At 49.3% G+C, this 111,240-nt stretch carries 91 protein-coding genes, 1 tRNA gene, 2 pseudogenes and 1 riboswitch; of the genes and pseudogenes, 19 read left to right on the top strand and 75 right to left on the bottom strand.

Going from position 1 to position 111,240, the window contains the following annotated elements; translation table 11 throughout:
* Together TES5_RS08295 and TES5_RS08290 are read right to left on the bottom strand one after the other, a co-directional pair.
* The coding region (locus TES5_RS08295; protein WP_198143314.1) for a transposase at positions 1–355 on the bottom strand (355 nt) is incomplete at its 3' end.
* Positions 356–663: 308 nt separating this feature from the next.
* Positions 664–1,536: a LysR family transcriptional regulator gene (locus TES5_RS08290; protein WP_068561397.1), complete on the bottom strand. Its 873-nt coding sequence runs from the start codon at positions 1,534–1,536 to the stop codon at positions 664–666.
* Positions 1,537–1,656: 120 nt separating this feature from the next.
* Here TES5_RS08290 and TES5_RS08285 point away from each other — a divergent pair, with 120 nt between their 5' ends.
* On the top strand, positions 1,657–2,721 hold the full coding sequence (locus TES5_RS08285) for a YeiH family protein (protein WP_068561396.1): 1,065 nt from the start codon (positions 1,657–1,659) through the stop codon (positions 2,719–2,721).
* Positions 2,722–3,257: 536 nt separating this feature from the next.
* Here the strand turns inward: TES5_RS08285 and TES5_RS15190 are convergent.
* From TES5_RS15190 to TES5_RS08250, 8 genes are all read right to left on the bottom strand, one after another.
* Positions 3,258–3,413, bottom strand: a complete 156-nt coding sequence (locus TES5_RS15190; RefSeq protein ID WP_157080401.1) for a hypothetical protein — start codon at positions 3,411–3,413, stop codon at positions 3,258–3,260.
* Positions 3,414–3,426: 13 nt separating this feature from the next.
* Positions 3,427–4,935: a DUF1538 domain-containing protein gene (locus tag TES5_RS08280; RefSeq protein WP_068561395.1), complete on the bottom strand. Its 1,509-nt coding sequence runs from the start codon at positions 4,933–4,935 to the stop codon at positions 3,427–3,429.
* A gap of 204 nt (positions 4,936–5,139) precedes the next feature.
* Complete coding sequence (locus TES5_RS08275) at positions 5,140–6,330, bottom strand: family 16 glycosylhydrolase (RefSeq protein WP_068561394.1); 1,191 nt, start codon at positions 6,328–6,330, stop codon at positions 5,140–5,142.
* Between the two features lie 256 nt (positions 6,331–6,586).
* Positions 6,587–7,135: a hypothetical protein gene (locus tag TES5_RS08270; RefSeq protein WP_068561393.1), complete on the bottom strand. Its 549-nt coding sequence runs from the start codon at positions 7,133–7,135 to the stop codon at positions 6,587–6,589.
* Between the two features lie 657 nt (positions 7,136–7,792).
* Positions 7,793–8,836 (bottom strand): ABC transporter ATP-binding protein, encoded by a 1,044-nt coding sequence (locus TES5_RS08265; protein WP_068561392.1) that lies wholly within the window; start codon positions 8,834–8,836, stop codon positions 7,793–7,795.
* Positions 8,829–10,481, bottom strand: coding sequence for an ABC transporter permease (locus tag TES5_RS08260; protein WP_068561391.1), 1,653 nt, complete (start codon positions 10,479–10,481; stop codon positions 8,829–8,831). Before TES5_RS08260 ends, TES5_RS08265 begins: the two co-directional genes overlap by 8 nt.
* A gap of 99 nt (positions 10,482–10,580) precedes the next feature.
* Entirely contained in the window at positions 10,581–11,648 is a 1,068-nt protein-coding gene (locus TES5_RS08255) for an ABC transporter substrate-binding protein (RefSeq protein WP_068561390.1), read from the bottom strand.
* The gene (locus tag TES5_RS08250; RefSeq protein ID WP_068561389.1) at positions 11,635–12,432 is read right to left on the bottom strand and encodes a sugar phosphate isomerase/epimerase family protein; all 798 of its coding nucleotides are present in this window, start codon (positions 12,430–12,432) and stop codon (positions 11,635–11,637) included. Before TES5_RS08250 ends, TES5_RS08255 begins: the two co-directional genes overlap by 14 nt.
* 147 nt (positions 12,433–12,579) lie before the next feature.
* Here TES5_RS08250 and TES5_RS08245 point away from each other — a divergent pair, with 147 nt between their 5' ends.
* The gene (locus TES5_RS08245) at positions 12,580–13,287 is read left to right on the top strand and encodes a tyrosine-protein phosphatase (RefSeq protein WP_068561388.1); all 708 of its coding nucleotides are present in this window, start codon (positions 12,580–12,582) and stop codon (positions 13,285–13,287) included.
* A 104-nt stretch (positions 13,288–13,391) separates the two neighbouring features.
* A complete protein-coding gene (locus TES5_RS08240; RefSeq protein WP_068561387.1) occupies positions 13,392–14,207 on the top strand; it encodes a Fic family protein in 816 nt (271 codons plus the stop codon).
* A gap of 361 nt (positions 14,208–14,568) precedes the next feature.
* Here TES5_RS08240 and TES5_RS15570 read toward each other — a convergent pair.
* The 4 genes and pseudogenes from TES5_RS15570 to TES5_RS08215 form a co-directional block, all read right to left on the bottom strand.
* Positions 14,569–16,386 (bottom strand): annotated as a pseudogene (locus TES5_RS15570) (ABC transporter permease/substrate binding protein).
* A complete protein-coding gene (locus tag TES5_RS08225; RefSeq protein WP_068561384.1) occupies positions 16,379–17,575 on the bottom strand; it encodes a quaternary amine ABC transporter ATP-binding protein in 1,197 nt (398 codons plus the stop codon). Before TES5_RS08225 ends, TES5_RS15570 begins: the two are co-directional and overlap by 8 nt.
* Positions 17,576–18,439: 864 nt before the next feature.
* Positions 18,440–19,930 (bottom strand): sucrose-6-phosphate hydrolase, encoded by a 1,491-nt coding sequence (locus TES5_RS08220; RefSeq protein ID WP_068561383.1) that lies wholly within the window; start codon positions 19,928–19,930, stop codon positions 18,440–18,442.
* A 24-nt stretch (positions 19,931–19,954) separates the two neighbouring features.
* On the bottom strand, positions 19,955–21,382 hold the full coding sequence (locus TES5_RS08215; protein ID WP_068561382.1) for a sucrose-specific PTS transporter subunit IIBC: 1,428 nt from the start codon (positions 21,380–21,382) through the stop codon (positions 19,955–19,957).
* A gap of 305 nt (positions 21,383–21,687) precedes the next feature.
* Between TES5_RS08215 and TES5_RS08210 the strand changes: the two genes are divergently transcribed.
* Positions 21,688–22,284, top strand: coding sequence for a pyridoxal-phosphate dependent enzyme (locus TES5_RS08210; protein ID WP_068561381.1), 597 nt, complete (start codon positions 21,688–21,690; stop codon positions 22,282–22,284).
* 456 nt (positions 22,285–22,740) lie between these two features.
* Here TES5_RS08210 and TES5_RS08205 read toward each other — a convergent pair whose 3' ends face one another.
* The 12 genes from TES5_RS08205 to TES5_RS08150 all read right to left on the bottom strand — a co-directional run bounded on the left by TES5_RS08205 (position 22,741) and on the right by TES5_RS08150 (position 37,534).
* Entirely contained in the window at positions 22,741–23,739 is a 999-nt protein-coding gene (locus TES5_RS08205; protein WP_068561380.1) for an LCP family glycopolymer transferase, read from the bottom strand.
* A gap of 218 nt (positions 23,740–23,957) precedes the next feature.
* Complete coding sequence (locus tag TES5_RS08200; protein ID WP_068561379.1) at positions 23,958–25,196, bottom strand: L-lactate MFS transporter; 1,239 nt, start codon at positions 25,194–25,196, stop codon at positions 23,958–23,960.
* Positions 25,197–25,843: 647 nt separating this feature from the next.
* On the bottom strand, positions 25,844–27,232 hold the full coding sequence (locus TES5_RS08195) for a PTS transporter subunit EIIC (protein ID WP_068561378.1): 1,389 nt from the start codon (positions 27,230–27,232) through the stop codon (positions 25,844–25,846).
* 345 nt (positions 27,233–27,577) lie between these two features.
* A complete protein-coding gene (locus tag TES5_RS08190) occupies positions 27,578–28,489 on the bottom strand; it encodes an AEC family transporter (protein ID WP_068561377.1) in 912 nt (303 codons plus the stop codon).
* 174 nt (positions 28,490–28,663) lie between these two features.
* Complete coding sequence (locus tag TES5_RS08185) at positions 28,664–29,482, bottom strand: carbonic anhydrase (protein WP_068561376.1); 819 nt, start codon at positions 29,480–29,482, stop codon at positions 28,664–28,666.
* A 164-nt stretch (positions 29,483–29,646) separates the two neighbouring features.
* Positions 29,647–30,678 (bottom strand): biotin synthase BioB, encoded by a 1,032-nt coding sequence (bioB, locus tag TES5_RS08180; RefSeq protein WP_232309329.1) that lies wholly within the window; start codon positions 30,676–30,678, stop codon positions 29,647–29,649.
* Between the two features lie 250 nt (positions 30,679–30,928).
* Positions 30,929–31,915, bottom strand: a complete 987-nt coding sequence (locus TES5_RS08175) for a LacI family DNA-binding transcriptional regulator (RefSeq protein WP_068561375.1) — start codon at positions 31,913–31,915, stop codon at positions 30,929–30,931.
* A gap of 384 nt (positions 31,916–32,299) precedes the next feature.
* Positions 32,300–33,634, bottom strand: a complete 1,335-nt coding sequence (locus TES5_RS08170; RefSeq protein WP_232309328.1) for a DEAD/DEAH box helicase — start codon at positions 33,632–33,634, stop codon at positions 32,300–32,302.
* A 57-nt stretch (positions 33,635–33,691) separates the two neighbouring features.
* Positions 33,692–34,699 carry a Gfo/Idh/MocA family protein gene (locus TES5_RS08165; RefSeq protein WP_068561374.1) on the bottom strand — a complete coding sequence of 336 codons (1,008 nt, stop codon included), beginning with the start codon at positions 34,697–34,699 and terminating at the stop codon, positions 33,692–33,694.
* A 141-nt stretch (positions 34,700–34,840) separates the two neighbouring features.
* Positions 34,841–35,542 (bottom strand): DNA-3-methyladenine glycosylase family protein, encoded by a 702-nt coding sequence (locus TES5_RS08160; RefSeq protein ID WP_068561373.1) that lies wholly within the window; start codon positions 35,540–35,542, stop codon positions 34,841–34,843.
* Between the two features lie 98 nt (positions 35,543–35,640).
* Complete coding sequence (locus TES5_RS08155; protein WP_083546465.1) at positions 35,641–36,519, bottom strand: aldo/keto reductase; 879 nt, start codon at positions 36,517–36,519, stop codon at positions 35,641–35,643.
* A 133-nt stretch (positions 36,520–36,652) separates the two neighbouring features.
* On the bottom strand, positions 36,653–37,534 hold the full coding sequence (locus TES5_RS08150; RefSeq protein ID WP_068561372.1) for a metallophosphoesterase: 882 nt from the start codon (positions 37,532–37,534) through the stop codon (positions 36,653–36,655).
* 264 nt (positions 37,535–37,798) lie between these two features.
* Between TES5_RS08150 and TES5_RS08145 the strand changes: the two genes are divergently transcribed.
* The 4 genes from TES5_RS08145 (at position 37,799) to TES5_RS08130 (ending at position 41,980) form a co-directional block, all read left to right on the top strand.
* The gene (locus tag TES5_RS08145; protein WP_068561371.1) at positions 37,799–39,286 is read left to right on the top strand and encodes a DUF1538 domain-containing protein; all 1,488 of its coding nucleotides are present in this window, start codon (positions 37,799–37,801) and stop codon (positions 39,284–39,286) included.
* A complete protein-coding gene (locus TES5_RS08140; protein ID WP_068561370.1) occupies positions 39,287–39,952 on the top strand; it encodes a hypothetical protein in 666 nt (221 codons plus the stop codon).
* 402 nt (positions 39,953–40,354) lie between these two features.
* Positions 40,355–41,245, top strand: a complete 891-nt coding sequence (locus TES5_RS08135; RefSeq protein WP_068561369.1) for a transporter substrate-binding domain-containing protein — start codon at positions 40,355–40,357, stop codon at positions 41,243–41,245.
* 54 nt (positions 41,246–41,299) lie between these two features.
* Positions 41,300–41,980: an amino acid ABC transporter permease gene (locus TES5_RS08130; protein ID WP_068561368.1), complete on the top strand. Its 681-nt coding sequence runs from the start codon at positions 41,300–41,302 to the stop codon at positions 41,978–41,980.
* A 458-nt stretch (positions 41,981–42,438) separates the two neighbouring features.
* On the opposite strand, the gene TES5_RS08125 is transcribed toward TES5_RS08130, so the two are convergent.
* The 3 genes from TES5_RS08125 to acnA form a co-directional block, all read right to left on the bottom strand.
* On the bottom strand, positions 42,439–43,146 hold the full coding sequence (locus TES5_RS08125; protein ID WP_068561367.1) for a helix-turn-helix domain-containing protein: 708 nt from the start codon (positions 43,144–43,146) through the stop codon (positions 42,439–42,441).
* On the bottom strand, positions 43,139–43,765 hold the full coding sequence (locus TES5_RS08120) for a hypothetical protein (RefSeq protein WP_068561366.1): 627 nt from the start codon (positions 43,763–43,765) through the stop codon (positions 43,139–43,141). The genes TES5_RS08125 and TES5_RS08120 overlap by 8 nt, the downstream gene beginning before the upstream one ends.
* Positions 43,766–44,048: 283 nt before the next feature.
* On the bottom strand, positions 44,049–46,742 hold the full coding sequence (gene acnA, locus TES5_RS08115) for an aconitate hydratase AcnA (RefSeq protein ID WP_068561365.1): 2,694 nt from the start codon (positions 46,740–46,742) through the stop codon (positions 44,049–44,051).
* 131 nt (positions 46,743–46,873) lie between these two features.
* Between acnA and TES5_RS08110 the strand changes: the two genes are divergently transcribed.
* Entirely contained in the window at positions 46,874–47,776 is a 903-nt protein-coding gene (locus TES5_RS08110; protein ID WP_232309331.1) for a LysR family transcriptional regulator, read from the top strand.
* A 3-nt stretch (positions 47,777–47,779) separates the two neighbouring features.
* On the opposite strand, the gene TES5_RS08105 is transcribed toward TES5_RS08110, so the two are convergent.
* The 8 genes from TES5_RS08105 to TES5_RS08070 all read right to left on the bottom strand — a co-directional run bounded on the left by TES5_RS08105 (position 47,780) and on the right by TES5_RS08070 (position 57,272).
* Positions 47,780–49,156, bottom strand: a complete 1,377-nt coding sequence (locus TES5_RS08105; protein ID WP_068561363.1) for a CitMHS family transporter — start codon at positions 49,154–49,156, stop codon at positions 47,780–47,782.
* A 29-nt stretch (positions 49,157–49,185) separates the two neighbouring features.
* A complete protein-coding gene (locus TES5_RS08100; protein WP_068561404.1) occupies positions 49,186–50,322 on the bottom strand; it encodes a 2-methylaconitate cis-trans isomerase PrpF family protein in 1,137 nt (378 codons plus the stop codon).
* Positions 50,323–50,813: 491 nt separating this feature from the next.
* Entirely contained in the window at positions 50,814–51,329 is a 516-nt protein-coding gene (locus tag TES5_RS08095) for a methylated-DNA--[protein]-cysteine S-methyltransferase (RefSeq protein ID WP_068561362.1), read from the bottom strand.
* A gap of 143 nt (positions 51,330–51,472) precedes the next feature.
* On the bottom strand, positions 51,473–52,939 hold the full coding sequence (locus TES5_RS08090) for a glycoside hydrolase family 32 protein (protein WP_068561361.1): 1,467 nt from the start codon (positions 52,937–52,939) through the stop codon (positions 51,473–51,475).
* On the bottom strand, positions 52,939–53,781 hold the full coding sequence (locus TES5_RS08085; RefSeq protein WP_068561360.1) for a carbohydrate ABC transporter permease: 843 nt from the start codon (positions 53,779–53,781) through the stop codon (positions 52,939–52,941). The genes TES5_RS08090 and TES5_RS08085 overlap by 1 nt, the downstream gene beginning before the upstream one ends.
* Positions 53,774–54,664, bottom strand: a complete 891-nt coding sequence (locus TES5_RS08080) for a carbohydrate ABC transporter permease (protein ID WP_068561359.1) — start codon at positions 54,662–54,664, stop codon at positions 53,774–53,776. Before TES5_RS08080 ends, TES5_RS08085 begins: the two co-directional genes overlap by 8 nt.
* A gap of 151 nt (positions 54,665–54,815) precedes the next feature.
* A complete protein-coding gene (locus TES5_RS08075) occupies positions 54,816–56,120 on the bottom strand; it encodes an ABC transporter substrate-binding protein (protein ID WP_068561358.1) in 1,305 nt (434 codons plus the stop codon).
* Positions 56,121–56,288: 168 nt separating this feature from the next.
* Positions 56,289–57,272, bottom strand: a complete 984-nt coding sequence (locus tag TES5_RS08070) for a LacI family DNA-binding transcriptional regulator (protein WP_068561357.1) — start codon at positions 57,270–57,272, stop codon at positions 56,289–56,291.
* 707 nt (positions 57,273–57,979) lie between these two features.
* Here TES5_RS08070 and TES5_RS08060 point away from each other — a divergent pair.
* Positions 57,980–58,435 (top strand): MarR family winged helix-turn-helix transcriptional regulator, encoded by a 456-nt coding sequence (locus TES5_RS08060; RefSeq protein ID WP_068561355.1) that lies wholly within the window; start codon positions 57,980–57,982, stop codon positions 58,433–58,435.
* Between the two features lie 106 nt (positions 58,436–58,541).
* On the top strand, positions 58,542–60,320 hold the full coding sequence (gene ftsH / locus TES5_RS08055; protein WP_369813487.1) for an ATP-dependent zinc metalloprotease FtsH: 1,779 nt from the start codon (positions 58,542–58,544) through the stop codon (positions 60,318–60,320).
* A gap of 253 nt (positions 60,321–60,573) precedes the next feature.
* On the opposite strand, the gene TES5_RS15185 is transcribed toward ftsH, so the two are convergent.
* The 10 genes from TES5_RS15185 to TES5_RS08010 all read right to left on the bottom strand — a co-directional run bounded on the left by TES5_RS15185 (position 60,574) and on the right by TES5_RS08010 (position 72,506).
* A complete protein-coding gene (locus tag TES5_RS15185) occupies positions 60,574–60,756 on the bottom strand; it encodes a hypothetical protein (protein WP_157080400.1) in 183 nt (60 codons plus the stop codon).
* An 83-nt stretch (positions 60,757–60,839) separates the two neighbouring features.
* Complete coding sequence (locus TES5_RS08050; protein WP_068561353.1) at positions 60,840–61,793, bottom strand: carbohydrate kinase family protein; 954 nt, start codon at positions 61,791–61,793, stop codon at positions 60,840–60,842.
* A gap of 51 nt (positions 61,794–61,844) precedes the next feature.
* On the bottom strand, positions 61,845–63,344 hold the full coding sequence (locus tag TES5_RS08045) for a glycoside hydrolase family 32 protein (RefSeq protein WP_178137798.1): 1,500 nt from the start codon (positions 63,342–63,344) through the stop codon (positions 61,845–61,847).
* Positions 63,345–63,385: 41 nt separating this feature from the next.
* The gene (locus tag TES5_RS08040; protein WP_068561351.1) at positions 63,386–64,999 is read right to left on the bottom strand and encodes an ABC transporter substrate-binding protein; all 1,614 of its coding nucleotides are present in this window, start codon (positions 64,997–64,999) and stop codon (positions 63,386–63,388) included.
* A gap of 46 nt (positions 65,000–65,045) precedes the next feature.
* Positions 65,046–65,927: a carbohydrate ABC transporter permease gene (locus TES5_RS08035; RefSeq protein ID WP_068561350.1), complete on the bottom strand. Its 882-nt coding sequence runs from the start codon at positions 65,925–65,927 to the stop codon at positions 65,046–65,048.
* A 14-nt stretch (positions 65,928–65,941) separates the two neighbouring features.
* The gene (locus TES5_RS08030) at positions 65,942–66,883 is read right to left on the bottom strand and encodes an ABC transporter permease (RefSeq protein ID WP_068561349.1); all 942 of its coding nucleotides are present in this window, start codon (positions 66,881–66,883) and stop codon (positions 65,942–65,944) included.
* A gap of 349 nt (positions 66,884–67,232) precedes the next feature.
* Positions 67,233–68,207 carry a LacI family DNA-binding transcriptional regulator gene (locus TES5_RS08025; protein ID WP_068561403.1) on the bottom strand — a complete coding sequence of 325 codons (975 nt, stop codon included), beginning with the start codon at positions 68,205–68,207 and terminating at the stop codon, positions 67,233–67,235.
* Between the two features lie 480 nt (positions 68,208–68,687).
* Positions 68,688–70,058, bottom strand: a complete 1,371-nt coding sequence (locus TES5_RS08020; RefSeq protein ID WP_068561348.1) for a CHAD domain-containing protein — start codon at positions 70,056–70,058, stop codon at positions 68,688–68,690.
* 198 nt (positions 70,059–70,256) lie between these two features.
* A complete protein-coding gene (locus TES5_RS08015; protein ID WP_083546462.1) occupies positions 70,257–71,639 on the bottom strand; it encodes an MATE family efflux transporter in 1,383 nt (460 codons plus the stop codon).
* Positions 71,640–71,747: 108 nt separating this feature from the next.
* Positions 71,748–72,506, bottom strand: a complete 759-nt coding sequence (locus tag TES5_RS08010) for a MurR/RpiR family transcriptional regulator (protein WP_232309330.1) — start codon at positions 72,504–72,506, stop codon at positions 71,748–71,750.
* 206 nt (positions 72,507–72,712) lie between these two features.
* On the opposite strand from TES5_RS08010, the gene TES5_RS08005 reads away from it, so the two are divergent.
* Positions 72,713–73,402: an N-acetylmannosamine-6-phosphate 2-epimerase gene (locus tag TES5_RS08005; RefSeq protein WP_068561347.1), complete on the top strand. Its 690-nt coding sequence runs from the start codon at positions 72,713–72,715 to the stop codon at positions 73,400–73,402.
* 45 nt (positions 73,403–73,447) lie between these two features.
* Positions 73,448–73,910 (top strand): annotated as a pseudogene (locus tag TES5_RS14940) (PTS transporter subunit EIIC); the annotation flags it as partial.
* A gap of 200 nt (positions 73,911–74,110) precedes the next feature.
* Here the strand turns inward: TES5_RS14940 and sstT are convergent.
* Positions 74,111–75,331, bottom strand: coding sequence for a serine/threonine transporter SstT (gene sstT, locus TES5_RS07990; protein ID WP_068561344.1), 1,221 nt, complete (start codon positions 75,329–75,331; stop codon positions 74,111–74,113).
* A 226-nt stretch (positions 75,332–75,557) separates the two neighbouring features.
* Between sstT and TES5_RS07985 the strand changes: the two genes are divergently transcribed.
* A tRNA-Ser gene (locus TES5_RS07985) sits at positions 75,558–75,647 on the top strand.
* Between the two features lie 154 nt (positions 75,648–75,801).
* On the opposite strand, the gene TES5_RS07980 is transcribed toward TES5_RS07985, so the two are convergent.
* Genes TES5_RS07980 through TES5_RS07970 form a run of 3 tightly spaced genes read right to left on the bottom strand, consistent with a single transcriptional unit; the run spans position 75,802 to position 77,577 of the window.
* Positions 75,802–76,194 (bottom strand): hypothetical protein, encoded by a 393-nt coding sequence (locus tag TES5_RS07980; protein WP_068561343.1) that lies wholly within the window; start codon positions 76,192–76,194, stop codon positions 75,802–75,804.
* Positions 76,191–76,766 (bottom strand): Panacea domain-containing protein, encoded by a 576-nt coding sequence (locus TES5_RS07975; RefSeq protein ID WP_083546461.1) that lies wholly within the window; start codon positions 76,764–76,766, stop codon positions 76,191–76,193. The genes TES5_RS07980 and TES5_RS07975 overlap by 4 nt, the downstream gene beginning before the upstream one ends.
* Positions 76,756–77,577 (bottom strand): NAD-dependent protein deacylase, encoded by an 822-nt coding sequence (locus tag TES5_RS07970; protein ID WP_178137797.1) that lies wholly within the window; start codon positions 77,575–77,577, stop codon positions 76,756–76,758. Before TES5_RS07970 ends, TES5_RS07975 begins: the two co-directional genes overlap by 11 nt.
* Before the next feature lie 239 nt (positions 77,578–77,816).
* On the opposite strand from TES5_RS07970, the gene TES5_RS07965 reads away from it, so the two are divergent.
* Positions 77,817–80,393 (top strand): vitamin B12-dependent ribonucleotide reductase, encoded by a 2,577-nt coding sequence (locus tag TES5_RS07965; protein WP_068561400.1) that lies wholly within the window; start codon positions 77,817–77,819, stop codon positions 80,391–80,393.
* Between the two features lie 169 nt (positions 80,394–80,562).
* Here the strand turns inward: TES5_RS07965 and TES5_RS07960 are convergent, their stop codons facing one another.
* Positions 80,563–81,816, bottom strand: a complete 1,254-nt coding sequence (locus tag TES5_RS07960; protein WP_143148210.1) for an MFS transporter — start codon at positions 81,814–81,816, stop codon at positions 80,563–80,565.
* A 130-nt stretch (positions 81,817–81,946) separates the two neighbouring features.
* Between TES5_RS07960 and uvrC the strand changes: the two genes are divergently transcribed.
* Positions 81,947–83,731 (top strand): excinuclease ABC subunit UvrC, encoded by a 1,785-nt coding sequence (gene uvrC, locus TES5_RS07955; protein WP_068561341.1) that lies wholly within the window; start codon positions 81,947–81,949, stop codon positions 83,729–83,731.
* 139 nt (positions 83,732–83,870) lie between these two features.
* A complete protein-coding gene (locus tag TES5_RS07950) occupies positions 83,871–84,722 on the top strand; it encodes a DegV family protein (RefSeq protein ID WP_068561340.1) in 852 nt (283 codons plus the stop codon).
* 349 nt (positions 84,723–85,071) lie between these two features.
* On the opposite strand, the gene TES5_RS07945 is transcribed toward TES5_RS07950, so the two are convergent.
* The 10 genes from TES5_RS07945 to TES5_RS07900 all read right to left on the bottom strand — a co-directional run bounded on the left by TES5_RS07945 (position 85,072) and on the right by TES5_RS07900 (position 96,866).
* Positions 85,072–85,575, bottom strand: coding sequence for an AbrB family transcriptional regulator (locus TES5_RS07945; RefSeq protein ID WP_068561339.1), 504 nt, complete (start codon positions 85,573–85,575; stop codon positions 85,072–85,074).
* A gap of 138 nt (positions 85,576–85,713) precedes the next feature.
* Complete coding sequence (locus TES5_RS07940; RefSeq protein ID WP_068561338.1) at positions 85,714–87,714, bottom strand: HIRAN domain-containing protein; 2,001 nt, start codon at positions 87,712–87,714, stop codon at positions 85,714–85,716.
* A gap of 165 nt (positions 87,715–87,879) precedes the next feature.
* Positions 87,880–89,079, bottom strand: coding sequence for an iron-containing alcohol dehydrogenase (locus TES5_RS07935; protein WP_369813486.1), 1,200 nt, complete (start codon positions 89,077–89,079; stop codon positions 87,880–87,882).
* A 161-nt stretch (positions 89,080–89,240) separates the two neighbouring features.
* On the bottom strand, positions 89,241–91,499 hold the full coding sequence (locus tag TES5_RS07930) for a heavy metal translocating P-type ATPase (RefSeq protein WP_068561337.1): 2,259 nt from the start codon (positions 91,497–91,499) through the stop codon (positions 89,241–89,243).
* 210 nt (positions 91,500–91,709) lie between these two features.
* On the bottom strand, positions 91,710–92,591 hold the full coding sequence (locus TES5_RS07925; protein ID WP_068561336.1) for a KPN_02809 family neutral zinc metallopeptidase: 882 nt from the start codon (positions 92,589–92,591) through the stop codon (positions 91,710–91,712).
* Positions 92,592–92,871: 280 nt separating this feature from the next.
* A complete protein-coding gene (locus TES5_RS07920; protein WP_068561335.1) occupies positions 92,872–93,621 on the bottom strand; it encodes a beta/alpha barrel domain-containing protein in 750 nt (249 codons plus the stop codon).
* 46 nt (positions 93,622–93,667) lie between these two features.
* Positions 93,668–94,495 carry a DUF975 family protein gene (locus TES5_RS07915; RefSeq protein WP_068561334.1) on the bottom strand — a complete coding sequence of 276 codons (828 nt, stop codon included), beginning with the start codon at positions 94,493–94,495 and terminating at the stop codon, positions 93,668–93,670.
* A gap of 116 nt (positions 94,496–94,611) precedes the next feature.
* The gene (locus TES5_RS07910; RefSeq protein WP_068561333.1) at positions 94,612–94,986 is read right to left on the bottom strand and encodes a zinc ribbon domain-containing protein; all 375 of its coding nucleotides are present in this window, start codon (positions 94,984–94,986) and stop codon (positions 94,612–94,614) included.
* Entirely contained in the window at positions 94,986–95,537 is a 552-nt protein-coding gene (locus tag TES5_RS07905) for an O-acetyl-ADP-ribose deacetylase (RefSeq protein ID WP_068561332.1), read from the bottom strand. The genes TES5_RS07910 and TES5_RS07905 overlap by 1 nt, the downstream gene beginning before the upstream one ends.
* Before the next feature lie 177 nt (positions 95,538–95,714).
* The gene (locus TES5_RS07900) at positions 95,715–96,866 is read right to left on the bottom strand and encodes an RNA-guided endonuclease TnpB family protein (RefSeq protein WP_068561331.1); all 1,152 of its coding nucleotides are present in this window, start codon (positions 96,864–96,866) and stop codon (positions 95,715–95,717) included.
* A gap of 265 nt (positions 96,867–97,131) precedes the next feature.
* On the opposite strand from TES5_RS07900, the gene TES5_RS07895 reads away from it, so the two are divergent.
* Positions 97,132–98,337 (top strand): MFS transporter, encoded by a 1,206-nt coding sequence (locus TES5_RS07895; protein ID WP_068561330.1) that lies wholly within the window; start codon positions 97,132–97,134, stop codon positions 98,335–98,337.
* A gap of 261 nt (positions 98,338–98,598) precedes the next feature.
* Here the strand turns inward: TES5_RS07895 and TES5_RS07890 are convergent, their stop codons facing one another.
* The 9 genes from TES5_RS07890 to TES5_RS07850 form a co-directional block, all read right to left on the bottom strand.
* Positions 98,599–98,808, bottom strand: a complete 210-nt coding sequence (locus tag TES5_RS07890) for a YdbC family protein (RefSeq protein ID WP_068561329.1) — start codon at positions 98,806–98,808, stop codon at positions 98,599–98,601.
* Between the two features lie 177 nt (positions 98,809–98,985).
* On the bottom strand, positions 98,986–99,411 hold the full coding sequence (locus tag TES5_RS07885) for an OsmC family protein (RefSeq protein ID WP_068561328.1): 426 nt from the start codon (positions 99,409–99,411) through the stop codon (positions 98,986–98,988).
* Complete coding sequence (locus TES5_RS07880; RefSeq protein ID WP_068561327.1) at positions 99,408–100,148, bottom strand: ABC transporter substrate-binding protein; 741 nt, start codon at positions 100,146–100,148, stop codon at positions 99,408–99,410. The genes TES5_RS07885 and TES5_RS07880 overlap by 4 nt, the downstream gene beginning before the upstream one ends.
* A gap of 55 nt (positions 100,149–100,203) precedes the next feature.
* Positions 100,204–101,565 (bottom strand): MmgE/PrpD family protein, encoded by a 1,362-nt coding sequence (locus TES5_RS07875; protein ID WP_068561326.1) that lies wholly within the window; start codon positions 101,563–101,565, stop codon positions 100,204–100,206.
* Positions 101,553–102,719, bottom strand: a complete 1,167-nt coding sequence (locus TES5_RS07870) for an amidohydrolase (protein ID WP_068561325.1) — start codon at positions 102,717–102,719, stop codon at positions 101,553–101,555. The genes TES5_RS07875 and TES5_RS07870 overlap by 13 nt, the downstream gene beginning before the upstream one ends.
* 4 nt (positions 102,720–102,723) lie before the next feature.
* Positions 102,724–102,906: a hypothetical protein gene (locus TES5_RS07865; RefSeq protein ID WP_068561324.1), complete on the bottom strand. Its 183-nt coding sequence runs from the start codon at positions 102,904–102,906 to the stop codon at positions 102,724–102,726.
* A 743-nt stretch (positions 102,907–103,649) separates the two neighbouring features.
* Complete coding sequence (locus tag TES5_RS07860; protein ID WP_068561323.1) at positions 103,650–104,315, bottom strand: SIMPL domain-containing protein; 666 nt, start codon at positions 104,313–104,315, stop codon at positions 103,650–103,652.
* A 110-nt stretch (positions 104,316–104,425) separates the two neighbouring features.
* Positions 104,426–104,896: a hypothetical protein gene (locus TES5_RS07855; RefSeq protein ID WP_068561322.1), complete on the bottom strand. Its 471-nt coding sequence runs from the start codon at positions 104,894–104,896 to the stop codon at positions 104,426–104,428.
* 2 nt (positions 104,897–104,898) lie between these two features.
* Positions 104,899–105,666, bottom strand: a complete 768-nt coding sequence (locus TES5_RS07850; protein ID WP_068561321.1) for a hypothetical protein — start codon at positions 105,664–105,666, stop codon at positions 104,899–104,901.
* A 257-nt stretch (positions 105,667–105,923) separates the two neighbouring features.
* Positions 105,924–105,999, top strand: a riboswitch (Fluoride riboswitch).
* Between the two features lie 42 nt (positions 106,000–106,041).
* Here TES5_RS07850 and TES5_RS07845 point away from each other — a divergent pair.
* Positions 106,042–107,232 carry a cation:proton antiporter domain-containing protein gene (locus tag TES5_RS07845; protein WP_232309327.1) on the top strand — a complete coding sequence of 397 codons (1,191 nt, stop codon included), beginning with the start codon at positions 106,042–106,044 and terminating at the stop codon, positions 107,230–107,232.
* A gap of 66 nt (positions 107,233–107,298) precedes the next feature.
* On the opposite strand, the gene TES5_RS07840 is transcribed toward TES5_RS07845, so the two are convergent.
* The 4 genes from TES5_RS07840 to TES5_RS07825 all read right to left on the bottom strand — a co-directional run bounded on the left by TES5_RS07840 (position 107,299) and on the right by TES5_RS07825 (position 110,980).
* Positions 107,299–108,045 (bottom strand): class I SAM-dependent methyltransferase, encoded by a 747-nt coding sequence (locus TES5_RS07840; RefSeq protein ID WP_068561319.1) that lies wholly within the window; start codon positions 108,043–108,045, stop codon positions 107,299–107,301.
* A 46-nt stretch (positions 108,046–108,091) separates the two neighbouring features.
* The gene (locus tag TES5_RS07835) at positions 108,092–108,730 is read right to left on the bottom strand and encodes an NAD(P)-dependent oxidoreductase (protein WP_068561318.1); all 639 of its coding nucleotides are present in this window, start codon (positions 108,728–108,730) and stop codon (positions 108,092–108,094) included.
* Between the two features lie 461 nt (positions 108,731–109,191).
* Positions 109,192–110,592, bottom strand: coding sequence for an MATE family efflux transporter (locus tag TES5_RS07830; protein WP_068561317.1), 1,401 nt, complete (start codon positions 110,590–110,592; stop codon positions 109,192–109,194).
* A gap of 76 nt (positions 110,593–110,668) precedes the next feature.
* Positions 110,669–110,980 carry a GyrI-like domain-containing protein gene (locus TES5_RS07825; RefSeq protein WP_068561316.1) on the bottom strand — a complete coding sequence of 104 codons (312 nt, stop codon included), beginning with the start codon at positions 110,978–110,980 and terminating at the stop codon, positions 110,669–110,671.
* Between the last annotated feature and the right edge of the window lie 260 nt (positions 110,981–111,240).

Here is a 111,240-nt window from a genome sequence, read left to right as displayed (position 1 = left end):
GCAACAGTTTCTTTACGAAACGGGAGAAAGCGGCTTCCGTGGGAGCCAACTGATAACGATAAGACCCTTTTTTCGTACGGATGATCCGAGTTTGGAATCCGCATACCTCCCGGAGTTGGCTGTTGCGCTTCAGTTCCCGGATCAAAGCTGCAACTGTGGGGTGTTGGAACACGAAACTGGCAAGGAAAGCCCGCCACATGGTGAACACAGGATAATCATTCCGCCCCTTCCCACGTTCTTCTTCCAAAAGGGCGATGAGTTTCTCGTCCGGCAATGCATTCAGCACGTCATTTAATTTCTCTAAATCCCCGAGCTGGTTATTTTCAAAAATGGATAATTGTGTTATTCTGTTCATAGAAAAAGCGACCTCCTTAATATTTTGTAGTGACTATATTTTACTGCTATTTCAGCAGTATGGGGCGCTTTTTCTTTTTTTTTTTTACATTAGTCGCAAAATCCATAAAACAATAGATCGCCAAGGTGAAAGTGCTGTAACAGCAGGCTTTCACCTTGGCGATTTTTATTTTGCTACATCCGCTATCCTTAGAGCCCCAAGGGCTCCAGAACAGCGTAATTGATTCGGTGATGAAACGTTCGGATTTCTTATCCGCGTCACGAAAATCCGAGGAATGCCGCATCCCAGCAAAGTTCCGTGCATCCCCATCATCGATAAAAAGACAACAGTTCCTGGAGCGGCCCGCGATCCCGGAAATCCTTCAGATGGACAACATGGAACGGATGTGCCACAGCGAAGCCACGGATCGGAATCTCCTTCAGCGTCCCCTCTTCCAGTTCCTTTTCGACCGAGATGCGATAGAGGAAGGCGATGCCGCGGTTCTCCGCCACCAACTGCTTGATCGGGCCGATGCCGCCGACGACGGTCGTCCGCCCGAAACTGCTGAGGTTCGCCCCCTCTTTCAGGAGGGCATTTTCGAGAATCCGCCGCGAACCGGAGCCTTCCTCGCGGACAAACAGGTGCTCGCTGAACAACGCCGCCAAATCCTGTTCGCTGCGCCACAACGGGCTGACAGCCGCACAGACCCCGATGAACGGCTCATCGGACAGCTTTTCGAAGCCGAGTTGGCTCTGGTTGAAGTCGCCTTCGATGAGCGCGAAATCGATTTTCCCCTTCTGGATCAAGCCGGTAAGCGTGGCCGTATTGTCGACGATCATCGATAAATGATGGCGCGGATGCTTCTCCAAGTAGCTCCCAATCAGTCCCGGCATGACGTACTCGCCGATCGTCAGCGTCGCCCCGAAAGACAGCGTCGGCGCATCGTCCTGCTGCAGCAGATGTGTGCGGATCCTCTCCACATCGCGGTTCAGCAGCGAGAGTTGTTCCTCCAGATAGCGCCCCTTTTCGGTGACCAGCAGCTGCTTGCCTTCATAGCGGAACAGCTGGACGCCCATTTCCTCCTGCAGATGCTGGATGTGCTGGGTGACGGCCGGCTGCGTGATGTTCAATTTTTTGGCGGCTTTCGTGTAACTGCCCTCCTCGATCAGCGTGAGAAACGTTTTATAGCGGTAATCCAACATGAGCGGCACCTCCCATTAATTTTGCTTATACCTGCATAATAAATCATTATTTTTATTTATGCAAAAAGTCGGGTAAAATAGATTACTGTAATGCAACATCTAGGGAGGATTTCGACACTCATGAAAATAAATGCACTCAAGAAAGAACTCGATGGCGTGCTGCCCGGCCTCGCCGCCAGCATCCTCATCTCTTTGATCAGCCAGCTTTTGGCCCGTTTCCTGCCGGCACTCGGCGCCGCTTTGATCGCCATTTTGTTGGGGATGCTGCTTGGCAATACGCTCCTGAACCGGCCGGAACTTGGTCAAGGAACGAAATTTTCCGAAAAACGGCTCTTGGAATACGCCATCGTCATGAACGGGCTGATTTTGGATTTCCAGGTACTGAAGTCAGCAGGGATCAAAGGCTTCGTCTTTATTTTGCTGCAGATGGGGCTGACGATTTTTGTCACCTACCGGTTGGGCAAAGTCTTCGGCTTCGGCAAACGCTTCTCGCTGCTGATGGGCGCCGGCAACGCAGTCTGCGGCTCATCTGCCATCGGGACCGTTTCGCCGATCGTCCAAGCCGACAACAAGGAAAAAGGCATCTCGATCACGATCGTCAACTTGACTGGAACCGCGCTGATGGTCCTACTGCCGGTCCTGGGCGCCGTCCTCTACGGTAGCGACACGCTCCGGACATCCGCTCTGATCGGCGGCACCGTCCAATCCGTCGGCCAAGTCGTCGCCGCCGCCAAGCTCGTCAATGACGATGTCGTCACACTGGCGACCGTCTTCAAGCTGATGCGCGTACTCCTGATCATCGGCGTCGCCGTCTTGTACGGGCGCATGAACATGAACGAAGGCGAATCTTTGTTCACGCGCAAAAAACGCGCGGAGATTACTGCAGGCGAAGAATCAGGAGCGTCCGCCACCCCGGCCGCCGTCTCCTACGGCGTTCCCTGGTTCCTGACAGGTTTCGTCATCTTCTTCCTGATCCGCAGCTTCATCGGTGTTCCCGACAGCGTCCTGGTCGCCTCAAAAGCCATCAGCACCCAATTCGAAGTCGCTGCCCTCGCCGCAATCGGCATGCGCGTCAAATTCGCCGACATCATCAAAGAAGGTCCCAAAGCCATGCTCTACGGGTTGACTGTTGGTGCTGCGCAAGTCGTGATGGCTGTGGTGCTGATACGTGTGTTTTTCGGATAACTGCAACAAAAAGCATCGGTTCCTGCGGGAGCCGATGCTTTTTTATTTGCTGTCGCGCGATCTGTCTGGTGTTTTGCGGTTTCCGGTATCCGATTAGTCGACAGACTAGCGGACTCTCGGGTATCTGAGTCACCGTCCTGGGCTGACGCCCGACAGAAGAGCGAGCTGTCGGGTGTTTTGCAGATTTCGGTATCCGATCAGTCGACAGGCTAGCGGACTCTCGGGTATCTGAGTCACCGTCCTGGGCTGACGCCCGACAGAAGAGCGAGCTGTCGGGTGTTTTGCGGATTTCGGTATCCGATCAGTCGACAGGCTAGCGGATTCTCGGGTATCTGAGTCACCGTCCTGGGCTGACGCCCGACAGAAGAGCGAGCTGTCGGGTGTTTTGCGGTTTTCGGTATCCGATCAGTCGACAGACTGGCGTGCTCTCGGGTAAAAGAGTCACCCTCCTGGGCTGACGTCCGACAGAAGAGCGAGCTGTCGGGTGTTTCGCTTTTTCTGATCTTCGTACAGCCGACAATCTTAATCCTAAAGGATTATTCCCAACCGTCGTCCTCATCCACGACAAATTCTTCTTCATCATTAACATTTCGTACTTCTTTGTCTGAGTATGTTTTAACATTTTCTTCTGTTAGCCTCTCTATAACTATCAAATCTGCGCGTTCTTCATCGATCTCATCCCACTCCATCATCGAAACCACCTCGCTATTCTTTCTCAGAATTATTTTGAATTCCATTACCATTGTTTCTTTCTGCACGCAACTTGTAAACAAGCCCCAACACTTGGACAGCGATGATCGGGGTCATCGCGACGAGGGCGATCATGCCGAAGCTTTCGGAGACGAGGTTGTTTCCGTCCATCGCGCTGGCTGCTCCTTGGACGAAGGAAAGGATAAAGGTCGCTGTCATCGGTCCGGATGCGACGCCGCCGGAATCGAAGGCGATGCCTACGAACATTTTCGGGACGAAAATTGTCAGTGTCAGCGCAATGAGGTAGCCCGGCAGAAGAATGTGCCAGAGTTGGATGGCCGGAAAGATGATGCGCACCATCGCTAAGGCGATGGCTGTACCGATACCGATGGAGAGCACGATTTTTACGGCATTCCGGGTGACTGTGCCCTCCGTGACCTCCTCGATTTGGTGCGTCAGCACATGGACGGCCGGTTCCGCCAAGACGGTGACCAAACCGAGCACGAAGCCGGTCGCAAGCAAATATTGCTTATTTTCCAATGAAGCGACGCGGAAACCGATCGTTCGGCCGATGTCCATGAAGCCGGCTTGGGCACCGAGGAGGAACAGGAAGAGGCCGATGTAGGTCAGCAGCAGGCCGTAGAGGATCCACGAGATGTTTCGTCGTGAGAGGCGGAAGGAATAGCGCTGCATCAGGAGGAAGATGAGTGTGATCGGCAACAGTGCAAGCAGGACTTCTTCGGCAACGATCGGGATTTTTTCGAGGAATGGTGCCAGCAGGCTGGTGGTTTTCAGGGTGTCGATCGGAGCGTCAGGGGGCGTGATGCTTCCGCCCGCGATGCGATCCATCAGGAGAATAGCGAGGATCGGGCCGACCGAGACGGCGCCGATCAGCCCGAAGCCTTCGGTGTTGGCGGCGAGATTGTCCTTGCGCAGCAGCGTGACTCCGAGAGCAATCGCCATGATGAACGGTACCGTCATGGCGCCGGTCGTCGCGCCGGATGCGTCGAAGGCGATGGCGAGAAATTCATCGGAAGCGTTCAGCGCGAGGATGAATACGACGGCGTACAGCACGATCAGCAGCTTGTGCAGGACGATGTTACGGACGATTCGGATCAGTCCGAGTGCCAACAGCACGGCGATGCCGAGGGATACGACAAGGATGATGCTCCATTTTCCGACAGCGCCGGCCGTCAGACGTTCGACTTGTCCAGCCAGGATGTGTAGATCCGGCTCCGCGATGGAAATGATGAAACCGAGCGCCAAACCGGCACCGGCAAGCAGGATGAGGCTGGCGGTCTTGGAAAACGTCCGCCCCATCGCTTTTCCGATCATGCTGACGCTGAAATCGATACCGTGCAGAAAAATAGAGAGTCCGGCGGTGATGCAGAAGGCACCCAACAGAAAACGCTGTAGCTGCAATGCAGTCAGCGGCGTCAAGGTGGCATGCAGCAACAGGACGATTGCGATGATAGGAAGGACCGCATGCAGCACTTCACGGATTTTTGACAAGAACAGTTTCATCGGAGGCACCGCCTTTCTGAGCTTGGCGTTCAAGGTGGTTATCTTTCTTCTATTATAAACGAAAAAGCGGTGCGGGAATAACTGGAAGAATTTTGTTCCGTTATATGTGGCGGGCTGGCGCTCTCGGGTAAACGAGTCACCATCCTGGGCTATCGCCCGACAGAAGAGCGATCTGTCTGGTGTTTTGCGATTTTCGGTATCCGATCAGTCGACAACAACTTGTACCGTAGCTTTCCGGTTCCCCAAGATGGCTTCGGGAACGCCGATGATTTCGCCTTCCAATTTGAAAATCCCTGGCTTCTCCAGCTTTTCCAAAATGGCGGGCGTCAGTTCCTGCCATTTGACCCACTGCTGCGTATCCGTGCCGTCGTTGTAGCGGAGCGTGACGTAGGACGGGAAACCGACGAGCTGGCCGTGTTCGATGGCATACTGGCCGGCTGCCATTGTGAAAGTCGCTTCACCCTGGGAGACGATCTTCAGTTTTTCGACTTGTTCAAATTCGTCCGGCACCTTTTTCCAGACTTTCAGGTAGTCGACCTGGAACACTTTCGGATACGGCGCAGTCGGATCGAACGGGCCGACCCACCAATTCTCCCGCCCTTCGTAGGCCGACAGGATGGAGATCATCGGATAGGCGACCTCGGCTTGGAACGTCCCGATTTCTTCGTCGTCGAAATAAAAGACGAAACCTTCCGGAGTCCATTCGAAAGTGTAGAGATGGAATTCATTGCTCAAATCGGCCTCGCCGACATCATAAATGAAATGCTGCTCCCGCGCTGCCGGATCCCGGTGCGCATACAAAGAAGCTGTGACGACATTGCCGAAGTTCAGGGAATTTTCGAATACGTCCACTTCCACATCCTGTTCCGGTGTATCCTGGATTCCGACGAGCCACCAGGCGCACATATTGCCGAGGCTGTTCATCATTTTGGCGCGGATTTCGAAGACACCATATTGCGAAATGAAGCCCATGAATGGCTCGATATCGTTGCGGACCTCCAGATCAGTCTTAAATTCGTGCAGTCCGGTCCGGTTGCCGGTCATTACGCTGGATGTGCGGACCGTCCCGTCAAATTCGGGATTCCACGGCTGGGTATCCTCATGGATGATCAGATTCAGATTGCCATCCGCCACCTCGTAGACGGCACGCGCGGATTCCATGTCCGGCGTCCAGGAAGCCAAATATTGGTCATTCCAGATGGCCGGATCGAGCGGGCTTTCATCGAAATTCTCATCGAAAATCAGCCGGTATTCACCGTTGTAGACCGGTATCGCTTCTGTTTCATCCCCGTTCGCCTGCCACCCGCGCAGAAACGCGTAATCCGACTGGTGAAGCCAGACAAAGAGTACTGCGAACAAAAAAACGATGCTGATTAGTTTGATTGGTTTCTCCATAAGGATTCATCTTCTCTCGTAGATTTGGGGAGGATTCCAAGATTGCGGTTGAGCGGAGTTGGAGGTAGTGTTCGTGGATTTTCCTCCGGTGAGGCTTTGCTCATCGGAGGTAGGGTCTATTTTGGATGGCTCAACTCCGGCGAGACGGTGCTCACCGAAGTTGAGCCGTGGTTACCTGGCTGTCCCCCGGTTAAGAGCTTCTCGCCGGAGGACAATTTGTTTAACTGTTTAACGGATTCAGCGGCTGAACGCTCCTTTAAGGCAGCCATTCATAATCTTCGGGCAACTCAATAAATTCCGTTGCAGTCCTGTCGCTTATTTCCAAAACATCGAGATTGAACTCATTTTCTCCGGAAGCTGAGCGGATTCGTTTCAGGACATTGCCTTCGAAATAGTAGAACATCCGGTCGCCGTTTGCGGTGTAGTATTCTTCATAAATGAGATCTTCATCCTGCCAGCTGCCCACATAGATGCTGCCGATGTCCTTGAAGGGCGGTGCTGCGATGATGCCGTCGTCTTCCGGTTCTTCGGCGGAATCCGCACTTTCATTCCTCGCGATCGTCCGGTCCAGGTGGTCGACCGCAAAAGCTTGCCCGTCCAAAGTAAGATACGTTGTGTCCGTATTCTCCCCGCTGATCCGGATGGCCTGATCCGCGCCAGCAACGGCGACCGTCAGCGCCCGGTCCTCGAGCTGACTTCCTGTGAACTCGCGGTAATGATACTGTGCCACATACTGTCTGCCCGCAAAAATCGCGAAATACGGATCGGCTAAATGGGTGCTGGGAATGCTGGTGTCGGCTTCCACAGAGGTTTCGCTGCCGCTTCCAACGGTTGATTCGACTGTTTCGCTTTGGCTGCTTACGATGACGCTGCTTGATTCGTCCGATGCAGTTGTCCCATCCAGTCCGCAAGCCGCGAAATTGCGGCGATTGCAGTCAGCATACCTAATACAGCAAATTTTCTTTTCATTTAAAAAACCTCCTTACGCAAAGCAAAAGGTTCGGTCCGTTATGCTGGCTTATGTTTCCTTGTTTCCATTATAAGCCGGAATGATTGTGGTCACTATGAAAAGCACTCCATAATCATTTCCATCGTGCCGTTCATCATTCTGATGACGGTACTGCTTTGATGAGATGAATCGTGCGAAGCGACAGCAGCGTTGAATAATTAGACATCCGACAGATTGAATGTTTCATCGCTACGCGCAGAGCACGAAGGGATTATCGGGTTTATCGGGCGGGAGTTTCCCCGCCAAACAGTATTTGGCGGGCTATTCGGGGCTACACCAGGCGTGTTTTCCCCGTCAAACCAATTTTGGCGGGGAATCTCGAGCCCCTCACGCCGAAGATAGCCCGCCAACGGTATTTTGGCGGGTTTTCTGTTTATGTTTTTTCTTTATGCATGTCTGCAGCCGGACAAAAAATTACGCCATAAAAAAAGTAGCCATTTGCGGCTGCTTTTTTCAGTGTTTCGTGATGTATACTTCCTCATCCATTTCGGCTGCATGCGGGGAGTGCGAGATGATTTCGATTTCTGTGCCGAGTGCAGAAACAATGTAGCGCGTTTCGCGGCCGAGGAACTGTTTGTCCTTGATTGTGGCGCGCAATCCGCCAAGCTGTTTGTTTTCCGGCTGGAAGCTGAGTTCTTCGGGCCGGATCGGATAAAGGCGATTGGCTTTGAAATAATCGGCAACTCCCGTTCCTGGCCAGCTCAATTCGTTTGCTTCAGCCGGGCGGAAACGATCTCCTTGCCATTCGCCGTCGACCAGCAAGGCTTTGCTGACGAAATTAGCGACGAACGGCGTCTGCGGATAATGGTAGAGATTGTACGGCGTGTCGATCTGTTCGATCTTTCCTTGATTCATGACGATGATGCGGTCAGCAAGTGCCATGGCTTCGCTCTGATCATGCGTGACATAGAGGATCGTTGCTTTGGTAGCGCGATGGATGCGTTTGATTTCCTGCACCATCACTTGCTTGAGGTGCGCATCCAAGGCACTCAGCGGTTCATCCATCAGCAGCATCTTCGGCTGCGAAACGATGGCGCGGGCCAAGGCAATGCGCTGTTTCTGCCCTCCCGATAACTCGTTCGGATAGCGGTCCTCAAAGCCCTCCAGTTCGACCAGCTGAAGCGCCTGCCGTATCATTTCCTTGCGCACCGCCTCGTTGAAACGTTTCTTGTTCTGCGAGCTTTTCAGCGGGTATTCAAGGTGCTCCTTGATGGTCATGTGCGGCCAGAGCGCGAAATGCTGGAACACCATTCCGAGCTGGCGATCTTCGACCGGCATGGTGTCCTCATTTTCAAAAAAAGCTTGTTCACCGAAACGGATGCTGCCGGCGGTCGGGTCGATAAAGCCTGCCACTGAGCGCAGCAACGTGGTTTTTCCGCAGCCGGACGGGCCGAGGATGGCGATGAATTCATTCTCCTTCACTTGGATCGTGATGTCGTCCAGTGCCTTGGCTGTGCCGAAATGCTTGGATAGGTTGGTGATGAGCAGTTCAGTCATTGGTTCGATTCCTCCGTTCAAAGTGATTGCGGATCAGGACGATCGCGAGAATAAAGAGCGTCAACAAAACGGAATAGGCCTGGGCGATGTTGTTGTCGCCGCCGGTCTGCAGATTGAAGATCGTCAGCCCCACCGTCTTCGCATCGGCCGCAGCCAAGAGCGAGGACAGCGTCAGCTCGGTGAATGCGCCAGTGAAGACGAGGAAGGAGCTCGAAAAAATTTGATTTTTGATGATGGGGATGATGATACGGCGCCATTTCTCGAAAGTCTTCGATCCAGAAACGGATGCGGCCTCCTCCAGCTCGATTGTGACGCCCAAAAGTGCCGTGTTGCTGCCGCGCAAAAGCAGCAGGATGTAGCGGGTCACATAGGCGATCAAAAGGATCCGCACCGTCCCGTAGACGTTCGGAACTTTGCTCCAATAGAAAATCATGCTCAACGCCAGCACGATGCCGGGTGTCGAATAGGTCAATGCGGCTCCCAGTTCGATCGGCAAGGTAGCTCTTTGATCATGTCGTTGCTTGTAGTACATGACCCAGACGCTGACGAGGATGCCGATCAGAATCGCAACGACAGTCAATCCGAAACTTGTCAGGAAGCCTTTGTACATGTTCGGTGTCTCCAGGATGAAGCGGTAATTATCCAGTTTCATGGTACTGATATCGAAGAGCGAGCGGCTGTAGCCCACTTGCAACGATGAAAGGAACATGACCAACAAAGGCACAATGTTCACGAGCAAAAGTGTTGTGACGGATAGTATTTCGACCAAGCGGCGTTTGCCTTTTGCCAACAGAATGCGTGGTTCGTAGTCGGGCCTGGCAGCTTCCATGATGACCGATTTGCGCAGCACCCACCACTGCAGCGCTATGCCGCCGAAAGCGATCAGTGACAGGATAATCGACAACACGGCGGCCTGGTTGAAGCTCGCCGGGCCGAAACCGATCGCTTTTTCGTAGATGTAGGTGCTGAGAACGGTGATTCCCGCGGGCGAACCGAGCGTTGCCGTAATCGCGAAATTATCGATGGAGCTCAGGAAAGCCAAGATGACCCCACTGACGATCGCCGGCAGGACAGTCCGGAAGTTGATGTTCCGGAGCGTTTCCTTCATGCGGTAACCTGCGATCCGCGAAGCCCATTCCTGTTCCTGCGGGACTTTACGCAGAATGTCGACAATGTTGAGATACACGAGTGCCGCGTTGCTGATGCCGAGGACGAGAATGATTCCCCCGAGCGAATACATGTTGATGACAGGGAGCCCGTTTTCGCGCAAAAACGTATTGATTGGACTGTTCCCCGCGAACAATGCCGTCCACGACAGCGTCACGACATAGCCCGGGATGATGTAGGGCAAGATGACCAGCAATTCGACCAGCCGCTTGAATCGGATGTTTGTATAGGCGACGATCAGCGCGTAAAGGAATCCGACCGCCACTGATATTGCGGTGGCCCCAAAGGCTATGATGAACGTGTTTCCAATGGCCTGCAGCGTCCGCGGCGATTCGAAGATGCCTGTGAAGTTGGCGATCCCGAAGCCCCCTTCCACCTCGAAACCCATCTTGAAAAGCGTGAAGAGCGGGAACAGGAACACGAACAGCCCGATGATCCAGAACAGGATCTTATGGGTGAAATGATAAAATTTCGACATGATTTCTCCTTTAAAAAAAGAAGGAAGGAAAAGGTCGGGATTTTAGTCCTGGCCCATTCTTCCCTCAATTCATTTCCAGTTTTTATGCACTTCTTTTGATTATTGACCGAATATTTCGGCGAATCGCTCTTTGTCGGCTTCGCGTGTCTCCATGACTTTGGCTTCGTCAAATGCCATCGGAGTGATTTCGTCCACACCTTTCAGACCTTCCGGAGCAGCAATGCCTTCACGCACAGGTGTGTACCCCATTTCTGATGTCACTGTCTGGCCTTCTTCAGAGAGAATGTAATCCACAAAGAATTCCGCCATATCCGCGTTATCAGCACCATTGATGATGCCGATCGGTTCGGTCACGTACAGTGCGCCCTCTTCCGGATAGATGAACGTAATCGGAGCCCCATCGATGCGGGCACGGTTTGCCATGTAATCCACCAGCATGCCGATGCCTTCTTGGCCGTTCAACAATGCATCACGGACGGTTCCGTTTCCTTGGCCGACAAACAAGGCATTTTCCTTCAGGCCTTCATACCATTCCCAACCTAGCGCATCTTGTTGAGTGATGATGGAAAGGTTCAAGGAAGCGGCACCCGAATAAAGCGGGCTCGGAATCATGACTTGGTCTGCATAGGCCGCATCCGTCAAACTTTGGTAACCGGTGATGCCGGAAGCGTCGATCCTGTCCGTGTTGACCGCGATACCTGTGGCAATGACTTTCGTGCCGGCGTACAGATTTTCGTCGTCGATATATTCCGTAGGGATGGCTTCCAACTCAGGCGACTCATATGCCTGCAGCAAATCTTCCTCAGCCAATCCTTCGAAAGTGAAGCTGTCCGAAACCAACAAGACATCCGCCAAGATGTCGCCGGTTTCCTTTTCGGCCATGACTTTTGAAAGGACTTCCTCAGTACCGGAGCGGAAGACTTCCACTTGGATGTTCGGATAGACCTCGTTGAAGCCTTCAACCAATTGCGCGATATCCTGCTCCGGTTGGGAAGTGTAAAGTGTGAACGAACCGGATGCATCCGTGGTGGCTGCCGATTCCGAAACTGCCTCAGAACTCACACCGGTTGCCGCTGAATCCTCTACTGATTCTGTCGTATCCGCTGTACCGCATGCCGCCAAAGTCAAAGCTGACATCCCTGCAAAAATCCATTTATTCCATTTCATCGAAAAATTCCTCCTTGAGATAGGTTATATTTTTTTTGATCACTTTCCGTTCCAAACCGAGGTCCATCCCTTCGATGACGATCGGCAGTCCGCTTGCCAAGATGTCTGGCGAGAGCTTGCCAAAATCGAGCACACCTTCACCTAATGGGGTATGGTACTGTCTTTCTGTGCGGTTGCTGAGGTGCAATTTGCGGATACGCGGCAGCTTATTGAGGTGATCCAACACCATCTCCTCGTCGCGGCAGTGCGCCACATCGAGTGTCACGTACATCCGTTCCCAGAGGTCGCCAGCCACGCGTTCTAAAACATGGCGATCGGTAATGAATTCCTTTCCTACCGGCTCCATGATTTCAAAGGAAATCGGCTGGTTGCGTTCATCGGCATCAGCCATCAACTCTTTCATGGATGCCTGCATATATCCGTCGTGAACGGTCTCTTCCAGGCCGATCGACAGGCGTCCAGGGTGGATGGTGACATCCTTCGCTCCCAGCGCATGAGCAAAAGCGATCGACTTTTTCGTTTCCAAGACCGAAACGGCACGGACCGATTCCTGCAAGGCGCACAGATTCAGGTCCCAGCTGTAGGCATGCACGAAAACTTCCAGCTCGTAAGCAGCGATGAGCCGTTGTAATTCTTCGATCGCCACGCCGTGATAGTCCATTTGTTGATGGAAAATTTCCAATCCCATGCGCTGTTCCTTCGCTGTCCGGAATATTTCTTCTATCGAATGATTCCACATCAGGGGTGTGGATAGATATGTATTTGTCATGATGGCTTGATTCATTTGCTCCTTTCAGTAAGAACTCTCTTAAGTATAGGGATTGTTTGTAAACTTCCGGTTAATTTGAAGTTAAAAATTGTAAAGCTTACTAAATGTATATAAAAATTGTGATACGATGGGGACCAATAAGCACAGAAAGTGGGCGTTGATATGGGAAGACATCTTTTTTTTGAGGAAATTGTAAACTTTAGGGATCTCGGAGGCTACAATGCCGCGGATGGTTCGGTTCTGAAGGACGGGCGTGTTTATCGATCGAGTATGCTGTTCGGGCCGACTGACCATGACCGTCAGAAATGGGAGTCGCTGGGCATCGATACGATCATCGATCTGCGGGCGCCGAAGGAACTGGTGCGTGAGCCGAATGCGTATGCGGATTTGGTAGGCCGTTATGTGAACGTGAATCTGAGCGGCAGAACGGATGCCGGCCGCAGCAGTGAGTTGGCGCAATCGGCTTCTTCGCCCTACTTCATGAGTGATCGCTATCTCGAGTATCTTTCGGCGGGAGATGAACTGGCAAAAGTGTTCCGGATTTTTCTTGAACGCCGGGATAGGCCGCTTGTCTTTCACTGCAGCGCCGGTAAGGACCGCACCGGCGTCATCAGTTATCTGCTATTGAGTCTGCACGGCGTTCCGCTGGCTGAAATCGTGGCGGACTATCAAGTTTCATACACGTACATGAAACAAGATCCGCGCCTGCTTGATCCGGATAAGCACTTGAACATTTATGTCTCCTATCCGGAAATCATGGAGTTATTCCATCAAGCATTTGTGGACAAGTACGGTAGCGTTGAGGATTATCTGCGGAGTATCGGACTTGACGAGGAAGAGGTCGCGGGCCTGCAGAGGTTGTTGCTGTAAGCAGCAGGATGTTTTGAAATGTGTTGGCGGATGAAGTATTGAATAATTAGTTGTATAATCATTAGGAAGCACGTCACTTTTCCATTTGAAATGGGGTTTTAGTTATGGACTATTCAGAAAGCAAATTACCGCCCACCTATGATGTGGCCGAGAACGAGTTGCCTTATCAGATTAAATTGGCTCTGTGGCAGACTGCTTTCGGCTTGCAAAAGGTCGATGGGCTCAGTCCATCCAAGTACATGGTCGAGCTGGCCTACGAAAATATAGAAGGAAAAAAAGGATATGACGCCATTTATCGCGAAATTTCGGATTATCACCGGGAAGAACATGTGGACGCAAACACGGTCGAGGCGGATATCGTTTCGCTCCGGATTGCGGAATTGTTGGCCGAAGATCACTTCCTGCTCTCACCCTCAACACTGTTGGGTATCCACAGGCATTTATTCACGGATGTTTTCTCGGAAGAAATTCCTGTGGGAAAGTTCCGGAAAGTGAATATCACAAAGAAAGAGCCTGTGCTCGATGGCGATACAGTCCAATACAGTTCGCATTTCATGATTCAGGATACTTTGGTGTACGATTTTGAAAGAGAACAGAATTTCTCGTACGCTGGCCTGACCAACGAGCAAAAAGCGTTGCATGCGATGACATTTTTAGCGGATATTTGGCAAGTCCATCCTTTCAGGGAAGGAAATACCCGGACGGTCGCTGTTTTCGGCATCCAATATTTGAGAAAATTAGGATTCCACATCGACAATTCACTCTTCAGCGAGCATGCCGCCTACTTCAGGAATGCCCTCGTGCTCTACCATTATCATGGCGAGAAACACGATAAACAGTTCTTGAAAATGTTTTTCGAAAATCTGCTGATGGGCAAAAAGAACATACTATCAGATGAAGAAATGTACGCGAAAAAATAAGATAAAATGTTCAAAAGAACGCAAAAAACCGAAGACGATCAGCATGCGGATGCTGATCGTCTTCGATTTTTTGCGTGAAATGAATACATTCCATGTGTTTGTCAGGTTTTCGCGTCTCACTATTATGCTTTGAACACATTTGGATCGAAGGTTGTCCGATAACGCTGATGAATCGGACATTCGGCATACGTTCGGGTCGACGGTTGTCCGATAATCCCAATGAATCGGACATCCGGCATACGTTCGGGTCGACGGTTGTCCGATAATCCCAATGAATCGGACATCCGCCGCACTTTCGGTACGAAAATAGGAGTTGCTGCCTCAGTCCGAGGCAGCAACTCCTATTAGTGTTCAACATTCATTATTTAGCTACGCCAGCAGTCCATTCTGCGACTAGATCCGGATTGGCTTCGACAAAGGCTTCGGCAGCATCTTCGGCTGATTCGCCTTCATAGATTTGGAGCATCAATGCTTCGACATCTTCGATGGTCCATTGGAATTGATCCAGCACTTGGTAAGCTTCCGGCATGTCGGTTTCGAGTCCCTCACGCACCATCGTGTGGACGGTCTCTTCGCCGCCGAAAATGCCGTTGGGATCATCCAGGTATTTCAGGTCGTAAGCCGAGAATTTCCAGTGCGGGTTCCAGGCTGTGATGATGATCTCTTCTTCATTTTCGATCGCTTGTCCGAGTGTGACGGTCATGGCGCCGGATGAGGACGTCTCGATTGCCCAATCGCTCAAGTTCGAGTAATCCGCGATGGCGCGTTCAGTGGCCGCTACGATTCCGGCACCTGGCTCGATTCCGGTGATGGATTTGCCGGCTTGATCGGTCAGATCTGCGATCGAGTCGACATCCATATACGCAGGAACGGCCAAACCGATTTTCGCGCCTTCAAGGCTTCCGCCCAGGTCGACCATCTTGTCGCCGTATTCTTCCAGTTGCGCGGCATGCGTTCCCGGCAGCCACGCACTCAGCATGGCATCGGCTTCGCCTGTCGAGACGGCTTCCCACATGATGGCGTTATCCAATGGAGTCAAGGTCACATCGTAACCGAGGTCTTCCAATACTTGGGCAACGACATGGTTTGTGGCCACTGCGTCATCCCATTCGACGTAGGCCAGTTCGATTTCCTGGCCTTTTCCGACTGTATCTTCCATGGATTCTGTTTCGGCCGCACCGCAGCCAGCGGCGATCAGCGAGACACCCAGGCCTAATCCGGCAGTAAGTCCAAGTCGTTTCCAGTTACGTTTTGTTGTTTTTGTCATATTATGTTTCTCTCCTTTTTGTTTGGCAATCAGGAATCGTTGCGTCATTAAACAGTGTTATGAGGCGCTCTTTTTGCTGAATTTCTGGGTCAGACGGTCGATGATGATGGCAAGTACAACCAAAGCCAAGCCGGATACGAAACCGGAACCGATTTTGGCGCGTTGCAAGGCGGAAAGGACATTACGGCCCAAGCCAGGTGCACCGATCATCGAAGCGATGACGACCATCGACAAGGACAGCATAACGGTTTGGTTGATACCGGCCATGATCGTGGCTTTCGCTAATGGTAATTCGACTTTGAACAACCTTTGCGCACCGGTGCTGCCGAATGATTCGGCTGCTTCAACCAGTTCGGTGGAGACTTGTCTGATCCCCAGATTCGTGAAGCGGACGGTCGGCGGGATCGCGAAAATAAGTGACGCGAGCACCCCGGGAACCATCCCGATTCCGAAGAAGGCTACAGCCGGAATCAGATAAACAAAGGCCGGCATCGTCTGCATGAAATCCAGGATCGGATTGATGATGTTGTTCGCGATTTTGCTTTTCGCCATCAGGATACCGAAAGGCACGCCGATCAGGACGGACAGCAAGCTCGAGAACAAGACCAGCGTCAAGGTGAACATCAAGTCTTCCCATAGCCCTTGATTGTGGATAAACCAGAGACCGACGACAGAAAAGATGGCCAGGCCGAATTTTTTGCCTGAAGCAAAGAATGCCAGCAGCGCCACTAATGCAATCAGGATGACAGCCGGGATGGCCGTCAGCGTTGACGTCATCAGATCAATCAACGTCTGCGAAGACGCTTTGATCGGATCGAACAGGAAACTGAACGTGTCAGCGGTCTTGTCCGTGATGTATTCAGTGAACTCGGCAACCGGCAATTCAGGAATGAAATTTAATAGATTATTCATTTACGGACACCTCACTTTCTCCTGCCAAAGCGGCTATGACGGCGCCTCTGACAAGAACACCCACCAATCTGTCGTTTTCGATGACAGCGACCGGCGAGCTTGAATCATGGATGATCGGGAAAATATCGCTCAAGGTAGTATCTTTGGAGACTGTCGGGATATCTTCTCTGAGGATGCCATCCACTTTCGTAGCATTGGCTTTCAACGCTTTCGTGGCGTCTTCGGCAGTGATGTACCCTTTCAGTCTGCGGTGATTGTCCACCACCAGGATCGTCGAAATCCCTTCTTGGCGCAATAATTCCAACGCGAAGAGCGGCCCGTGTTTTTCGATATTCATGACGATCGGACGCTTCATGATGTGTTCGGCAGTCAACACTTTCGAACGATCGACGTCCTCCACGAATTTTTCGACATAGCGCGTTGCCGGATTGGTCAAAATTTCCTCAGGCGTACCGATTTGGACCAATTCCCCGTCCTTCAGCAGCGCGATCCGGTCACCGATACGCAAAGCTTCGTTCAGATCATGGGTGATGAATATGATGGTCTTGCTGACATTTGCCTGCAGATCCAACAGTTCATCCTGCATCTCACGACGGATCAATGGATCCAAAGCCGAGAAAGCTTCGTCCATCAATAGAATTTCCGGGTTATTCGCCAAAGCACGGGCCAACCCGACCCGTTGCTGCATCCCACCTGATAATTGGTGCGGATACTGATCGCTGTAATCGCCCAGGCCTGAATTTTCCAAAGCCTGTTGCGCTCTTTCCTTGCGCTCGGCTTTTGCTACGCCCTGCACTTCGAGTCCGTACTCGGTGTTCTCCAAAATCGTGCGGTGCGGGAATAAGCCGAAGTTCTGGAAAACCATACTCATTTTTTCCCGACGGACTTGGCGTAATGCCTTCTTGTCCATGATCGACAAATTTTCGCCATCGATCAGGATGTTCCCCTTCGTCGGTTCGATCAGACGGTTGAACATCCGCACAAGTGTCGACTTCCCGCTTCCGGAAAGACCCATGATGACGAAGATTTCCCCTTCTTCTATGGAAAGACTGACGTTGTTGACCCCTACTGTCGCCCCAGTGGCACGCAGGATGTCCTGTTTGCTCTTCTTTTGTTCAAGCAGTTCCAGAGCCTTATCTGCTTTTTTTCCAAAAATTTTCGTTACGTTCTCTATTTTTATTTTCGGCAAGTGCATTGCTCCTCTCAAATTTTTGATGCTATGTGCGTGGATTCTGTTGGTAATGGGAATGAAAGCCCGAATCCTGTTTTGTGTCTCCGTAATATACAAATATAGTGTTACATTTTCATTTATTCCGAAAATATAAATTGAAGATAATTTCGTTACATCACAAAGGTATAACCACTATTATCCAGTTATGGCGCGGATATGCAAATAAAAAATGAATTATTTGTGAATTTTTAGCGAAAAAGTATGCGGTTACACACGCTTCCTAAAGGTAACTGCGGAGTATCCGGATTTTTTTAAATTAACTTCTTGGATGAATCGTTATGTTGACATACGCACCACACAACATACGGACACCACCGATGTTTTTTCTGTGCTTAGAGCTCAAATTGTCGAATGTGTTCCCGGCATTCGACTGTACGGCGGCTCGTAATGTCAAAATTGTCGAATGTCATCAGCTATTCGACAATTTCGTCGTTTCCAGAGTGCAGATTGTCGAATAGCGGTGGTTCATTCGACAATTCTCGAAAATCCGGAAACTTGTGCATTCCATTCAGTCGTCAGCAGCCCCGCAGCGCGCACCGACAGGTTATTTTACAAGCACTTGTATCGAGAAAGCCCGCCAAAATGGTTTTGGCGGGCTTTTAGGGACAGATTTCCTGAAAATAACCTTCCAATGCACGCTTGGCGGGGAAACTCGGTTGCGCGCGCTGCTTTTTTCCCCACCAAACCGCTTTTGGCGGGCTATTCCGTGTCTCCACGCCTCTCCATCCGCGCCTCCGCAAGCCAAATGCAAAAAAACGCACCACCATTGCTCTGCCAAACAGAGTTAATGGGTGGTGCGTTCAACTATCATTCGCTGCTGCTTCAGGCCAATTCCCAAAGTTCGAGGCTGTAATCGATTGTGCTGCCTGCCGCGAGCGACAGGCCGGTCTCTCCCGCTTCGGGGAACACGCGGGAGGTGAAGGTGCCTTCGCCGTCGTTGACGAAGATTTCGATCGAACTGGTGTCGACGAAAATCTGAAGCTTCACTTCATCCATCTGTCCGAGCGCCAGCGTGCGGGTCGTGCCGAATTCTTCGGCGAACGGGATGCCGCAGCGGCTGCGGTCGATCGTGATTTTCTTTGTGTTTGGATCCAAGGTGATGCGGAAACGTTTGTCGTTGGCGGCATCTTCGCAGAGATCCACTGTCACCGGCGCGTAGTCGGCTGTCGCCGGAAATGCTACATCCAGCTTGAGTTCGTAGCAATTTGCGCCACTGCGCTCGAAATGCTTAGCTTCAGACAACAAGCCGGATTCAGACAAGGCCTGCTCTTTGCGCAAAGCAACCAATTCGCGGACCGGCTGCTGGATCAGCTTGCCATCCTTGAGAGACAACTCGCGCGGCAGCGTCAGGCAGTGCGCCCAATCTTCGCTATCGGTCGGGTACGCGACATCCGGCAATCCCATCCAAGCCGTCAAGATGCGGCGGCCATCCGGGCTTTCGGCGGTCTGGGTGGCGTAGAAATCGAAGCCGACATCCAGTTCCTGGAAGCCTCCATGCTCCAATTTCAGCTCATCCATCCGGAAATCATCGGCGATGACATAGCCGGTCTGGAAAATGTTCTGGTAACGGTCACCTTCAGGATCCAGTCCTTGCGGCGAAAACAGCAGCACCGTTTTGCCGTCGATTTCGAATAGGTCCGGACATTCCCACATGAAGCCGAAGTCCGGCAAACCAGCGTCGACTTCGCCCATCAATTCCCACTCCACCGCATCAGCCGAGCGGTACATCAGAATCGTGCCGGTTTCGTCAGTGCGTTGGGCCCCGATGACGGCGTAATAGATGCCATGCTGCTCCCAGACTTTGGGATCGCGGACATGGTCGGTGTAGCCTTCCGGATTGCCGGCGATAGCGGGTGGCAGGAACTTCGTGAAGCTTCCGTCTTCCTCCATACGGGCAACGATTTGGTTCGGCACCCGTTCCCATTCATCCGTGCGGACATTGCCTGTGTACATGACATGCAACTGGCCGTCCTTGACGAAGCCGCTGCCGGAATAGACACCGTTGCTGTCGTACGCGTTGTCAGGCAACAGCGCGACGCCCTCCTCTTTCCATTGCACGAGGTCCGTCGAAGTCAGATGGAACCAGTGCTTCAGGCCGTGGACCGCGCCCATCGGAAACCATTGGTAGAAGAGATGCCATTTGCCGTCGAAATAGGTGAAGCCGTTCGGATCGTTCAAAAGGCCTGTGTTCGGTTGGATATGGTAGTTTTGGCGGAAGGGTGACTGCGCCACCCGTTTCGCCAATTCGTCCAGATAGTTGTCGGAATAATCCGAGATTTGTTTATAGCGCTCCTCGCGCGTCCATTCTTTCATCGTTTTATTCCTTTCCGTGCTTGATTAAGCTGTTTTTTTCGTCCAGTCGCGTTTGCTGAAGAAGAAAGTCATTGTGATTGTCACGACTGTCGCGATCAGCATGCCCAGGACGTAGAACCACAAGTCTTCTTGTTTGATCGAGATGACACCCGGCAGGCCGGCTGCGCCCATTGCGATTGCTTTGACTTTGAAGAACGAGATGAACGCGCTGCTGACGCCGGAACCGATCATTGCTGCGTAGAATGGGTAGCGGTATTTCAGGTTGATACCGAACATGGCAGGCTCAGTGATCCCCAAGTAAGCGGAAATTGCGGAAGCGGAAGCCAAGCTTTTCGCTTTTTGTTCCTTGATGATGAAGAACATCGCTAATGCAGCAGCTCCTTGAGCCACGTTTGACATTGCTGCGATCGGGAAGATGAACGTACCGCCTGTTTTAGCGATATCAGCCAACAATTGCGTTTCAACAGCGATGAAGCTGTGGTGCATACCGGTAACGACCAGTGGCGCGTAGAAGAAACCGATGATGGCTCCGCCGATGGCACCTGTCGTGTCATACAACCATACAAGGCTGTTTGTCATCGCGTCGCCGAGCGTACGCATCAATGGTCCTACCAATGTGAAAGTCAGGAACCCTGTGATGACCAAGGCGAACAGCGGTGTGACCAGGTTATCCAATGATGTGTGCACGCGTTTGTGCAAGAAAGTTTCGATTTTCGCCAAGATGTAAGCTGCGAACAAGATCGGCAGTACTGTTCCTTGGTAGCCGACTTTCGCGATTTCGAATCCGAAGATATCCCAAAAAGGCACTTCGCCTGCAGCCAATACTGCTGGATAGTTGTAGGCATTGACAAGATCCGGGTGGACCATCAACATCCCCAAAACAGCTCCCAAGTATGGGTTGCCGCCGAATTTCTGCGTTGCGCTGAAACCGATCAGGACTGGAAGGAAGACATATGCCGCGTTGGAGAAAGTATTGATCATCGCTGCAAAACCTTCGATGGCTGGATAAGCTTCAATCAGCGATTTTCCGGTAACAAACAAATCCTGTGCCGTGAATACGTTGTTCAATCCCATCATCAAACCACAAGCTACGATGGCCGGGATGATCGGTACGAAGATATCCGAAAGCAACTTGACGCCTTGTTGGATCGGATTCAATTTTTGCGAGCCGGCTGTTTTGACTTCCTCTTTGCTCATGGCATCGATGCCGGCCATTTTGATGAATTCTTTGTAGACTTCATTGACTGTTCCGGAACCAAGAATAATCTGGTATTGACCAGCTGTGGAGAAAGTCCCTTTGACTTCGTCGCGTGCGTCCAATCCCGCTTGATCGACTTTGCTTTCATCCCTCAAAACCAAGCGTAGTCGTGTCGCGCAGTGCGTCGCCGCCTGTACGTTGTCTTTCCCGCCGATGTCCGTCAACAATTCTTCTGCAATCTTTTTGTAATCCATTTTTTCTCCCTCTTTCCTTTGCTTTGATAAGCTGTACCTAAGAATAAGTGCAATAATGACTAAGTTTTATCTCTTTTCGGAACCGGTTCCTTTCTGGTTCAAAATGATAAGGAGCAGGTTTTCTGTATTGGTGAAACCGGTTCCTCTTGATATGAATAGTAAACCCTTTCAAGGATAAAGTCAAGCGTTTTCTATAAAATTATTTTGTATTTTTTATGGACCGGCTGGCGATGGCCTTTCCTTGGCAAAAGCGTTAAAATGAAGACAAAGCGCGACATGACATAAGTATGGGAGGTTTTTCGACCATGACGATAAATGAAAAAAAGTCCGAAAAATTTAATGGTTTGGCTGCTTTGATCGGCCACACCCCGATGCTGGAAATTTCTTTGCTCTACAAAAGCGAAGCGCGGATCGTGTACGCGAAGGCGGAATACTACAATTACTCAGGCAGCATCAAGGATCGCGTCGCCTGCCACATCCTCCGCCAGGCGTACGAAACGGGCGCTATCGCTGAAGGTATGCCGATTGCGGAGTCGACCAGCGGCAACACCGGCATCGCTTTTGCTGCGATCGGTGCCTACCTGGGCAATCCGTTCACGATTTTCATGCCCGACTGGATGAGCAAGGAACGGATCAACCTGATCGATGACTGCGACGCCATAAACATGTCCCGCAAACTCGCGCGTGTGCTCGGACTCGGCGTCGGCATCTCATCGGGCGTCAACAATTTGGGCGTCCTGAAGGCCCAAGATCTGTTAGGCAACAAGGATGCCGTTGTCGCGACCGTCTTTGCCGACGACAACAAGAAATACCTCTCCACCGATCTGATGTACGAACAAACCGTTTCTGCGGATCATCTGGCTTGCGACGTCGAACTGCTCGGCATGCGCGCAATCCGTTGAGGCCGAAACATTAAATGTTAAGGGATAATAAGGAACAGCCGACGAATGTGGGATTCGTCGGCTGTTCGGTGTCTTGCAGTTTGCGTTCAGCAAACTGATGCGGAAGCAATTGCATGACGTGCTGTTGCTCACCGTCACCGCTGCATTCGTGTAGACATGGACTCCGTCGCTGCAGTAGTCGACCGCGCGCTGGATCCGTTCGGCGTCATCCACATCGCCCACTTTTTTTGAAAAAAAGGTGATGCTGACTTGATTTTCCGTAGCTTGGGTAAGTGAACTGCTGCTTTGTGCCGCGGCTACAGTTCGGTCGGCCAATCCGGTGTCGGCAAGAAGTCATCTGTTCAGCGTCACCACAGGGTAACCGAGCAGTCCAATCAATCCCACGGCCAGCAAAATTTCCCGCCTTTTATTCTTCTTATTCATGTTGGTCCCTCCTTAAAGAGGTGCCTTTGACGTTTATTCGAGTTCGAGTTCTGCCTGCAGTAGGTCCTGGACGCGCGTCATTTCGGTTTCATCCACGAAGTTATAGTAAATTTCATTCATCATGCCACCTGTACCGCCAAGTTGTTGCTGATTCATGTTGTCGACCGCTCCTAAGTAATCTTGGCTTTGGAGCGTGTAGAAATCAGACAGTTGGAAACTCGTCTGCACGTTGGATGACAGGGACTGTAAAATGGTCTGATAATTCAGCAGTGTTTCAGGTGTCGCCAATTTACGGATGACGGCCTCGATGACCAGTCGCTGTCTACCTTGACGACCGGTATCGCCGGCTGGATCTTCATAGCGCATACGTGCGAAAGCCAAAGCTGCCTTACCATCCAGTTGGTTCGTGCCTTGTACGAAATCGTAGCCATTCTGATTGAAGGTTAGCGGGCTCTCGACAGTGATGCCGCCAACCGCATCTACGATTTCCTGGATGCCGGCCATGTTGACCATCACGTAGAAATCGATAGGGATATCCAACATCTGCTGCACAGTATTGATCGACATAGCGGTGCCGCCAAATGCATAAGCGTGGTTGATTTTGTCCGAAGTGCCGTAACCGACGATTTCGGTGTACGTATCGCGCGGGATGCTCAATAGTGTTGTCTTTTGGGTGTGTGGATTGATTGTGACGACCACCATAGAATCGGAACGGCCTTGTTCTGTGCGGCCCAAATCGCCAGTGTCGACGCCCAACAACAGAATTGAAACTGGCTCGCCGGCTTCCAGGAGTTCCGAAGGGGTCATTGCTCCAGCATTGGTCCTACTTTCTTCGTCCTCAGAGGAATCGGCTACAGTGCCGGTATTCGATGTCCGAAAGGTTTCAACTTCGACAGGTGTGTATGCCGTATCCATCGAGTCTTTCACATTTGCATAAATCGAGTAGATATACCCGAGGATACCAATCACCAGAATTGCAAGGATGCTGACGAATATTTTCAAACCGTTATTATTTCGTTTTTTTGAGCGCATTATTATTTCTCCTCTTTTCTGAAAGCCAACTATAAAATAATTGTCGGTGTTTACTATATTTTAGATTACTTTAGCCGGTTAGTAAAGTCGTTTTGAAATCTTTAGACAGCCGTTCCAAAAGGCTGCATCTCCATTATTTCCAATCCAGATAAAAACACCCAAAAATCAGCAGTAACCTGATTTCCGGGTGTTTGACTATCCGTGCATTCATGCGCTTGTCATTGGATTGTTTCTACGGCCGCTTCCACAGCATCCGCTTTTCTTTTTGCATAGACGAGGCTCAAGCCCAGTCCGATGAGGACGACAGCAATCGCGACATAGAAGGCTTTCGTGAAATCGCCATTGTTTGCGGTAGCCAATGAGGCAGTCACTTTCGGCGCAACGAAGGCGGCACTCGAAAAACCGATGAAGACGATGCCGTAATTGACGCCCTGATTCGCCGGACCAAAGTTATCCATGACCAATCCCGGGAAGACGCCCATGACCCCGCCAAAACAGAGACCCAAAGTGACGATCCCGACAGCAAATGCCCACACTTGGTTGACGCTGACGAGCAGGACGAAAGCAAAAATGATGGCACTGTAGATGATAATGACCGCGCGGATCTGACCGATGCGATCGGAAACCGCGCCCCAGAATACTCGGCCGGACGTGTTGCTCAAGGAATACAGACTGACGTAAGCGGCTGCGGCCGATGCCGACAAACCGAACATGGACTGCCCGATCAAAGAGGCGTTCGAAGCGATCATCAGGCCGGAAAAGGCGCCCATCGCGAACATCAGGATCAACAGGTAGAAGGATGGGGTCGCCAACATTTCCTTCCAGTTTTTGTTTGCGGTTATGGCTTTGGTTGGAGCCTTTTCGGAGGTCGCAGCGGTTTGAGGAACGATTTGTTTCGGTGCCGAGCGGATGAACAGACTGAAAAAGAAACCTACCAGCGCATATGCCAAGCCCATGCGCCAGAAAGCTTGGCTCACGCCATAGCGTTCGATCAGCGCATTCGCGATCGGAGCCGCGATGATCGCAGCTCCGCCCATGCCTCCCGTGATCAGACCGGAAGCCAAGCCTTTTTTATCCGGGAAAAAGCGGATTGTGTTGCTGAGGCAAGCGGAATAGGCAAAGTTCTGCGCAAAGCCGCCGAAGATGCCGTAGATCAGGTACAACTGGAAGATGCTCGTCGCTTGCCCGGTGAAAGCGAAGCTGATACCGAAAAGCAAAACGCCGATGCGGGCGATCCATTTTGCCCAGCCGCGGTCCGTAAAATAGCCGCCGAAGATCATCGGAATCGGCCCCACCGCGGAATTGATCGCGAAAGCCATCATGATGTCTGGTATCGCCCATCCCCGCAATTCCGCCAACGGGCCTGCAAAAACGCTGAACGTATAGACAATACCGGTACACAACAAAATCCCCATCGAGCTTATCAGCACCACCCAACGATTTGTTTCTTTCTTCATTATTGTTCCCCCTTATCCGATTTTTTCTATTTTTTAAAGAGATTGGCGTAAAAGCAGCGCCGCTATCCCAATATTTGCTTATGCCTTTCACATTTGAAGGTTGTTCCAGTATGCCACGGAATCGAGGTATAGGGTAACACTTAATTGATATATTCAGTTATAGACTGATACTATATGTGCTTTGGTGGCCGGCCGGAGCAAGGTTGCTTGCGCGGGCACCCTACTCCGGCGAGGGAGCGCTTACCGGAGGACGAACGCAACTTCTGGGCTCCTCCTCCGACGGGCACGGTCTCATCGGAGGACAGCACGCTTAATGCAGGCCGAACTCCGGCGTAGCCTACGTTCGTCGGAGGAAAACTCGGTCCATATACTGTCCTCTAACACCATAGTGCGTACAGTTCAGCATCCAGACTCCGCCAGTTGTCTTAAGGAAATTAAGCCCATTGGCACGTCTGTAGCGGCAGCCCCCATTCACAGTAGTTATCAGACAACCCAATAAATTTAAAGGGGGAGTCTCAATAGGAGGAAGTCTCTTGTTTGCGGTTTAGTGGGGGATGTCTGCCCACAAACATAGAAAAGGGAGTGCCTCAGAACCAGAAAAAGATTTTCTGGTTCTGAGGCACTTCCCTCTTTCTTGATTCAATTAATTAATCTAAATTGATCTGCTCTGAAATTTTATTCGACTGTACTTTCACAGAAATGAACGCTGTCACAAAGGCCCCTGCAATGACAATCAGGTACTGGATCATAGATGCGAAACTACTGGTGTACAGCAACAGTCCAGGAACAAAGGTGATTCCCATACCTGTAGCGGATAAGCCAAAGATATACGTAAGCAGACCACCCACAGCTCCTCCCAACATGCCGGAAACCAGTATTCTCAAACTTCTCAGATTCACACCGAAGAGAAGAGGTTCTGTAATTCCAAATAAGGTAGATGAGGAAGAAGAAATAGCGTTAGTTCTCTTTAATTTAACATTCATTAGTAAAGTTGCACTGATCGCTGCCCCTAATTGTCCGGCCATACTGGCTGTAATAAGTGGGTTTAGCACATTTTCACCTGTATCGGCAAGTAGCTGAAGCTCAATGATTGACAAAGAATGATGAAGCCCTGTAATAACCAAGAGTTGTTGAAGTGCGCCAAATATGATATATCCAATACCTAAAGGTGCATTGATCAGCATGACGATAAAGTCACTGACTGCAATCTCGAATGTATGAGTGATAGGACCTAAGATAAAGAGCATTAGAAAAATGGTTACTGTTAATGTTACAAACGGCGTCACAATCAGGTCGATGATTTGAGGAACAACTTTTCGTAGCTCTTTCTCAATTCTTGATATTAGATACCCTGCTACGATAGCGGGGATGATAGATCCTTGATAACCTACAATAGGAATATTAAGTCCTAAGAAAGAAACGTTGATTGCTTCAGCGCTTCCACCGGCTACAGCCCAAGCATTAGGCAAATTAGGAGATACCATCATAAGGCCAACTACGATACCGATGATGGGATTTCCACCAAATTTACGAGTGGCACTATAGGCAATAAGTACTGGTAGGAAAGCAAATGCGGTATCTGTCAGCATCTGGAACATGCTCAACATAAATGGACTAAATTCTACACCCAGCTCCACAAGAAGTCCTCTTAAACCCATTAATAGTCCCGTTGTAACCAGTGCAGGAATTAGAGGAATTAGAATATCCGCCAAAGTTCGAACGACTCTCTGAACGGGAGTCATGTTGGAGTAAACGTCTTCTTTAAACGCTGTATCCGCTGATTCATCCATCTTTGTATATTGCTTAAATTCAGAATAGACTTCATTTACCTTTCCAGTTCCGAAAATAAACTGGTGTTGTCCTGTATTAAAGAAATAACCTTTGCTTCCAGTGACATTTTCCGCCTTTTCCTTGTTCGCCTTGCTGTTATCTCTTAAGATAATTCGAAGTCTGGTAGCACAGTGTTCAAAATTTTTGACATTATCTTGGCCTCCCACAGCGTCAAGAATGTCTTTGATGGTTTGCTCATTTTTCATTAATGATTCCTCCTTTTGTTCTGTTGTGCCTAAGAATAAGTGCAATACAAGCTGTGTTTCAACCTGTTTCGGAACCGGTTCCTTTTCGGTTCAAAAATGAGAGGAGCACGTTTTTTATCAGTGAAACCGGTTCCTCTTGATTTAAATAGTAAACCCTTTCACATTTAATGTCAAGCGTTTTCTAAAAAAATTTGTGTTTATTATGGGCCGGCTGGCGACGGCCTTTCCTTGGCAAAATCGTCAAAATGATGGCAAAGAGTGACACGACGGTGACGATGCCAACAGCGAAGTCCCACACTTGGTTGACGCTGACGAGCAGAACGAAGGCAAAGATTCTGTATTTAGTTATCCCATAAGCGCCAGCACAAACGGCATCGCGAAGATCCCGATCAGGATGGAGACGGAATTCATGAAAGCGGAGGTTTCGACATCCCCGCCCGCTTCGTCGGTGAATCCGGTCGCCATGGAAGCGATCGGCGAAAAGAACAGCATGCAGAGGATCGTCTTCACGACCATTGATACCGGCAGGAAGAGTACTGTCAGGATGGAAAAGATCAGCGAAAATCCGTAGCGGATGGCCAAGTATTTGAAGGCTAGCTTGAAGCGGTGTGCATCCAAGCCCAATTCCAAACCTATCCCGATCATCAGCATAGCCAGGAATGTATTGGCGCCGCCCACAGTGGAAGTAAAGGTGATGACTGCATCTGGCAATTGCAACCCGAACAGACGCATCAACAGCAGCAACAGATAGGTATCGAACAACGGCGAAAGGAACATGAGTTTGAGGAAGCCGCCTAAGGTCGTTTTTTGATTCTCGTCCGCCACCGAACGGGGCCAGCCATAACCGATTCCGGCTGCCCCGAAGGAATTGCCGACATCGAAAAGGGATGCGAAAATGATCGACTGCGGGCCCATCAATCCGGCGATATAGGGCATCGCAAAGGCCCCTACGTTGTAGCTGCCGAGGTTGATGATTCCGAAAGCCTGCGCTATGCCGCCTTTCCGCTGATTTACCAGATAGCCGGTGATTTGCAGGACCAAGTTAGCGATGAGGCCGATTGCGGTCAAAAACAGCAGATTGTAGGTGATGTCGAACGTGTTGAAACTGGTGATCAGTGCGCAGGGCAACGTGATCCGCAAAACGATTTTCGAAAATTTCGGGAAATCTTCTGCTTTGACCCATCCGATTCGTTTGATGACGTAGCCGATCACGATGATCAATATCAATGATGCGGCTTTTGCTGCTATTTCCCCCATTACGTTCCCCCTGCTCGCGTTTTTCCTTCAATTATAACAAAAAAATACCGTCACATCCGATTTATCTTCATTTTGTAATCGCGTTACGGATTCTTTTGCGTCCGGTCGGAGAATTGAAAAAAGTTCCGCCTTCCCCACTGGAATGTGCTTGAGCGGAACTTTGAAAAAGGCTTGTTATTCTTCGTATTTCAAAACAGAACGCTCGCCCAATGGTTGGACTTCTCTGTTGTTGCCTTGATAATATTCGTTGAAGGCCGCAATCTGTTCCGCGGAGACTTCCACAGGGTTCGCCAGCACGTACCACTCGACATTTTCTGTCAGCGGCGGTGTCGTCAGGGATCCTAGGTAATGGTAGTAGCTTTTGTTCGCTGGAAGCAGTTCGGCAACGTTGAGGCTGAGTCCGCTGGCAACGGTTGTTTCTTCGTTTGCCTCCACATCATCCAAAATTGACTGGAAGGCAGCGTTCTCTGTTCCTTCTTTAAAGAAGACCGCGATGACCGCCAAGCGTCCGTCCTGTGCCTTGTGGACAAAATGCAGTTCGATCGGGAAACTTTCTCCATCCACTGTATGCTCGCTAGGGGAATGCAGATGGAATTGCGCCAGTTCAAAACTGCGTCCGGCAATCGTCGCTTGCCCGCCGTCTTCGATTTCGATGCTGTGCCCGTTGTCGACCACATCGATAATCTCTTCCGCATAGTCCAGTGTCAGCGAGCCGTCTGCGACCATCGCTTCGGCTGCACTCGTTTCGATATTGATTGGGGATTGCATCTCGCCGGATTCGAAGTCCCATTCATCCTGGTTCTCGTAATCCAAATGTTCCTCAGTTGCTGCTTCGGTTGTTTCTTCAACTACCGCTTCGGAAGCCAGTTCCGTTGTCGCCTGCACGCTGCTGACCATTTCCGCCGTTTGTTCTTGGCCGCAACCGCTCAGGCTCAATAAAATGAATGCCCCCAGAACCGCCAAAACTTTTTTTAATCCTTTTGCTTCGTTCATCTTTAACTTTTCCTCCTCTAAACAATATCCACTTATTATATAATAATCCGCAATTAAATTATCGAATCAATCGCGAAAAACAATAAATCAACAGAGAATCCCTTTCGTTCCCTGAATTCAAAAGGATATTGCGATGAGAGGACTGGCGGGGCTATCCCGTCCCATCAGTCATCGCGCAGAACCACCTCGTAACCTAGTTCGCCCAACATGCGCATGTCCTGTTCGATCGTGATGCCGTCCGTCGTCAGCATATCGCCGGAAATAGCTGCGTTGGCACCGGAAAGGAAGCACTGCCTGCCTTTATCCGCAAGTAACCCCCTTCCGCCAGCCAAGCGGATGTATGCATCGGGAACCAGCAGCCGGAAAATCGCGATGATGCGGCTCATCTCGTCGTCGCTGACGACTTCGTTTTCCTCGAACGGCGTGCCCGGGATGGGATTCAGCACATTGACCGGTATCGAACGGATGCCCATTTCGCGCAAGTCGTTGACCATATCGATGCGGTCCTCCATCGTTTCGCCCAAGCCGATGATTCCGCCGCTGCAGACTGTCAAACCGGCCTGTTGCGCGGCGCGAATGGCGACGATTTTGTCGTCGTAAGTATGGGTCGTGCAGACATTCGGAAAGTGCCGTCGCGAAGTTTCCAGATTATTGTGGACACGCGTCAATCCGGCCTGCTTCAGTTTGGCGAATTCCGTTTCCTCCAAAAGCCCGAACGAGCCGCAGAGCGCGATCTCCGATTCCTTTTGGACTGCTTCCAGGCTTTCGCAGACCTTGTCCACTTCCTTACTGGACAAGGCTCTGCCCGAGGTAACGATGGAATAACGCAGCACGCCGCGCTCTTCGTTATATTTCGCCTGTTCGACGATCATTTCCGATCCGATGAGCGAGTAGGCATCCACTTTCGTGCGGTAATAGCGGGATTGGGCGCAGAACTTGCAGTTTTCCGAGCATTTTCCGCTTTTGCCGTTGATGATCGTGCAGACGTCGAACACATTTCCGCAGAAATGCTCGCGCACGTCGTTGGCGGCTGCGCACAGTTCTTCGAGCGGCACTTCCGTCAAAGTCATGGCTTCCGCTTTGTTGAGGCGTCCGCCGGCATAAAGCTTGTTTTTTATTGCTTCCATTGTTGTCAGTCCTCTGCTGGCCCGCTCTTCATTTTTTTCGGATAATACAGCTTCATTTTCGTTCATCATACTTCCCCATCCATTCTGATTTAGTGTCTGAATCCATGATGGCATAGGCGAAACACGATGTCAACCTAATTGGTGGTTAGGGTAACAATGGAAACAAGGGAGAAAACGTACAGGATATCCATTTTGGGTGTTGCAGGATCGCTGTTCGGGGTTGTATTTTTTCTGTGTTATTGCGGACGGCTCAAAAAACGACACCCCAGCATTAGTTTGCTAGAGTGTCGTTTTTTTTGTTTATTGATCCTGGCATAAGCTATGGCTGATCATTCTTTTTGGTCGATTCCCTTATCAGCAGTTGGTTATCGAGTTTTTGGATCTGGTCGACTTCTTTTTTCAAAATCAATTCCATCAGGATTTTTGCCGCCAATTCGCCGGACTCCATGAATGGATAATGAACCGTTGTGATGCGGGGATAAACTGCCTCGGTGATTTCGTAGCCGCCGAAGCCCGCCAAGGAGAATTGATCCGGAATTGCCAGCTGCAGTTCATGGGCCGCGCGCATGATCCCGATCGCGATGTTGTCGGTCGCACCGATCACAAAAGTCGCCTTGGAATGCGGCAGTATTTCCAACGCTTTTTCGTAGGCATCCTTCATGGCGAAGCTCGTTTTGACGAAGGTATAATCGATGTCGTGACCTTCGAAAGCCTGCTCGATGCCGTTGCGCCGGGTCACCCCGACCGCTTTATCGGACTCGTCGACCCCGAAGACAAGAATGTTCGTGTGCCCGTTCGCCACCGCGTAGGAGCCGACGGAATAGCCAGCCTTCTCATCATCATGGATGATGCAATGGAAATCGGGATGCGCCTGTCCGACGATGACGACCGGTACATCGGCCTCCTCGAACGCCTTCACATGTGCTGGCGTGATGGCCGCCGCGAAGAAGACGATGCCGTCGACGCGCTGCTTCGCCAAGGTGGAGATGGCTTCGATTTCGCGCTCGCGGCTCTGATCCGCATTCGTGATCAACAATTGGTTTTTGGATAGGCGCAGACTACTCTCCAAGCCCCGCAACGCTTCGTTCGTCGCAAAGGAATTCAGACGCGGGATGATCGTTCCGACCATGTGCGTGCGCTTCGCTTTCAGGCTTTGGGCAAATTTATTCGGTTTGTAATCATGTTCGGCGACGATTGCATCCAGCTTCGCCTTCGTTTTTCCGCTGACCGCCCCGCCGTTCAGATAGCGGGAAACCGTGCTCTTCGCCACGCCGGCCATTTTAGCGATGTCATTGATTGTGACCATGGATAGCGTCCACCCCTTTCTTTTGCTGCAAAACGGACTCTATGCCGTATCCGAATACAGGTTAAGTCTCTGCCTTTGATTATACAGGTGCAAGGGATGCGCCGCAACGGATCGAGGAAGGAAATCTTCACATTTTCGGTGTCTGCTCCGGCGAGCGGATGCGCCATCGGAGGAGTAATCCGGTATTATCCGTCTCCTCCGGCCGCAGCAGTCTTGTCGGAACTGGACACATTTTGCATTGCTGTCCTCCGGCGAACCCCGGCTTAACCGGAGTTCCATCCCACATATTCACAAAAAAACAAAAATATCCGCACGCCGCCGGGGAAAGCCTCCGCATAGGCGGATTCGGCCTGTCCTTCCGGCAGAATGCGGAAAGTTAATCAGTTATTCAGATAGCTTTTTCTCTGTTGGCTTGCGGCGTGCGCCTTTATTTTTCTGATCTTTGGAGCGGATTTTTTTCTTTTTCGTTTTTTTGGCGACTGCTTCTTTCTTAGCCTCTTCCTCTTTCGAAGCAACCAAGGCAGCTTTTTTCTGGATTTTAGCAGCTTTGGCGACGGCCGGTTTCTGCGCATCGCGGATGGCGTCACGGGATTCGCGGCTCGGCAACTGATCAACGAGCTCGCCACCGTAGATGAAGAATTCCTTCACTTCTTCCGGATGCGGGGCGAAACGTTTGATATCGCGGCTGTTGCGATCATTCACCAATGACAGCACAATCCCTTTTTTGCCCATCCGGCCCGTACGTCCGGAGCGGTGCAGGTAGGTTTCCTTCGATAGCGGCAGATCGTAATGGATGACGTAAGGCAGATCCTGGATGTCGATCCCGCGGGCGGAAACATCCGTTGTCAGCAGAAAGGTCACATTGCCTTTGCGGAATTCATCCATGGCGTTTTTACGCTGGGCTTTGCCGTAATCGCTGTGCAGCATGCGGACATTGATGCCTTCGAACTGCAGTTTTTGCGCCAAATAATCAAGTTCCTGCGTAGCATTTACGAAAACGAGCGCCTGCATCTCTTCCAGATTGCCCAAACGGCGCAACATTTCGGCGCGTTTGCGCGTAGGTGCCTCGATGAAGCCGTGAATCGTTTGGTCCATGAACTGGCCTTCTTTTGTCGTGTCGAACCAAAGCGGCTCGGTGTTGAACCACTTTTGGATGTCCTTCAGGTTTTCGCTGTTCGTAGCCGAAAAGAAACCCATCTGACGGGAACCCGGCATTTTTTTGATCAACTCGCGCAGGGCGCTCAAGTGCTCCTCCTGCATCAGATAGTCCGCTTCATCAAGGATGACCGTCTTGATGTTGTGCAGTTTCAGTTTTTTCTGGTTGGCCAATTCCAACAATCGTCCCGGTGTTCCGACCACGATTTCCGGTTTTTCCTTCAGCTTGTCGATCTGACGGCCGACGTTCGCGCCGCCGATGATCACTTGCGCGCTCAAGTCCTTCAGGGAACCCCACTCCGCCAAAACGTGGCCTACTTGGTGAGCCAACTCCTGCGAAGGCACAAGCACCAACAATTGCAGCTCTTTGTTGGCATCCGTTCTCTGCAGCAACGGAATGGCATAAGCCAACGTTTTACCCGTTCCTGTCGGCGATAGACCGACGACATCCTTGCCTTGCAGCAACGGCTTGAAGACATTCTCTTGGATTGGGGTCGGCAGCTGAAAACTCATCTCATGCCAGTATTTTTCGAATGGCATTGCCATTTCTTCCATCATCATCATTCATTTCCTCATTTCTTATACTGCGGCGCATACCTGTTGCAGGTACAACAATCTGTCTTACGCCTCGTCCAGATCCGCTGGGTAAACGATGCCCGCTTTTTTGCGCAAGGCCTCCATCGTCCGGTTAACGTCCCGGCTGATCTGCGTCCAACGTTCGTAGTCTTCTATAGTATCAGGATTTTCCGGATCATTCAAGACGCGCGCGAAGGCACGGACTTCGTCGTCCATGAAATGGCCGGTTGCTTTTTCGGCCAATTGATACCGTTCATCGGTCTCGCCGTCCACCAGTTCGACCGATTGGATCAAATTGATACCATCGAGAAGCAAGGTTTTTTTGCCGCTGTAGATTTCAGGATGGGCGAAGGAATTGTAGATTTTCGACGTATGCAAGGTGACGGAGTAATACGGATATTTCAGCAACATGGTTCCTGCCCCGTCCACGCCCGTCTGGATTTTCTTGTCGGCATAATCAACGTCATCAGGCACACCGAACCAAGCGATAGCAGCGTACAGCAAATATACGCCCAAATCTGCAAGCGCCCCGCCGGAAAAAGCGAGCGAGAAAATATTCGGTTCTTCGCCGGCTAAGACTTGGTCATAGCGGGAAGAGTATTTTGCATAGGTGAAGTTAGCGCCGTCGATTTCTCCCAATTTGGCGATTTCATTCCGGACCAGCTCGAAGTTTGGCTCATGCAGATGGCGAGCGGCTTCAAACAGGAAGACATTATTGGCTTTGGCCGCCGAGAAGGCAGTTTCCCATTCTTTTGTATTCGAGAAGATCGGCTTTTCGACGATAAGATGCTTGCCGTTGGCGATGGCCGACATGGCTTGCTGGAAATGGAGGCTGTTCGGTGATGCGATGTAGATGGCATCGACTTCCTCCAAGGCAGTGAATTTTTCCAAGTCCGTGACGAAAATATCCGCACCGTAGCCTTCTCCAAAGCTTTGGGCGGTGAACTGGCTGCGGCTGTAGACCGCTTTTATTTCGAATTGTCCGGATGCTTTGGCCGCTGTTGCGAATGCATGCGCAATGCTGCTTGTTCCGATGATGCCTAATCTGATCATGGTTTGATCCCCTCACTCATTGTTTTTTTTGAAACACTCTATTCCCATTCTACACTAATCGAAGGTGGATTGCTTATTGATAGCCATTATTTTGAACCCAAAAACAGCATCCCGGCACAAACCGGATGCTGGCGGCATAGATTATGACTGTTGCTTTTCCGCTTTTTTCAGTTCTTGGCGCTGCTTCAGGCGTTTTCGCTTTTCGGCTTCCGTCAGCGGCGCATAGTCCTTCAGATCCGGCAGAGCGCCGACGGACACTTCCCAGAGATAGAGACTCGCGACCGAACCGTATGGCGCAAAACGCCGTTTGTATTTCTGGAACAATGGCTTGGTGATTTTGCGGTGATGATAAACCATCCGCAAGCCGCGATGGATAGCGAGGTCATCCCAGCTCATTACATCCTGACGGCCCATCGAAAAGATCAGCAGCATCTCGGCTGTCCATTTACCGATGCCGCGCAGCTGCGACAACTCGGCGATAACCGCTTCGTCACTCATATCCTTCAGCGCCTCCAGATCACAGGCACCGGAAATGACTTTCTCGGCAGCCTCACGGATATAGGTTGCTTTACGGGTCGATAGGCCACACTGCTGTATTTCTTCGATGCTCGCCCGGCAGATGCGATCCGGTGTTATCGCCCCAATAACGGCAAGCATCCTTTTCCAGACGGTTTCCTGAGCTTTCATTGAAATCTGCTGGCCGACGATATTGTTGACGAGCGCGGAAAAAAGATCCGCATCGATCGGCCGCTCGATCGGTCCGATCCGGTCGATGACGTCCGCCAGAATCGGATCCTTGGCCTTCAGACAGCGGATCGCTTCTTCATCATAATAAAAATTCATTTATTCCACCCTTGCTCTGCATATTTTTCAACCATAACCCCTTCCCCCCATAAGAAAAGCTGGAGACTCGGAAGCCCCCAGCTTTGATTTGATTGGCATCACTTACTGTTACGGATGTCGACCCCGATTCTCTTACCGAGATTGTGGTCTTGGTGCCCCTTCACGAAGTTGCTGTCTTTCTTGATGCGGGTGATTCTTTCTAATTCCTCATCCGTCAAACTAAAATCGAACAGATCAAGATTTTCCTTCATTCGGTCGGCATCCTTTGTTTTCGGAATCGGAATGAGGTCGCGTTGTACGGCCCATCTCAGTATGATCTGTGCCGGTGTTTTATTATATTTTTCAGCTATTTTCATAACTATGCCGTCTTCCAAAGCTCTTCCCTTAGCCAATGGGCTGTAGGCCATCGTCATAATGTTATTGTCGTAGCCGAAGTCATCCACTTCCTCCATGAGGTTGAATGGATTGATTTCCAATTGGTTCACGACCGGTTTGATGCGGGAGTTCTCCAATAGTTCTTTCAGATCCCCACGCATGAAGTTGGAGACGCCGATGCTGCGGACGATTCCGGAATCCTTGGCTTCCTCCAAGGCTTTCCAAGTGGCTGCAGTTACACCTTCATCAGGGCTCGGGAAGTGGATCAGAAAAAGATCAATGTACTTCAGTCCGAGTCGGTCGAAGCTTGCACGGATAGCGTCTGTTGCTTTTTCGAAGCCCATGTCGTCTTTACCGAGTTTGGTCACGACAAAAATATCATCTCTGGAAATGCCTGCGTTGATGGCTTTATGGATACCGCGGCCTACGCCGACTTCGTTTCCGTACATGCTGCCTGTATCAATCAGGCGGTAACCACGCATGATAGCCATGAAGACCATTTCTTCAGCCTCATCATTGCTCACGTTCCAAGTTCCGTATCCGATTCCGGGGATTGTAAAACCATCATTCAAAGGCATTCTGTCCATTAAGCTCTTCACCATGATAACCCACACTCCTTCTACTTATTACCTTAAGTGTAACGCAATTTCCTCAGAAACACAAAATTATTAATGCGCTTACAAAACAAAACGGAGGAAAAACATTTTCCTTTCCTCCCCCAACCAATCCAAACGGTCATATTTCCAAAGATTCTGAAGTGGAGCCGTTCGTTAAGGTCACGACGACCATTTCCGGTCGGTTGTTGATCCGGAACGGGAATGAGGACCCACCGATGCCCCGGCTGACGACCAGTTTCTTTTCCGGATCCGTGGGCAACAGATAAACGCCCTCGGTATGCCTTGGCATCCGCCCTTGTCCAGGAGCATAGAGTCCACCCAATCTCGGGATGCGGATCTGGCCGCCATGAGCATGGCCAGCGAAGGTGACATCAGCTGATTTCTCCGGATCGGTATGGTACTTCAGAAAATGTTCCGGTCGGTGTGCCAACAAAAGACGTGTTTGGCCTTGCCAATCTTTTCTCAGCCTGATTTTTTTCAGAAAGTCCTTCGCGATTTTCTGAATGGCCGAGCTTTTGTCGCTCAGTCCCATGATCACGACAGGCTTGCGGCCCTTTGCAAGGACGCTGATTGCTTCATCGTCCAGAAAACGGATGCCTGCCTGCTTGTACAAACCCAACACGATAGTGAACATCGGAGAATGGCGGTCATGATTACCTGTTATGGCATAGGTCGGCGCAATCGCCGTCAGTTTCCGGAACAGTTTTTCCGCGACTGAAGGATCAAAAGTACCATCCCCTTGAATCTGATCACCAGTAAGAAAGATAAAGTCCGGATTCGCTGCTTTGGTCATGTCTATCAGCTTGTTCAAATCGACTTTTTCTTTCGGCAAATGGATATCGGAAAGCTGGACTATCTTCAGCCCTTCGTTTTCAGGTGCCAGATTCTTTACCGGTATGGTGTACTCGGTTTTCTGGATCCAAGTGTTTTGGAGATGCAGATAGGCCACTGTGCCCGCCAAAACGGCAGTCTTCAGCAAGCTTTTGTTTTTTACGTTCATATTTATCATCCTCTATCTTCAAGAAACCCTATTGTTTCCTCTATTCTAATGCTTTGGAGCGTTTCAGTCAAAATAAAACGGTTGGTTCTTGTGACCGTCGGAAGCGATTATCGGAGCTGGGTAATTTTCCTGAAACCATAAGGATGTTGTCCGATACGGTTCAAATAGGTGCTTTTTGCTTCCTATTAAATAATTAGCATGTTATGTTTAATATATGAATATTACTCTTCAACATTATAACACCAACACGAAAGGACTGAATCTATGAGAATATTTACAGAAAAATTAAGGGAAGTCCTGCAGTCCGTGCTGCCGATCACAGCGCTTGTTGTGCTGCTCCATTTCACCTTGACTCCGCTCGAAACCATTGATCTGCAGCGTTTCCTGTTCGGGGCATTCTTGATCATCATCGGCCTGTCGATCTTCCTTTTCGGTGTGGATCTGGGCATCACACCGATCGGGAAATTCCTCGGAAAAGGGTTGGCCCGCAGCAACAGCATGAAATATGTACTTGGGATGGGGCTTGTGCTAGGATTCTTCATCTCGATTGCGGAGCCGGATCTGCATATTTTAGCGACGCAGGTTTCCGAGGTCACAAACGGCATGTATCCGAAAAACCTGCTTTTGATCGTCGTTTCCGTTGGCATCGCCGTTATGCTGACAATCGGTCTTTTCCGGATTGTTTACCGTTATCCACTGAACAAGACGTTCACTTTCCTCTACCTGGCCATCTTCGGCTTGGCCTACTTCAGCACCAACGACCTGTTCGCCATCGCTTTTGATGCTTCCGGATCGACGACCGGCGCTTTGACAGTGCCCTTCATGTTGGCTCTGGCAGTCGGCGTCGCATCCCTGAACCGGAAGACGCAATCAGCCGAGGAGGATAGTTTCGGTCTGGTAGGGATCGCCTCAGCCGGTGCCATCCTGGCCGTATTGATTTTGGGATTGTTCGTCCGTTCCGACGAACCGCTCTCGGGATCGATACCCGGACACGAAGCGGTCGCCGCGAATTGGCTTGCACCATTCCTGCACGAGTTGCCGAAAATAGCGGGCGAAATCCTGTTGGCCGTTTCACCGATTCTGATCATTTTCGTGCTCAACCATGTCTTCTTTGCTGATCAGAAACTCTCCAAACGTGCTTTCCGCCGTATTTTCTTGGGTATGGCCTATCTGTTCGTCGGTCTGGTGCTTTTCCTGACCGGCGTGAATGCCGGCTTCATGGAAGTCGGCCGCAAACTCGGCATGCTGATTGCCGGGATGGACAGCTCCATTCCGGTCCTGATCGTCGGTTTTGTGCTGGGGGTATTGGTCATTTTGGCGGAACCTGCGGTATATGTATTGACGCATCAAATAGAAGATGTTACAACAGGGTATGTAAAGCGCGGTATCGTGCTGGGTTTCTTATCCGTAGGCGTCGGCCTGGCCGTCTTGTTGTCGGTCGTGCGCGTGCTCGTACCATGGCTGCAGCTGTGGCACTATCTCGTCCCCGGTTATCTGATTATCCTCGCCCTCTCCTATAAAGTTCCGAAGCTGTTCGTCGGGATCGCCTTTGATGCGGGCGGCGTGGCTTCAGGCCCGATGACGGCGACTTTCATTCTAGCATTCATTCAGGGTGTTGCGGAAATCACACCGAATGCCAACGTGCTCTTGGAAGGCTTCGGGATGATTGCGATGGTGGCGATGATGCCGATCATTTCGCTGCAATTGTTGGGCGCCATCTATCAGCGCAACAGTATAAAGGAGGGTCTCTAATTGACCGAACAAGTTGAAAACAAAAAATTCTACGATGTCATTTTTGTCGTCGTTAACATCGGCAAAGCCAGCCGCGTGCTCGAAGAAGCCAAAAAGTGCGGTATCACCGGAGGGACCATCCTGCATGGTTCCGGAACGGTTTCCAGCGCTTTATTGCGCACAATCGGTTTTTATGAAGTAAAAAAAGAAATCCTCTTTATGGTCTGCGCGCGAGATAAGACGCAACCTACTGTCGAACACATCAGCTCACTTTTCCATTTCGAGTTGCCGAATCGTGGCATTCTCTTCACAAGTCCGATTTCGCACTTGCTGGGTACGCATGGCGAACGCCTGCATATGGATGAAAAAGATCCCCATCCAACTTCCGGTCATGAAGTCTTCTTTACGCTCGTTGACGGCGGATTGGGTGACGATGTCGTTGAAGCAGCGGCTGCGGCTGGCGCACGCGGCGGCACCCTTTTCCACGGGACTGGCGCTTTTGCGGATAAATGCCGAAAAGTGTTCGGGATCGAACTCGACAACGGCAAAGACATCATCATGAACTTGGTCACCTCCGAGGTCGCTCTTGCAGTGGAAACCGCCATTGTCGATCAGATGCAGTTGGATGTGCCGGGTAACGGCTTCCTGTTCAGCTTCGATGCCGAGAATGTACGTGGTTTGCGTTAAAGAACATACGATTGATGATCAGATTCATTGGACCCGGATCGGCGTGTGATGCCGATCCGGGTCTTTTGTTTTGCCTGCGGTGCTGTATCATGTTCTGGTTGTCCGATTCTTCGTAGTTATCGGACAATCCTAGACATTTTTTTGTTTTTAGTCACTTTCGTTGCATATTGCGCGAGCTGTTCCCCACTTCACAATCTGTTTTACGAACTGTATCAACATCCTTAGCAATCTAAGCGACTTTTATGAGAAAATATGCTAATTATGTTCAATCTTTTTAGTGAAATTCGTTTATAACAGCAACTAAAACTGTATTATTAACGCATATAAAACGGTTGCTTTCAGCTTGGATACATGCTATCTTATGTCTAGTTCTTATTCGAGGAAAAAGGAGAGGTTTCACGGATGGTAAAGAAAAAGAGAGTTTTATTTGGCGGTTTGACAGCATTACTGGGTTTGACTTTGGCGGCTTGCGGTAGCGGCGAAATAGTCGACAGCAGCGCTATTGATACAGCGGTGTTAACTGATTCAGAAACAGCATGGGACAAGATCGAGGAAGCCGGTGTTTTGAAAGTAGCCACTTCCGGAACGCTCTACCCTAATTCTTATCACGACAAGGAAACCGACGAACTGACCGGTTACGAGGTGGAAATTATCCGTGAAATCGCTGAACGCATCGGCGTGGAAGTGGCATTCACAGAAATGGGCGTGGACGGCATGCTGACTTCCGTCAACAGCGGCGCAGTGGATGTTGCAGCATTCGGGATCGACCGCAATGGCGAAAATGCTGACAAATACAATTACACAACTCCTTACAAATATTCATTCGGAGCCATGGTTGTCCGTGAATCCGATAATTCCGGCATCGAAACGCTGGAAGATTTAAAAGGTAAAATCGCTGCCGGTGCGGCAACGACAACCTACATGAAAGTCGCCCGTTATTTCGGAGCGGAAGAAAAAATCTACGACAACGCGACAAACGACATGTACCTTTCGGACGTAGCGAACGGCAGGACGGACGTTATTCTGAACGACTACTACGCACAAAAATTGGCGACTGCCGCTTTGCCTGATATCCCGGTAAAAGTGCATGACATTTTCTACAACCCATCCGAAACTAATTTCTCCATCAAAAAAGGCAATGACAAATTGACCGAGAAATTCAACGAAGCTTTGGATGAAATGCGTGCTGACGGAACTTTGGCGGAATTATCGAAACAATTCTACGATGGCGCTGACGTGACTGTGCAGATCGAATATGATTTCCCTGTGATCGACGTAAGCGACGTAGACTAGACCTATAGAATGGAAATGTAAAATAAAATTGTAAAGCAGAAAGGTGGGCGAGACATGTCAGGCATCCAATGGCAGTATATCTTCAATCCGGAGTTGGCTCTCGACAGCCTCCCGTACGTCCTCAAAGGGATGGGCTATACTCTTGGAATCGCGTTGACTAGCATGGTGAATGGCACGCTGCTTGGCTTTGTTCTTGCGATGCTGCAGTTGGCCAAGTTGAAACCACTACGCTGGCTAGCGCGGCTCTACATCTCCTTCATGAGGGGAACGCCTACGTTGGTCATTTTGTTCCTGCTTTACTTCGGCTTTCCGTTCATCGGCATCCAATTCACTGCCGTCACGGCGGCCATCATCGGCTTCAGCTTGAGTTCGGCCGCCTACAGTGCGGAAATCATCCGCTCATCGCTGAATTCCGTCAATCACGGGCAATGGGAAGCGGCGTATGCGTTGGGGCTGAAATGGTCGTTCATCATGCGCAAAGTGATTGTGCCGCAAGCAATGCGAATCGCCATTCCGCCGATGAGCAACGTGCTTTTGGACCTGATCAAAGGGTCTTCCTTGGCGGCGATGATCACCGTTCCGGAAATGTTCCAAAACGCCAAGATCGTCGGCGGCCGCGAGTTCGACTACATGACCATGTACATCTTGGTCGCGCTCATCTACTGGGCAATCTGCAGCGTCTTCGCTGCCTTCCAGACACGCATCGAGAAGAAATTATCTATGTATGTGGAATAAGAAAAGCTGAACGGGTTCGTTCAGCCCTGATTAAGGAAACACTGTGACCTAATCGGTCAAGTGTATCATGCCTCTAAGCGATTGAAATCGCAAGAGTCATGACAATTTAGGAAATCTGTCCTTGCAACGTTCCCTACGGTCACCTTGTACTGGGGCTCTAAGGGATGAATCCCTAAGAGTCCCATGCAACTGAGCATCGAAGAGCGCAATTGCTGAGAGACTTTCTGCGTCAGCAGATTAGTCGAACAGTATGTCTTGGCTAGCAGAGACAAGAGGTTCCTTATTCCTTTTTCCGAAGGGCTAACCCGTGAAGCTGGACATCATTTTAGATGCATGAAACATTTTGCAAACTTGTGAAACACCTACGATGATGCACTTTTCACTCTGAAAAATTTTATAAATTCCTGTATATTGACAAAAGAGGCAACCTCACATTTTTGAGTGAGGTTGCCTCTTTTTCAGTTTAATTTCTTAACTATTTCAGATACTTTTTCTAAACGCTCTATCGTATTGGATCTTGAACGGCTTATTTTTCTCGGTACGTTTTTTCTGATTTTTATTCTGACTACAGGTTTCCCTCCAGGACTTCTAATGGTCCCTTCAAATACCCTTACTTCAGCAGAAGGCCTACTGTTTTCTGCTTTTTTGTTGACTTCCAACTCTTTTTTTACCTCATCAGGCAACGCCATATAGATCAGCATCTGCGAAGAACCCGAAGCAACAGACTTCCCTTGCTCCCATGACCTGATGGTGGATATGTTCATATTAACGATCTCCGAAAACTCTTTCTGCGTAATCCCTAATACGGTCCTGAATAATTTATAAAAAATCTTTTTCTCAAAGGCTTTGCCGGAATTCAGCAGTTTTATCAAGGCTTTCTTGTTGCTGTCTTCCTTCTGTTCCTCTACTTTATTCTTTAAATCATAATAGATGTTAAAAAATTTACCTTCATCTGATTTTTCAGGTGTGCCAAATAGAAATTCTTTTAATTGGAACTCATCAATAGCGTAGTCTATCATCAACTCTTCTCTGGTAACTTCCAGAGCTGCCATAAAATGTTGCATTTCCAAAGATTGCTTCCCAAAAGGAGCGTCATACCGACTCTTTTCGTCTTTAAAAGACTTCAACTCAGTATATTGCTCAGAAGTAAGATGCTCCTTACTCATCAGTATCATCCCTTTCCAGTTGTTCGATCATGTCTTGTATCTCTACGGAACCATCCAAAGACAACGCCATTATATCCGTCTTATCAACATTTCGTTGTCCAGAGTAGCTCGATGGTGTGAAGGAAGGGTTAGAATACGCCTTGTCAAATACGCCAACAACATATTTATTGTATGAATATTTTCCGTCAATCTCAACCATTTCCTGACCTAGCTGAAAAATACCCCTTAAGATGATATCATTGTCTCCAAAAATTTCTTGCCTGGCTCCCTTTAAACGTGAATTCAAATCCAAACGAAATTCATAGATACGATTCCCTGTTGAGAGTTGCTTATTTTTCAACTTTTGAATGATTCTTAGCCTCATCTCCACCTCATGTTCCCTAACACGAATAGCGATTGACTTATCTTTAGGAACCGTAAAGTTATCCCACCAATCGAAATCATATCCATTAATCTGTTCCAAAACAGCGACAATAAATTTGTAAAGTGCTAGCGATTTGATATCATCTCTAGTGTCCAATTCGGCTAAATAGTGATGCAATACCTCATCTGATTGAACCTGGTTGCTATCGATGCTGTACCAGCCATCAACTTCACCGAGTCGGTTTATCCTTACCATGATTTCCCACAACTCCTCAGGGCGCAGTATAGCAGCAACCTCATAAAAAGTAATATTTTTTATCACACAACATTATAAGGTACCCATTCTTATTAGTCAATTAATCCAATTTCAAATTCCGGTCGATTTGAAATTAACTTAGTTCTCAAAAAATGGCCTGCTAAAGATAAAATACGCAAAAAGCAGGCTATTACGGGCCTGCTTTTTGCGTATTCTGGAAGCCGGAGTCGGGGCCGGCTTCTTTTATTTATCGTTTTACTCGGAATAATGTAGTTAGAAAAGCTTATTTGATCTTGTTTCTGAGCACCATCGGCAAGATCCCTTTGTTACGGTAGTAGTCGATTTCGATTTCAGAATCCCGTCTTGCGATGACCTGGAACGTTTTTTCCGTTCCGTCCGCTGCACGAGCTGTGACAGTGATCACTTCATTCGGTTTTACATCATCCGTGATCGCGATCGCGTACTCTTCCAATCCTGTCAATCCCAGTGTATCCGCATCTTCGCCTTTCAGGAATTCCAGCGGAAGCGCGCCCACCATGATCAGGTTGGAGCGGTGAATCCGTTCGAAACTCTTGGCGATGACTGCATCGACGCCCAACAGTCTGGCGCCTTTTGCTGCCCAGTCACGGGAAGATCCCATCCCATAGTCGTCTCCGGCCAGGATGACCAAACCGGTGCCATCTTCTTTATATTTCACGCTGGCATCGAAAATCGGCATGATTTCGTTGGTCGGGATGTATTTGGTGAATCCGCCCTCCAAGCCATCCGCCAAAGCGTTTCTCAGGCGGATATTGGAAAAAGTACCGCGCATCATCACTTCATGGTGTCCTCTGCGGCTGCCGTACGAGTTGAAGTCTTTCGGCTTTACGCCACGCTCCATCAGATATTTTCCGGCTGGGGACTTCATTGCGATGGCTCCGACTGGTGAAATGTGGTCGGTTGTGATCGAATCCTGGAACTTCCCTAAAACGCGCAATCCTTTCAGCGTCGTGATCGGCTCTGTCTCCAATTGGAAGTTTTCGAAGTATGGCGGATTTGCGATATAAGTCGAATCGGCATCCCAATCGTAGACCGGTTTATCTGCGGATTCAATTTTGTTCCACAAGTCGTTTGAATCGAATACGGAACGGTATTCTTCTTTGAACATATCCGCCAGAACGGATTCGTTCACGACTTTTTGGACTTCTTCATTGCTCGGCAAAATGTCCTTGAAGTAGACTGGCTGGCCTTCTTTATCTGTCCCGATCGGATCGGTGGCCAGATTCACTTTGACGTTGCCCGCCAAGGCGTAAGCGATGACCAAGTGCGGCGCTGCCAGGTAGCCCGCTTTGACTTCCGCATGGATGCGTCCTTCGAAGTTGCGGTTACCGCTCAATACAGCTGAAAGCAGGATGTTGCCCTCTTTGGCCGCTTCGCTGACTTCCGGTCTCAGTGGTCCGGAGTTCCCAACGCACGTCATGCAGCCGTAGCCGATGATGTTGAATCCCAATGCTTCCAGGTAAGGCAATAAGCCCGATTTTTCATAATAGCGCGCCGTCACTTTTGATCCCGGCGACATGGAGGTTTTGACGTAGCGTTTGACGGTCAACCCTTTTTCCACTGCATTTTTGGCCAACAAAGCCGCGCTGAGCATCAGGTACGGGTTGCTTGTGTTCGTGCAGCTGGTGATGGCTGCGATCGATACGGCTCCGTTTTCCATTTCTTCTTGGTAACCGTCCTCGTAAGTGATCGTCACTTTGTTGTCGATATCGGCTGCATCCAATCCGTAGCCTTGGTTCCCCATCGGAGCGGAGTAGGCTTCGGTGAATTTGTCGCTGACATCGGAAAGTTTCACCAAGTCCTGCGGTCTTTTCGGACCGGCCAAGCTTGGTTCCACTGTTGAAAGGTCGATTGCGATCAGTTCGGAATATTCCGGTTCGATTGTATCATTGTAGAAAAGATGGTTCGCTTTGACATAAGCTTCGATTCTGTCCACTTTGGCATCTTCTCTGCCGGTGAAGCGCAGATAGCCCAATGTTTCGTCATCAACCGGGAAGAAACCGCAAGTAGCTCCGTATTCCGGTGCCATATTGGCGATGACCGATCTGTCGGCGATCGTCAGGTTTTTCAGGCCGTCGCCGAAATATTCGACGAACTTTCCGACCACTTTTTGCTCACGCAATACCTGGGTCATTTTTAAAGCCAAATCAGTCGCGGTTGCACCATTTTGCATCTTGCCTGTGAAGCGAACGCCAACGACATCCGGCAGTTGCAGATAGCACGGTTGACCCAGCATGCCTGCCTCCGCTTCGATGCCGCCGACTCCCCAACCTAGGACACCCAAAGCATTGATCATCGTCGTATGCGAATCGGTTCCCACCAAAGTATCCGGGTAGAGGATGGTTTCCCCATCGACATCAGCTTCTTTGACCACATCAGCCAAGTATTCCAAATTCACCTGATGGACAATACCTGTCGCTGGCGGCACCACACTGAAGGAATCGAATGATTTTTCAGCCCAGCTGAAGAACTCGTAACGTTCGCGGTTGCGATCGAACTCAATTTCTGCGTTCATTCTGAAGGCATCATTGAATCCGGAGTAGTCGACTTGAACGGAATGGTCGATGACCAAATCCACCGGTATGTCCGGATTGATGATCGCGGAGTCTTTACCCAATTTATCGGTCACATAACGCAAAGCCGCCAAGTCAACGATTGCCGCTCCGCCTGTCAAATCCTGCAGAATGACACGGGATGGTTTGAAGGGGATTTCAGTTTTCACTTCATTGAGGGGCTTCCAATTAGCCAAGGACAGGACGTGTTGTTCCGCGATGACCTTGCCGTCTGCTTGCCGCAACAAGTTTTCCAGCAAGACACGGATGGAGTACGGCAATTTCGCGATCGTCACTTGTCCATTTTCCAATGATTTCAGATCATAGTACTTGTAGTCCTGACCATTTGTGGTGATGGTTTTGATTGATTTCTGTTTGCTGTTCATAGTACCTCTCCAGTTTTTGAATTCTTGTATTTACTTAATGTGATTGTATCCCTATAATGAACATAAATGAAATATATATTATTTATGTAAATCATAATCAAAACTTATGATAAGGGGATGATTTTTTGGAAATGAAAGATATCGAATACGTGAAGGCCATCCATGACTGCGGCAATTTGACGCGCGCAGCGGAATCGCTTTACATTTCGCAACCTTCATTGAGCATGTACATCAAAAATATGCAGGCCCGCTTGGGATTCCCAGTCTTCAATCAAATCGGAAAGAAATATGAACTGACTTTCCTTGGCGAACGTTTTTTGGCTGCCGGAATCGAGATTCTGCGTATGCGCGAAAACTTTTACGATGAAGCTGCCCATATATTGGACAACAAAATCGGCCGTCTGCGCGTTTCCATTCCCTTCATGCGCGGCTCCTATCTGGCTCCTGATATCTTGCCGAAATTCAATGAAATCTACCCAAATATCGAAGTCGAGTTAATCGAAGAATCTTCCAAAGTTGTGGAAGAAAAAATCAACAACGGCGAAGCGGACATCGCGATCATGAACATGCCGCACCACGCTTTGAATTTGGACTTTGAAATCATCAAATCGGAAGAGATCCTGTTAGCTGTGCCCTCAGGACATCCTTGCATCAATCAAGGGAAGCCTAATCCGAAGAGCAGCTACCCTTCCATTGATCTGCATTTGTTCAAAAAGGATCGGTTCATTCTGCATTTCCCCGATCAGCGCACCGGCCAGATTGCCGAAGCGATTTTTGCGGAACAGCATTTCGTCCCCAATAAAGTTACGCATACACGCAATATTGAGACTGCCGTCAATCTGACGATGACGGGATATGGCATCTCCTTCTTGAACGAGACCCATATCCGCCATTTGAAATTCGGCAATGCGCCGCGCTTTTTCTCTTTCGAGGGCAAACCGCATTATGCGGAAATGATCGTTGCTTACCGCACAGGGAGAAAACTGCCTCCTTACATCAGAACCTTGATTGATCTTTGCCGAGAAGTCGTTTGATGCTTAATTGAACAAGAACGGCAACGGAATCGCACCGATCAGAATAGCGATGATGGTTTGAATCGCGAAGCTCGGAAGACCCCATTTCATGTATTCTTTTGAGTAATCACCAAAGCTGACTTCTGTTCTGTCAACCAAAACATAAAGGAAGGCTACTAATGGACTTGCAAAACGGATGGCTTGACCCATCAAGGAAGCGACACCGATTTCAGTCGGTGTTGCACCGTATTGATAAGCAATTGGTGCCAACACCGGCAGGATTCCAAAGTAGAAAGCGTCATTCGGCAAGAAGAACAACCCTGGTAAAGATATCAAAGCCAGGAATAATGGAATGTAGGCACCCATCGTTTCCGGAATCATGCCAGCCATTTGTTGTGCGATGGCTTCACTCATGCCGCTGCCATTCAGAACACCCATGATAATACCTGCTCCATAAACCAAACTCACTGGACCTAATGCTTCTCCGCCATTTGCGATCAAACGGGAAGATTGCAGATTCAACTGTCTGTAGTTGACCAGCAAAGCGATGGCTGTACCAAGTACGAACAGGATACCGCCATTGATGATGTCCATGATCAACATTGTCATGATTGCCGCGGTAAGAATAAAGTTGAACCAAATCAATTTAGGGCGTTTCAAATACGCATCTTTTTCATTGATTTCTTTAATGATGTGTTCCAAGTCGCTGTCATGGATGATGCCGCCATCCGCTGTATAGCCCAGACGAGCGCGCTCTTTTTTACCGTAGTAGTAGCACATGTACAACGCCAGAATCGTTGCGCCGATCATACCCGGGATAACGGGTACGAAGAATTCTTTCGGTGTCAAGTTCAGCACCGGCATCGCACGTGCCATCGGGTCACTCCAAGGAACCAAGTTCATTACCGAGTTGCTGAATCCGATGATGACCGCCAAGTAAAGTTGGTTCATCTTCATTTTTTTGAAAAGCGTCAGAACCGCTGTCGTTACGATCAACACAGTCGTTGTCCCGTCACCATCCAGCGACACGATCAAAGAGATAATACCAGTAGCGACACAGATCTTCATTGGATCGCCTTTTGCCCACTTGATCATCTTTGTAGCCAAGGGATCGAATAGACCGACATCCAACATAACCGAGAAGTACAGGATGGCGAACAACAATAATGTAATCGTTGGGGCTACACCTTTGCTGATAAGTGTCTTGTTCTCATCCAGCGAGTAATACAAACCTCCAAAAATCCAATCAAATACTTCCAAAAGTGGTGTTCCACTTATAAATGCTGCGGCTAAACCAAAAACGACGGGAACTAAAATTAATGCTGCAAAAGGTGACATTTTTTTGGCCAATAACAAAACCATGAAGGTAACAATCATCCCATGGCCTAACAAAGCTAACATTTCAACACTTCCTATTCTTTGTGTTATTTCTATCCTTTATAGAAGACTTTACCGACCATGATTTTTCTCGCGGTCCGGTGGCTCGATACGGATTCAATTTTGATTTTTCCATCTTCGTTCTTGTACTTCATGGCTACGGAAATGAGGCCGTCGCTGTGGCCAAGCACGAGCTCGTTCTTCACATTTTCGTTCCCCAATACTTCATTCGGGATTGTGCCCGGGATCGCGCAGGCTGCGGCTGTGCACAAAGCACCCGTCAAAGCGATGGTTTTGTGGGCTTTCTGCATGCTCATCATCCGGATGGAAAGGTCGTATTCAGCTGCGTTTATTTCTTTGCCGCTGTCCGTAATGAAATCCCGTGCTGCTGACACGATCGTCATCTTTGGTACTCCCGGTGTGACTGTAGCGGCTTCTTCCCAACTATCGGCCAAGCCCATTTTGACGGCCGCTTCCCCTCTGATTTTTTCCAACAGCACCAGATTGGCCGGGTCCGCATCGATCATGGCCGCCGTCTCTGTTCCTGCAAAACCGATAGCGGCTGCTTTGACATACACGAGCGGGTTTGCCGCATCGACGATCGATACTTCGACATCTCCGTAATCAGCGATTTTCAACGTGTCTTTGGTTTGTCCTGTCGGCAACAACTTGCCGGTGAAGGAACCTTCCGGATTCAAAAACTCGAGTTCGATCTTCGAGCCTGTTCCAGGAACACCTGAAATACTGAATTCGCCTTCATAAGTAATCTCTCCGTTAGGCGTAGGAATATGTTCGTGAATGATTTTCTTTGTGTTTGTATTATATACCCTGACAGTCGTTATCGGCGCGCTAATTTCCACTAGGCCATTCTCAAGAGCAAAAACCCCGACAGCTGATGAAATGTTCCCGCAGTTTCCTGCATAGGAGACAAAAGGTTTATCGATCTGAACTTGCGCAAATGTATAATTGACATCCCAATCTTCGGTTGTTTCTTTTGAAATGATTGCGACTTTGCTGGTCGTTGAGACGGCCCCACCCAAACCATCAATTTGGCGTTGATCAGGACTACCCATGATTTTTAACAGGATCTGGTCACGTTCCTCTTTATTTTCCGGTAAATCTTTTTCCATTACGAATGCACCTTTGCTCGTGCCGCCGCGAAAGATGCTGCATTGTAGTTCTTTTAGCATGTCGTCCCTCCAAATGTTTGCGTTTTCAAATATCCACGGATCTGTGATCATCCGATTGAATCCTTTTAGCAATGAGTTTTTATAGACTGCAGTTCTATCGATTGCTCATTACTCAACTTGATATCTGAAGTATAAATTCTGGTTAAACAAATATCCAATCAATCATTTTTATCCGAATCATAGTTTTAACTTATGATGATAACGGATACAATCAACCGTACTGAAGACCTGATTTTTTGCGTGATCACGTGTTGCCCCTCTCCAGCTCCGTTTGGATATTATGTGCATACGCGCAAAGTAAAAAAGAGTCGGGAACCTATTGTTCCTGACTCTTTTTTGAATTTATCGCCCATTGTATGACGGCTTTCATTTCAATTTACTGCTTGTAGCGGGGTCATGTCTTTGCCCCTACCGTAGTCTATTCGTTTTCCTCTTATTGAGAATAGATGCCCTAATTGAGAATCACCGCTCCCTGTATTTCCGACATCCGTTCAGAGCGAACTGTTCTCGATTGCAACCTTTGTCTCATGATTCAGCAAATATTCCTTCAGATGCAGCCCACCAGCATACCCCACCAGTTTGCCGCTCGTGCCGATGACGCGGTGACAAGGGGTGATGATCGAAATCGGGTTACGGTTGTTGGCCATGCCGATGGCGCGGACGCCTTTGGGATTTTCGACTGCGATGGCGATATCCTTGTAGCTGCGCGTCTCGCCGTAAGGGATCTGACGCAAAGCTTCCCAGACTTTCAACTGGAAAGGCGTACCGGCTGCATCCAAGGGAAGCTCGAACGCCTGCCGCTCACCATTGAAGTACTGCTGCAATTGGCGCTCCCCTTCCAGCAACAAGGGAGTATCCGCCTCCACCATTTCTCCGGCCGCGATTTCCTTTTCGATCCGCGGATCCAGTTCCGATGCAACATGTTCCAGAAACGTGATTCCCTTGCCGTTCTCAGCCAACAAGTATTGCCCGAGCGGCGTTTGGATACATTTATAGGCTTTTTTCATAATAACCACCTTTTTTGTCAGCTGTCCTCTGATCCTGATCTTAATTATACACAAAAATAGACCTGTTCGACAGAGCAAGCTCCAGCGAACAGGCATTTACGGAAAAGACAGTACGATGACAATTTCTTCAAATCTGCCGCATTTCATTCCGCAATTTTAAAGTTATGAAGCACACATGGCACATCTGATAGGATGGACCAATATTGCAAGGGCTGCGACGCGTAATATGTCATCGTCAGCGATTCTTCATTGTTTATGATCACTTCTACTGAACTCGTGTCATAGTATATTTGAATGAGCAGTTCCTTTTTGTCGGCAAACGATAGGCTGCGGGTATTGTCGAAGGCTTTGCCATCCCTATCCTTGATGGGATAAGCCGTTTGAGCGCGGTCCAACGAAAGTTCCCTGTTTGCACCGTCAATATTCAACAAGATATGTTCCTTTGTTTCTTCGCCTAATCGCACCTGCAACATCTCCGTCACGTCGGCCACATGAATCTGCATCCTTGCATATTTCGGAGTCTTTTCAGTCAGCATACATTCGCCATCCACTGTTAGTTGCTTTTCTTCCCGAATCGTATGCAACGCTTGTTCAAACGCTGGAATGACGCTTTGTTTCAGGATACCATCTTCATAAAAGAGCGTGCGCGGCAACGTCATCTGTCCTGCCCAGCCGTGCTTCAATGTGTCAGAAGCGATGGTGTTATGCCACCCCTGCATCCAGGCGATCATCGTTGTGTCCCCGTCCTTGCTGAAGGATTGCGGCGCATAGAAATCCATGCCTTTGTCCAGTTCTTTGATATGAGTCATCTCAAAGGTATGCGTATCCCAGTCCATCTCACCCTCGATGAACCAAGTGATGTGCGGATAAAAAGTATTCGTCTCCTTATCCGTATAGTTCATGGCGCTCAGCATGAACACCGCTTTGCCGTCCACTTCCATGAAGTCCGGACACTCGACCATCGTGCCTAAATAGGGATTGTGCTGGAAAACCACGGAAACAAATTCCCAGTCCAACAAGTTTTCGGAACGATACAGCAACACTTGTCCTTTGTCGTCGATTGTCCGGGATCCGATGACGGCATAAAAATAATCTTCATGCTTAAACATCTTCGGATCTCGAAAATCTTCCACAGATGAGCCTTCCGGGACATCTTTTTCATCCAGCACCGGGTTTTTGGCACATTTTTTGAAATGGATGCCATCTTCCGAGTAGGCTATATTTTGGTTTTGGCGCAAGGGTCTTCCGTCTTCAGCCGGAAGATGGCCAGTGTACATCAGATACAGTTTTCCTTCATGTTCAATTGCGCTCCCGGAGAAGCAGCCTCCCTTGTCGTAGGGCTGATCCGGCGCCAAAGCCACCGGAAGATGGTTCCACTCGATGCCGTCCGGACTGACTGCGTGCCCCCAATGCATCGGACCCCAGACAGAATCGTATGGATTGTATTGATAGAAAAGATGGTACTGGTCCTTATAGTAGGAAAAACCATTGGGGTCGTTGATCCACCCGATTGGTGCAGCAAAATGGTATGCGGGGTAAAAGGTTTTGTCCACCATCCCCTCTTTTTCTTGGATAAATCGATTGGCTCGTTCAATGCTGAATGCTGTCATTATTTCACTCCTGTTCCGGAACTGCTCAAACCTTGCACCAAATATTTTTGGAAGAATACATAAATCAGGATCAATGGGATTGTCGAAATCGTCAGGATCGCCATGACTTGATTGGTGTAGACAGGCTGAGTGTTGTTTATATTCGTTATTGCTACTTGCAGCGGGAATTTTGTGGAATCGGTCAGCACCATCAATGGCCAAATGTAATCATTCCAGCTCATGATGAAGGATAACGTTCCCACCGTCGCGATAGCGGGTTTGGACATCGGCAACATCACTTTCCAATAAATCTGGAATTGATTCGCCCCGTCCAGTTTTGCGGATTCCTGTACGTCTTCAGGGATCGCCTTGAAAAAATTCTGGAACATATAGATGAACAACGGGCTTGCCATCAGCGGCAGGATAACAGCTAATTGGCTGTTCAAAATACCCAATTTTTGGGCAATCACGAATTTCGAGATCATAATCGTTTCTCCGGGGATGACCAACAAAGCAATCATCAAGCCGAAAAGGATTCTTTTGCCTTTGAAGTCGAACTTTGCGAAAGCGAATCCTGCTAGTGAATTGACGGCGATCGAACCGATCGTCACGCTGCCCGCATAGAGGACACTGTTCATCATGTAGCGGACGATATCAAATCGGCCGAAGATTTCTTTGTAGGAGAAAAACCATTCACTGATATGTCCCGATGGCAGCAGCGCTTTGATGGAATCCAAATCATTGTAGATGACAGCCTCTGGTTTCAAAGAGGAACTGATCATCCAAACAAGCGGAAACATGAACAGGGCAGCCAATAGGGTCATCAGGATGTAATAGAGAATCTTGCTCGCTTTTTTATTCATAGTCGGCACTTCCAATCAATTTGCGTTGGCCAATGGTGAACAGAATGATGAGTCCACCATAGATGACCGTCACTGCGCTCGCAAAGCCTACTTGACGGTCTGTGAAACCGGTTCGATAGATGTAGTAAACGGGTGTCAATGTCGAATTCAACGGTCCCCCTTGAGTCATGACCATCGGCTGGATGATCAGCTTGAAGGCATCGATCAACGTTGTCGTCAATATCATCAACGAAGTGGGTTTGAGCATCGGCAGCGTAATATTTCTGAATTGCTCCCATTTTGTCGCGCCGTCGATGGTCGAAGCTTCATACACTTCTGCCGGAATATTTTGCAGCCCCGCCAAAAAGATAAGCATCTGATAGCCGGCCCCTTGCCAAGCGGAAATCATAATGATGACATACATCGCTTGTTTAGGACTTGTCAGCAACGGTTGTGCATTAAAGCCAATCGCTTCAAATATCACATTGATCAGTCCATCTGCAGGATTCAATAGATAGAGCCACAGCACAGAGACAACAACCAGTGACATAACAACCGGAGAGAAGAAAGCAATCTTGTAGAAGATGGTGCCCCTTGCCTTATTGTTTACCAGCAAAGCCAAAAATAGTGCTGTCCCTACTTGTATGGGCATAATGAAGAGAACAAACTTGAAGATATTTCCGATGCTTTTCAGAAACAACTTGTCTTGGAGGAGTTCCTTAAAATTGTCCAATCCGATGAATGCCGTCAAATCGGGTGTCAGCATATAGTAATCAGTCAGTGAATAATATAAAGTCATCATAGTCGGGATAAACAGAAAAAGTCCGAGTATCAGTAGTGCCGGCGTCAAAAACATGTAACCAGTCAGCGTATCATTATTTTTGTACCATAATTTCTTTTTCATCTTTTCACCTCATTGTTGAAGGATGTCCTGAAGTTACAGCAGTTTTCTCCCCCATTTTTGTTTTTCTTTATAAAAGATTCATAGAAAAATCCCCTGCTTCAGGGATTTTCCTATGAACAGTCCATAACTAAATCAGCAGATGTTGCGTTGCTTATTGTAGGTAGCTCTCGATTTCCAGGGCTTTGGATTCCAACAAAGCTTTGATGTCAGCATTCTCTTCATGATATGTGCTCTCGGTCACTGTATCCTGGAAAGTTCTGCTGACTTGCGGATAATTCACCAATACGGGGCGTGCGCGGCCTGTTTTGCTGTTTTGTTCAATCAGTACTTTCATCGGTTCGGAAACTTCTTCCATCATCCGGTCCGCAACAGATTGTCTTGCCGGCAATACCGTATTCCCCATGCTCATATCATACAATTCTTGCTCCGACACCAAGAAATCGATCAGCGCGGCAGCGGCTTCTTTATTATCGGTAGTCGACGTCAGACCGTATGCCCAGCTTCCGGTCGGACTCACCAATTCTCCAGTTTCCGGTGATACAGGATAAGGCATGATGCCGTATTCGATGTCTTGGTATTCAGCATCCAGTTCTTGCATTGTCCACGAGCCGCTTAGCTTCAAGGCATATTCCCCTGTTTGGAAACCGGCCTCAGTCGGTGTGATGGTCGAATAGCCGGATTCGATCAAGTTTTGGATGAACTCAAATGCGCTGACATTTTCCTCGGAATCAAAAACTCCTACAGCCTTTGTTCCTTCTTCGTTCGTCAAATCACCGCCTGCTGACCATACGAAAGGTGTGAAGGCGTACAATAGCCACTCTGAACGGTCATTGAAACCGACATCCAGCACAGGTCCGTTATAATGAGCCACTAAAGTATCCGCCATCGCATTGAACTCATCCCATGTCCATGGGTCGTCCACTGTTGGCAAAGTCGCTAAGTCCACACCGGCTTCTTCCAACATTTGCTTGTTGTAGAATACACCTACGCCTGATTCGGAATAACCGATAGAGTACATCTGATCATCGAAGGTACCTTGTTGGATGATACTTGGAAGGAAATCGTCCATATCCGATATGTAGCCATCCAATGGCTGAATGATTTTAGAGTTTGCGTAAGCTGCTGTGTTAGGTCCATCCAGTGTGATGACATCCGGTAACGTATTCGTCGTCAGTGCAGCATTGATTTTATCCTCATAGCCACCGCCTGAACCACTCCTAGGAATGTATTCGACTTTGGCTGTGATACCGTCTTCATTTGTTTCATTGAAATCTTTGATGGACTGGACCATTACCTGACCTTCTGCCGATTCTTCAGAATATTGAACCCACATTGTCACTTCTTTCCCATCAGCAGACCCCGTCGCATCGGATGAAGTCTCACTTGCGCCATTCCCACACCCGGCAGCCAATAACATTGTTGATAACAGCAACGCACTTCTCTTGATTCTTTCCATTTTCAGTACCTCCATTTTTTGTAATCGGTTTCTTGTTTACAAAACAAATTATATGCTAACCGGTTCCACATGTCAACCGGTTAACATGAATATTTAAAAAAACGCATCACAATCTTTTTGCGTTTTTCATTTAGCGTCCAACTGACACCGCAATAGAGATTATGATGGTTACGCAGTACTTCCTTTGTGTAAAGCGATCGGAAGTACAATCTTGTTTTCGGCCTTCTTTTCTCCAATCTTATCTAACAATAAATCCACCGCGGCTTCAGCTATTTGTTCAATTGGTTGAATGATGGTCGTGAGTGTCGGAAATACAGTCCGCATCATTTCGGTCCCGTCAAATCCGACAATCTTCAAATCTTCCGGAACTTTATATCCCTTCTTCAGTGCGGCATGATAAACAATACTCGCCATGACGTCGTCACCTGCAAAAATACCATCAAACGGTAGCGACTCACTGAACAAGTTTTCCATGACGACACGTTTTTTGTCATTCTCTGATAAAGAAAAAGAAATTTCCATTATTTGCGGTTCCAAGCCCGCTTCTCTCATTCGGTCTTCGTAGGCACTGACCCGTGCCCGTGCAGTTGTCTTTACGCGCGCATCACCTGTAATACAAAGTATCCGTTTACATCCGGAACCAATCAAAGTTTCCGTAGCCAGTCTGCCTCCGTCATAGTTGTCGCATTGAACAATCGGTATGTTTGCGGTCAACTCACGATCAATAGACACAATATTCATGCCGTATCCCTCGTATTCTTCAATATCCACGTTGTGCGAACCGACTATAATACCATCGACTCTTTTTTCCTGAAGCAACCGCAGATAGACCCGTTCGGTTTCCACGTCATTAATACTGTTGCAAATGAACAGTTTATATCCCTTAGTCGACAGTTTTTTTTCGATATGAAAGGTAAGCTCTCCAAAAAACGGATTACTGGTTGTGGGCACAATCAGGCCGACAAATTTGGTTTTATTCGTAAAGAACGAACGCGCAATCTCATTCGGTATGTAGTTCAATTCTTTTATGGCTGTCATTACTTTTTCTTTCATTTCATCACTGATGTATCCACGGTTATTCAATACACGCGAAACGGTTGTGACGGATACGCCCGCTTTTTTTGCAACATCATGAATCGTCGCTTTCTTCATGTGATATCCTCCTCTCTCAATATTATTATTTAGTAAAAAGAATGGAATCTTTTTACCAGTATAAGCTATATTCATTAAATTTAAAAGAACTGTCAGCTATTTATCATTCCCTCACGGCCCCGTATACTTGAGTTGTGAACACAGGCAATCCCAACCTATACAGAAAAGAGTGGATTCTATCGGGTACATTTGATACCCCTTTAGATCTCAACGGGAGGAAATGAATGTTTTTTCGCACGCAAGCGCGCGGGGGACATCCCGCTGAATTGTTTGCGTGCGTCTTTGTGTTCGGATTGGCTAGGTGCGCCCAGTGCACGGTCGCTTTGTCTTTTCCTCCGGGGAACGCAGGCTTCGCCGGAGTTCGCCCCGCATTCCGAGTGCTCACCTCCGGGGAAACGGTCCTCCCCGGAGCTGGGGCAATTTTTTTGAGTGCTCCTCCGTGCAGCGGCCCCTCGCCGGAGCTGAAGCCACTTCCAGTCGCTGTCCCTAGCAACCGGCGCACGCCGAAAACATTTCTTATGGAATACTTTCAAGCATCTTCACGATTTCTTCACACTCACGCTTTATAGTAGGTTCACAGCATTCCTAGCGGGAAGGATCTCTTAGGAATTGTTTAAGACTAAGTTGAACCGCTTGCACGAAAAATAGTTTTGATTTAAAATAGTTTTATATCACAACTATTATCCGATAAAGGAGCGGATTTCAATATGAAAATTGATTTTTTGAAAAAAGAAATCTGGGATTTGATTCGGACCATCCAAGTTTCCAAAGATATGGTCATGTGCCCGGTCGCTAAAGACTATCCCATCACCCCGCTGCAATTGCGGATTTTGATGGAAGTGAATGTGAGTGAAAATCTGTCACTCAACCGTTTGGCGAAGGTGATGGATATGAACAACGGCAACGTCTCCACCCTCTGCAAAAAAATGGAACAGCAAGGCTACCTGACGCGGGAACGGCGCACGGATGATGAACGTTTCATCACGCTGAAACTCACACACAATGGCCAAGCGATCCTTCAGAAAATGGAGCAGGATATCGAAGGCAAATACTGCTTGCTGATGGAAGGCGTGTCCGAGGAACGGCTTGAAAAAATCGCAGTCGGCATCAAGGAACTGCAACTTTTGATACAAGAAATGAACGAACAACAAAGAGAGGATTGACTCAACATTTATGGCAGATGATAAAAACAAAAACAACCGCAAGTGGAATGTGAATCTGAACAACGAAAACCCCGACAATCGCAAAAGGACAGCCTATTACTTGTTGATGGCATTGAGCGTCCTGATGTTCCTGAACTATTTCGCATTACCTAGCTACCTGAACCGAAGCGTGGAGGAAGTAACCTACAGCACGTTCCTGAATCAAGTGTCGACGGGCGATGTATCCGAAGTGAAACTGGAAGAAAACCAAATCACCTTCGTCGCGACTGATGATGCAGGTGACAAACAAGTTTACATTACCGGTCTGATCGATGACCCGACACTCGTCACCCGCTTGGAAGAAGCCGATGTGACCTTCAGCAAGGACATTCCGACTGAAGCCTCTCCGATCCTTTCGATCTTAGTTTCTTGGGTCTTACCGCTCCTGCTGTTCTGGGGATTGGGCAGCATGCTTGGGAAACAGATGGCGAAACGGATGGGCGGCGGTGCCGGTGGCGCGTTGGCTTTCGGCAAGTCAAATGCCAAAGTCTATGTGAAGGCCAACGATTCGAAAACATTCAAGGATGTCGCCGGACAGGACGAAGCCAAAGAAGCGCTCAGCGAAGTCGTCGACTACCTGCATCAACCGAAAAAATACCAGGATATCGGTGCCAAGAATCCGAAGGGCATCCTGTTGGTCGGACCTCCCGGAACGGGTAAAACCCTGTTGGCCCGCGCTGTCGCCGGCGAAGCCAATGTGCCGTTCTTCAGCATATCCGGCTCCGAATTCGTCGAGATGTTCGTCGGACGCGGCGCCGCGAAAGTCCGCGACCTGTTCAAGGAAGCCAATGAAAAAGCCCCTTGTATCGTCTTCATCGATGAGATCGACACAATCGGTAAAAAGCGCGACAACGGCAATTTCGGCGGGGGGAACGATGAGCGTGAGCAGACCTTGAACCAATTGCTGGCGGAAATGGACGGATTTGAAGCCAACAAAGGCATCATCCTCCTGGCCGCCACCAACCGTCCGGAATCCCTTGACGCTGCCCTACTGCGCCCAGGTCGTTTTGACCGTCGCGTACCGGTTGAACTGCCGGACTTGGCAGGACGTGAAGCGATCCTGAAGGTGCATGCGACGAACTACAAAATGGATCCAAATATTGATTACAATACGATCGCCCGCGCCACTTCCGGTGCTTCCGGCGCCGAGTTGGCGAATATCATCAACGAAGGCGGTCTCCGCGCCGTCCGTGAAGGCCGCAGCGCCGTTACGCAAAGCGATCTGGAGGAGTCTGTTGAGACTGTCATTGCTGGGTACCAGCGCAAAAATGCGGTCATTTCTCCGAAAGAAAAGGAAATCGTCTCTTACCATGAAATCGGCCATGCGCTGGTAGCGGCCAAACAGACGGAATCTGCGCCGGTCCACAAGATCACGATCATTCCGCGTACTTCCGGTGCTTTGGGCTACACGATGCAGATCGAGGAAGGCGAAAAATCGTTGATGACGAAGCAAGAATTGTTCAACAAAATCGTGACGCTGGCAGGCGGTCGCGCCGCCGAAGAGATCGTCTTCGGCAGCATCACGACCGGCGCTTCGAATGATATCGAGCAGATGACCAAAATGGCGCGCGCCATGATTACGCGCTACGGGATGAGCGACACGTTCGACATGATGCAGATTGAAACCCAGACGAACAAATATTTGGGCGGCGACACTTCCATGAATGTGTCCGCCGGGATGGCCGAGCAGGTCGACCGTGAAGTGCTGGACATCATCAAGCTGGCTCATGAGAAAGCCATTGCCATATTGAACGAAAATAGAGAGAAACTGCATGAACTGTCCCACCACCTGCTGATCGAAGAGACCATTACCGGTGCGGAATTCATGAAGATATTGGAAGCATAACAGCTCGCATACGAGGCACGGATTCATCAGAACTGCCGATATGTCAACAAAAGAAAGCAGTGTGGTTGTCTCAGTTCGAGACAGCCACACTGCTTATTTTTGAGGCGGAAAATGTTCGAGATATGCTCGCGTTGTCCGATTCTTTGCGGTTATCGGACAAGCAAGACTCCTAATGCGATGCGGATGTCGGATACTTTGCAGTAATCCGACAAGCAGTGCACCAAATGCGGTGAGGTTGTCGGATACATTGCGGTTATCCGACAAGCACTGCACCAAATGCGATGCGGATGTCGGATACTGTGCGGTTATCCGACAAGTAGCGCACCAAATGCGATGCGGATGTCGTATGCTTGCTCGCGTTGTCCGATTCTTCCCGGTTATCGGACAACCCGGACAACCCAAGCCATCTCCGAACGAACCCAGATATGAAAAACACAATCAAGCACCCATAAGCGCCAAATGAACATGCAAAAAAACAGGGCTATCCACATAGGAATTCCGCCCTGTTTTTTTGATTTATTACACTTCCAAGCTCAATACTTCCTGCAAGGTCGGGATGGATTGCATGCCACCAGGTCGCGTCGTCACCAATGCGGCCACACGATTGGCGAACAGGCCCATCTCGCGGATTTCATCCAACGTGCAGTCTTCCCAAGCATCCTTGCCGGCGATCTGATAGAGGAAGGACCCGATGAACGAGTCGCCTGCCCCTGTCGTATCGACTGCTTTAACGCTGATTCCTTCAACGCTGGCTTTCTCGCCTTTGAAGTACAGATCCGCTCCCTTGCTGCCTTTGGTGAAGATCAGCAGTTTCGGTTCCGTCTTCAGCAATGCTGCTATCCCATCCGCTTCCGAATCCATGCCCGTAATGAAGGCCAATTCATCATCGCTGATTTTCAGGATGTCGGCATACGGCAGGAATTCCTGGATCGTCTGCTTCAGCATTTCCGGATCCGGCCAGAGATTCAAGCGCACATTCGGATCGAAAACGATCGTTCCGCCGGCCTGCTGCATTTTTTCCAAAGCGGCAAGATGCGCATACTTTACGGGTGCTTCGATCAGATCGACCGAGCAAAAATGCAGGATATCTGCAGCGGTGAAAACAAGCTCATTCAGTTCTTCCTTGTTCAACAACATATCCGCGCTGGGATTGCGGTAGAAACTGAATTCGCGCTCCCCATTTTCCTGGAGCGACACAAACGCCAGCGCCGTGTTTGCCTCAGTGGTCCGGAACAGGTGATGGGTGTCCACCTGATTCTGTTTGAGCACATCAGTCAGATAATCCCCGAAGGCATCCTGACCCACTTTACCGATGAAGCTCGCGTTCCCGACTAGGCGGCTAACCGTCACCGCAACATTAGCAGGCGCGCCTCCCGGTTGCTTCGTGAAACCGGAAACCTCCTTTAAGGGCACCCCGATTTCACTCGGGAAAAAATCAATCAGTATTTCTCCAATAGTATAAACTCTCCGCATAACGTCTCCTTTCGGTTGCAGTTATTTGTTCCAAAAAACCTGAATTCCCGATCAGATAAAGGGCGTAAAAGTCGCTTCCTCAAATACCGCTATGCCGCTGCATTCAAAGGAGATGCCTTTCGCTTCCGCAGTTGGATATACGTTTGAAGTCATGACTACTTCACCATTTTTCTCAAACACTTCAACCGACGAACTGTCCAGGTAAATGGCGAGTTCAAGATGATCGCTCTTTCCGGACAACGCGACTTTCCGGCTGACAGGAGGATGTGCTTCCTCCCCTTTCAGTTCGATGCCGCTTGCAGATCGATCGAATCCTAATTCATTCTTTGCTTTATCATAGTAGACTACGGTTCTTTCGTTCTCGTTCTCACGCAGATGGATGGACAGTTTTTCCAATCCGGACGTATCCACTTTCAGTGTCAGCAATCCGCAGTCCCCTGCGATGCCTACGATTGATTCTTTAGTATCCGCCATTGTGATCACCGGGCTGATTTCTCCCTGATTATCTTTGTTGGCTACGATACCGATCGGATATTGCTTCAGCTGGCCGTCTTCCCATTTCAACTCCCGCGGAATCGTCATTGATCCCGTCCAGTTGTGGCCCAGCGTATCTGTCGGAAAATTTCTTCCCCACATCTGCATCCAGCCGATACAGATTCTTCTGCCTTTGTCATCCTCCAGGCTTTGAGGAGCATAATAGTCCAAACCGTGATCCAATTCCTGATAACTTTCCGGGTGGAACTGTTTTGTCGCCCAATCCACTTCGCCGACAGCCAAGACCGAGGCATTCAGATTCTGATAGTTATCCCCGTCCTGCGGCCATTTCATCGGAGAAAAGATCAAGCAATCTTTCCCATCCAAGCGGAAGAAATCCGGGCATTCCCACATGATCCCTTGCTCTTTGTTCCCCTTCAGGAAGACGGAGGCAAACTCCCATTCCACCAAGTCAGCAGTTTGGTAAAGCAAAATTTGCCCTGTCTCGTCGCCAGCCTTGGAGGCGACTACCGTGTAGTACGTGCCTTCGTGCTCAAAGACTTTCGGATCCCGGAAGTCGACCTGGGAAGCATCTTCCGGTAATGCTGAAATCGCAATGACCGGATTTTGCTGCACTTTCTCGAAGTGCAGCCCATCCTCCGATACCGCCAGGCACTGCACCTGGTGATGCACGCCTTCTGCATCGGCTTCGGTTACGCCTGTATAAAGCAGATACAATTTTCCGTCCCGTTCGATGGCGCTTCCTGAGAAACAACCGAATCGATCATACGCTTGATCCGGCGCCAAGGCGACAGGCAAGTCTTCCCAATGGATCAAGTCCGTCGACTTCATGTGGCCCCAGTGCATCGGGCCCCATTTCGCATCATACGGGTGGAATTGATAAAACAGGTGGTACGCCCCTTGGTACTGGACGAAGCCGTTCGGATCGTTCATCCAGCCGACTGGCGGTGATGCATGATAGCGATTCCGGTAAAGAGGATTCACTGTTCCCTTGTTTTCTGCTATATATTGGTTGGCACGATCTGTCGAGTAAGCCAATTGACTCTGAGTGTTCACGCTACCCCTCATTTCTTGGATTTGTTTTATTTTCTATGTGGTTATTTATTGTTTAATAAGTAAGTATCATATGCGTCTTGTTTGATCTGCATCCATTCTTCCAGTCCCAGACGGTTCAGTTCTTCCAGGTAAGCATCCCACTCTTCGGCAATTTTGCCGTTTGCGATCCATTCTGCACGTTTTCTGTTGACGAACGGCATCAAGTCCGCGTCGATCTGTGCGATCCGGTCAGCCTGTTCCAATGACAAGAATACGCGAGGATAATTGAATTGATTATGAACATCAGCCAAGTACGTGTCTTTGAAGATATCCAAACGCCATTGTGCATCATCCGGCATTGTCGTCACAGTTCCGTAGTACTCGTCCAAAATTGCCAACGGTCCGCCAGCTTCGGTTTTTTGACGCAATTCGCCCGGTGCTGTGCCTTCCAAAGGCAAGTGTTTCAACGAATTCGTTGCTTCTACATATTCAAAGATATTTTGTTGCGTTTCATCCCCATATGTACCCCAGTTGTTCTGTACAGATTGGATCGGCACATACATCTGATCTGCCCATTTGGCAGTCAACTCCAGATTTTTGTTGGCGCTGGTGATTACAAAACGATCGCGGCTGAATCCGAAGCCGTTCGTACGCGTAACATGTTTTTCTCCGCTTGGACCAGCCAATGCAGGCAGTGGCTCGTAAGAATCATTCGCTCCGGAGACATTCGCTTTATCCCATGTGAAGTACACACCGAATAATTGCTCTTTCCCTTTCGCCACGTAGGCATTCCAATCCTGTTCAAAAGCTTCCACATCGATCAGCTCTTTGTTGTACATTTCATTGAAATAAGCGACGCCGTTTTTGAATTCTTCATTGTCGGCCGTGAAGTCGATCGTGCCGTCATCATTTACGACCAAGTGATCATCATTGTCGCCGATTCCGAATGCGCCGAAGAGGAACTTCATGTCTTCATTCCCGCCATCGTTGATGAAAGAAATCGGGATTTCATCGGCTTCACCGTTGCCGTTCGGATCTTGAGTTTTGAATGCTTCCAATACAACCATCAATTCATCCGTCGTTTGCGGCATCTCCAAACCTAAAGCTTCCAGCCAGTCGACATTGATCCAAGGGATATCGTTTACCGTGTGGATGGACTCTTTATCCTGGCCCAACTCTTCGATCCATGGCAGTGAGTAGATATGGCCGTCCGGTGCAGTGATCATAGCCAAATATTCCGGATTTTCGTCCAATACTTTTTTGAAGTTCGGCATGTGTTCATTGATCAGATCTTCCAAAGGAATGATGATGCCGTCTTCTGCCCATGAGAGCAGATCATAGTCACTCGCGCCAGCGTTCCACATGGCATCCGGCAAGTCGCCGCTGGAAATGTCCAGATTCCGTTTTTCGATATAGTCAGAAGAATAATTTTTCCATTCGATATTGACGCCGGATTGTTCTTCCAAACGTTGGAAAATCAGCTTTTCGTTCGGATCGGCCGGAGCCAACGGAGAACTGGAAGTGGACATTTTCAAGCTGACGGTCTCTTCCAATGGGAAGGATACATCCGTCAATTCGTAGTCTGGAGAAGAGGCGCCACCGGATGAACCGCAGGCTGCTAAAGTCAGGACTGTTGCTGTGGATAATAGTGCTGTGCCAAGGTATTTTACTCTCATTTTGTATTTCTCCCTTATAATGTATTTATTTTGTGTTGCGTATTGCCTAACCTTTGAGTGAACCTGCCATCATCCCTTTATCGAAGTACTTCTGGAAGAATGGATACATGATCAGAAGCGGTAAGCTGGAGATGACGATTGTTGAGTATTTGATCAGTTCAGCCAATTGCGCCATTTCTGCCATCTGGGTGGCGGATCCGATCATGTCTTGTTGCGGTTGATTTTGGATCAATATTTTCCGCAGCACCAATTGCAGCGGCTGCAGATCTGCATCGTTCAAGTAGATCATGGCGTCGAAGTAGGAATTCCACTGGCCCACAAAAGCATAGAGGAACAATACGAAGATGATCGGTTTCGCCAGCGGCAGCATTATTTTGAAGAATATCTGCATTTCATTGGCGCCGTCGATGATTGCTGCTTCTTCCAACTCGGTAGGCAGTTGTTTGAAGTACGTTCGCGCCAGGATGATGTTCCAGACGTTGATCGATCCGGGAAGGATGATGGCCCAGACCGTATTCAGCATGCCCAGGTTTTTCACCAATAGGTAAGTTGGAACCAAGCCGCCTCCGATGAACATCGTAATCATCAGGAAAATCGTGATCGGCCGTTTTCCAACCAATTTCTGTTTGGACAACGGATAGGCGGTCAGAATGGAGACCGCGACAGTCAACGCGCTGTATGTGAATGAATAGAAAATCGAATTCACGAAACCTCGGATGATGGCCGGATCCTGTAAGACCCTCTTATAGCCATCCAGACTCCAGTTCGCTGGGTTCAGACTCAATCCTTGCGAGCGGAGGATGAAGGGATCCATGAAAGAAGCGATCAATACGTACAACAAGGGGGATAGGGTTATCAAGACCAGAAAGCCTATCAGAATGCGATTCACCAGCAGCACGCCGCGGTCAAATTTTGTCAATGTTATCATTTTTGTTCTCCTCTCTATAAAGCTGTATCATCATTGCTTACTTTGTTCGCTAACGCATTTACGGCCAGCAACAAGATGATATTGATGACTGTATTGAATAGTCCGACTGCCGTTGAATACCCGTAATCACCCATCTGCAGACCGACTTTGTAGACGTAGGTCGAGATGATTTCCGAAACAGGCAGGTTCATCGATGTCTGCATCAGGAAAGCTTTCTCGTAGCCGACATTCATGATGCCCCCTACAGAAAGGATGAACTGGATGACCATGATTGGTCGGATCGCAGGCAGATCGATGTACCAGATACGATAGAGGATGTTAGCGCCGTCCATGTGAGCTGCATCGATCAAATCTTGACTCACGTTGGCCAATGTCGCCGTGTAGAGCACCGATGCCCAACCCATACCTTGCCAAATACCGGATAGGATGTAGAGCGTCCGGAAATAATCTGGATCCGTCATGAATGTAATCCGCGAACCGGTAATGCTTTCTATAAACCCATTGATCGGGCCATCAGCTGCCAGGAACATGAACAACATCCCCACAACGATAACCAAGGAAATGAAGTTCGGTGCGTACAGAATCAGTTGGAACCGCTTCTTCCATTTTGTGCTGATCAGATGGTTCAAAGATAATGCCAAGATAATCGGCGGGAAAAATCCCAAAATGAGTCCGTATATACTGATTTTGAGCGTGTTCTCCAACAGAATTCCGAAGTTGGGAGAGTCGATGAACTGGACGAAATTTTCAAATCCCACCCATTCACTCCCCATGATCCCCTGCAGCGGATTATAATCCTTGAAAGCCAAGAGAATGCCGTACATCGGGAAATATTTGAATACCAGCGTGAGTATCAGGCCCGGCAACAGCATATAATAAAGCATTCGGTGCTGTTTGACGAACTCCCATTTCGACTGTGTGATTCTTTTTGGCTTACTTGTCTGGCTTTTTTTCATAACTGTTCTGACTCCTCCTTTTGAAAATTGAAACGTTTCCACTCTTCCCCAAAAAAATTACGGAAACGTCTTCATTTGATAATAGAAACGTTTCCACTTTCGTTCAAAAAAATAAATTCTGAAGAATCCAAGCGAATGATCCGATCAAATGGATCAAACAGTGCCAACGAAAAGGCACACTACTTTTGAAATCGGTGCGGTCGATGGATCATCAGCCTGCCCACGATTTCAAAAATAGGGAAACGTCCGTTTAGCAATTGAAACGTTTCCACTCCGCTTCAAAAAAATATGTTTTTGATTTAAACCTATAATAATTCAGTAACCGCTTTCTGTCAATACCTAAGCCAGATTATTTTGACATTTTATTTTTCGTTGTCGGTCCTTCCACATAATGGACAGGCAAAGTGATCTTTGTTCTGACGGATTCACCATCGATCACCTGAATGATTTTTTCGACTGCAGCTTTGGCCATCAAATCTACGGGCTGGCGGATTGTCGATACGATCTGTCTGCGACCGGATTCCATCTTGATGCCATCACAACCGATGATCTGCACCTCTTCCGGTACGTTACGTTTCATTTCCTCCAATATTTCGAGGATGTCCAGAGCGATGAAATCAGTGTGGGCAAATATGCCATCCACATCCGGATTTTCTTCGAAAAAGGTTCGGATTTCCTGCTTTAATTCTATAACGGGATCTTGTCCATCGTAGATGGCATAAGGAATTCCCATCTGTTCAGCTTTCGCCTTAAAGCCATCCCTTCGCTTTGTCGTCTCAGTAGGAAAGCGTGAATGCGTTCCGATATAACCGAGTTTATGACACCCTTTTTCAACCAACTTTTCTACGGCTAGCTGGCCTGCATGAAAGTTGTCCGATGTGACGCAAACCGTTTCTTCCTTGAAATGACGATCGATGGTGACGAAGGGCAAATGCGACGAGACAAAGTTATCCAAATCCGAATAGGTGATGCCGATGATGCCGTCGACTTTGTTTTCTTGGACCATCTGGATATACTCCAGTTCTTTATCACTGCTGACATCCGAGTTGCACAACAGCATTTTGTATTTATGTTCAGCTAAGTTGCTCTCCACATAATAGGCGAATTCCGAAAAAAACGGATGCCAGATTGTCGGAATGATCAGCGCGACCGTGTTGGTCTTGTTCATCTTCAATCCGCGCGCGTAGGCGTTCGGGATGTAGTTCAACTCTTTCATCGCCGCCTCGACTTTTCTGCGGGTTGATTCTTTTACGGATCCGGAACTGTTCAGGACGCGTGATACGGTACCGACACCGACTTTTGCCAAAGCAGCTACATCTTTCATCGTTGCCAATTGAATGACCTCCTTTCCTCTATAATTCTTTCAAGCTAATTATCATGATAGCAGAGTCGGCAAAATAAGTATAGTTGCATTTTGGGACTATTCCGTCCCTCGTCCTTCAGCGAAAAAAAACGCCCTCTTACTCAGTATTTTGGATGCAATCTGCACTCAGAATTCAGAAGAACTGCTCCGCGCGGTGGCCAAAATTGTCGAATAGAGGCGGTAGATCCGACAATTTGACTCCGGATTGAGCCGATATTGTCGAATAGCGAGAAACATTCGACAATTTGACAGCTTGCCGGACCAGAGTTGTCGAATAGCTGGGGAACATTCAACAATTCCGCCCCGACCGCAGTCAAAAAAAGCGGGAATACACAATTGAATGCATCCACGCTTTATTTAAAGTTATCCTGTTGCTAAAGTTAATGAGATTAGCCCTTATTGATCGTTTGTACCGATCAATGCGCAGCTGTTTGTTTATGGTTATTCGGTTTCGTCGTTCAAAATTGCTTCCCTGCGTTGGAATTGGTGTTCGCTGAGTGTTCTGAAGTGGTGCTGCAGTTCGGGATCGTCGGTCTTATCGGCCATCTCCAAAAGCAGGTGGCCGTTGATGTCGAAGTCGCAGAGCGTACCGAGTGCGGTCTGGACTTTCTTCATCTCTTTGATGATGGCCTTATCCTTCTCGCCCAGTATGGGTGCTAGATAAGTAGCAGCATACCGCAGTTTCTTGGCGTTGATGCGCAGACTGTGGGTCTGTTCATGGTTGGAGAAGTCGACTTCTTCCCACTTGCGCATCAGTCGTTTCTTCATCTTTTCAATTTTCTTGATTGTCGCTTTTTTCTGCTGGTCATCATCCAAGTTGATTGATTTCAGGAAATGGGCAGTTGCGGCTTCTGCATCCAGGATGCGTTCCGTCAATGCGCCACTTGTGATCAATTCATGGATGCTGTCCTGTTCGCCTTGACGCTCTTCCAGCAACCAAGTCATCACCTGGCCGTCCTCAGCCAACATATCCGGATACAAGCCGCGCAATTCACGGCATTCTTCCATCAGCACATCCAGCTCGCGCAGATAGCCGAAGGTGCTAGCGATCTCACGCCAATCTTCGCCGGCTTCCCGGTAATATTTTTCCTCACCGTTCGCCTTGTTGAAGTTCAATAAAGCCCGCAACTGACGGATCGCTACGCGCAACGCATGCGCAGATTCCGGCTCGACGGGATCCTGTTGATAAGCGGCATAGGCACGTTGAACGCCTGCCATCTGTTCCTTGATGATACCGGCGTACAGCGTATCTTCGCCTTCGCATGGCGCACAATCCGCCGTCCCTTCGTGCTTATCGACCGCAAGCATTTTTTCGTTAGCAGTTTCGTGTCTGCGCTTCGCCGCTTCGCCCGGCGCCAACAGCCATTCCAACTTTCCGATCGGGTCTGCAGCTAAGTCTACCGTAAAGAAGGCTATCGCCCCTTTTTTGAATGGGATCGCTGCCCCGATTAATTCTTTCGTCCAGTTGCTCATATAGGGCTCATGACCAACAAGCGCTAGGGTGAATCCCGCTTCTTCCAGTTCCAGTGCTTCTCTGAAGGCTGTGTAATCGCCTGTAGCTAAAAATTCCTTCTGTTCGATTTCTTCAACAGCTGCCGCCTCAGCCAACAATTCAGCAGTCTGACGCGCCCGTACCAGTGGGCTTGTCCATATCCTCAGGTTTCCGCTCTCAGTAAGTAAATGTGCGATGTCGGGCAGAAATGCAGTCAGTTCCTCCACTCCTGCTTCCGTCAATTTTCTGTAGAAATCATCTCCCTCAGGCGTGCGTTCTTCTGCGATGCCATGTCGAATCAGTATCAGTTGTCCTCCCATACGGCTCATCCTCCTTTGTTTCGGTGCTCCAAATACGGATATCACGTCCCGTTTTTGTAACCGTTCTCTCACTTGATAGTATAACATTTTCCCCAAGGCATGTGAAAAAAATCCGCCACTTTCTCGGAAAGAGGCGGACAAATAAAAGCTGATTACATTTTTGATGTGCACAACGGCGCTTATTTATTCCGAGCAGTCTTAAGCCAACTTCATCCTTTTCCACTTTCCGGATCGGAAGCGCATCGCAATCAGGAACCAGCGGATGATCTGATCCAGCATGACGGCCAGCCAAGCACCCAGAAGGCCCAGCCCGAGCACTTGTACGAAGAAGGTAGCGGCTGCCACCCGGATGATCAATATTCCCAAGAAAGTCGAAATCAGTGGGAAAATCGTATCCCCTGCCCCCCGCAAGGAACCTGCGACAATCAGTTGATGTGACTGGAATGGTTGGGTAATGGCCGCAACCCGGATGGCGATTGCGGCATTCCGAATGATTTCCGGATCGCTGGAATAGAAGCTCACGATGTACTCGGCGCCGAAAAAGAAGGCCAAGCCGAGTATGGCACCACACATACTGCCGATTTTTCCGGTCCGTGAAGCATATTTTTCGGCCAGGTTTGCATCGCCGGCACCCAATGCTCTACCGACTAACGAAGAAGCCGCGATCCCAAAGGCTTGTCCAAGTGTGAATGATAGCGTCAGGATGTTCATGCCGATGTTATGGGCGGCAAAGACGACTGTCCCCAGGCCCGACACGATCTGGATAAACAGAATCATCCCGGAACGCAGCGCCAATTGTTCCAGCGCTGAAGGCAGTCCGATTTTGGCCAAACTTTTCATTGTTTTCATTGAAAAATGGAACGGATGAGCGAAAGAAAAATTTAATTTGCTCTTGCCCGAGCGTAAATAGCGAATCAGTAGACTGCACGCCACTGTGTTGGCAATGACTGTCGAAATCGCTGCGCCTTGGATGCCCAATGCCGGAACACCGAAAAGGCCGTATATCAGTAGCGCATTACCGATCACATTCAGAAAATTTGCTTGCAGGTTCACACCCATCGGAATCTGCGTTTCTCCGATCCCGCGCAAGGATCCGGAAATGCTGAAATTAAAGGATTGAAGGAGATAGCTGATGCAGATGATGCGGAAATAGATCCGCCCGACTTCAATCGTATCCTGCTGTGCGCCCATGAAAGCCATGATCTGATCGGCATAGACAAAGGCAGCTAGGGCTAACGGAGCGGAAAGGATCATACTGATGATCATGACATGCTTCATGACATTTTCCATTCGGTCGTGTTTTCCGGCTCCGAAATAGCGGGCGATCAATGCTGTGCCGCCGATATTCAAAGCCTGCACCACGGCCAGTCCGAGGAACAACGGCTGATTTGTCACCCCAACAGCGGCAACAGCTGCCGCAGCATAGCCATGATCAGCGATATTCCCCAACATCATCATGTTTATCATCCCGAACAACGAACTCAGGACCAGTTCGATCAGAACCGGCCACGCGATGTTCATGATTTCCTTGTTGATCGGACTTTTCGGCTGCTTCATGTCCGCTTGCTTCTCTTCCCCCATAATCATCCTCCTACGACTCTTACTCCGCTCGCTCCAGTCGGCCCCCGCTCGTCCAGCTTCACGGTTCCCTTTTAGCATAGCATAGTTTTGCGCAATCATGCTGCAAAATCAATCCAAGGTTTTATCAATAATGGAACGCAATACCTTTTCCCGTAATTCGACCGTTTTGATTTTATTTTTTATTTCATATCCCCGTACCAGCGTCTCCGAAATATACAATTGTGATATTTTCCCGGCCAACGATCCACCGTCAAAGAATTCCTTATTGGCGGTCTGCAGGACAATATCACCTAAGGCAGCAATGGGCGAAGATAAGAAATTAGTGATCGCAATGATAGGCGTATGATTTTCTTTGGCTATTTTCAAAGAATCGTGGATATCTTTGGTACGGCCGCTCAATGAGAAACAGATCACGAGATCTTCCGGTCCCAGCAAGGCTAAGGCATGGGCTTGAAAATGCGGATCAACGATATGGTTCGCGTGCACCCCTACCCGGAGCAACATCTTTTCCAACGAAGCCGCCGACAAACCACTCGATCCAACACCGATGATGTAGATCCGTTTTGCTTTAGTGAGAGCTTCGATCGCATGCAGAACTACTTCCGGATCGAGTAACAGTCGGGTCGATTCCAAAACCTTGATCTGGTTCTCCAAAATCCGATCGTAAAATTGGTGATCGTTATCCCCTTCATACTGGCTAGCGAATTCCTCCTTGGCGATAGCAATTTTCAAATCAGAAAAGCCATTGAAACCGATCTTCTGAGAAAAGCGGATCAGTGTTGCATCGCCTACTTTTACTTCCTCGGTCACATCCTTCATTGTCTGATACACAGCCTGTTCTTGATTTTTCAATAAGTAATTCGCAATCCGTTTCTAGGATTTCGTCAACGCGTGATATTTTTCTTGAATCAGTTGAGCTAGTCCCATAAAGTCATTCCTTTTCCTGTTTATGACTCTCATTATACACGAACTTTTAAAAATGCAAATTACCTGTTTACAAACATGAAAGCGTGTGCAATATTTTATTTACGGAGATTAACTCCGGAATAAAATAAATAACGGAGGAAATATCCATGAAGAAGGAAGATTTCATCAACAAAGTCCGTGGCGGCATTATTGTCTCTTGTCAAGCGCAACCGGGAGAACCTTTATACACAGAAGAAGGCGGCATCATGCCTTTGATGGCTCTTGCAGCTGAACAAGCTGGTGCAGTCGGAATTCGTGCCGAATCGGTAAGGGATATTCAACAAATTAAGGAAAAAGTTGATTTACCGATTATCGGGATCATCAAACGTGATTACCCCCCTCAAGCACCATTTATTACGGCTACCATGAAGGAAATCGATGAATTGGTTGAAACGGGTGTAGAAGTCATTGCCTTGGATTGCACTTTGCGGGAACGCTATGACGGTAAAACAATCAATGCCTTCATCAAAGAAATTAAAGAAAAATATCCCGATCAATTGTTCATGGCGGATATCGCCACCTTTGAGGAAGGAATCAACGCTTTCAATGAAGGAATCGATTTTATCGGCACAACGCTAAGCGGTTACACAGCGGAAAGCACCCAACAGGATGTGCCGGATATCACCTTGATGAAAAAACTGGTGGAGGCCGGTGTGGATGTCATCGCCGAAGGTAAAATCCATACGCCTGAACAAGCTAAAGCAATCCAGGATTTGGGTGTAGCAGGAATTGTCGTAGGAGGTTCCATCACACGGCCAAAAGAAATTGCGAAACGTTTCGTTGACAACTTAAAATAAGGAGTGAAAAACATGTTTAAAAAATTCTCTCAAGTCTGAAGAGCCATGATGCTCCCGATCGCCATTCTGCCCGCTGCCGGCCTTTTACTGGGTTTCGGTGGAGCATTGACCAACCCAAGCACCTTGGCCGCCTATCCGTTCCTTGACATTGAATGGTTGCAGACGATCTTGAGCATCATGAGTTTTGCCGGAAATGCCGTCTTTGCCAATTTGGCGCTCATCTTCACCATCGGGGTCGCTGTCGGTCTCGCGAACGGAGATAAAGGAACTGCTGGTTTGGCCACCGATCCAAGGTGCACTGACATCCGCTGGTACAGCCATCGCAGCTATGGGCAGTTTCGGAACGTTCTTGTACGGCTTTTTGCTTCGTTTGACAGGCGCAGTCGGTTTGCACCATACGATTTATCCGCTGTTCTGGTACAGCTCTTTGGGCGGAAGCGAAGTTGTAGCGGGTCAAACCGTTGCCGGTGCCCAAAACATCTTCTTCGCGCAATTAAATAGCGAAAACCGCATAACACCCGACAGATTGCCCTTCTGTCGGGCATACGGCTAGTATGGCGTTGCGAACTGCCGAGAAATCACACATCTGTCTGGTGTTCGATGGTCACAGCCTCATTGATGCCAGACCAGATAGTAATCAATCTACAAATCAAAAAAAACACTGACCCGACATAGGGATCAGTGGTTTTTTTGCTGTACGGTTTTGAATCAGATTTTGATGCCTTGCTTGCGTCGCTCCGCAAATTCTGCTGTCGCAGTGAAAAGGACATCGGTCGATGAGTTAAGAGCTGTCTCAAAGGAATCTTGAAGGACGCCGATGATAAAACCGACACCGACTATTTGCATAGCCACATCATTCGGGATACCGAACAGACTTGCTGCTAACGGGATAAGCAACAGTGACCCACCAGCAACACCCGATGCTCCGCAAGCGCTGATCGCTGCCAAGACACTAAGGATGAAAGCTGTACCGAAATCCACAGGGATACCCAATGTGTTTACAGCAGCTAAAGTAAGAACGGAAATCGTTACCGCCGCACCAGCCATATTGATCGTTGCACCCAGCGGAATGGAAACGGAGTAAGTATCCCTGTCCAATCCAAGGTCCTCGCAAAGCGTCATGTTGACGGGAATGTTCGCAGCCGAGCTTCTTGTGAAGAAAGCAGTGATGCCACTTTCCCTCAAACATCTGAAGACGAGCGGGAACGGATTGGAACGGATATAGATGTAGACGATGATCGGATTGACGACCAAAGCGACGAACAGCATACAACCGATCAGTACCGCAACCAGTTTCCCATAGCCCAATAATACGCCGATTCCGCTTGTAGCGATGACATCGAAAACAAGACCCATGATCCCCAACGGAGCGAATGCAATGACAATTCGGACCATTTCCGTCAATGCATCAGAAACATTGGACAGCACTAACTTGGTTGAAGCCGCAGCGTTCTTCAAAGTAAAACCGAGCATGAGAGCCCAAGACAAGATGCCGATGTAGTTGGCATTGTAGAGCGCCTTGATTGGATTATCCACAACGTTCAACAACAAAGCTTTCAGGACTTCCATTACACCGCCTGGAGCAGTGACATCCTCAACTCCTGAACCCAATGTCAAAGTCACCGGGAAGAGGAAGCTTGCGATAACCGCTACGAGTGCCGCCAAGAACGTTCCTAAAAGGTAGAGCACAATAACAGACTTCATGTTCGTCTCTTGGCCTTTTTTGTGCTGCGAAATTGCGGATGCAACCAAGAAAAAGACCAGCATCGGCGCAATCGCTTTTAAAGCTCCGACAAACAACGCACCAAAAATTGTGATCGGTTTTGCTATGTCCGGTATAGTGACAGCAAGAATGATACCGATGACCAAACCGGCGATGATACGTTTGACAAGACTCAGCTTGTACCAGTGATTCATTAATTTATACAATTCAAATTCCTCCTGATGTATGCAAAAATTACAATAAAATGAGTACATAGGTTTTCATATTACCATAATTTAATCTCCCTAGGAAGAATACCTTTCACTTTTCTCTTACGGCGTGTCTGTTGAACTGGATCCCTCATTATTTGCTTTCTGCATTTTCTGGATTTTCGTGACTTTTTTTACAATTTCTCTTTTCTGATTAGCTGAAAAGCGCTATAATATATTTTATGGAGAATTACTCAAGTCCGGCTGAAGAGGACGCACTCGAAATGCGTTAGGTGTCGAAAGGCGCGCGGGGGTTCGAATCCCCCATTCTCCTTAAAAACTTTTAAATTTTGTCAGACAAAAGGCCGACATCCATTTTTGGGTGCCGGCTTTTTGTTTTGTCGAAATCAACCGGTACACCTTCGAAAAATTTTATTGTTTCCTATTGTTTTGCGTCCTGGTTTCCGCGCCGAGCTTGTTCGGCTCAGTCAAAATAGCCCTCCAGAAAAATCTCGATAAGCCGCCTTCACCTCGGCATAGAGGTCCGGGTAGTCTTCGCTGAGTGAGGACTGGATCCCGATCGCAAGCTGCGAGCTGTGGATCGTCTGGATTTTATGGACGCGGATATAGGAGACTTCCGCATTCAGGCTCAGTTTGGGGTACCGCTCTTTTGCGACTTTGATGTCGTGGACCGGATCGATGTTCTGGCTGACGGACACTTTCGAAATCGGAAAGGCCGTGAAATCGCAAGGAAACTCATCGTATTCCGCACCTATGATCAGGAACGGACGCGATTTGAAGGCGATTTTGTCCGTATTTAAATCGTGATAGGCAAACCGGGTCTTAACGATAATACCGATGTAAGCTTGCGTTTCTTTCATGATCTCAGCACCTCCCCTTCAAAATCCTCAAATTCATCCAGATAAACATCAAACAACGTATCATACAGCCGCACTTTTTTTGCATCCGCGCGGATATCCGCAAGTTCCAGCAGTTTGGGTACGGTTGCTTCTTCCGCGACACCTGGCCTGCTGTTGCGCCAGGATGTTTCACGGCGCGCCAAATCCGCCAGGTACCAGTCTCCATACTGCCCGTAGGAAAGAACGACGCGATCGAGGATGAACTGTTCGCGCTCCGTCAACTTTTTCATTTCCAACGGTTCGAAGGGATCGTAGTCTTCCTCGAAGAAGAAATACAGTTCCGGCAGCACCGGCCCTTCTTCCCAACCTTCAAAGCTATCCTCAAACAACGTCTCTCCGACCAGCGCCAAACATTCCCGCTGCGCGAAATAAAGCATCGTCTGCAACTTCAGCTCATTGTCGCCGAATCGGGCTGCTGTATGGTTTTCGTAGGAATAGACCAGATACCTCGCGAGCTGTCTCAGCTTCGCCATAATGACGTCCCCTTTCCTGAATGCCATTTCCATCAAGGCGCAGTTTAGTTCATTTTTCAAAATATTCTTTCCAGACGTCCGCCAAAAAAGCGCCGGCGTCGGTCTGTACGGCCAACTGGAAGTTCAATGACTGCGGCACGGGTGTACGGTTCAGGAGGACTGTGTACGGTCCTTTGAAATAATGGACGAAACTTGCGGCCGGATAGACCGCCAACGAGGTGCCGATGACCACAAGCATGTCCGCGGCGCCGATTGCTGCAGCCGCGCGCTCCATCGCCTCCTCGTCGAGCATCTCGCCGTAGAGCACGATGTCCGGACGCACCATCCGGCCTTGGGAATCGCGCTGGATGCCTTGTGCGTCTATGCTGATTTGGGTGGTTTCGGTGGCTTCGGCCGTTTCGAACGTCCGCCATCTCGTCCCGTTGCCGTGCAGCTCGATGACAGTGCGGCTGCCGGCTGACTGGTGCAGATTGTCGATGTTCTGCGTGACGACGGTGACTTCTTTGCCTGTCTGCTCGAGCGCCGCAAAGAATCGGTGCCCTGCGTTCGGGAGCGCCTGCGAAAAATTGAAGTGCTCCGCATAATTGCGGAAGAATAGTTCGGGATACGTCTCCAGAAAACCGATGCTGAGCGTCTCTTCGCCAGTGAAATGGCGGCCGCTCAACCTGTCGAACATCCCACCCGCCGACCGGAAATCCGGGATCCCGCTCTCCGTGCTGATGCCCGCCCCAGTGAAGGCGACGATGCGTTTTGATTTGCGGATCATATCCGCGAAATGTTCTTTATCGTTCATGCTTGGGCTCCTTTCGGATGTTGTTCTTTCTGTCTTTATTATAGCTTTCGGTATGGCTGACCGGGTACTATTTCGCATTCTTTCCTGGGCGTATGGCCGACAACCCCATCCCGACGCACAATGCCCTCTTCTTATTGGCCGATATATTATTACAAACCCACCCTCGTCCACCCAAACAACGTTTTCATCCATTTGCAAAATACAGCTTCCCGACTGTTCCCCTTGATTTATCCGGTGAACAGAATTAACATATATGGTATGAGAATCAAACCAACAGCACAACATCTAGTGTTTTCACCATAAATGAAGGAGTGATTATTGTGGATGGAACAAAGACCACATTTAAAGCAGGATTCGAAAAATTAAACAAGGACATCGAGCGGTTCCCGCATGTGTTTCCGATTACGGAAGATATGCACGTCACGTACGAAGGCGTGTCCCGCCTCGTCATGCTGGATCGTTATTCCTACAAGGATTCCACAAAGGAGACCCTTTCCGAAGGGGATCTGGTTATCTTGACGGTCAAAGAGGATCCTAAATACCCAACTCGAGGAACCGGCACCATACTCTCCATCAACCCTAAGGAACAGACGGCCCGCATCAGAGTTTCCGCGGAGTACCAGCACAACATCGATGATTTCGAAGTCGAGGAAGGCGGCATCGTGACGCGCCGGATTCTGACGTTGGACAAACCGCTGGAGCTTTTCTACGAACAGATTGCGATGCGTAATGCTCATGGCTTGGCTGATGTAGAAATCACGCCGGAACTGCGCCATGAAGCTTTCCTGAAATTCTATGAAGAACAAAAAGCCTTGAATTTCATCCCGGCCGGACGCGTGCTCTACGGCGCCGGATCGGGTACCGATGTCACTTATTTCAACTGTTATGTCATGCCTTTCGTGCCCGATTCGCGCGGCGGTATTTCCGATCACCGCAAGAAAGTCATGGAAATCATGAGCCGTGGCGGAGGCGTCGGTTCAAACGGTTCGACATTGCGCCCGCGCCATACAATCGTAAAAGGCGTCAATGGCCGCTCTTCCGGATCCGTCTCCTGGATGGATGACATCGCCAAGCTGACGCATTTAGTCGAACAAGGCGGTTCCCGTCGTGGTGCCCAGATGATTATGTTGGCCGACTGGCATCCGGATATCTTTGAGTTCATCATTTCGAAAATGCAAAATCCACGCATCCTTCGCTACATTATCGAAAACTTCGAAGATGAACAGATCCGCATGTTGGCGAAGGAGAAGCTGCATTTCAAACCATTTTCACCTAAAGAAATCAACATGTACACAGGTATTGTCAACTATAAACACATCCCGGGGCATGGCGGATTTGATGCATCGGTCATCCATGAATCCGAGAAGAAATTGCGCGATGGGGGCACCTACAGCGTCAACAATCCTGAATTCCTGACCGGCGCCAACATCTCCGTCTGCATCACCGACGACTTCATGGACGCAGTGATGCGGGGTGAGGAATATGCACTGCGTTTCCCGGATGTCGAACATTACGACGCGGACGCGATGGCGCACTATGATGCCGAATGGACCAACTGCGGCGATGTCCGCGAATGGGAAGCTACCGGCAATGCTGTCCGCACCTACCGGACCGTCAAAGCCCGTGAATTGTGGCGGCTGATCAATGTCTGCGCCACTTATGCGGCGGAGCCTGGCATCTTCTTCATCGACAATGCCAACAAGATGACGAACGCAACAGCTTATGGTCAAAAGGTCGTCGCGACCAATCCTTGCGGTGAACAGCCACTGGCAGCTTATTCCGTCTGTAATCTGGCCGCTGTAAACTTGGCTGAAATGGTCAACAAGGATCTGCAGATGGTCGATTTCGCCAAATTGGAGCAGACCGTCCGCATCGGCATCCATATGCAGGACAATGTCATCGACTCCACTCCTTACTTCCTGGAGGAAAACAAAAAACAAGCGCTTGGCGAACGTCGGATCGGCTTGGGGATCATGGGCTTGGCCGACATGCTGATCTATTGCGGCGTCCGTTACGGTTCACTGGAAAGCCTGCAGCTGATCGATCAAGTATTCGAAACGATCGCTGTGGCGGCCTACGAGGAAAGCATCGAGTTGGCGAAAACGCGCGGCAGCTTCCCGTTCCTGGTCGGACAGAGCGGTAAAGAGACGCAGATCCTGCGCGAACGTTTCATCAATACAGGCTACATGAAAAAAATGCCTGAACACATCCGCGAAGGTGTCCTGAAATATGGCATCCGTAACTCGCACTTGTTGACGGTGGCACCTACCGGATCGACCGGGACGATGGCCGGTGTTTCCACCGGACTCGAGCCTTACTTCTCATTCACGTATTACCGCAGCGGACGCCTCGGCAAATTCATCGAAGTGAAGGCGGATATCGTCCAAGAATATCTGGATCGCCATCCGGATGCCGATGCGAAGAACCTTCCTGATTACTTCGTGGCTGCCATGACACTTGCGCCTGAAGAGCATGTGGATGTGCAGACAACGATCCAACGCTGGGTCGACAGCTCCATTTCGAAAACGGTGAACGCACCGAAAGGCTACACTGTCGATCAGGTCGAAAAGATCTATGAGCGCCTTTACTTGGGCGGTGCCAAAGGCGGAACAGTCTATGTGGACGGCAGCCGTGATTCCCAGGTACTGACGCTGAAAGCCGAAGAAAATGTCTGGGATGAGGAAGGCAAGCTCGAGGAAGAGAAAGAGCACGTCAAAATCAACAAGGACAAGACTTTCCTGGTTGATTCGATAGCCAATCTCGAAGCTACCGACGTCACAATCGGCAACGAAATCGGCGACACTTGCCCGATCTGCCGTCAAGGGACGGTCGAAGATCTGGGCGGCTGCAACACCTGTACCAACTGCGGCGCACAGCTGAAATGCGGTTTGTAAACTGATTAACTTAAGAAGAACCCGTCCGATTTTAGGATGGGTTCTTCTTTGTGGTTTGCCGACATTCATGCTTTGCTGCTCGTCTTGCGCTGCGGATGCTGCTTGTCCGATTAACATAAAGTATCGGACAACCATAAAAAAGAGCTGCCGAATACGGCAGCTCCAGTCTTTAGTTTGATTCTTTTCCGGTGTCCGAAGGTTCGGGTTTGCCTGCTTCAAGCAGGACCCGGTCGCGGATGGCGAAGAAGGCCACGACCATCAGGAATAGGCCCGATACAGCCATCAGGATTTCGATCGCCATCCGGTCTGCCAGCGGTCCGAAAATCAGCATCCCCAGCGGCATCATCGAACTAGCAACCATGCTTTGGATGCCGAAGACGCGTCCGAGGAAATCTTCCTCGACCTTTTCCTGCAGCAGCGTCATGCTCGGAGCGTTCAGGAGCGGGATAACGAGACCGACGAGACCCATCAGGAAAAGGTAAATCCAGAAATTCGGAATCACGCCCATCCCGAAGGTGCACAAGCCCATGGCCCCGATCGCAAAAGCGATGGAATGGATCCGGTTCTTGAAGCCGCCCCATGACGCGATCCAGAGGCCGCCGCCGATCATCCCGATCGAAAAGGCGATTTCGATCGCCGTCAAGCGCCAGACGTCGTCGCCGAACGAGCGCGCAACCTGCAGCGGTGACAGGAACGACACCGGTGCTGCCATGAAGAAGGCAAGCGAAAAATAGAGGAACAGCCTTTTGATAAAAGTATGATTTTGGATATAGCTGAAGCCTAGCATCATGTCCTGCAGGTAATTGCTGACTTGTTCCCGGCTGGCTTTTTCATGCGTAGGGACTTTAAGGAAGAACACGAGGATGGCGATCGCCAAAGCCGCTGTCACGATATCGATCAGGAAGATACCTTCCATCGGCGCAAATTGGTAAAGCGCGCCGCTGATCATCGGCGAAACCAGCATGACGACAGCTTGGATGCTGCCGTTGAGCCCGTTGATCCGGGTCAGCTCCTTTTCAGGGACGACCTGCGGCAGTATGGCGCCGACCGCCGGCATCTGGATGCCCGCACCCAATGCGCGGATGGCCGATGTCGCCAACAGGATCCAGATGGAACGCTGCCCGGCCAAAAACAGCAGGACCAGCACCAATGTCGAGAGCGCGGTGATGCCGTCGGAAAGGATGATCAGGCGCTTCCGGTTATAGCGGTCGGCCCACACCCCGGCGAACGGCGAGATGAAGAAAGTTGGCAGAAAGCCGAAGCTGGTCGATAAGGTCATGATGACGCCGGATTGCGTTTCCAAGGTCAGGTACCAGAATATCGCGTATTGGACAAGCGACGAGCCGAACAGGGAAATCGTCTGGCTGCCCAGAAAGAGAGCGGTTTGACGCTGCCACTTTTCATATTTTATTTGCTTGATCACATTGTTTGCACTTCCTTGCTGGAGAGGCGGTTATCGTCCCCAAAATGACTGCGTTCAGAATCAAACGACTGAACGTATGTTTCCATTCATGGTATACTATTCTCAACGAAAAGTAAAAGGATTGAAACGGATGAGCAGAGAAGAAATCAACCAAAAATTAGCGCTGCTGCCCGACTTGCCCGGCTGCTACATCATGCGGGACAAGGATGACGAAATCATCTACATCGGCAAGGCCAAAAATCTGAAGAACCGCGTAAAATCGTACTTCCACAGCAAGCATGAAGGTAAGACGCAGCTGCTGGTCGCGGACATTGACCGTTTCGAAACGATCGTAACCAAAACGAACAAGGAATCGCTGCTGCTGGAGATCAACCTGATCAAGCGTTACCAGCCCAAATACAATATCAAGCTGAAGCAAGGGACGATGTATCCTTATCTGAAGGTCACGAACGAAAAAGATCCGCAGCTTCTCATCACTTCGACGGTCGAGGATGACGGCGGTATCTACTTTGGTCCCTATCCGCACGTCTACGCTGCGACCGAAACGCAGGAATTCATCCAGAAGATCTATCCGCTGCGCAAGTGCGCCAAGAATTCCAAACGCGCCTGCCTGTATTACCATATGGGCCAATGCATCGGCTGCTGCGACCACGAGGTGTCAAAAGAGGAATACAATGCCCAGATCAAACGCATCGCCGCATTCCTGAACGGCGATGTCAAGGAAATCAAAAAGGATCTGCGCGAAAAAATGCACCGTGCCGCCGACAGTCTGAATTTCGAACAGGCTGCCGATTACCGCGACCAGATCAGCTACATCGAGGCGACTGTCGAGAAACAGACGGTCATGTCCCGCGACTACACGAACCGCGACGTCTTCGCCTTCCATATGGACAAAGGCTGGCTGTCGATCCAGGTTTTCCTGCTGCGCCAATCCTCGATCATCAAACGCGAAGCCGCCCTCTTCCCTTGCTACGACACGCCTGAAGAAGAGCTGGCTTCCTTCATCATGCAGTTCTATCAGGATCCCAACCATATTTTGCCGCAGGAAGTCCTCGTACCGAAAGGCGTCGACACGGAATTGCTGCAGGAAGCGCTGGGAACAAAAGTGCACACCCCTGTCCGCGGCAGCAAGCGCAGTATCCTTGAACTGGCGATCACGAACAGCGAACTGGCGCTGACTGAGAAGTTCATGCTGATCGAACGCGACACCCACAAGACGGTCGGCGCCATTCAGGAACTTTCCGAGGCGCTCGGCATCGAATATCTGGAGGTTATCGAGTCGTTCGACCATTCGAACATCCAGGGAACCAATCCGGTCTCGGCGATGGTCGTCTACCGGGACGGCAAACCTGAACGCAAAAACTACCGGAAATACAAAATCAAGACGGTCGAAGGCAGCAATGAATTCGCGACGACGCAGGAAGTCATCCGCCGCCGCTATAGCCGTTTGCTGCGCGAAGGCCGCGCCATGCCGGATCTGATCCTGATGGACGGCGGCAAAGTCCAGGTGCATGCCGCCAAGGAAGTGCTGGAGGATGAGCTCGGATTGGACATCCCGATAGCGGGCATGGTCAAGGACACGAAGCACAAGACTTCTTCGCTCATCTTCGGCGAGAAGGATGAAATCGTTGAACTCAATCCGAACAGTCAGGCTTTCCATCTCGTGCAGCGGATCCAAGAAGAGGTCCACCGCTTCGCGATCACTTTCCATCGCCAAGTGCGCGCCAAGAACAGCATCGCTTCGCAATTGGACCAGATTGAAGGTGTCGGACCGAAAACCCGCACGAAGATCCTGAAGCATTTCAAAACGATGAAGAGCATCCGCGAAGCCAGCTATGAAGACATCAAAGCGTTGGGTATTCCGGAAAAGACGGCGCTGCTGATCAAAGAGGAACTGGGCGAAGAGAATGGTTGAGCCTTTGTTTTTGCAGCGGCTCCAGTCCGCTTCACGAAGTCGTAGCGCTGACATTTTCCAAACGGATGAAACATGTTATAATGTAGAGTAGTCCACGGAATATCCCGTGATGAAACTCGCGCTAGAGGAGGCGTTACTGATGAAAATATTTACCGATAGTGCTTGTGATCTGGCTTATGCTTATCTGCAGGAAAATGATGTGGAAGTCTTCCCGTTGACCACTCTGCTGGATACAGGCGAATACGAAGATATGATCGAAATACAAGCCGACAAAGTCTATGAAATGATTGGACGCGGCGGCCACCCGAAAACGAGTCAAGTGTCCTTGGAAAAATTCCTTTCCGGTTTCCGGAAAGCGGCCGAAGCCGGCGAATCAGGCATCTACATCTCCCTTTCGGCTAAACTTTCCGGCACCTACCAAGCAGCCAACTTGGCTTATCAGCAACTGAAAGAGGAGTTCCCGGACTTTGATCTGAGGTTGGTCGACTCCATGAGCGCTTCTGCCGGTGAAGGCTTGTCGGTCGTCGAAGCAATCGAAATGCGCGAAGCAGGTTTTACTTTGGATGAGATCGAATCACGTGTCCGTTTCACGGCTGCCAATGTCGTATCCCTTTTCACCGTCAAGGATCTGAACTACCTTGCTGATGGCGGGCGGCTTTCGAAGTCCAGCGCCTTTTTTGGAGGATTGCTGAATATCCAACCTTTATTGGAAGTCATCAACGGTGAATTGGTTCCCGTCGAAAAACTACGCGGACGCAAAAAAGTCATGAATCGGATGTACGAACGCTTGCACGATGAAGCGGATATGATCCAGGAACAGAACGTCTTTCTTTGCCATAGCGACGATGCTGAAGCAATAGAGGAAATGCGTCAATACATCGAAGAGCATTTCCATCCGCGCCGCATCTATGTGAACACAATCGGTTCCACAATCAGCTCACATACCGGTCTGGGTACGCTGGGATTGTTCTTCCTGAAGAAATACGAATAACAATAGTTGCTTCAGTCAAAAAAAGCGGCCGTCTCTTGGAGACAGTCGCTTTTTTGTTGCGGTTGTCCGATTCTTCGCGCTTATCGGACAAGCAATGAGCCAGTCGGCATTTGGTTGTCCGATTCTTTCCGGTTATCGGACAAACAATGATCCAATTGGCGTGTAGTTGTCCGATTCTTCGCGCTTATCGGACAAGCAGTGGTCCAGTCGGCATTTGGTTGTCGGATTCTTTCCGGTTATCGGACAAACAATGATCCAATTGGCGTGTAGTTGTCCGATTCTTCACGGTTATCGGACAAACGGCGTCGCTTTTTTGTTGCGCTTGTCCGATTCTTCGAAACGGCCACTTTTATTTATTTATGTACGTGCTGATGAATCGGACAAAGATCGGCATCAACAGTATGACAGAGAATAGCCGGACGAGATGGATGGAGGAGACGACGATCGTGTCCGCCTCAAAAGCCGCCGCCAGGATGGTCATATCCGTCAATCCGCCCGGTGAAGTCCCAAGCAAGGCCGTGATCAGATCGATTCCAGCCACTTTGTGCAGGATGTAGCCCGCAATCACTCCGACCGTCAACAAAATCAGTACGGAAGTAACGGCAGGGAAAAACACCTGTTTCATTTCGGCCAAGCTGCTTTTCGTGAAGTTCATGCCGATGGTCCCGCCGATGATGATCTGACCGATGATCTTCAGATTGGCCGGCATATAGCCCATCTGCGAAAAATAATTGTAGATGGCGACTGCGATCAGCGAACCGATCATCCCTCCGGCCGGCACGCGGAAACGGATCCCAGCCCAGCCTCCGATGAATGCCACAATCAAAGTCCCCAACAGTTTCCCAAAATTCATATATTTGCTCCCCCTTCTGTCAATTTAATGCTCTCTTCCCATTTTCGACTTTCCCGCGAAATAGTCAAGTTCATTTCCGCGCAAAAAGAGGAACACCCTGTTCTTTCGGTGTTCCTCTTCGTTCCGCTTTTCTTTTTCTTATTCGTATTTCTTTTTCTTGGGTGGTGGGAACGGCAGGATGATGCCTTGGCCTTCCCCGTTCGGTTGCGCTTGGAAAAAAGTACGTTTCAGGACAATCGTGATTTTCGGCCGTTCCATCTCAACTGTCGGTGATTCAAGGATTGCGTAAAGACGCTCCTCGGCATCGATCAGATTCGCCAGAACAGCATTCTCTGATCGTGGCACGTAACCCAACATGTAGCCGGCTTGCGTCGCAACGGCGATGGCATTCGCATCATAAGCATTATCGGTCTCGCGGACGAGTTGCAGCAGGTCTCCCGGTTTCAGGAAATCAGCGACGCCGCTCAGTTCATGAAACTGCGTGCCGGCGATGTAGGTATGCACCAATTCCTTATCCGTATGGGCATAGCTCAATGGCGGCTGCTTCGACTTCAGATATCGGCTTTCCTTTTTGTCTTTCTGATTTTCAGGTTGCAGCAGTCTGTTGATTTGCCTCTTCAGATTGCTGTTCGGCTCCTTCTCAAGTGCAATCTGTAGTTCGCGTTCCACCTGGTCAGACCATTTTTTTCGGTTCTGCAGCAATACTTGGACCGCTTTTTTGCGTACACCGGCATGGCGGTAATGGATACCGCGGATACACCAGACTTCATTGTATTTGCGTTTCTCGCTCATCACTTCGAATAGGCGCAGCAACCATTCGTCGGCGCGCATCAGATCCGTAACGCTCGGATTTTCCGGTTCTTCGATCTCTAAGGGAAGCGCGTAAATATCCGGATTCAGGATCGCTTCTAAGTATTCGCAGACATCGTCGAAATAGAATTCGGGATTGATTTTCAGAAAGAAATCAAGCATGTTGAATCCCAACGGTTGCCGGCTCAACACTTCCATGAAAGCCGGAAAATCGGGATGCATATTCAGATAGACGAGTACCTTCATGATCAGGTTATCCGATTCGTTCGGAGCGGAAATTTCCTGGTAGACGATATGGCGCCATTTTGGTTGATGAAGGAAACTCTCCACTTTATGCACCAACTTTTCGTAACGGGCGATGCGGGTATCCCACATGGTTTTGGTGCGGCGGTACTTCGTCTCGTTTTGACTGATGAAGTCGTAATCCTGTTGCCAAAAGTCGACGACTTGATACCAGATGCTGACGAGCGCGCCAAGATCGATGAAGTTTTTCGCAAAATCACGCTTTTCGATGAACTTATATAGGAAATCAAGTTGGGCATCGATGGTCAAACTATCATTGTTGTAGTCGGCATAACAGATGAGGTAGGCGAAATCCGTGAAATTGGCGGCCGTGATTTCCGTCTTTTTGAAATAGGCGCGCATATCGGTTTTCTGGATGCAGAGATTGGTATAGATGTTGGCGAGGAAATCGCTCTTGATACCTTCGTGCATCATCCAATGCTGCTGCTCCCATCTGACTGGCTTCAGCAAGAACATGGCTGCTAGCTTCCCGTAACCGACTGTGTGCTTAGCCAATTCGAAAATGAAATTGTTCTGCATGGGAAAAACGTATTGGATGCTCTCGAGCACGTAAAGGGTGTACTCACTGTGATAACCCAAGACGCGCATAATCTGCTTGGTTGTATCATATGGAAAGAAGCCCAAAAGAATGATGCCCAACTTCACCTGTTCCGGATCGGTGCCGCTACGGGCCAGGCGCATGCCGAGGTGGAACAACCGCTCCCGCGAACTTGTTTCCGCTTCCAAAGTAATCCGTACTCTTTCGCGCAATTCAATGAAGTAACTGCAGATTGGATAATGCTCCAGAAAATGACGCAGGACAGGATCTGTCAATATGGTGTCTTCTTTATTGACAAGGTCTTTCAGGATGCCGCAGCATTCCTTCGCCAAATCCTCTTTGCGCCAAAAAGGAATCCCTTCGGATGCAAGGACGTACAGTACATCTTTTTGCCCAGCCATCCGCTCATCCTGGAATCGATAAGGCAGACCGGGCTCTTCTTCACGCAGCCGGCAGATTGTCTCGAAAATGCTCTGGTTATTTTCCAAATGGCAACCCTTCTTTCCTGTTCACTCCGATACTCTATTTCTTTAATCTTACCATATATTACAGAGTGTCACTATGTTAGTTTTTAAAATTGTTAAATTAACAGAAGCAAAATGCACAAAAAAACTCCCCGGTTAAAGGGAGTTTGATACAGGATAAATATAATTTTAAAGCGCAGCTGTATATACGGCTCTTGCATCTTCACTTGTGAAGTCCCCACGCTCGGAAATATTCTCTTTTTCGTGGCGGACGAGTGCTTCCACAAGACCGGGAATGTCGCTCTCACCCAGCTCAACATCAGAGAAACGGATCGGCGCGCCAAGGCTTACAAAAAAGTCTTCGGTCTTTTTGATCGCCAGATCGATTTTTTCTTCATCGCTTGTCAGATCGGAATCGCTGCGGATATCCCACACCCGTTCCGCGTACTGAAGCAATTTTTCCCACTTCTGCTGCTTGCGTACCTTCATCATCGCCGGAAGCACAATCGCTAGCGTGCGCGCATGGTCAATCCCGAACGCCAACGTCATCTCATGTCCCAAAGCGTGCGTAGACCAATCTTGCGGAACACCTGGGGAAATGAAGCGATTGAGCGCATTCGTGGCCGTCCACATGAAGTTGGCGCGGATCGCATAGTCGTGGTTGTCCTCATCGACTACGTCCGGGCCGATTTCGATCAACGTCTGCAGTAACCCTTCCGCCCAACGGTCCTGAACCCTTGCATTGATTGGATAAGTCAGATAGGCTTCCATCACATGGATGAAGGAATCGATGACACCGTTCGCCAGCTGGCGTTTGGGTAACGTGTAGGTCGCTTCCGGTTCCAGGATCGAGAATTGTGGATAAGTATGTGGGCTGGCGAAACTGATTTTCGCTTGCTTTTCCACAAAAGTGACAACAGAATTGTTGTTCATTTCCGATGCCGTAGCCGGCAACGTCAATACAGTCCCGAAAGGCAGTGCTTTTGTGACTGGCAATCCCTTACCTACGCCGCTGCCGAACATATCAATAGGATTGCCATCGAACACCGCACCTGCCGCAACGAATTTCACACCGTCGATAACGCTGCCGCCGCCGACTGCCAACAAGTAGTCATAGCCTTCCGCTTTAATTTTGTCGACTGCCTGTATCAGCGTTTCGTAGGTCGGATTCGCCTCGATGCCGCCGAATTCAGCCCACTCGCGGTTGCCCAAAGCTTCGACTACGCGATCGAAGGTGCCGAATTTTTTGACGCTGCCGCCGCCGTACAAAATCAATACTTTCGCATCCTGCGGGATCAAATCCCCGATGCGTTTGATCTGGTCCTTGCCGAAAACAATCTTTGTAGGATTTTGAAACTCAAAATTACGTATTCCTTTTTCCAATCTCATCACTCACTTTTCGTTTTTTATTCTTTTTTCATTGTAGCACAGCTATGTGGATAATCCGTTTGGGACGCTCCGGCCGATGCTGAAGCTAGCGTAGGCGGCCGATTTGCGGGAACTCCGGAGCAGACAAATAGGGGCCGCTGGCGGCCCCCAAATACGAACGATTATTTCTTCAGGATCCGGATGCTGTTCAACACGGCCAAAACGGTCACGCCGACATCCGCGAAGACGGCTTCCCACATCGTGGCGACGCCGAAAGCACCCAGAATCAGAAACAAACCTTTCACTGCCATTGCAAAAATAATGTTCTGCCAAACAATTTTACGTGTTTCCTCAGCCACGGCTATTGCCGTCAAAATCTTGGATGGCTTGTCATCCATGATGACGATATCCGCCGCTTCGATGGCTGCGTCGGATCCCAATCCACCCATCGCCATCCCGATGTCGGAACGCGCCAGTACCGGCGTATCGTTGATACCGTCGCCCACGAAGATGACTTTTTCGCCTTTTCGTTTGCGTGCCAACACTTCCTCCAGCTTCGTCACTTTATCCTGCGGAAGCAATTCCGCATGGACTTCATCAATGCCGAGTTCTTCGGCGACCGCTTCGCCTACCGAGCGGGAATCTCCAGTCAGCATGATCGTGCGGATTCCTCTGGCTTTCAATCCGGAGATTGCGGCCTTCGCATCAGCTTTGATGGCATCAGCGATCAGGATGTATCCCGCATATTGTTTATCCACAGCGATATGCACAACCGTACCGGTTTCATGAGTCGCCGCATGTGCAATACCGAATTTCTCCATCATTTTAACATTGCCGACAAGGATTTCTTGCCCATCAACGACGACCTGCAGACCGTGACCAGGTATATCATTTGTGGAAGTAATCTTCTCTTCAGCTATCGTTTTCCCGTAAGCTTCCTTGATCGAATCAGCAATCGGGTGGCTGGAATGCATTTCCGCATAGGCTGTCAATTCCAGTAAACGATTCTCCGTCAGATCACCGGCGCTTTCGATCCGGGTTACGGCGAACTTGCCTTCCGTTAACGTTCCGGTCTTGTACATCACGACCGTTTTGACCGCATTCAGGCCTTCCAGAAAGTTGCTCCCTTTGACGAGGATGCCTTTGCGCGAGGCTGAACCGATGCCGCCGAAGAAGCCAACCGGAATCGAAACGACCAAGGCGCATGGACAGGAGATGACCAGGAAGATGCTGGCCCGGTAAAGCCATTCCTGGAAGCTTTCACCCGGTAACAAAAGCGGCGGCAGCACTGCCAACAAAACGGCTGCGATAACAACAACCGGTGTGTAGTAGCGGGCGAATTTGGTGATGAAGTTTTCCGTCGGCGCTTTTCGGCCGCTGGCGTTCTGCACCAAATCCAAAATCTTGACGACTGTGGACTCAGCAAACGGCTTTTCGACTGCGACTTCGATGACGCCGTTTTTGTTGATAAAACCGCTCAAAATGCTATCACAAGCTTTCACAGCCCGTGGAACAGACTCTCCGGTCAATGCCGAGGTGTCCACAGCCGAGGTTCCGCTCACAATTTTTCCGTCCAATGGTACTTTTTCTCCCGGCTTGATCAGGATGATGTCGCCGATTTTAACGGTTTCCGGTGCGACTTTTTCAATACCGGATTCTGTTTTCACATTTGCGTAATCAGGCCGGATATCCATCAGTTCAGCGATCGAACGGCGGGATTTGTCGACAGCGATATCCTGGAACAGTTCGCCCAGTTGATAGAAAAGCATGACAGCCACCGCTTCCGGATACTCCTGGATATAGAAAGCGCTCAGCGTGGCGATCGTCATCAGGAAGTTCTCATCGAATAATTGGCCGTGCTTGATGTTCAGGAGCGCGCTCCAAACGATGTCGTAGCCTGCAACCAAGTACGCGGTCACAAACAATGCCAACGAAACCGTTCCGCTGACGGGTGCAAAAATTGCCGCCAGCAGGATCCCAAATCCGACGATCAATCGGATAACGGCTTTCCGGATTTCAGCCTTATCCCCTTCACCATGCGCATGACTATGTCCATGGCTATGTCCATGGCTATGTCCATGGCTATGCACTTCAGCATCATCGGAAGTCGGGCCACGATCGTCGCGAACATTTTCTGCATATTTTGCATCAGCCGTTTGGGCCGCAACTAGCGGCAGACCATTTAAGCCGATCGGTTCACCGCTTTTTTTCAGAGTCGGATGGATATCCGGCTCCATTACACTGAGCTTTTGTTTCACTTTCGGCAAAATTTCAGCCTCTTGATCCTCTGCGATTACGATGCGCAATGTCTTCGCCATGAAATTCACATTGCTTTCCAGGATCCCTTCTATTTTCGCGATGCCGGTCTCAACTTTGCTTGCGCAATTGGCGCAGTCCAATTCGTCCAAATACCATTCAATCTGCTTCACTTTCTCAGACATCTGTATCCCTCCTTAGCCCTAATCATTCTTAATTATATATTCAAAAACGGAATGATTCCGCATTACATATGAGTGCTCATTCATGTGTTATCCATATTATAATCCTATAGATTGCCTGTGTCAATCGGATCAGCAAGCGGGTTGCTGTTGCCCAGTTGGATGCTAAAAAGCCTGCCGCAAAGCGACAGGCCTATCGAAATCTATTCAAAATTACAGTTCGTCATATCCAATGTTGAATGTATCTCCGCCACTCAGATCACCGGTCTCAAAGCCTTTCGTGAACCAGCGCATCCGTTGCTCGGAAGTGCCGTGCGTAAAGCTGTCGGGTACGACATAGCCTTGGTATTGCTTCTGCAAGGTATCATCCCCTACAGCATGGGCTGCTGTTAAGGCTTCCTCGAAGTCGCCCGCCTCCAAGACACCTTGCTCCTGGACATAATTCGCCCAGACCCCAGCCAAGTAATCGGCCTGCAGTTCCAAACGCACATTCAACTCGTTGTATTCCGTTTCGCTGACTTGTCCACGGTAGCCTTGCACCTGATCCATGATGCCCAGCAAGTTCTGGACATGGTGTCCGACTTCATGGGCGACGACATAGGCCATCGCAAAGTCGCCGGACGCGCCGTACTCTTGCGAAAGCTGATCATAGAAACTCAAATCGATATATAATTTTTGATCGGCCGGACAATAGAACGGTCCGACTTGAGAACCGGCTACTCCGCAGGCTGACTGCACCTGTCCGCTGAAGAGCACCAGTGTCGGTTCGACATATTCCATATTGTTGTTGGCAAATTCTTGTGTCCAGGCATCTTCTGTATAAGCCAATACGACGGATACAAATTCAGCCATCTCGTCCTCAGTCTTGTTGCTCGTTTCAGTGATGCCAGTCTGTGGCGTTTCAGTCGGCGTGCTGCCGCCACCGCCAAACAGGTCCCCCCCTCCGAACAGGGCAATGATGATCATGATGATAATCCCAAAAATTCCGCCGCCGGCCATGCCACTCATGCCCAGTCCGCCGCCACCCGTTGAAAAGCCGCCACTGCCGCGTCGATCTTCCACGTTGGAACTTCTTCTTCCACCCTTCCATTTCATACGAATACCTCCAATATTCTATTTTTCGCATCGCAGGCTCTGGTTCTGCCAACCCACCCCAGACTGCTGCCACAATCCGAAAATCGATTTCATTTCATACTCTTATTATATAGTATCGACGGGTAATTTAAAAAAAATACACCTGAAAAAGGTCCACCCTGATTCGCATCCATTGATCAGTTGTCGCACCTGAATCCTCAGAAGCCTTACTGTACCTAAAAAAACGCACAAACAGTGGCCGGGACAGTCCCGGCCGCTGCTTGTGCGTTTTTTCGATAGATTAATCTCTGTGCTCTTCCAAATCTTCGACTTCTTCGATCGTCATGCCCTGATGTTCCTGCATAAATTTTTCGCGCTCTTTGTCGCGGTATTTATCCATCTTGCGGCGGAACAATTCACCATTAGAGGGCGGCGTCCAGCTGATGGCATTGGCGCCGGCATTGATTGCAGCCAATATCGTCTCATCTGTAGGTCCTCCGGTTGCGATAATCGGAACATCCGGATACTTTTCGCGGATGCGGCTTACGATATAGGCTGTGTCTTTTCCACCGCTGACGTTCAGGATGTCAACACCAGCATCCAAACGCTCCTGGATATCCATGTATTCCGTCACGATGGTGCAGACGATCGGAATATCCACAGCTTCTTCAATCTGTTTGATCGTATCGATCGGTGTCGGCGCGTTCACGACTACAGCCAAGGATCCTTGCGCTTCCGAAAACAAAGAAATGTTGGCACTGCGTTTGCCTTGCGTCGTCCCGCCTCCGACACCGGAAAGGATCGGAATGGTCGAGACATTGGCTATGCTTTGGATGACCGCCGGATGCGGGGTAAAAGGATAAACCGCGATGACGGCATCCGCATCGTTATTCAGAATAATCGCAATATCCGTAGTAAAGATCAACGATTTGATGCGTTTCCCAAAAATCCGGATTCCGGAACAATTCCGGATCACACTTGGGACTTGGACTGTATCACTGCGCAAATCGGTTGTGATGCTTGGCGCTTCTCGTTTGATTCTTGGTTCCATTCTTTCGCTCCTTTACTGTTGATTTTTATGAAATGATCTTGGCTGATCAACCAATGATTAGGTTTTCTTCCTTCAGGACTTCCGAATAGAACACCGCACGCGCTGCTTTTCTTCTCGGCTCAACGATGAAGGTAAGGATGCCGAAAATGGCGAATGCAGCAAGCATCAAGCCTACCAACAACAACGCTTGGTACAGTAACGCATCGGAATCAGCCGTTGCTGCTCCGGCATATATGTTGAATGCAGCTATCCCGACACCAAAGAACAATACCACAGGAATCAGGTAGACAACAAAATAAGTCAGATCCAATTGGAAAAGTCTCATCTTTTTGCCTTTCATGAAAGCTTCGCTTTGTCGCAGTATATCCGTCGTTTTCATGTCCGGATTATCGAAATAAATGAAATTCGATAATGCCAAAGCGTAAAGCTTCATGATACCCGGTATGATCAGCAATACGGACCAGAGAATGACATAAACCGCCTGCAGCACCAGAACGCCGAGGGTTTTGAACAACTGGTTTTCAAACGGTTTGAGCAGATGGCCCGACGAAAGCGGTGTACCGTCCAGCATATCCAGATAACCCCATTCGTTCCCCATCTGCATGGAGCCGATGATCAACGCCACGATGATCGAAAGGACGACATTCAAAGTCGTTTGGAAAGGTGAGGATTGCATTGAAAAGACGGAATCCCAATTCGGCAAGGTTTCCCCCGTCATCTGCATATTCAGAGCACTTTCGCCCGTCAGCGTCCGGACTACCGATTGCATGACGCTGTTCGCGATTGTGATAAGGATCAAGTTGACGACCGCCATTTTATAATTGCCGCGTAAATATTCTCTAGCTGTTGATCTGATTTCTTTGTTTGTTAACATATAACTATGACCACCCCTTACAATTTGCGATAGTGTCATTATACCATAGTTGTACAATTTGTAACGCTTTCAGATGATTGTCTTTCATTTATTCACTTGATGATGTGTCCGCTTTCCTATCCCTCCACTTTCGCTCCGCAATTTGGACAATAATTGGAGCCATGAGGATAAGAGGCACCGCAGTTGGGGCATCTGCTTTCAAGCGGTTCACCTGTTTGATACATCTGCAGATCGCTGTCGCGGATCGAAACCGTTTCTTTCCGTTCAATCGCTTTTCCTACAAGCGGATCCAGCAGGTACCATGTGTCGCAACAGGTTGTGCGGACAAGGTATTTTTTCCCGAAGGTGATGACCGGGATGAAAAACAGGCGGAAACGATTGCCCACGAGATAGACCTCGTAGCGGCCAAAATGACCGCAACGGCTGCACGTGATCGTCTGGTTGTATTCAAGCTGTTTGCGGAACGGCAATACGTCAAAAAATAAAAACATCAGTCAGTTCTCCTTTCCAAATCTTCAAATGCCTGCTCATAGACGCGCACTGTCGCATCGTCAAAGCAGACAAAAATGATTTCAGTGATGAGCGTTTGCGGATGATTTTCCAGGTAGGTCTTGACGGTTCCAACAGCAATCTTGGTTGCCTGGCTTAGTGGATATCCGTAAATACCGGTGCTGATCGCCGGAAAGGCAAGCGTGCGGATTCCGTTGGCGTCGGCCAATTCCAATGATTTTCGGTAGCAAGAAGCCAGCAAATCCGCTTCGCCTTGCGTCCCGCCCCGCCAAATCGGACCGACCGTATGAATCACATGAGCCGCTTTGAGCCGGAAGCCGGGTGTGAGCTTCGCTTCACCGGTCCGGCACCCGTTCAAAAGGCTACAGGCAGCCAACAGTTCCGGCCCGGCAGCACGGTGGATAGCGCCGTCGACTCCGCCTCCGCCGAGCAGGCTTTCATTGGCGGCATTGACGATGGCAGCGACTTCGCAGTGGGTGATGTCTCCTTTGAGCACATGCAACGTTGTGTGACTGACCTGCAATTCCTTCATTCCGATTCCTCCCTCATAACCTGTGTTCAGTCCGGACATATCAATATGTACACTTTACCGTGAACTACTCGGGCATAAATGACCGAGCTTCTGGGAACAGAGCAGACTTGCCGCGTTGAAAATCCAACGCAACAGCGGTTTCTCCTATTAACCGAGGCCAGTTCCTGACCTGTGCCTTTAACGCTGGGCAAGCGCTTTGTTGAGGATATTGATGGCCGCATTCACATCGCGGTCAATACCTGTGGTATGACAATGCGGGCAATCGAATGTGCGGATCCGCAGCGGTTTCTTGCCGGTGTTTTCCCCGCAATGCGAACACGTTTGGCTCGTATAAGCGGGGTTCACCAATACCAGTTCCTTGCCGTACCACTCGCATTTGTACGCCAGCATGGACTTGATTTTCGCCCAGGCGGCATCGGCAATGGAACGCGCCAGCTGACGGTTCTGCAGAAGATTCTTGGTTTTCAAATCTTCCAGGACGATCAGGTCGTATTTTTTGACCAGGCTGGTTGTGTATTGTTGCAGATAGTTGTTGCGTTGATTGGCAATCTTTTTGTTGATACGCGCCACTTGTTCCTTGGCTTTTTGGACATTTTTGAAATCAGAAAGCTCCAGTTCGATTTCTTGCGCTTTCGATTGTTCGATTTTGACAAGCGCCTGTTGACGGCGCCGGGCCAATTTCCGTTCCCATTGCCGTTTTTGTTTCGCCAATGAACGCTCGAATTGTTTGTTCGGCAGTTTGTAACCATCCGATTGGATGGCCAGGTCGGCAATGCCGAGATCAATCCCAACGGATTTGCCTGTTGATTCAAAAGTTGTTGCCTCAAACGCAACCTGCAGCGTCGCTTCAAAGGTGCCGTCCGCCTTCTTGTGTATGACCACACTCTTGATTTTGTCTTTGACGCGATGCAGGCCATTGGCTTTCACCAAGCCCACTTTCGGCAATTTCAGATAATGATTATCCACGACCTGGATATTGCCGTTCACAAAATTCGATTTATAGCTGTTTTTGGGTCGCCGACGCGACTTGAATTTTGGGAAACCGTTCTGTTTCTTGAAGAAGCGGTCATAACTATCCGCAAGATCCGCGGATGTGTAAAGCAAACTGGTGCTTTCGGCTTCTTTCAGGAACGGAAATTCGATTTTCATTACCTTAATCAGATAATTCATGCCGAATTTGGTGACGAAAGAGCCGCCATTTTCATGGCGCGCAAGCTGCATCCCGAGCAGTTGATTCCAAAGGAATCGGTTCAACCTAAAATTGTTTTCGATGGCTTCTTGCTGAGCGACGGTCGGGTACAATTTAACTTTTATCCCTTTCAATGTCATTGTGATTCACCTCCTTTTTCCTTGCTATCTTTGTGTTCATTGTACCATTTAAGGGCAGACAATACGCAGTAGGAGGAGTGCGAAAAAAAGATAAAACAGCGGGAATTCATCACGGGTTTGAAAGCCCGTGTTTCCTTCCCGCTAACTCAAAAATCCGGTTGATTATCCATTTGGCAGACCCATCCGGAGCGGGCACTCTGCTAGACATTTGGGCGGAAAAGGAATTAAATGGAATTGAAGAAATAACCGAAAGAAGGTTTTCAAAATGGCGGATAATCAGAAAAAAAAGAAGCAGATCCTCGGCGTCGAAAGTAATGTTTTCTTTGTCGGCTTGACCAGTTTCCTGACGGATACGACGACAAAAATGGTCTACAGCATCCTGCCTTTATTCCTGACGACACTGGGTGCCTCCAAAACGGAAATCTCGCTGATTGAGGGGATTGCCGAAAGCACGGCTTCCGTACTGAAATCCCTCTCCGGTTGGTGGAGCGACAAAATCGGCCGCAACAAGCCTTTCATGATCATCGGTTACGGCATCACCGCGCTCCTTTCCCCGCTGTTCGCATTCGTGACGACGCCCTTGCAGGTCCTGTCGATCCGTTTTGTCGAACGCGTCGGCAAAGGCATCCGCACCGCTCCCCGGGACAGTCTTGTGGCCGGTTCTTCTGAAGAAAACAACAACGCCGGTCTGAATTTCGGTTTCCATAAAGCGATGGACAACAGCGGAGCCATCGTCGGGCCGCTGACCGCCTTCGCTGTACTGGCCGCTTTTCCTGGCGATTACCGACGCGTCTTCCTGTTTGCGGCCATTCCGGGATTTTTGGGACTGCTGTCGATCCTCTTTTTTGTGAAGGAAGCCAAACGCACCAAATCGGAACGGCTAGGAAAAATATCCTTCCGGGATTTTCCCAAGGATTTCTACCTTTTTCTGGCAATCGTTTTCCTTTTCACGCTGGGGAATTCAACGGATGCCCTGCTTTTGATCAAAGCGAGCGACGTCGGCGTCAGCGATGCCTTCATCCCGATCATGTATCTGGTGTTCAATGCGGTTTCCGTCGCCTTCGCCGTTCCGCTCGGGAAACTGTCCGATAAGATTGGACGTAAACGCATCATCATCGGCGGCTATCTGATGTTCGCGCTGATCTATTTTGGATTCGGCAAGGCGGCTACCCCTTTCGCCATCGTCGGCCTCTTCGCCTTTTACGGCCTCTACAGCGCGGCGACGGACGGCATCCAGAAAGCGTTGGTATCCGACATCATCGGCAAGGAGAAAAAAGGCACCGGGTTGGGGCTATACAATGCGCTCCTGGGAATGACCCTATTGCCGGCCAGTCTGATCGGCGGATGGTTATACGATACTTTCAATAACCAAGTGCCTTTCTACTTCGGTTCCGCCACCGCCTTGCTTTCCGCTTTTTTGATGTTCCTCTTCTATCAACGCGGGAAACGCCACGGCACAAGCCATTCTTGATGCAATGCTGCATTCTAAGGGATAGGGTTAGCGGCGGAATTCCCCGTCAAACTGGTTTTGACGGGGAATCTTGTGTCGTGTGTGGTTGTACTTCCCCGCCAAGACGATTTTGGAGGGGAAACTGAATAGGATTCGAATTGATTTTGCCCGCCAATAAGGTTTTGGCGGGTTATTTCTAAGGATAACGTATATTCAACCTCAAAACTGAAGAAGCTGCATCAACCCAGTAAGGAGCGTTCTGGATTGATGCAGCCTCTTCGGTTATTTCAATAGTTTGGCGAGAGCAGCCATTTCTTCTTCGCTGAAGGTCAGTCCTTTGCCCATCTTTTCGTGATCGGGGCTCCATTCGCGGATATCGTATTTTGGCGGTCGGCCGTTCCAGCTGACCAGGTTCAGTTCTTTCGTCCAGCCTTTTGCGGAGGTGGACAGGACGCCGAGTTCTTCGACAATTTCAAATGTGATGTCTGCCATGTTTCATTTCCATCCCTTCTCATTCTCATGATAAAGCCTCATCGCTTTATTCAATCGTCTATTAATATATCAGAGGACTATTTCTTGGTAAAGTATTTCACAGCAAACTGTTTTTCGACAAAAATACGGAGCCTTTATCCATCAGGCCCCGATCCCATTTCTTTCCATTCTGTTTCATTACACTTCTCTGGTGAGCTTCACGCCGTTTAAAATAATGTCATAGGTGATTTCGGCATTCAAAGAATCAGAAACGCTGCAATATTTTTCTTCACTCAAGTCGATTGCACGCCAAACTCTTTTGCCATCAATGTCGCCGTCCACTACGAAAGTGATAGTGATAGCGACAAAACCTTTAGGAGCTTCTTCTTTACGGGTTCCGTCTGTGATGAACTCCAGTTTGCTGATTTTATCCAAATAGCGGTTCAAAATCATCGTCACGTCTATGCCGATGCAGCCTGCCAAAGCTGCCAGCAGCATCTCGGTAGGAGTGGCACCCTCGCCCATCCCGCCATACGCTGGCGTTGCATCCATCTTGATATCGTAGCCTGAATCACCCTGGGCGGTGAATTTACGGCCGCCTTCCCATATCGTCTTCACGATCATAGCTTCTCCTCATTTCTTTCGCTCTTTTCCTCCATTTTCAGGAATTTTCTGGCCCGTTCTGTTTTCGGAGCGGCAAAGAAATCCTTTGGCTGCCCCTCCTCCACTACTACACCGTCTGCCATGAAAATGATCCGGTCAGCAACATTCCTGGCAAATTGCATCTCATGCGTCACGATGACCGGCTTCAGCGCATACAGGTTGTTGATGGTCGCATCGATTCTGCCGGCATCCAGATCCTTCAACGAAGTAATCACATCGTCATAGGTGCGGATTTCGAAATCGCCGACTTCCGGCATCAGAACGGTCCGCAGATAGGTTTCATCATTGGTGCCTAGGCCAACTCCGATCTGTTTGCCTGGGAAATCATTGACCGACAATATATCCGTGTTCGTTTCGCTGACGATGACCTTAACCTGGTTAGTGATATAAGGATCGGAGAACAGCATTTCCTTCTTGCGGTCTTCGGTGATTGTCATCTGACTGACGACCATATCGAATTTATTCGCTTTCAGTCCCGCTATCATCCCCGAAAACTCTTGTGAGACAAACTCAATATCCACATCCAAACCTTTGGCAATTTCTTTGGCGATGTCTGCATCGAAGCCGTCCATCTCCTGATTTTCATTCAAAAAATTATACGGCTGGTAAGTCCCCATCAAGCCTACTTTGATGACACCGGCATCCTGAACCTGTTGCAGCAAATCCGTCGTTTCTGTTTGAGAGGAGCTCTCTGTCATCGCGCTGGACTCATTCGTCGCGCCTCCCCCACCGCACGCTGTCAAATAATCACTGTCATAACAGAGCCATCAGATCGTTCAGACTGCTTTTTTCTAGCACCCGGATAGTAGCAGGTACTTTCTCCAAATTATTTTTATCAGGGGCTGCATCCTGCCATTTCGCTTCCAGCTCAGCATCCGTCAACGGCATTCCGGGAGATCCTATTGGCACGCTGACCTCCCGAGTGTGGACAGTTCCGTCTGCCATCGCAATCCGGATGATTGTGAATCTACCCTTCGGAATTGCTTGAGAGTCGGGTAGATGATGAACGTCATATTTTCTGGACATTACTTTCATGAGCTGCTGGGCCTGATCGGAAATAGCCTTGGCCTCAAATTTTTCCAGTGTGTAGGCCTGGCCCAATAGAGCCAGAGCTACTACATATTCGATGCTGAATCGGCCTTGTTCCCCAGTCACTGGGTGTTTGTGGATCAGCGCAGCATCCCCGTCAGGAGGAAATATGATAGCTATGTTTGCTATATTTTCGACAGGCAATTGCAATTTTGCCAGCTGCCGGGCTGCATCCGCACCGTGTAAAGCGGCTGAGCAGAAGGGAAAACGTTTGAACCACAAACCGGGCGTTGCTATTCTCCACGAATCCCCCCAGTTTTCCAACAATGCCTTACGAGTTGCCTCGCTGATTTCTTGCCCTCCGTATGCAGCCAGATAGCCGCTTGTAGTATCAAGCGCCGCTGCAGAACCAAGAAATCCTTGCTGAGTCAATTCGATTGATTGGACCGCTTGTTGCGCTGCCAGACCGGCATGCAACGGCTTCATTTCCGTTCCGAACTGCACGCGCAGACCAGCAGCCTGACTGGCGGCGATTCCGACAGCATTCTGCGTTTCGGCAACAGTGAATCCGAGCAATCGGGCTCCCGCAAAAGTAGCCGCGACGCCACCGAGCAACGAGGTATTGTGCCATCCTTGCAAATAACTTATCGTCCCAAAAGCCTGGCCGAGCCTTGCCATCACTTCCACGCCGATGATATAGGCATCCAAAAATTGTTTGCCGGAAATTTCCCGTCCGGCAGCCAACGCAAAAAGCGCTGGCAAAATAACCGAGCTAGGATGACCGCGCACGTCGGAATGGACATCGTCATAATCAAGCGCATGTCCCATAAACCCGTTCACAAGTGCCGCTTGCCGCCTGTTTGCTCGTTTATTTTGGCCGATCAAAGCCGCGACAGGATGCCCGCCTTCCGCTTCGATGGCGTGTAGCAACTTCAGCACACCGGCATCTTCCCGGCCAGCAAGAGCGCTGGCCAAATAGTCGAGGATACCGCGTTTTGCTTCACGCAAGGCAGCTTTATTTTTTGTAGGGGTTGTCTTCAAAACTTCAGCGGCCAGCATTTCAGTAAATACTGTCAAGCCTTCCATTGATCCAGCACCTTGATCGCCAACGCTGCGAAATAATCCGCTGCGACCGCCAAGGCTTCCTCCTTGAGATTGAACTCAGGATGGTGCCACTCACGTGTGCCTTCCACGCCCATGAACACAAAGAAACCGGGTATGAGTGTTTGGTAATGCGCAAAATCCTCTCCACCGGCAACCGGTTTCGGCTCCACGAAACGATAGCCTTGCTCTTCAGCCGTCTCTGCCAAGATTGCCTTGAATCGGACATCGTTGTCCACGATGGAAACATAAGGGTGCCAGCGGAAATCGGCAACCGCTCCGAAACCGGATGCGATCCCTTCAGCAGCCCGACGCATCAATTCCGGTATTTTTTCGCGATCTTCTTTTTGAAAAGCGCGGACGGTCCCTTCCAGATAGACTTTCTCGGGAATGACGTTCCAAGAGTTGCCACCGTGGATCTGGGTAACGCTGATGACTGCATTATGGAATGGGCTCGTGTTGCGGCTGATGATCGTCTGTAGTCCGGTTATGATCTGGCTTGCGATGACGATCGGATCGATGGTGGAATCAGGAATGCCGGCATGCCCGCCGACGCCGTGAATCTCCAGTTCGAAGCGATCCGCGCTGGCCATCAGCCCGCCCTCACGGATCCCGATTGTGCCTACCGGAAGATCCGGCTTGTTGTGCATCCCGAAGATCGCGGAAACCTCCTTCAGAGCACCGGATTCTTCGACCCACTTCGCCCCTTGCGCGATTTCTTCGGCTGGTTGGAAAATGAATCGGACCGTTCCTTTCAACGATGCTTTTTTACCCTGAAGCAGAATTGCAGCTCCGATCATGGAAGCCGTATGATAATCATGACCGCAGGCATGCATGAGTCCTTCCGTTTCGGAAGCGAACGGCAGACCTGTCGCTTCTTTGACCGGCAAAGCGTCGATGTCCGCACGCAGCGCGATGGTCGGACCAGGCAATGCGCCCACAATTTCCGCGATCAGACCGGTCTCCAGCGGGAAATCGAGGATAGTGACTCCTTCTTCCGTCAACCAGTAGCGGATGCGCTCGGTCGTTGCAAATTCCTTTGCCGATAATTCCGGATACGCATGCAGTTCGCGCCGGTAAGCGACCAGCTTTTCGTAGAACCCCGTTTTGGTTTGTGTGTCCGTTTGCGTTTCAGTCATGGTATCATTCTTCCTTTCGATGGTTCACTATATTATTCCAAGCTGGGCGAACCCGTTCAGCAAGCGCCAATGCCGCTTCGACATCCAGATGCTTCTGCAGGCGATTGTCCTCCGACCAGACTCCTCGCATCGCTTCCGTTCCGAAATTATTCTTCATCATAATCATATCTATCACATGTGATGCCATTGTCTGATTCCTCCCCAAAACGTATATCCGTATTTCCTTACTGCGCGTGGCTTCTTTTGTCCGCACTTGCTTGCTTTCCATTCAAAATGAACAAAAACAACTTCTGTTAGCTTACCATTTCAAAGTGGCTCGGCATATTCTGCATTTCTGAACACGCTTGATAGAAAAAAACGAACACCCCTCACCTTTTTCCGGAGTAAAATGGTAGGAAAAGCTGAACGGGTTCGTTCAGCCCTGATTAAGGAAACACTGTGACCTAATCGGTCAAGTGTATCATGCCTCTAAGCGATTGAAATCGCAAGAGTCATGACAATTTAGGAAATCTGTCCGCCTGAGCATCGAAGAGCGCAATTGCTGAGAGACTTCCGAAACAAAGGAATCAACGTGACCGTACCGGTCAGTTGTATCATGTTTCTAAGCCATCAAAGATGGCAAGAACCATGACAAGTCGACCAGTATGTCTTGGCTCGCAGAGACAAGAGGTTCCTTATTCTTTTTTCCGAAGGGCTAACCCGTGAAGCTAGACATCATTTTAGATGCATGAAACATGTTGAAAACTTGTGAAACACCTACGGTGATGCACTTTTCACTCTGGAAAATTTTATAAATTCCTATATGACCACAAAAAAAAGACCTAAAAACACCGCTTATGCAGTGTTTTTAAGTCTATATTCGGTATTTCATATTCGACGACGGGTATTCGGCCCTCAAGTTTATCTTATCGCTTCCGAAAGACTTGTCGGTCAGGCCTGTTGCGGATGCAGGATTTCCCAGATGACCGTAACGGTGTCACTATTGCTGATGTCTTCAGGCTCAAGATCGATCATCGGAGCGCTGTCGTAGGCCATTTTTGATGAGGCCGCATAGACACGGGAGCGCACTTCGATTTCGCCCCAATCGTAATCGATCGCCAAAATTTTCCCGAGCATGACGCCGCTAGCCTTAGCCAGCACTTGTGATTTTTCCTTGGCATCTCGAACAGCACTCTCCAGCAGAGCTTGTTCGACTGCCCGGCGATCCTTGAGGAAAAAATAAACCGAAAATTCCGGATCCGCTTCGCAGACCGACAGTGCCAAGAGGATTTCACCCAGGCGTTTGCTGTCGTTTCCGAAGGTGATCTTTAAGTCATTCCGATAACGGTAACCTAAGAAGTAGCGCTTATTCTCGCCGCGGAAATCGTTCCTGTGCTCATACGCGCTGTCGATCGAAAAGTGTGTGGAACGTATTTCCTTTTTAGAAAATCCGAGTGGCAGCAAGGTTTCCCGGACTTGCTCCAACGCCAAAGCGGCATGTTGCATCGCCAATTCGTAGGTGTCCTTGATGTCCTCCAACTGCAGCGAAATCGCGATTGCATCAGGCGACGCGCTGGCGAAACCTTTGCCTTTGACAGTCATTCTTGAAATTTCCATTTCGGTTATCCCCTTTTTAAATAGATCAACTTGTCTTCATTAAGAAAGACTATCACGCAGAAAGCGGTTACGCAAAAAAAAACAGAGAGTCATGAAAGAAGGCCCACTGTTCAAGAAGACTGTCCAGTTTCATGGGCATTCTGTTCCTTCGCCTTTTTCGTTTGCCGATTGACAAAGAGACGCACGCCATAAGTCAACGGTATCGAAAGATGCAAGACTACCTGCAGACCGTGAAGCATCACAAATTCAACCGTATTGATCGGAACAGGCAGATCCATGCCCAGATGATACAACTGATAAGACCGCTGCGCCTGCAGTCCGGCCATCACCAAGAAGAAAACATTGCTCCAAAAGGGACTGCGCGTATAGATGTCGAAAAAGGCATTCCGATAAACAATGTTAACCAGAAAGAAAAGAGCACTGACCATGATGATGATCATAATTGCATTTTGGTATGAAATCCCGCCAAGGCTGTCGATCGGCAATGAGATATAAATAAAAAGCAACGCTGTCATGAACAACAAACTATAAAAGCCGAATCTGTAGCGAACCTTCTTTTGATTGTCATCGTAAAATTTCACATTCATTCCTCCTTAGCTTCTGAAAAAGTTTTTACCAACACATTCATTTCATTTTTCAGCATATCAATTTCGCAATAGGCGAGCTTCGGATTGTTGAAGGCGAAATAACGATAGATTTGATTCACACGCAATCGGAATTGTTTCGGGCTGATCGGCAATCGGCCCGCGCGCTTCACGCCGCCCTTCCCGTTCAACAGAAATTGTCGGTTCAATGTATGAATGACTTGAACCCACGAATGTATCGCTTGGGAAAAACCAGCGCTGGCTAAATGGGTATCCCCTTCAAAAGCGGCTTCCTTTACAATTTCCAACTGTAACGTCGTTTCCTTCATGAAACAAGCAATCGTTGACTGACGCAGTGTTTCCGGATACGTTCCTTGCATCACTAGCTTTCCCTTTTCTGCTGTGATCGGATGATCCACTGATTCCCAAAGAATTCGACCATAATGAATTTCAGCCGCCATGTTGCTGTTCACGACACCGAAAGGATGACCAGTCTCGTACTTGATCGCAATCTTTCCGTCAAGGCAATCCGTGATGGCAAGATCCACAAGTCCAATATCTCTTAAAGTAAATCCAACCCGTAACCCGCCTTCTTCCAATCGGTGAATTGCCTGATCCAATTCAGGATGGAACCCCTCTTCAGCGCCGTAGTACAGCAAGATATCTGACCCTTCGCCATTGTCCCCATCCTCGCAAACCATGACGCCCTTCAACCCAGGAATGCTTTTCAGTTCGCTCACAATCTTGTCTTTGTTCACTTGGTCCACGCATGCCACCTCACATTTTTCTGATGGAAAATCTTGTCGGAAAGGCCGTTTGGAAAATTCGACTAGCCCATAAATATTAGTCGATGACCCCGAGGCGTTCAATTTGATTGCTTTTATCATATCAGTTTTTAACAATTATCGCAATTTTGACATTATCTCCCATAACAGGATAATAAGTTATGGGAATAGCGCCAAAACAAGAATGTGGCGTCCTCTTTCAGCTTGTCGGTCTTCCGAAAACATGCTATCATATTACCTATACTAATGGGAATGAATGTCTCCCGAAGCAAATCGCTTAAACCGCTTATATAAGCTGATGACTTCTGCGCAATAGGCGCAGTCCGTCGTCAGCTTTTTTAGTGGAAAAATTTGGAGGTGCACGTTTTGATCTACAGTATCGCTCTTATTCTCATAATCGGTTTTCTGTTCAGTTCGCTCTTTATCCGATTGCAACTGCCAGGCTTGTTGGGCTTGATTTTGACCGGTATCCTCTTGGGTCCTTTTGGCATGGACCTTATGGCGCCGGAATTGTTGGCCATTTCTGCGGACATCCGAAAAATTGCTCTGATTGTCATTCTCGTCCGGGCAGGTTTGACCATGGAGCTGGGCGATCTCAAGAAAATCGGCCGCCCGGCTATCTTGATGACCTTTTTGCCTGCAACTTTCGAGATCTTGGCTGTCACCTTGTTGGCGCCGAAATTATTGGGCATCACATTATTGGAGTCCGCCATCCTTGGTACTGTTCTGGGTGCAGTATCACCGGCTGTCGTTGTCCCGCGTATGATCATGTTGATCGAAAGCGGCTACGGCAAGGCTAAAGGGATTCCACAGATGATTCTGGCGGGTGCTTCCGTTGATGATGTTTATGTCATCGTGCTGTTTACCTCATTCATGGGCATGTACACCGGCAGCGGCTTCCAGGCCATTACGCTGCTTTCCGTTCCGGTTTCGATCGCGTTGGGTCTGCTCGGTGGCCTACTGGTCGGCTTGGGATTGGTCTTTCTCTTCAGAACATTCCACATCCGCGATACGATGAAAGTGATGCTGGTACTGAGCGCCAGCTTCCTGTTGGTGACGGCTGAGGATTCCTTGGCAAAATTCATTCCGTTTTCCGGCTTGTTGGGCGTCATGGCTGTCGGAGCGACTTTATTGAAAAGACGTCCGGAATTGGCCAAACGTCTGAATGATAAATTCGCCAAAATTTGGTCTGCAGCCGAAATCTTCCTATTCGTGTTGGTTGGATCAGCCGTTGATATTTCGGCCTTGGGCGGTGTTGGTTTCGCAGCGGTTACTTTGATTTTCGGGGCTTTATTTTTCCGGATGGTGGCGGTCATTCTGGCCGTTTCAAGTACAAATCTGAATACAAAGGAACGCATTTTTTCCGCTATGGCGTATATACCGAAAGCCACTGTCCAAGCTGCCATCGGATCGATTCCTTTGGCTGCCGGAGTCGAAGCGGGCAGCATCATTTTGAGCGTCGCCGTCTTGGCGATCATCTTGACCGCGCCGATCGGAGCCACCTTTATTGACCGAACTTACAAGACGTTCCTGGCTAAAACTGACTGACCTATTGATAAAAAAACGAGGCGCCCTGTCCGTTGGATGGACAGGGCGCCTCTATTTTTCAGTTTTTCAACGTTTCTGCATGATGTAGAAAACATAGTTGTAGTACGCACTGTATTTTTCGAAATGTTTCATTTCCTGACGGTTCTCTTCCACCAAAGCTTTTGCGTCCTCGCTGTGGCCGTGCCTTTCCAGGAATGCCGCTTCATTGGTCTCGTAGTAATGATAGTAATGGCTCGTCCAGTCCGATTCGGGCAGGACGAAATGAGCCACCGGGATGTAGCCGGCATCCTCCACTTGGGCAATCTTTTCCGCAATCGTCCCCATTTCCGGATAGACTTCGGTCCAATATTTGTCCACAATCTGCGGACGTTGCGGCGTCAGCCAGGAAATTTCGGAAACGACCAAGTAACCGTCTTTTTTCAGCAACGGACGCCATTCCCGGATGCCTCTGGAAAAACCGATGTTGTAGATGGCGCCTTCCGCCCAAATGACGTCCAATGATTCGGGAGAAAAGGCAAGCTGCTCCATATCCATTTCCTTTACCGTCAAGCGGTTCATGATGCCTTGCTGCAAGGCTTTGTGCTTCAATATGCTCAAAAATTCTTTGCTGCTGTCGACCGCAGTGATGTGGGCTGGCGTCTGTTCGCTCAGAACCATGGTCTGCGCGCCGGTTCCGCAGCCTACATCCAAAAGTTGCGCTTGCGGGGTCAATTGCGGCAGAAACTGCAGCGCTTTGATGGTGCTCTGTTGGCTGCCGGGACCTTGGCGCGGGTTGTTTTTGTGAAAATCGATGATCAAATCCAATGTTTCCATGATTTCCCCTCCTGATCTGCGTCGTCATGCCTGTCAGCGCAAAAACTTACTGCCGCTCGCCGACGACTGTGTAGCGTTGTCTCAGATGCCGTTGTCTTTCGATTTCGTCCACCAGTGCAATCGCGTAATCCGCATAACTGATGTAACTTTCACCCTCGCTGTTCAGCAGCAGCGTTTCTGCCCCTTCAGCGTATTTTCCGGTCCGGTTGCCGTTCGGGTCAAAATAAGCGGATGGCGAAAGATATGTCCAATTGACCTTGCTTTCCTTCAGTAGGCTGAGGGCCTTGGCCATGTTTTTCGCAGTCGGTTTGAAAGCCTCGGGGAAATTGGCTGTTTCCATCACCCGGATCGTTTTTCCGGGATCTGCGTAAAGGCTGCCGGCGCCGCCTACGACTATCAGACGCGTTTCCGGCAGGTGCTTCAATTCATCGATCAAGGACTGCAGCGAAGTGACATGCTCCTCTTCCATCCCCTCCGGCGCATTGAAAGCATCCACAATCACATCGAACCCTTTCAGATCCTCCACCTGTACATCGAAGATATCCCGCTCGATGATGGCTACATCTTTATCGGCGAGCTTGGCGGGATTCCGGATGATAGCCGTCACCTCGTGTCCCCGGGCATGCGCTTCTTCCAAAATAAGCCTGTCTTGTCTGCCTGTCGCTCCGATGATTCCGATCTTCACTGAAACCCCTCCGTCCTGTTCTCAAACATCCCTCTGTCTCCTTCATTTTAGGATTCCGAGGATAAGAAAAGCTGAACGGGTTCGTTCAGCCCTGATTAAGGAAACACTGTGACCTAATCGGTCAAGTGTATCATGCCTCTAAGCGATTGAAATCGCAAGAGTCATGACAATTTAGGAAATCTGTCCGCCTGAGCATCGAAGAGCGCAATATGCTGAGAGACTTCCTGCGTCAGCAGGTTAGTCGAATAGTATCCTTGGCTCGCAGAGACAAGGGGTTCCTTGATCCTTTCCGAAGGGCTAACCCGTGAAGCTGGACATCATTTTAGATGCATGAAACATTTTGCAAACTTGTGAAACACCTACGGTGATGCACTTTTCACTCTGGAAAATTTTATAAATTCCTGTATGTTAAAAAAAGCCCTGCAGAATCCTCTCGGCTCTGCAAGACTTCGTTTTTCTGATTATTCCGGAATAGAGTCCCCAATTTTATGTGGGTAGATATTCGCGATAACTTCTCGGTCGATTTTCTTGTTGAAATAGATGCTCATGACCAGCGCAAAGACTTCCGCAATCGGAAACGCCCACCAGACAAATGACACGTTCCCGAACAAAGAAAGCAGGTAGGCTGCCGGCAGCAGTACGACGACCTGGCGAATCATGGAAACCCACAAACTCAGTCCACCTTTCCCAAAAGCTTGGAACACAGAACCGGAAACGATATTGTAGCCTGCAGCAACATAGCACAGACTGATGATCCGTAAAGCTGGTATCCCGATTTCCAGCATTTCATCGGACGCATTGAATAACTGCAGAAGCGTACCCGGAATCAGTAAGAAAATGGCGGCACCGATGAACATGATTGCCATCGCATATCTTTTCGACAAGCTGATGGTCTGCTGGATCCGTTCTTTTTGGTCGGCACCGTAGTTATAGGCGATGATCGGAACCATTCCGTTGTTCAGGCCGAAAACCGGCATGAAGATGAAACTCTGAAGTTTGAAGTAGACACCGAAAACAGCAGTCGCTGTCGGTGTGAAGCGGATCAGGATGTTGTTCAGGCTCAAATTCAGGAAGGAACCGACAGCCTGCATCAGAATCGACGGGCCGCCGATGGAATAGATTTTTTTGATCGTTTGCATATCCGGGCGGAATCCTTTAAACGATAAAGTGATTTCCTTGTTGAAACGAACGTTGAAAAAGAAGGCTAATGAAGCAGCGACTATCTGCCCGATCACAGTTGCGATTGCAGCGCCCCTTGTCCCCATTGCCGGAACACCGAACCAGCCGAAGATGAAAATCGGATCCAAGATGATGTTCAGGATCGCGCCTGTAGCTTGTGTCGTCATCGTGTACAAGGTTCTGCCCGTCGACTGCAGCAAGCGTTCCATGCTGACCTGCATAAAGATCCCGAACGAGAAGACACTGATGACTTGCAGATAATCGATTCCGTAGGCGATGATTTCTGCATCCTTCGTCTGGAAGGAGAAATACAGCGGGATGAAAAACAATCCCAATGCCAAAAACAACAGGAAATGCATGGCATTCAGAAAGATGCCGTTATCGGCCGTACTGTTTGCGGCCGCGTAATTTTTTTCGCCCAGGCGTCTGGAAACCAAGGCATTGATCCCGACCCCAGTCCCGACCGCCAAAGCGATCATCAAGTTCTGAACCGGAAACGCCAAGGATACTGCCGTCAAGGCTTTTTCTCCGATCTGGGCCACAAAGATGCTGTCGACGACATTATATAAGGCCTGCACCAGCATCGAGATCATCATCGGCACAGACATCGAAATCAGTAATTTGTTGACGGGCATGACCCCCATCTTGTTTTCTGCCATCGCTGGCTGTTTGTTTTGTTGCATAATGTTTCCTTTCCAAAAAAGTGGAGCCGTCTATTCAACGGCTCGCCTTTTTGTAGCTATAATTTTTTCTTGACTCTTATGGTTCATCTGCCTCTTGGATAGGCAATTCGATTTTGGTCAAGTATTCTTGCGGTGTGAAGCCTCCGCCGTTGTAGTAGGTTTCATAGGAGATGCCGTTCGTTTCGAAATCATGTACCGCTAACCACTGGTCCATTTCCTGATAAATCTTGGGAATTTCATTATAAGGACCGATGTTCAGACAGGATATCCGTTTCCCTGCCGGAATGATGGACATACGGATGTCATCTTGCGGAGGCAACATTTTTGCGATCGGATAACCGACTTCGATTTCGACGTTTTGCTTCGTGAATGACTGACTGCTCCCCATGGATAAATCCAGGGGGTTCCAAGGGCTGTTGGGACGTCACGGACTGTACTGGCGATATTTCCAAAAAAGTGGAGATGTCGTTTTTCTATTTCCGTTCTATTCCCAAAAGCCCTTAGACTTTCTCAACAAGGCGCCCGATGGCACCATTCGCGTTGAAGGCTCACAGCTGAACCTTTTGGTTGCTCTATCCATTTGTTAAGCTAATTGAAAATCTCGCAGTCCGAAATTGCAGGACTGGCGTCCGGTTGATTGGCAGAGCG

This window comes from Trichococcus sp. ES5 (assembly GCF_900067165.1).
GTDB classification, from domain to species: domain Bacteria; phylum Bacillota; class Bacilli; order Lactobacillales; family Aerococcaceae; genus Trichococcus; species Trichococcus flocculiformis.
The sequence above is the reverse complement of the archived record's forward strand: the minus strand, read 5'-3'. Positions and strand labels throughout refer to the sequence as shown.

Bases quoted from the DNA above. Each gene is read 5' to 3' on its own strand.
- TES5_RS08290 (WP_068561397.1), bottom strand. From the start codon at position 1,536: ATGTTGGATTACCGCTATAAAACGTTTCTCACGCTGATCGAGGAGGGC.
- TES5_RS08285 (WP_068561396.1), top strand. From the start codon at position 1,657: ATGAAAATAAATGCACTCAAGAAAGAACTCGATGGCGTGCTGCCCGGC.
- TES5_RS15190 (WP_157080401.1), bottom strand. From the start codon at position 3,413: ATGATGGAGTGGGATGAGATCGATGAAGAACGCGCAGATTTGATAGTT.
- TES5_RS08280 (WP_068561395.1), bottom strand. From the start codon at position 4,935: ATGAAACTGTTCTTGTCAAAAATCCGTGAAGTGCTGCATGCGGTCCTT.
- TES5_RS08275 (WP_068561394.1), bottom strand. From the start codon at position 6,330: ATGGAGAAACCAATCAAACTAATCAGCATCGTTTTTTTGTTCGCAGTA.
- TES5_RS08265 (WP_068561392.1), bottom strand. From the start codon at position 8,836: ATGACTGAACTGCTCATCACCAACCTATCCAAGCATTTCGGCACAGCC.
- TES5_RS08260 (WP_068561391.1), bottom strand. From the start codon at position 10,481: ATGTCGAAATTTTATCATTTCACCCATAAGATCCTGTTCTGGATCATC.
- TES5_RS08255 (WP_068561390.1), bottom strand. From the start codon at position 11,648: ATGAAATGGAATAAATGGATTTTTGCAGGGATGTCAGCTTTGACTTTG.
- TES5_RS08250 (WP_068561389.1), bottom strand. From the start codon at position 12,432: ATGAATCAAGCCATCATGACAAATACATATCTATCCACACCCCTGATG.
- TES5_RS08245 (WP_068561388.1), top strand. From the start codon at position 12,580: ATGGGAAGACATCTTTTTTTTGAGGAAATTGTAAACTTTAGGGATCTC.
- TES5_RS08240 (WP_068561387.1), top strand. From the start codon at position 13,392: ATGGACTATTCAGAAAGCAAATTACCGCCCACCTATGATGTGGCCGAG.
- TES5_RS08220 (WP_068561383.1), bottom strand. From the start codon at position 19,930: ATGAAAGAATGGACGCGCGAGGAGCGCTATAAACAAATCTCGGATTAT.
- TES5_RS08215 (WP_068561382.1), bottom strand. From the start codon at position 21,382: ATGGATTACAAAAAGATTGCAGAAGAATTGTTGACGGACATCGGCGGG.
- TES5_RS08210 (WP_068561381.1), top strand. From the start codon at position 21,688: ATGACGATAAATGAAAAAAAGTCCGAAAAATTTAATGGTTTGGCTGCT.
- TES5_RS08205 (WP_068561380.1), bottom strand. From the start codon at position 23,739: ATGCGCTCAAAAAAACGAAATAATAACGGTTTGAAAATATTCGTCAGC.
- TES5_RS08200 (WP_068561379.1), bottom strand. From the start codon at position 25,196: ATGAAGAAAGAAACAAATCGTTGGGTGGTGCTGATAAGCTCGATGGGG.
- TES5_RS08195 (WP_068561378.1), bottom strand. From the start codon at position 27,232: ATGAAAAATGAGCAAACCATCAAAGACATTCTTGACGCTGTGGGAGGC.
- TES5_RS08190 (WP_068561377.1), bottom strand. From the start codon at position 28,489: ATGGGGGAAATAGCAGCAAAAGCCGCATCATTGATATTGATCATCGTG.
- TES5_RS08185 (WP_068561376.1), bottom strand. From the start codon at position 29,482: ATGAACGAAGCAAAAGGATTAAAAAAAGTTTTGGCGGTTCTGGGGGCA.
- bioB (WP_232309329.1), bottom strand. From the start codon at position 30,678: ATGATGAACGAAAATGAAGCTGTATTATCCGAAAAAAATGAAGAGCGG.
- TES5_RS08175 (WP_068561375.1), bottom strand. From the start codon at position 31,915: ATGGTCACAATCAATGACATCGCTAAAATGGCCGGCGTGGCGAAGAGC.
- TES5_RS08170 (WP_232309328.1), bottom strand. From the start codon at position 33,634: ATGATGATGATGGAAGAAATGGCAATGCCATTCGAAAAATACTGGCAT.
- TES5_RS08165 (WP_068561374.1), bottom strand. From the start codon at position 34,699: ATGATCAGATTAGGCATCATCGGAACAAGCAGCATTGCGCATGCATTC.
- TES5_RS08160 (WP_068561373.1), bottom strand. From the start codon at position 35,542: ATGAATTTTTATTATGATGAAGAAGCGATCCGCTGTCTGAAGGCCAAG.
- TES5_RS08155 (WP_083546465.1), bottom strand. From the start codon at position 36,519: ATGGTGAAGAGCTTAATGGACAGAATGCCTTTGAATGATGGTTTTACA.
- TES5_RS08150 (WP_068561372.1), bottom strand. From the start codon at position 37,534: ATGAACGTAAAAAACAAAAGCTTGCTGAAGACTGCCGTTTTGGCGGGC.
- TES5_RS08145 (WP_068561371.1), top strand. From the start codon at position 37,799: ATGAGAATATTTACAGAAAAATTAAGGGAAGTCCTGCAGTCCGTGCTG.
- TES5_RS08135 (WP_068561369.1), top strand. From the start codon at position 40,355: ATGGTAAAGAAAAAGAGAGTTTTATTTGGCGGTTTGACAGCATTACTG.
- TES5_RS08130 (WP_068561368.1), top strand. From the start codon at position 41,300: ATGTCAGGCATCCAATGGCAGTATATCTTCAATCCGGAGTTGGCTCTC.
- TES5_RS08125 (WP_068561367.1), bottom strand. From the start codon at position 43,146: ATGAGTAAGGAGCATCTTACTTCTGAGCAATATACTGAGTTGAAGTCT.
- TES5_RS08120 (WP_068561366.1), bottom strand. From the start codon at position 43,765: ATGGTAAGGATAAACCGACTCGGTGAAGTTGATGGCTGGTACAGCATC.
- acnA (WP_068561365.1), bottom strand. From the start codon at position 46,742: ATGAACAGCAAACAGAAATCAATCAAAACCATCACCACAAATGGTCAG.
- TES5_RS08110 (WP_232309331.1), top strand. From the start codon at position 46,874: ATGAAAGATATCGAATACGTGAAGGCCATCCATGACTGCGGCAATTTG.
- TES5_RS08105 (WP_068561363.1), bottom strand. From the start codon at position 49,156: ATGTTAGCTTTGTTAGGCCATGGGATGATTGTTACCTTCATGGTTTTG.
- TES5_RS08100 (WP_068561404.1), bottom strand. From the start codon at position 50,322: ATGCTAAAAGAACTACAATGCAGCATCTTTCGCGGCGGCACGAGCAAA.
- TES5_RS08095 (WP_068561362.1), bottom strand. From the start codon at position 51,329: ATGAAAAAAGCCTATAAATGTATCCAAACGCCGCTCGGGCAATACTTG.
- TES5_RS08090 (WP_068561361.1), bottom strand. From the start codon at position 52,939: ATGACAGCATTCAGCATTGAACGAGCCAATCGATTTATCCAAGAAAAA.
- TES5_RS08085 (WP_068561360.1), bottom strand. From the start codon at position 53,781: ATGAATAAAAAAGCGAGCAAGATTCTCTATTACATCCTGATGACCCTA.
- TES5_RS08080 (WP_068561359.1), bottom strand. From the start codon at position 54,664: ATGAAAAAGAAATTATGGTACAAAAATAATGATACGCTGACTGGTTAC.
- TES5_RS08075 (WP_068561358.1), bottom strand. From the start codon at position 56,120: ATGGAAAGAATCAAGAGAAGTGCGTTGCTGTTATCAACAATGTTATTG.
- TES5_RS08070 (WP_068561357.1), bottom strand. From the start codon at position 57,272: ATGAAGAAAGCGACGATTCATGATGTTGCAAAAAAAGCGGGCGTATCC.
- TES5_RS08060 (WP_068561355.1), top strand. From the start codon at position 57,980: ATGAAAATTGATTTTTTGAAAAAAGAAATCTGGGATTTGATTCGGACC.
- ftsH (WP_369813487.1), top strand. From the start codon at position 58,542: ATGGCATTGAGCGTCCTGATGTTCCTGAACTATTTCGCATTACCTAGC.
- TES5_RS08050 (WP_068561353.1), bottom strand. From the start codon at position 61,793: ATGCGGAGAGTTTATACTATTGGAGAAATACTGATTGATTTTTTCCCG.
- TES5_RS08040 (WP_068561351.1), bottom strand. From the start codon at position 64,999: ATGAGAGTAAAATACCTTGGCACAGCACTATTATCCACAGCAACAGTC.
- TES5_RS08035 (WP_068561350.1), bottom strand. From the start codon at position 65,927: ATGATAACATTGACAAAATTTGACCGCGGCGTGCTGCTGGTGAATCGC.
- TES5_RS08030 (WP_068561349.1), bottom strand. From the start codon at position 66,883: ATGAAAAAAAGCCAGACAAGTAAGCCAAAAAGAATCACACAGTCGAAA.
- TES5_RS08025 (WP_068561403.1), bottom strand. From the start codon at position 68,207: ATGAAAGATGTAGCTGCTTTGGCAAAAGTCGGTGTCGGTACCGTATCA.
- TES5_RS08020 (WP_068561348.1), bottom strand. From the start codon at position 70,058: ATGGGAGGACAACTGATACTGATTCGACATGGCATCGCAGAAGAACGC.
- TES5_RS08015 (WP_083546462.1), bottom strand. From the start codon at position 71,639: ATGGGGGAAGAGAAGCAAGCGGACATGAAGCAGCCGAAAAGTCCGATC.
- TES5_RS08005 (WP_068561347.1), top strand. From the start codon at position 72,713: ATGAAGAAGGAAGATTTCATCAACAAAGTCCGTGGCGGCATTATTGTC.
- TES5_RS07980 (WP_068561343.1), bottom strand. From the start codon at position 76,194: ATGAAAGAAACGCAAGCTTACATCGGTATTATCGTTAAGACCCGGTTT.
- TES5_RS07970 (WP_178137797.1), bottom strand. From the start codon at position 77,577: ATGCGAAATAGTACCCGGTCAGCCATACCGAAAGCTATAATAAAGACA.
- uvrC (WP_068561341.1), top strand. From the start codon at position 81,947: ATGAGCAGAGAAGAAATCAACCAAAAATTAGCGCTGCTGCCCGACTTG.
- TES5_RS07950 (WP_068561340.1), top strand. From the start codon at position 83,871: ATGAAAATATTTACCGATAGTGCTTGTGATCTGGCTTATGCTTATCTG.
- TES5_RS07945 (WP_068561339.1), bottom strand. From the start codon at position 85,575: ATGAATTTTGGGAAACTGTTGGGGACTTTGATTGTGGCATTCATCGGA.
- TES5_RS07935 (WP_369813486.1), bottom strand. From the start codon at position 89,079: ATGAGATTGGAAAAAGGAATACGTAATTTTGAGTTTCAAAATCCTACA.
- TES5_RS07930 (WP_068561337.1), bottom strand. From the start codon at position 91,499: ATGTCTGAGAAAGTGAAGCAGATTGAATGGTATTTGGACGAATTGGAC.
- TES5_RS07925 (WP_068561336.1), bottom strand. From the start codon at position 92,591: ATGAAATGGAAGGGTGGAAGAAGAAGTTCCAACGTGGAAGATCGACGC.
- TES5_RS07920 (WP_068561335.1), bottom strand. From the start codon at position 93,621: ATGGAACCAAGAATCAAACGAGAAGCGCCAAGCATCACAACCGATTTG.
- TES5_RS07915 (WP_068561334.1), bottom strand. From the start codon at position 94,495: ATGTTAACAAACAAAGAAATCAGATCAACAGCTAGAGAATATTTACGC.
- TES5_RS07910 (WP_068561333.1), bottom strand. From the start codon at position 94,986: ATGTTTTTATTTTTTGACGTATTGCCGTTCCGCAAACAGCTTGAATAC.
- TES5_RS07905 (WP_068561332.1), bottom strand. From the start codon at position 95,537: ATGAAGGAATTGCAGGTCAGTCACACAACGTTGCATGTGCTCAAAGGA.
- TES5_RS07900 (WP_068561331.1), bottom strand. From the start codon at position 96,866: ATGACATTGAAAGGGATAAAAGTTAAATTGTACCCGACCGTCGCTCAG.
- TES5_RS07895 (WP_068561330.1), top strand. From the start codon at position 97,132: ATGGCGGATAATCAGAAAAAAAAGAAGCAGATCCTCGGCGTCGAAAGT.
- TES5_RS07890 (WP_068561329.1), bottom strand. From the start codon at position 98,808: ATGGCAGACATCACATTTGAAATTGTCGAAGAACTCGGCGTCCTGTCC.
- TES5_RS07885 (WP_068561328.1), bottom strand. From the start codon at position 99,411: ATGATCGTGAAGACGATATGGGAAGGCGGCCGTAAATTCACCGCCCAG.
- TES5_RS07880 (WP_068561327.1), bottom strand. From the start codon at position 100,148: ATGACAGAGAGCTCCTCTCAAACAGAAACGACGGATTTGCTGCAACAG.
- TES5_RS07875 (WP_068561326.1), bottom strand. From the start codon at position 101,565: ATGGAAGGCTTGACAGTATTTACTGAAATGCTGGCCGCTGAAGTTTTG.
- TES5_RS07870 (WP_068561325.1), bottom strand. From the start codon at position 102,719: ATGACTGAAACGCAAACGGACACACAAACCAAAACGGGGTTCTACGAA.
- TES5_RS07865 (WP_068561324.1), bottom strand. From the start codon at position 102,906: ATGGCATCACATGTGATAGATATGATTATGATGAAGAATAATTTCGGA.
- TES5_RS07860 (WP_068561323.1), bottom strand. From the start codon at position 104,315: ATGGAAATTTCAAGAATGACTGTCAAAGGCAAAGGTTTCGCCAGCGCG.
- TES5_RS07840 (WP_068561319.1), bottom strand. From the start codon at position 108,045: ATGGAAACATTGGATTTGATCATCGATTTTCACAAAAACAACCCGCGC.
- TES5_RS07830 (WP_068561317.1), bottom strand. From the start codon at position 110,592: ATGCAACAAAACAAACAGCCAGCGATGGCAGAAAACAAGATGGGGGTC.
- TES5_RS07825 (WP_068561316.1), bottom strand. From the start codon at position 110,980: ATGGGGAGCAGTCAGTCATTCACGAAGCAAAACGTCGAAATCGAAGTC.